Annotated in this window: 69 protein-coding genes, 3 tRNA genes, 3 rRNA genes and 2 pseudogenes; 56 read left to right on the forward strand and 21 right to left on the reverse strand. The window is 57.8% G+C overall.

All coding sequences use genetic code 11. The features are described 5' to 3' along the window. The 4 genes from VGL38_11945 to VGL38_11960 form a co-directional block, all read right to left on the reverse strand. The coding region (locus VGL38_11945) for a hypothetical protein (protein HEY3296140.1) at positions 1–2,301 on the reverse strand (2,301 nt) is incomplete at its 3' end. A 226-nt stretch (positions 2,302–2,527) separates the two neighbouring features. Continuing rightward, positions 2,528–4,882 (reverse strand): TonB-dependent receptor, encoded by a 2,355-nt coding sequence (locus tag VGL38_11950; protein HEY3296141.1) that lies wholly within the window; start codon positions 4,880–4,882, stop codon positions 2,528–2,530. Positions 4,883–4,971: 89 nt separating this feature from the next. Continuing rightward, positions 4,972–6,036: a glycosyltransferase family 9 protein gene (locus VGL38_11955; protein HEY3296142.1), complete on the reverse strand. Its 1,065-nt coding sequence runs from the start codon at positions 6,034–6,036 to the stop codon at positions 4,972–4,974. Then, positions 5,991–6,959, reverse strand: a complete 969-nt coding sequence (locus VGL38_11960) for a lysophospholipid acyltransferase family protein (GenBank protein HEY3296143.1) — start codon at positions 6,957–6,959, stop codon at positions 5,991–5,993. The genes VGL38_11955 and VGL38_11960 overlap by 46 nt, the downstream gene beginning before the upstream one ends. A gap of 30 nt (positions 6,960–6,989) precedes the next feature. Between VGL38_11960 and rsmB the strand changes: the two genes are divergently transcribed. Genes rsmB through miaA form a run of 11 tightly spaced genes read left to right on the forward strand, consistent with a single transcriptional unit; the run spans position 6,990 to position 18,026 of the window. Continuing rightward, positions 6,990–8,348: a 16S rRNA (cytosine(967)-C(5))-methyltransferase RsmB gene (rsmB, locus tag VGL38_11965; GenBank protein ID HEY3296144.1), complete on the forward strand. Its 1,359-nt coding sequence runs from the start codon at positions 6,990–6,992 to the stop codon at positions 8,346–8,348. Positions 8,349–8,350: 2 nt separating this feature from the next. Next, entirely contained in the window at positions 8,351–9,169 is an 819-nt protein-coding gene (locus VGL38_11970; GenBank protein HEY3296145.1) for a PASTA domain-containing protein, read from the forward strand. Further along, complete coding sequence (gene rpe / locus VGL38_11975) at positions 9,166–9,891, forward strand: ribulose-phosphate 3-epimerase (GenBank protein ID HEY3296146.1); 726 nt, start codon at positions 9,166–9,168, stop codon at positions 9,889–9,891. Before VGL38_11970 ends, rpe begins: the two co-directional genes overlap by 4 nt. Continuing rightward, the gene (locus VGL38_11980; GenBank protein HEY3296147.1) at positions 9,885–10,508 is read left to right on the forward strand and encodes an MBL fold metallo-hydrolase; all 624 of its coding nucleotides are present in this window, start codon (positions 9,885–9,887) and stop codon (positions 10,506–10,508) included. Before rpe ends, VGL38_11980 begins: the two co-directional genes overlap by 7 nt. Continuing rightward, positions 10,429–11,460, forward strand: a complete 1,032-nt coding sequence (locus tag VGL38_11985) for a site-specific tyrosine recombinase (GenBank protein ID HEY3296148.1) — start codon at positions 10,429–10,431, stop codon at positions 11,458–11,460. Before VGL38_11980 ends, VGL38_11985 begins: the two co-directional genes overlap by 80 nt. 4 nt (positions 11,461–11,464) lie before the next feature. Further along, positions 11,465–12,112 (forward strand): site-2 protease family protein, encoded by a 648-nt coding sequence (locus VGL38_11990; GenBank protein HEY3296149.1) that lies wholly within the window; start codon positions 11,465–11,467, stop codon positions 12,110–12,112. Then, complete coding sequence (dacB, locus tag VGL38_11995) at positions 12,097–13,608, forward strand: D-alanyl-D-alanine carboxypeptidase/D-alanyl-D-alanine-endopeptidase (protein HEY3296150.1); 1,512 nt, start codon at positions 12,097–12,099, stop codon at positions 13,606–13,608. Before VGL38_11990 ends, dacB begins: the two co-directional genes overlap by 16 nt. A gap of 21 nt (positions 13,609–13,629) precedes the next feature. Then, complete coding sequence (gene ftcD / locus VGL38_12000; GenBank protein ID HEY3296151.1) at positions 13,630–14,670, forward strand: glutamate formimidoyltransferase; 1,041 nt, start codon at positions 13,630–13,632, stop codon at positions 14,668–14,670. A 12-nt stretch (positions 14,671–14,682) separates the two neighbouring features. Next, positions 14,683–15,339, forward strand: coding sequence for a cyclodeaminase/cyclohydrolase family protein (locus tag VGL38_12005; GenBank protein ID HEY3296152.1), 657 nt, complete (start codon positions 14,683–14,685; stop codon positions 15,337–15,339). Further along, positions 15,332–17,089 carry a DNA mismatch repair endonuclease MutL gene (mutL, locus tag VGL38_12010; protein HEY3296153.1) on the forward strand — a complete coding sequence of 586 codons (1,758 nt, stop codon included), beginning with the start codon at positions 15,332–15,334 and terminating at the stop codon, positions 17,087–17,089. Before VGL38_12005 ends, mutL begins: the two co-directional genes overlap by 8 nt. 1 nt (position 17,090) lies before the next feature. Beyond that, positions 17,091–18,026, forward strand: coding sequence for a tRNA (adenosine(37)-N6)-dimethylallyltransferase MiaA (gene miaA / locus VGL38_12015; protein ID HEY3296154.1), 936 nt, complete (start codon positions 17,091–17,093; stop codon positions 18,024–18,026). Positions 18,027–18,229: 203 nt separating this feature from the next. On the opposite strand, the gene VGL38_12020 is transcribed toward miaA, so the two are convergent. The 7 genes from VGL38_12020 to VGL38_12050 all read right to left on the reverse strand — a co-directional run bounded on the left by VGL38_12020 (position 18,230) and on the right by VGL38_12050 (position 30,279). Continuing rightward, the gene (locus tag VGL38_12020) at positions 18,230–19,894 is read right to left on the reverse strand and encodes an ATP-binding protein (protein HEY3296155.1); all 1,665 of its coding nucleotides are present in this window, start codon (positions 19,892–19,894) and stop codon (positions 18,230–18,232) included. Then, entirely contained in the window at positions 19,891–21,024 is a 1,134-nt protein-coding gene (locus VGL38_12025) for a response regulator (GenBank protein HEY3296156.1), read from the reverse strand. Before VGL38_12025 ends, VGL38_12020 begins: the two co-directional genes overlap by 4 nt. Positions 21,025–21,035: 11 nt before the next feature. After that, positions 21,036–21,674: a histidine kinase dimerization/phospho-acceptor domain-containing protein gene (locus VGL38_12030; GenBank protein ID HEY3296157.1), complete on the reverse strand. Its 639-nt coding sequence runs from the start codon at positions 21,672–21,674 to the stop codon at positions 21,036–21,038. A 319-nt stretch (positions 21,675–21,993) separates the two neighbouring features. Then, positions 21,994–27,147, reverse strand: a complete 5,154-nt coding sequence (locus tag VGL38_12035; GenBank protein ID HEY3296158.1) for a C25 family cysteine peptidase — start codon at positions 27,145–27,147, stop codon at positions 21,994–21,996. Between the two features lie 95 nt (positions 27,148–27,242). After that, entirely contained in the window at positions 27,243–28,868 is a 1,626-nt protein-coding gene (locus tag VGL38_12040) for a flagellar assembly protein A (GenBank protein ID HEY3296159.1), read from the reverse strand. Positions 28,869–28,958: 90 nt separating this feature from the next. Beyond that, positions 28,959–29,399: a hypothetical protein gene (locus tag VGL38_12045; GenBank protein HEY3296160.1), complete on the reverse strand. Its 441-nt coding sequence runs from the start codon at positions 29,397–29,399 to the stop codon at positions 28,959–28,961. Positions 29,400–29,496: 97 nt separating this feature from the next. Beyond that, positions 29,497–30,279 (reverse strand): citryl-CoA lyase, encoded by a 783-nt coding sequence (locus tag VGL38_12050; protein HEY3296161.1) that lies wholly within the window; start codon positions 30,277–30,279, stop codon positions 29,497–29,499. Between the two features lie 203 nt (positions 30,280–30,482). Here VGL38_12050 and VGL38_12055 point away from each other — a divergent pair, with 203 nt between their 5' ends. Next, entirely contained in the window at positions 30,483–31,529 is a 1,047-nt protein-coding gene (locus tag VGL38_12055; protein HEY3296162.1) for a PDZ domain-containing protein, read from the forward strand. A 117-nt stretch (positions 31,530–31,646) separates the two neighbouring features. On the opposite strand, the gene VGL38_12060 is transcribed toward VGL38_12055, so the two are convergent. Genes VGL38_12060 through VGL38_12070 form a run of 3 tightly spaced genes read right to left on the reverse strand, consistent with a single transcriptional unit; the run spans position 31,647 to position 35,902 of the window. Continuing rightward, positions 31,647–33,677 carry a hypothetical protein gene (locus VGL38_12060; GenBank protein HEY3296163.1) on the reverse strand — a complete coding sequence of 677 codons (2,031 nt, stop codon included), beginning with the start codon at positions 33,675–33,677 and terminating at the stop codon, positions 31,647–31,649. Next, a complete protein-coding gene (locus VGL38_12065) occupies positions 33,667–34,341 on the reverse strand; it encodes a hypothetical protein (protein ID HEY3296164.1) in 675 nt (224 codons plus the stop codon). Before VGL38_12065 ends, VGL38_12060 begins: the two co-directional genes overlap by 11 nt. 34 nt (positions 34,342–34,375) lie before the next feature. Beyond that, complete coding sequence (locus tag VGL38_12070; protein HEY3296165.1) at positions 34,376–35,902, reverse strand: T9SS type A sorting domain-containing protein; 1,527 nt, start codon at positions 35,900–35,902, stop codon at positions 34,376–34,378. A 106-nt stretch (positions 35,903–36,008) separates the two neighbouring features. On the opposite strand from VGL38_12070, the gene VGL38_12075 reads away from it, so the two are divergent. From VGL38_12075 to VGL38_12085, 3 genes are all read left to right on the forward strand, one after another. Beyond that, positions 36,009–36,449, forward strand: coding sequence for an NUDIX hydrolase (locus tag VGL38_12075; protein ID HEY3296166.1), 441 nt, complete (start codon positions 36,009–36,011; stop codon positions 36,447–36,449). A gap of 176 nt (positions 36,450–36,625) precedes the next feature. Further along, positions 36,626–38,698, forward strand: a complete 2,073-nt coding sequence (locus VGL38_12080) for an ABC transporter permease subunit/CPBP intramembrane protease (protein ID HEY3296167.1) — start codon at positions 36,626–36,628, stop codon at positions 38,696–38,698. A gap of 12 nt (positions 38,699–38,710) precedes the next feature. Next, positions 38,711–40,420, forward strand: a complete 1,710-nt coding sequence (locus tag VGL38_12085) for an AMP-dependent synthetase/ligase (GenBank protein ID HEY3296168.1) — start codon at positions 38,711–38,713, stop codon at positions 40,418–40,420. On the opposite strand, the gene VGL38_12090 is transcribed toward VGL38_12085, so the two are convergent. Beyond that, positions 40,417–41,643 carry an MFS transporter gene (locus tag VGL38_12090; GenBank protein ID HEY3296169.1) on the reverse strand — a complete coding sequence of 409 codons (1,227 nt, stop codon included), beginning with the start codon at positions 41,641–41,643 and terminating at the stop codon, positions 40,417–40,419. The genes VGL38_12085 and VGL38_12090 overlap by 4 nt on opposite strands. 10 nt (positions 41,644–41,653) lie before the next feature. On the opposite strand from VGL38_12090, the gene VGL38_12095 reads away from it, so the two are divergent. After that, complete coding sequence (locus VGL38_12095; GenBank protein HEY3296170.1) at positions 41,654–42,658, forward strand: D-2-hydroxyacid dehydrogenase; 1,005 nt, start codon at positions 41,654–41,656, stop codon at positions 42,656–42,658. Between the two features lie 67 nt (positions 42,659–42,725). Here the strand turns inward: VGL38_12095 and VGL38_12100 are convergent, their stop codons facing one another. Both VGL38_12100 and VGL38_12105 read right to left on the reverse strand, forming a co-directional pair. Next, complete coding sequence (locus VGL38_12100) at positions 42,726–44,402, reverse strand: S8/S53 family peptidase (GenBank protein ID HEY3296171.1); 1,677 nt, start codon at positions 44,400–44,402, stop codon at positions 42,726–42,728. 24 nt (positions 44,403–44,426) lie between these two features. Next, positions 44,427–45,281: a hypothetical protein gene (locus VGL38_12105; GenBank protein ID HEY3296172.1), complete on the reverse strand. Its 855-nt coding sequence runs from the start codon at positions 45,279–45,281 to the stop codon at positions 44,427–44,429. A gap of 653 nt (positions 45,282–45,934) precedes the next feature. Between VGL38_12105 and VGL38_12110 the strand changes: the two genes are divergently transcribed. From VGL38_12110 to VGL38_12270, 33 genes and pseudogenes are all read left to right on the forward strand, one after another. Beyond that, positions 45,935–47,464: ribosomal RNA gene (locus tag VGL38_12110) — 16S ribosomal RNA — on the forward strand. A 201-nt stretch (positions 47,465–47,665) separates the two neighbouring features. Continuing rightward, positions 47,666–47,739, forward strand: a tRNA-Ile gene (locus VGL38_12115). 69 nt (positions 47,740–47,808) lie between these two features. Then, positions 47,809–47,881, forward strand: a tRNA-Ala gene (locus tag VGL38_12120). 369 nt (positions 47,882–48,250) lie between these two features. Further along, a 23S ribosomal RNA gene (locus tag VGL38_12125) occupies positions 48,251–51,183 on the forward strand. A 200-nt stretch (positions 51,184–51,383) separates the two neighbouring features. Next, positions 51,384–51,500 (forward strand): 5S ribosomal RNA (gene rrf, locus VGL38_12130). The 16S, 23S and 5S rRNA genes sit together here with 2 tRNA genes alongside, the layout of an rRNA operon. A gap of 196 nt (positions 51,501–51,696) precedes the next feature. Further along, positions 51,697–52,902: a glycosyltransferase family 39 protein gene (locus tag VGL38_12135; GenBank protein HEY3296173.1), complete on the forward strand. Its 1,206-nt coding sequence runs from the start codon at positions 51,697–51,699 to the stop codon at positions 52,900–52,902. 56 nt (positions 52,903–52,958) lie between these two features. Continuing rightward, positions 52,959–54,230, forward strand: a complete 1,272-nt coding sequence (locus VGL38_12140; protein ID HEY3296174.1) for a glycosyltransferase family 39 protein — start codon at positions 52,959–52,961, stop codon at positions 54,228–54,230. Beyond that, the gene (locus tag VGL38_12145; GenBank protein ID HEY3296175.1) at positions 54,227–55,945 is read left to right on the forward strand and encodes a capsule assembly Wzi family protein; all 1,719 of its coding nucleotides are present in this window, start codon (positions 54,227–54,229) and stop codon (positions 55,943–55,945) included. The genes VGL38_12140 and VGL38_12145 overlap by 4 nt, the downstream gene beginning before the upstream one ends. 255 nt (positions 55,946–56,200) lie before the next feature. Continuing rightward, positions 56,201–56,395, forward strand: a pseudogene (locus VGL38_12150) (Rdx family protein). Between the two features lie 112 nt (positions 56,396–56,507). After that, positions 56,508–58,151, forward strand: coding sequence for a T9SS type A sorting domain-containing protein (locus VGL38_12155; GenBank protein ID HEY3296176.1), 1,644 nt, complete (start codon positions 56,508–56,510; stop codon positions 58,149–58,151). A 163-nt stretch (positions 58,152–58,314) separates the two neighbouring features. Beyond that, complete coding sequence (locus VGL38_12160; protein ID HEY3296177.1) at positions 58,315–59,124, forward strand: hypothetical protein; 810 nt, start codon at positions 58,315–58,317, stop codon at positions 59,122–59,124. 3 nt (positions 59,125–59,127) lie between these two features. After that, the gene (locus VGL38_12165) at positions 59,128–60,651 is read left to right on the forward strand and encodes a sigma 54-interacting transcriptional regulator (GenBank protein HEY3296178.1); all 1,524 of its coding nucleotides are present in this window, start codon (positions 59,128–59,130) and stop codon (positions 60,649–60,651) included. A 207-nt stretch (positions 60,652–60,858) separates the two neighbouring features. Continuing rightward, the gene (locus VGL38_12170) at positions 60,859–62,508 is read left to right on the forward strand and encodes a serine/threonine-protein kinase (protein ID HEY3296179.1); all 1,650 of its coding nucleotides are present in this window, start codon (positions 60,859–60,861) and stop codon (positions 62,506–62,508) included. Positions 62,509–62,674: 166 nt separating this feature from the next. Beyond that, positions 62,675–63,610 (forward strand): ATP-binding cassette domain-containing protein, encoded by a 936-nt coding sequence (locus VGL38_12175; protein HEY3296180.1) that lies wholly within the window; start codon positions 62,675–62,677, stop codon positions 63,608–63,610. Positions 63,611–63,617: 7 nt separating this feature from the next. Further along, positions 63,618–64,328, forward strand: a complete 711-nt coding sequence (locus VGL38_12180; GenBank protein ID HEY3296181.1) for an ABC transporter permease subunit — start codon at positions 63,618–63,620, stop codon at positions 64,326–64,328. Between the two features lie 29 nt (positions 64,329–64,357). After that, positions 64,358–65,953 carry a Gldg family protein gene (locus tag VGL38_12185; protein HEY3296182.1) on the forward strand — a complete coding sequence of 532 codons (1,596 nt, stop codon included), beginning with the start codon at positions 64,358–64,360 and terminating at the stop codon, positions 65,951–65,953. After that, on the forward strand, positions 65,950–66,912 hold the full coding sequence (locus VGL38_12190) for a DUF4340 domain-containing protein (protein ID HEY3296183.1): 963 nt from the start codon (positions 65,950–65,952) through the stop codon (positions 66,910–66,912). The genes VGL38_12185 and VGL38_12190 overlap by 4 nt, the downstream gene beginning before the upstream one ends. Before the next feature lie 115 nt (positions 66,913–67,027). Further along, complete coding sequence (locus tag VGL38_12195) at positions 67,028–69,025, forward strand: tetratricopeptide repeat protein (protein HEY3296184.1); 1,998 nt, start codon at positions 67,028–67,030, stop codon at positions 69,023–69,025. Positions 69,026–69,165: 140 nt separating this feature from the next. Next, complete coding sequence (locus tag VGL38_12200) at positions 69,166–70,923, forward strand: ABC transporter ATP-binding protein (protein ID HEY3296185.1); 1,758 nt, start codon at positions 69,166–69,168, stop codon at positions 70,921–70,923. After that, the gene (locus VGL38_12205) at positions 70,920–72,785 is read left to right on the forward strand and encodes an ABC transporter ATP-binding protein (protein ID HEY3296186.1); all 1,866 of its coding nucleotides are present in this window, start codon (positions 70,920–70,922) and stop codon (positions 72,783–72,785) included. Before VGL38_12200 ends, VGL38_12205 begins: the two co-directional genes overlap by 4 nt. Before the next feature lie 72 nt (positions 72,786–72,857). Further along, a complete protein-coding gene (gene gatC, locus VGL38_12210) occupies positions 72,858–73,145 on the forward strand; it encodes an Asp-tRNA(Asn)/Glu-tRNA(Gln) amidotransferase subunit GatC (GenBank protein HEY3296187.1) in 288 nt (95 codons plus the stop codon). 1 nt (position 73,146) lies between these two features. After that, positions 73,147–73,878: a 3-deoxy-manno-octulosonate cytidylyltransferase gene (kdsB, locus tag VGL38_12215; GenBank protein HEY3296188.1), complete on the forward strand. Its 732-nt coding sequence runs from the start codon at positions 73,147–73,149 to the stop codon at positions 73,876–73,878. 12 nt (positions 73,879–73,890) lie between these two features. Next, the gene (locus VGL38_12220) at positions 73,891–75,582 is read left to right on the forward strand and encodes a CTP synthase (protein ID HEY3296189.1); all 1,692 of its coding nucleotides are present in this window, start codon (positions 73,891–73,893) and stop codon (positions 75,580–75,582) included. After that, positions 75,579–76,607 (forward strand): isocitrate/isopropylmalate family dehydrogenase, encoded by a 1,029-nt coding sequence (locus VGL38_12225; protein ID HEY3296190.1) that lies wholly within the window; start codon positions 75,579–75,581, stop codon positions 76,605–76,607. The genes VGL38_12220 and VGL38_12225 overlap by 4 nt, the downstream gene beginning before the upstream one ends. Then, positions 76,597–77,439, forward strand: a complete 843-nt coding sequence (kdsA, locus tag VGL38_12230) for a 3-deoxy-8-phosphooctulonate synthase (GenBank protein HEY3296191.1) — start codon at positions 76,597–76,599, stop codon at positions 77,437–77,439. Before VGL38_12225 ends, kdsA begins: the two co-directional genes overlap by 11 nt. Then, complete coding sequence (folB, locus tag VGL38_12235; GenBank protein ID HEY3296192.1) at positions 77,436–77,807, forward strand: dihydroneopterin aldolase; 372 nt, start codon at positions 77,436–77,438, stop codon at positions 77,805–77,807. The genes kdsA and folB overlap by 4 nt, the downstream gene beginning before the upstream one ends. A 25-nt stretch (positions 77,808–77,832) precedes the next feature. Continuing rightward, positions 77,833–78,315, forward strand: a pseudogene (gene folK, locus VGL38_12240) (2-amino-4-hydroxy-6-hydroxymethyldihydropteridine diphosphokinase). Continuing rightward, positions 78,312–78,950, forward strand: a complete 639-nt coding sequence (locus VGL38_12245) for a deoxynucleoside kinase (protein HEY3296193.1) — start codon at positions 78,312–78,314, stop codon at positions 78,948–78,950. The pseudogene folK and the gene VGL38_12245 overlap by 4 nt, the downstream one beginning before the upstream one ends. Before the next feature lie 2 nt (positions 78,951–78,952). Then, positions 78,953–79,132 (forward strand): hypothetical protein, encoded by a 180-nt coding sequence (locus tag VGL38_12250; protein ID HEY3296194.1) that lies wholly within the window; start codon positions 78,953–78,955, stop codon positions 79,130–79,132. Next, positions 79,129–79,515: a RidA family protein gene (locus VGL38_12255; protein ID HEY3296195.1), complete on the forward strand. Its 387-nt coding sequence runs from the start codon at positions 79,129–79,131 to the stop codon at positions 79,513–79,515. The genes VGL38_12250 and VGL38_12255 overlap by 4 nt, the downstream gene beginning before the upstream one ends. Next, positions 79,494–80,048, forward strand: a complete 555-nt coding sequence (locus tag VGL38_12260) for a DUF5683 domain-containing protein (protein ID HEY3296196.1) — start codon at positions 79,494–79,496, stop codon at positions 80,046–80,048. The genes VGL38_12255 and VGL38_12260 overlap by 22 nt, the downstream gene beginning before the upstream one ends. Before the next feature lie 14 nt (positions 80,049–80,062). Continuing rightward, a complete protein-coding gene (locus VGL38_12265; protein ID HEY3296197.1) occupies positions 80,063–80,962 on the forward strand; it encodes a proline dehydrogenase family protein in 900 nt (299 codons plus the stop codon). A gap of 67 nt (positions 80,963–81,029) precedes the next feature. Then, complete coding sequence (locus tag VGL38_12270) at positions 81,030–81,848, forward strand: site-specific DNA-methyltransferase (GenBank protein HEY3296198.1); 819 nt, start codon at positions 81,030–81,032, stop codon at positions 81,846–81,848. Between the two features lie 130 nt (positions 81,849–81,978). Here the strand turns inward: VGL38_12270 and VGL38_12275 are convergent, their stop codons facing one another. The 4 genes from VGL38_12275 to VGL38_12290 form a co-directional block, all read right to left on the reverse strand. Beyond that, positions 81,979–83,166 carry a glycine C-acetyltransferase gene (locus tag VGL38_12275; GenBank protein ID HEY3296199.1) on the reverse strand — a complete coding sequence of 396 codons (1,188 nt, stop codon included), beginning with the start codon at positions 83,164–83,166 and terminating at the stop codon, positions 81,979–81,981. Positions 83,167–83,186: 20 nt separating this feature from the next. Further along, on the reverse strand, positions 83,187–85,148 hold the full coding sequence (locus VGL38_12280) for an APC family permease (protein ID HEY3296200.1): 1,962 nt from the start codon (positions 85,146–85,148) through the stop codon (positions 83,187–83,189). Positions 85,149–85,252: 104 nt separating this feature from the next. Further along, positions 85,253–87,271, reverse strand: coding sequence for an APC family permease (locus VGL38_12285; protein HEY3296201.1), 2,019 nt, complete (start codon positions 87,269–87,271; stop codon positions 85,253–85,255). Positions 87,272–87,294: 23 nt separating this feature from the next. Next, positions 87,295–88,365 carry an alcohol dehydrogenase catalytic domain-containing protein gene (locus VGL38_12290; protein ID HEY3296202.1) on the reverse strand — a complete coding sequence of 357 codons (1,071 nt, stop codon included), beginning with the start codon at positions 88,363–88,365 and terminating at the stop codon, positions 87,295–87,297. A 240-nt stretch (positions 88,366–88,605) separates the two neighbouring features. On the opposite strand from VGL38_12290, the gene VGL38_12295 reads away from it, so the two are divergent. The 7 genes from VGL38_12295 to VGL38_12325 form a co-directional block, all read left to right on the forward strand. Further along, complete coding sequence (locus VGL38_12295; GenBank protein ID HEY3296203.1) at positions 88,606–89,037, forward strand: hypothetical protein; 432 nt, start codon at positions 88,606–88,608, stop codon at positions 89,035–89,037. Between the two features lie 110 nt (positions 89,038–89,147). Further along, positions 89,148–89,221: transfer RNA gene (locus VGL38_12300), tRNA-Pro, on the forward strand. 2,270 nt (positions 89,222–91,491) lie between these two features. Further along, positions 91,492–96,540 (forward strand): FlgD immunoglobulin-like domain containing protein, encoded by a 5,049-nt coding sequence (locus VGL38_12305; protein HEY3296204.1) that lies wholly within the window; start codon positions 91,492–91,494, stop codon positions 96,538–96,540. 235 nt (positions 96,541–96,775) lie between these two features. Then, positions 96,776–96,988 (forward strand): 50S ribosomal protein L31, encoded by a 213-nt coding sequence (gene rpmE / locus VGL38_12310; protein HEY3296205.1) that lies wholly within the window; start codon positions 96,776–96,778, stop codon positions 96,986–96,988. A 68-nt stretch (positions 96,989–97,056) separates the two neighbouring features. Next, entirely contained in the window at positions 97,057–98,100 is a 1,044-nt protein-coding gene (locus VGL38_12315) for a DUF1385 domain-containing protein (GenBank protein HEY3296206.1), read from the forward strand. Between the two features lie 42 nt (positions 98,101–98,142). Continuing rightward, complete coding sequence (locus tag VGL38_12320) at positions 98,143–98,622, forward strand: hypothetical protein (GenBank protein HEY3296207.1); 480 nt, start codon at positions 98,143–98,145, stop codon at positions 98,620–98,622. Between the two features lie 384 nt (positions 98,623–99,006). Next, on the forward strand, positions 99,007–99,318 hold a 312-nt coding region (locus VGL38_12325), incomplete at its 3' end, for a hypothetical protein (protein HEY3296208.1).

Genomic DNA, 99,318 nt, shown 5'->3' on the forward strand with positions numbered 1-99,318 from the left:
ATGCTCTCCGGCAGTCAGCCGTCCCAAGTTTTGCTGATAGACACTGCGGCCTAACACGTCGAAGACCTCCAGCTTGACCTCGGAGGATGCAGGCAGCGTGAAGGATAGCGTGGTGGTGGGGTTGAAGGGATTGGGGAAGCAAGAAAGGCTGAAGGATTGTGGCATTGTCCTACCCCCTAACGCTACATCGCTCGTGTCTTCAGGCGAGGCATAGCAAAACATGAATCCTTCCCAGCCAAAGCCCTGATACTGCGGCACGAGCGCGTCAGGCGTAACAGGCAACTGATCCCACATCGTGCTTCCGCCCAACCACACCGCACGTCGACTTTCGTACACAAAGCCCGCGATGTAGTCGTTGTTGAGGTCATTTCCCCCTGCCAGAAACGTGCTGTACTCGAGACGTCGCAAGTCCGAACTCAGACGGCTCAAGTACATTGAATGGAAAGTGGTGTCGTCGGCGTTGTATGTTAATGGAAAACTGCGGTCACGCGGCTTGCCGCAAATAACGAATGAGCCGTACTCGTCGCGGGCGATGTCTTTTACGACGGCACCATCGCCACCCAGCAGTGTAGATTCTATGATTGTTGCAGGTAATGCCAACTGAGTCAAGAAGACCTTACCCCATGAGGAGGAAACAGTGTCAAAGGCATCCGGCGTGACAGGAAAGTCGGGAGTGCGTGTCCCTCCCCACAGAAGAACGGTATCCCGTCCCAAGGGAATCACACCTGCAGCCGCGTCTTCCGTGTGGCCAGGATTATTCGGGAGCGTGCCGCCGAGATAGGAACAGTACAGGAGAGAATCGGCTTGGAGATTGATGTGCGCGAAGAAACCGTCATTTGAGCCATGCAATTCCGCTTGGAGAGCGTCCGCAGTGGTGGGCAAGCCTGCACCCCACACCTCACCCGATAACCACACTTCTTGTACGCCGCCCACGGTGAGGCAGACTTGATCTATAATATGCGCGGGAAAGAAGGTGGAGTAGTTCAGGGCGGAGGTTTGCGGATCGAACACCGCAAGGAATCCGTTCATAAGCCCGTTCATCTGTGGGAAAAGAGCGTTGGTGGTCACAACAAAATCCGGGGATTGTGTTTCGCCCGAAAGATAAACGAGGCCCGAAGAGTCCGTAGTAATGTCGTGCACTTCGTCCATCCCTGATCCACCTAAGTAGGAGCTGAACTCCAAGGTGGCCCCGTCAGCGGATAATCGTGCAATATACCCTTCACCTTCGCTGAAGGAACATGTGGTATCAAAAGCATCGCGTGTCAGCGGCAACTCGCCAAAGGTTCTGCCCGCGATGTAGACCGCACCGTGTGCATCCGCCGCCAAACATAAAGGAGCAGGACCCGTGCCCAGCAGATAGGTAGAGAAACGCAGCGTATCACATCCCGGCGTGAACTTGGATAGGAATCCTACCCAACCGTTGGCCGAGTCACAATAGGCTCCCGGAGTCAGCGGAAAGTAGGCTTCGCCTAAAGTCACCCCTGTCGCCAGTTTCTGCTGCTGCTGATCCTCGATGAACGCGTAAACCTCATCAGGTGAATTGCCGCCCCAGTAGCTGCAATACACCAGAGGATCAATCACCACCTCGTATGTCGCATCATACGGGCCTAAGACGAAGCGGTAGCCGCCTTCTGCCGTCAGTTCATAGCGGCAGGGGATTTCGATTTGGGTGTGGTTGATGTTCTGATAGGCAAAGGGAGCCGCCTCTGTGACCAGACCCAGTGAAGTAGACAAGAGCAAACGGCCGTTGGCATCTACGGCAATTGGGGCATCCTGCCCTTCGTAACGCAGTTGTATCAAAGAGGGATCGGTACCGGGGCGGACATGGTAGACGGTCTCTACCCCTTGGGAGGCAATGCGGTATTGAACGTCTATTCCCAACCAGACGTCTTTGGCGGTAACGCTGCGGTAGTGGCCCACACGGGATCGCCACTTACAGCTATCCTTGGACAGGAAGTAGTTGCTGTAGCTGGGGAGTTTGTCTTCGCCGGTTAAGTGGGGGGTAGGGTTGGCGCTCACATAGGACAGGCGGAGGACGTGGCCGCGGACTTCTCTCGCCCGAGGTCCTTCACTGCGTTCAGGATGACAAAGTTGGTCGGGGGCGGTGCGGGGCTCGGGGGAATGCAGGTCCAGCGTCATGCCGCTTTCGGTTAGGAAGTAGGTGGCGCCGGGGGCGTCGTACTTGAAAGAGAACGCGCCGTCCCATTGGCCTTCATTTTGGACGAAGAAAGCTGTCTGCGGCAGCGGAGTGCCGGCGAGAGTGGCGGTGGCAATTAGCAGAAGGATCAGGAAGGAGCGCATGGTCTTTGCTTTTAGGTGCTTTTCTTAAGATAAGAATGAAATGGGAAAGTTGAAATAGGTTTCGGCCGGGTTGTGGATGTGGTGTGGGTGTGCATGTCTTTCGGCTCAACCCGGCTCAGCGAGTGTCGGTGGGGTGGCGATGAAGAGGCGACCGGGAGGCCGCCGGAAGTAAGGCGTACGCGGGGTAGGGACACCCCGCGCGGCGATGGGGGCGGGGTGGTGCGGGTTAGTTCAGATGGTACTCGACGCCGAAGTTGAAAAAGCGGCCAGAAAGAACTTCGGGGATCTTTTGAGGGGCGGGGTCACTGGGAAAGATGGGGAAGAAGGAGAAGCCTGAGACGTTGGCGCGGTTAAAGGCGTTGAGCACTTCGACAATGAGAATGGTTTCCCCATGCTTGACAGACTTCCAGCGGATCGAAAAGCCGACATCGGCGCGGAAATACATGGGGAAGGTGCGGGTTTGAGTGTAGTCGGTAACCGCAACCGTGTGCCCGGCAGCATCCTGCGTCATGATCTGCGGATGATACAGATAACCGCTGCCGAACAGCATGCGATTGTGCACCTGCACATTGGGATGCTCGGGCATCTGGTCCTGCAAAAAGAGCCGCAGAGTGTGCGTCTGATCAAGCAGACGGCGGCGGTATTGCGAACCGGCTGCCGCGTCGCGCTCTTTGGTATTCAGGAAGCCGTAGCTGATCCAACTGTTGAGATGCTGAGTCAGCTCGCCATGCAGCAGAATGTCGGTGCCGTAGGCATAGCCGCGGGCGCTGTTCTGATCGGTGTACAGAATCCGCAGCCCGTCGAGAGTGTAGGGAATCAGGTTGTCGAGCTTTTTGTAGAACACTTCGGTGCGCACCACGAGACCGCGCTCGGTCTGATGCTCCCAGCCTGCCAGAAGGTGAATGGCCCGCTGGGATTTGAGCGTCCGGACGGTATCCGGCAGGCGGCTGAGTTCATAGTAGAATGGCGGCTGATAATAGACTCCGGCGGCAAGACTCAGAGTGCTGGAGGCGGTAGGATTGAAGTAGATGCCGCCGCGCGGGCTAATCAGGGTCTCCTTCGTGTAGCCGTAACGCGTCGCGCGCAATCCAAGATCGAGCCGCAGATAGGGCGCAAGGGCGATCACATCCTGCACATAGGCCGAGCCGGAATTCAGCTTGGGCGAGTGGTTGCTCAGAGCAGTGACGGGAGAGTCCTGCACGGTGCTGTCTCCGTAGTCCTGCAAAAACTCGTTGATATGGCTCTGCATAGTCACTGCCCGCAGATCCAGTCCGGCGACCAACGAATGCGCGCCGGCGGTGTGATGCAGCGCAGGCAGGAATTGGAGAGTATTCAGCGCGAGGCGGTTGTGGTTGCGCTCGATGCGGCTCTTAAGATAATATCCGGCGCCGTGCTCCCAGGCATACGGATTATAGAACACATCGGCGGAAAGATCGGTGTTCTCCGCTTCGGTGCTGTACAGGTAGGCTCCGGCCAGCGATAACCGGGTACGCGGGCCAAAGACTTTCTCGTATTTCAGCCCGGCAAGGGAACTGCGCCATGTGTAGCTGCGTTGCCCACGATAGACGATGTCTACGGCGCGCACATCCTGATAGTTGATCCCGGTAAAGTTGCCTTCCCACTCTTTGGGGATGAGATCGAAGCGGTTGGACGCGCTGAGCGCAAACAGCTCCACGCGGCTGCGGCCGGGGAGCAGATAGTTCGCGAACAGTTGTCCATCGAGAAAACTCGGGCGATAGGTGCCGCTGGTTTGCAGACTGCTCACCAGCAGATTGGGATTGGAATAGCGCCCGCCGATGCTCCAGTCGAGCTTGCCCGCATGTTGATGAAGGGTCAATCCCTGCCCCAAAAGATCAGCGCGCAGTACGCCGCCCAAGCCCCGGGGATGCTCCCGCACGTAGTCCACTTCGAGCGCGGAGGACATTTTGTCGCCAAGGGTTGCCGGAAAGGCGCCGCCGTAGAAATTGAGGCGGTCGGTCATATCGGAATTGAGCAGCGACTGACTCTCTTCCACACCTTGCCGCAGCAGATAGGGGCGGTTGATCTCATAGCCGTTGAGATAGATCAGATTCTCATCGTAGTTGCCGCCGCGCACATTGTAGGCGCTGGAGAGTTCGTTGTTGGCGGAGGCTCCGGGGAGAATCTGGATGCTGCGCAGCACATCGTTGTAGACGGTGGGCATGTTGCGCACATCCGTGGGCTCCATCTTCTGCACGGTAGGGGTTTCATCGGGCTGGGACTGTTCGACCGTGACTTCCCGCATGGTGAGCACGCTGGAGGCCAGACGAATATCGAGACGGGCGGTGGGGTGGCGATCTGTGAGAGAAATGCGGCGGGTGAGGGGAACGTAGCCCACGTAGCGGAAAGTGACATCCAAACTGCCGAAGGGGAGTGTTAACGCGTAGCGGCCAAGGCTGTCCGTAGTGGTGCCATAGCTGCCGGAGGATACGGCACAGGCGGTCAGCGGCAATCCGGTCTCGCGGTCCTTCACGGTTCCGGACAACTGACCTTGAGCATGAGCCAGTGTCAGTGCGAAAGCAAGAGCGATCAGTACGCCAAGCAAGCGGCGGAACGGTCTCATAGCGCTCCCAATGTGAGTAAAGCAAAAAGCAAAAACGGCAAGCAAAAACAGGTATCACAAGGGGAGGAGTTGATCTTCCTTTCAGCGTTTCAGATTTTCAGCATTTCAGCGTTTTCTTCAAGTGCGTTCCATACGCGCTCAACGGGGATTTGGGACATACACCACGAATAACCTTCCTGCCATTTGCAGCGGTGCGCACCGTGGCCGGCGCGGTCAATGCAGCAGGGGACGCCGGCGGTTATCGCGCGGCTGGGAGGGATAAAGGGATGATTGCGCTGTGTGCAGCCGTGCAACGCCAAGACCTGCGGCTTCTGAACCGCCGCCGCCAGAAACATCACGCCGGTGTCGCCGCCGACGACGGACGTACAGGCATGAAGCAGAGCAGCCACATTGGGCAAGGGTTCCTGGATGACCGGGATGATGCGCTGGAGATTGAACTGGCACAGGCCGGTTACCATATCGCGCTCTGCGGTCCCGCCAAAGACAAGCACTGCACCGTCGCGCTCCTGAATCCAGTGCGCGGCCAGTTCAGAGTAGCTCTCCAGTGGCCAGCGCTTGGTCTCCCATGCTGTGCCGGGAATCAGCCCCAATAGCGGCTTGCCCATCGCTTGGTGCCGATGCAGGAAATCCGCGCTCCACGCTGCGCTTTCCGGCAAGACAGGCACAAAGGGTGGCTCTGCGGGCCACGGCCCGGTAACGAGCTGCAAGAGGGCATTACGCCTCCCGATGTGATCGGGTTCAGCCGCTGGATCGTAAGCAATATGCTTCGTAAAGCACCAATTTGCGCCGAAGCCGCTGTACCCGACGCGCTCGGGCGCTCCAGTGAGGCATGTTAAGATGCGGCTGCGAAAGGAAGGATGAGCATTCAAGATCAAGTTAAAGCCGACTTGCCGCAGCCCTGACGCCAGACGCAGCAGACCAAAAAGTCCGCGGTCCTTTCCGCGCTTGTCAAAGACCCACAAATTGTCTATCATAGGGTGTCCGCTCAAAACCGCCTGGCCGCGGGGGGACACGAGGACATGCAACTTTGCGGCAGGCCAGTGCGTTTTAACCGAGCCCACGAGGGATGTCGTGAGCACAGCATCGCCGAGCCAGGCCGTGTCGATGATCAGGATGCTTTGCGGGTCTTCCATCGGCGGTGCATCCATAGCCATTGTTCAGGCGTCTCCCGAACGGCTTGTTCGAGCATAGTGGTCAGGTGGGCGGTTACTGTGTCCGCGTCGTCGAGGCCGTGAGTGTTTACCGGCGTGAGCCGGATGCGGTAGCGGTCGCCCGGCAGGCGAATGCTGTGGGCGAATATGAGAGGCGAACCTGTGCGCAGGTGAAAGACGGCGGGACCGCGAGGGGTGGAAGCCAGCTTGCCGAAGAAGGGGACGAAGGCACCGTCTTCATGGGCGTCCTGATCAATCAAAATCGCCACAAGCCGGTTGCGTTTGAGTGCCGACAGAACCCCGCGCACGGCGTCGCGACGCTTGATAATTTCCACACCCGCTTTGATGCGGTAGCGATCTATCAGTTCTTCGACCATTTTGTTGCTCTGTGTCGTCACAACAAACGTTACCGGAAACCCGCAACGAGCAACGATTCCACCCATGATTTCCCAGTTTCCCAGGTGACCGGAGACAAATAAGCCTCCTTTACCGCCTTCAAGCGTCTTAGTGAGAACATCGAAGCCCTCGACATAGATCCATTTGCCAACATCGGCCTTCAACAGGCCGGGGATGGAGACAAAGCTGACAGCGACCCGGCCAAAGTGCCGATAGACGCGAGAGGACATGGTGCGGATGCCTCTCTTTGGAAGGGTTGGAAATGCTGAGGCGAGGTTGGCCTCGGTGACGTGCCTCCGAATTCCAAGAAAATGAATACATTGTCCGAGGGCTGCTCCGAGAAAACTGCGAAATTTTCGCGGCAAGGCACGAAGGACAAGCGAAAAAAGGACAAGAAGGGAATACTGGAGGCGGTGGGAAAGAGAGGTATGCACGCGGAAACTGATTTTTGTCAAGTTGCGTGTAAATAAAGGCAATTCTACTGGAATGTCAAGGGCGCATATGTCGAGAACCTTGCGTTTTCGATTCAAAATTTATAATTTGAATGGGATGGAAAGCACATGTCTACCCCTGTACAAGTAGCGGTAACGTCAAGGGGTGTAGCGGCCGATGCGTTGGCCGAACTTGAGAGAGACACTGAATTTGCGGATGACCTGATCTCTCGACACCTCGTTAATTCTGGTCTTAGAGGCAGTGATCGGGCTCTGGCGGCGGATCTTTTCTGGGGTTCGATCAGATGGAGAGGCCGCCTCGACGCGGTGATTGCACCTGCCTTCCACGGTGACTACGGACGGGCCCAGCCCCTCATCCGGGTTTTGTTGCGCATGGGCGCCTATCAGCTTTTCTGCCAGGACCGGATTCCCGACCATGCGGCCGTGAGCCAGACGGTCGAGATCGCGGTGAACCGGCTGAACAAGTCGGCGGCGGGGTTGATTAATGCCATCCTGCGCCGATTGGCGCGGGAGCGCGAACGATGGGACCAGGCGCCCGAAGGCTCGGACGAACTGGGCAAGCTGGCCTTTCTGAATTCCCATCCGCGCTGGATCGTACGTGAACTGGCTACGCGCTTCGGCAACGAAGAACTGGCCAAAGTGCTGGAAGCCAACAATACGCGCGTGCCGCTGACGGTGGTGGTCAATCGTATGCGCTATACGGACGATGAGTTCGTGCGCTTCCTGCGCTCCCGGGCGCTGCGCTATGAACCCTCGGCCTTACTCGATGGCTACTATCGGCTCTCCACGACGGCGCTGTTCCAGCTTCAGCCTTTGCTGGATGCCGGACAGATTACCGTGCAGGACGAGAGCGCGGGCATGGCCGTGCAACTGATGGATCCACAGCCCGGAGAACGCGTGCTCGATCTGTGCGCGGCTCCCGGAGGAAAGCTGCTTGCCATCTATCAGATGATGAAAGGCGAGGGGCAGATCGTGGCGGTGGATGTCTCCGATGACCGCGTGAACCGGCTCATGGAGAACATTCAGCGTGTGGAAGCAACCAATGTCGAAGTGCATACCGCGGATGCGCGCGAGTTTTCCGCCGAGCCCTTCGACCGTGTGCTGGTGGATGTTCCGTGCTCCGGCCTCGGGCTGCTGCGCAAGCATCCGGATGTGAGGTGGCGGCGCAAGAGCCACCATCTGCCCATGCAGCGCAAGCTTCAGCAGGAGATTATCACGCACGCCGCGGAACTCGTCAAGCCCGGCGGCATTCTGGTCTACTCGACGTGCAGTATCTTACCCTCCGAGAACTCCGAGATCGTCAACACCTTCTTGAGGTCCTATCCTGAGTTCCACAAAGAGGACGCGCGCGGCTTCGTACCCGAGGCGGTGGTGGGTGAACATGGCGACGTGGAGACGTTTACCCATATCCATAACACCGACGGGGCTTACGCGGCTCGTATGCGGCGCTTCTCATCGTCCTCCTGATTATGCCTTCTAAAAACGCCGGAAAACTTTGGAGCAACCGCCGCCTGCAGATTGCTGTGGGTGTGGTGGCTGCATTTTTGTTGTTGTACTTTCTCACCGACAAGATCTTCATGCCGCTCTACACGCGGCAGGGCAGCGAACGGCCTGTGCCCAAGCTACTGGGTCTGACGGCGGGACAGGCGCGCGGAGTCGCGCAATCGGTGGGCTTCACTATCGTCGAGGAGCCTGCGAAAGCAGGCACCGGCGCGGATCCCGGCACGATCATCGAACAGCATCCGTTCGCGGGCGCAATGGCCAAACCGGGGCGCAAAATCCACATCGTGCCCGCCCTCGAAGCCATGCGCGGCGAGGTTCCGGACGTGGTTGGCCTCGATCTGCGCGATGCTCAATTGCGAGTGCGCAATGTAGGATTGATCTCCGGTGACACCGATGTGAGGTACAAATTCACCGATAAGACTCCGAAGGGTACGGTGGTCTCGCAGGACCCCACGCCGGGCAAGACGGCGGAGCCGGGAACGGTGGTGAAGATTACCATCTCCATGGGGCCGCAGCCCGAGCATTTCTTTGTCCCCTACATGATGGAGAAGCCGCTGGCGGATGCGCGCACCATGCTGCGCGAGGCCGGTCTGAAGATGGGAAAGATCACGCGCAAGGAAACAGACCAGTATGCGTCCGGCACGGTAATCGCCCAATCTCTGCACTCCGGCGATGAGGTGGGACGGGACACGCCCGTGGACATCGTCGTGGCAGTGAAGCCCGGCACAGGACCGGCGCCGGCTGCCAGTGAAGCGCCACCCGCACCGAAGCCGGGAAAGCCATGAACCTTAGCGAGGACGCGGCGAAATCCGCGAGCAGTATGCAGCAGTCAGCAGGGCGCGCTTCGGGAGTGAACGTTCGCATTGCCCCATCTATTCTGGCGGCGGATTTCATGCATCTGGCCGATCAGGTGGCGCTGGCCGCCGATGGCGGCGCGGATCTGCTGCACTGTGACGTGATGGACGGCCATTTTGTGCCGAATTTGACATTCGGGCCGCCGCTGATTAAGCAGCTTCATGCGATCACGCCGCTCGAACTGGACGTGCATCTGATGATCGAAAAGCCCGAACTGTCCCTTGAGGCCTACCGCGAGGCGGGAGCGGCTGCGATTACGGTGCATCAGGAAGTCTGCCCGCATCTGCACCGCACCCTGAGCCATATTCGCTCGCTGGGCGCGCTGGCGGGCGTGGCCATCAATCCTTCCACCCCGGTAGAATTGCTCGAACCTCTGCTCGGCAGTTTCGATATTTTGCTGGTGATGACGGTCAATCCCGGCTTTGGCGGGCAGAAATTCATCTCTTCCATGATCTCCAAGATTATCCACGCCGACACATGGCGCAAAGAGGGCCGCGCCGAGTTCAAGCTGGCCGTGGACGGCGGCATCGACACCGTGACCACACCCCGCGTGGTGGAGGCCGGCGCCGACATGCTGGTGGCGGGGACATCGGTGTTCAAAGGGGATGTTCGCACCAACCTTCATCTGCTGCGCGAGTCGGCGTCATGCTGAAGGTGCTGGTCAAGGTGGTCGGGGATTACCAGATGAACACGATCATCGTCTGGGACGACGTGTCGAAGGAGGCCGTGTGGTTTGATCCGGGCGAAGGCAGCGAGATCATGATCGACGAGATCGAAGGCCGCGGCTTGACCCTGAAGAACATCATCAACACCCACGGGCATCTCGACCACATTGCGGAAAACGCTCTGGCCAAGGCTCATTTCGAAGTGCCGCTGCTGATTCACAAGGCGGACCGCCGCATGCTCACCAGCGCCGCCGAGAACCTCTCGATTCTTACCGATCACGAAGTGATTTCGCCTGACGCCGACGGCACGCTGGACGAAGGCGATACCGTGAAGATCGGCGACGAGGTGATGCAGATCTTCCATGTGCCCGGGCACACCCCGGGATCCCTGGTGTTCTACCATCCGGGCTTTCTGATCGCGGGCGATACCATCTTTCGCGGCAGCATTGGCCGCACCGACTTCCCGCGTTCCAGCGAACGCGACCTGCTCGACAATCTCCGTACGAAAGTTCTCACCCTGCCTGATGACACGATCATCTACTCCGGCCACGGGCCGGCCACGACCGTCGGTGAAGAACGCCGCACGAACCCCTTCCTCTCCTGATTATCCCGGCGCCCGAGAGGTCCGCGCGTATCTTTCCCAGATGATGTATGAGGCTAATCTGCGGCCGCTCACCCGTGAGAGCTATGAGCGGGATCTGCGGCAGTTTGCCGAATGGCTGGGGAAGCAAGCGCTGACGTTTGACAAGGTAAATGGGCTGCTGTTAGAAGAGTATTTGCGGGATCTGGGCGAGAAGGTCGTGGACGTGGATACGGAGGAATGCACCAAGCCGAGTACGCTGGCCCGGCATCTTTCTTCCCTGCGTGGTTTCTTCCGCTGGCGTGCCCTCGAAGATTCTTCCCGAGTCAATCCCTGCGAAAACGTCGAAGGCCCTAAGCTCCCGCAAAACCTGCCGGGAATTCTCTCTGTAGATGAGGTGGACCGGCTGATCGATTCGGCGGAAGGGGACCATCCCGTTTTGCTGCGGGATCGTGCCATGATGGAAGTGGCCTATTCCTGCGGGCTGCGGGTGTCGGAACTGGTGGGGCTGCGGCGGCGCCAAGTGCAACTCGACGACGAGATGCTGCGCGTGACGGGCAAAGGCGACAAAGAACGTATTGTTCCTCTTGGGGAGCGGGCGCAGGAGGCACTGAAAGCGTACCTGTATCATGGGCGAGACCACATTCGGGGCCGAGGCCGCGACGGCGCCGGCAGGCCGCTGCCCGCTGAAGCGAAGGACGTGCTGTTTCTCAATCAGCATGGCCGGCCCCTGACGCGCTTCGGGTTCTGGCGCATCTTGCGCCTCTACCTCGACCGCTGCGGGATTGACAAGACCCGCGTGCACCCGCATATTCTGCGGCACACGTTTGCCACCCACCTGATAGAAGGCGGCGCGGATCTGCGCGTGGTGCAGGAACTGCTGGGCCACGCCTCGATCTCGACCACGGAAATCTACACTCACCTCGATCGCGATTACCTTCGCGAGACTATTCGAACCTTCCATCCCCGCGGTTGACTGTTTGCGAAATCTCTCCGATATCTTAACTCTTGTTCCCGGTTTTGTCTTCGGTCTTACTCTGCATGAGTTCAGCCATGCCTTTGTCGCGTCGCGTCTGGGAGATCCCACGGCGCAGCGCATGGGACGGCTCACGCTGAATCCGCTGGCGCATCTCGACCTGCTCGGATCGGTGATGCTGGTTGCGGCGGGCTTCGGTTGGGCTAAGCCCGTGCCGGTTGATGTCAACTACCTTCGTTCGCCGCGCCGGGATATGGCGCTGATTGCGGTGGCCGGGCCGGTGTCCAACATTGTGCTGGCCACGGCGTGCGCTTTGCTCCTTCGTCTGCTCTTCATGACAGGCCTGTTCGGCGATTCCACTGTAGCGTCTGTGGCACTAAATGTGATGATTCAGGCGATTCAGATCAACGTCATTCTTGCGGTGTTCAACATTATTCCGGTTCCTCCGTTGGACGGATCCCGCATCGTGGCCGGCATTGTTCCGGAGGCATGGAACCACGGGTATGAGCAGTTCGAGCGGTTTGGTCCACTGCTGCTGCTGGGGCTGGTGCTGATCGGCAGCGTGACGGGAGTTTCGATTCTCTCGCGCATCATTATGCCGATGGCTTCACCCATCTATAAACTGGTGATGTTAGATTGGTTGTTCCGATAAGGCTCTCGGCCGCATTCCTCGCTGTTCTGATTCTTCTCTTTGCCTTGCCTTCCGCCTATGCGCGCCGGGTGGTGCGTGTGCGCCACGTTGCGGAAACCGGCGCGGTTTCCCCGAGTGAATTTGCCAACTATGCCGACAGCGTGCTCGGGCAATCCGACCTGTACGGCGCGTCGTGCAGTGTGGAAATCTATTCCCTGTCCGGTGATTCGGTGGTCTACGCCAAGGATCCCGACCGGCTGCTTACTCCGGCCTCGGTCACCAAACTGCTGACCTCTTCGGCGGCGATGGACCGGCTGGGTCCCGATTACCGCTTTACCACAACCTGCTATGCTTCCGGTCCGTTGATCGGCGGAACGCTGATCGGAAATCTGATTCTGCAGGGCGGGGGAGACCCCATCAGCGAAATCAAGGCTGCCGACGGCATGGGCGCTCCGATTCTGCGGGCGTGGGCGGACAGTCTGATCTCCCACGGTCTGCGCCGCGTGAACGGCAACCTTGTGCTGCGCACGTGGCCATGCCGCCTCGAGTCGGCGTCTCCGCGCTGGGAAGTCGGCGACGTACAAGGCGGTTTCGCACCGCCGCTGGATGGCTTTGGATTCTACTCTAACGTGTGCCACGTCGCGGTGCAGCCGGGCGCGTCGGTGGGGTCGGGTGCGTCGTTTGTGATTGATCCGCCTTACGCGCCGGTACACATCAAGTCCACGGTGGCGACGACCGCGCCGGGAACGGTGAGTTCGCTCTCGATGCAGGTGCTGCCGGAAGACACGTCGGTGATCATTACGGGCGAAATGCCGCTGCGGCATACGCCGGAATTCTTCTGGGCTCCCGTGCAGGATCCCGCGATGTACTTTGGCCGCGCCTTCAAGCTCGCGCTGGAAAAACGGGGCATTCAGGTCGATGGCGACGTGGTGGTGGATCGCGACGCGCATGGTGGCGGCGAACCCGGCGCGGTGCTCTTCGTACATCAATCGGTGCCGCTGACCGCCGTCATGTCGATTATGAACAAGGAAAGCGACAACTATCTGGCGGAGTATGTGCTGCAGGCGCTGGGCTTGGAAGCGGGTGGCGTCGGCGACCGCAAGGCGGGCACGGAAGCGGCGCTGAACTTTCTGCGGCGCTGCGGCATTGACCGCGCGGATGTGGTGATGGAAGACGGCTGCGGCCTGGCACGTCAGAATCTGATCAGCGCCCGTTCGCTGGTTCAGCTTTTGCGCGCGATGCACACACACGCCTACGGTGACGCGTTCAAGAGTACGCTCTCGGTGTCGGGTGAAGACGGCACGCTCTCCGGGCGTCTGGGCCGCGACAATGTGGGCAGGCTGCGGGGCAAGACCGGCAGCATGACGCGGGTATCAGCTCTTGCCGGATATTTTGCCGGAAATAACGGCGAGATTTACGCCATCGCGTTCATGTTCAACAATTTCAGAATATCTTTGCCGCGTGTTCGGGCGGTGCAGGACCTGATCCTGGAACGCCTGGCCGGGCGAGTCTCATAGCAACTCAAACGGAAGCATAGAATGTCAGCCATTGTGGAGTGCGTTCCCAACATTTCCGAGGGGCGCGATCTGAAGAAAATCCAGCGGGTCGCTGATACGGTGAAGACCGTGCCGGGCGTCAAACTGCTCGACGTGGATCCCAATGCGGATTATAACCGCTGCGTGATCACCTACGCGGGCGAACCGGCGGCTTGTGTGGAAGCCACCGTGCGGCTTACCCGCGCGGCCTACGAAGAAATTGATATGCGCACGCAGCACGGCAGCCATCCGCGCAGCGGCGCGGTGGACGTGGCGCCGTTTGTGCCCGTGCGCGATATTCGCATGGCGGAGTGCGCGGAACTGGCGCGGCAATACGGCAAGCGTGTGGCCGATGAATTAGGAATTCCGGTATTTCTCTATGAAGCCGCCGCTTCGCGACCCGAGCGCACCAACCTTGCCAACGTGCGCAAGGGAGAATACGAAGCCCTCGAAGAGAAACTGAAGCAGCCCGAATGGGCGCCGGACTTCGGCCCGGCCAAGTTCGTTCCGAGCTTTGGCACCGTGATTACCGGCGCGCGGTTCTTCCTCGTGGCCTACAACGTCAACCTCAAGACCGCCGATCTTGACGTAGCGCAGGAGATCGCGCTGCATGTGCGGGAGATGGGCTGGCCGTTCAAGGAGAAGAACGGCGAGGATCTGCTTTCCGCGACGGGGAAGAAGGTCTTTCATCCCGGGCCGCTGCTGAATGTGAAGGGCATGGGAGTTTACCTCGACGAGGATAAGTTCTGCCAGATTTCGATGAACCTGACCAACTACCTCATCACCGCGCCGCACATTGCCTTCGAGCAGGTCAAGCATGAAGCCGCCTCGCGCGGCGTGGAGATTCACGGCAGCGAAGCGGTGGGGCTGATTCCGCTGGAGGCGATTCTGCTGGCGGCGGACTATTACGTGTGGCGCGACAAGCTCGAGCGCCCCAAAACCGAACGCGAGGCGGTGCAACTGGTGCATGACATTCTGGATCTGTCATCTTTCCGCCCGTTCGATCCCGAGAAGAAGATTATCGAATACACCTTGGACACCTAACACTCGCACATCATGGATACACCTTCCAAAGAATTTCCCGCCAAGCTTGTCTATCAACCGGTGATGGGTTTTGTCGAGCAGGTCGCCTCCAAATCTCCGGCTCCCGGCGGCGGCAGCGTGGCTGCGCTGGCCGGAACATTGGGCGCTTCGCTGTTGACGATGGTCATAAACTTGACGATTGGCAAGAAGAATTACGCCGACGTCAGCGTTCGCTTTACCGACATGCGCGTCAAACTCGAAGAATTGCGCGCGGCCCTGACCGGCCGCATTGACGATGATACAGCGGCGTTCAACCGTTACCGCGCGGCCAACAAGCTGCCCGAGCGTGACGACGCCGAGCGCGCGCTGAAGCAAGCCGAACTGCTGGCCGCCACCGAAGAATCGATTCAGGTGCCGGAGTCCACTATGACTCTGTGCCTTGAAGCCTTGGGTTACGCGGCCGAGGTCGCATCCAAGGGCAATGTGAATTGCGTATCGGATGCCGGCACCGGCGCGGAGATGCTGCTGGCTGGACTCGAAGGCGCGGCGGCCAATGTACTGATCAATCTGCCCGGGCTGCCTGCCGATCAGGCTCCGGCATACCGCAAGAAGGTCGAAGACGCGCGGACGCGCGGACGCGCGCTCTTGAATGACGTGCGCCGCGTCGTAGGAGAGAAGCTCGTTGGGTGACATCCACATCCTTCCGGAGAACGTCGTCAATCAAATCGCCGCGGGCGAGGTGGTGGAACGCGCGTCCTCCGTTTTGAAGGAATTGGTGGAAAACGCCCTCGATGCCGGCGCGCAGCGCATCCAGATCTTCATCAAAGGACATGGCCGCGACCTCGTGCAGGTGATTGACGACGGCGTGGGCATGGCGCGCACAGACCTGCACCTGGCCTTCGAGCGCCACGCGACGTCCAAGCTGCACAGCCCCGAGGACATCTTCAACATCCATACGCTGGGCTTTCGCGGCGAGGCGCTGCCGTCCATGGCATCGGTGAGCTTTGTCGAAGTGCGCACGCGACGGGACGGTGAGCCGAGCGGAACCATGATGCGGCTGGAAGGCGGCACGATTGTGCACGAGGAGCCCGTGGCGGCGCCGCACGGAACCTCCATTTCGATTCATTCGCTCTTCTTCAACACTCCGGCGCGGGCCAAATTCATGAAGAGTGCCGCGACGGAACTGGCGCATCTGGTACGAACCTTCAAACATTATGCGCTGGCGTACCCGGAAGTGGCGTGGAGCTTCAACAACGACGGCCATCTCGAATACACGCTGCCGTCTTCGTCGTTGATTGTGCGGCTGGAGGATTTGTTCGGCTCAGGCTTTGCCGCCAAGGTTCTGCCGCTGGATTTTGAAGGCGGGGGCATGCGGGTGACGGGTGTGGTGGGTCTGCCGGAACTCAACAAGAAGTCGCGCGGCGATCAATTTACCTTTCTCAATCGCCGCCCGATTCAGAGCCCGATGATACACTCGGCCATCAAAGCCGCGCTGCGCGAGCAGTTGGAGGATGGCGAGTGGCCGTTCTATGCGCTGTTCCTCGACGTGCCCGCCCCCGATGTGGACGTGAATGTGCATCCGGCGAAGACCGAAGTGAAGTTCGCCGATGAGCGGCTGATTCACGGCACCGTGTATCGCGCCGTGCGAATGGCGCTGCCCAGCGTGCTCACCCAGGAACCGATGGGGGACCGCCCCGGAGATCCGGTGGATTACACCCGCATGGGTATGGCTCCCCGCGCAGGCACAACCGAGATGTCATTTTCTTCAGACAGCTACCGCACGGCTCCGCCGTTCGCGTCTCCGTCCGAGGCGGCGCGCACACCGGAGATCAGCGAAGGCGCGGACCGCAAGGAAATGGCCGACTCGCTCTTCCGTCCTGCCATCTATCAGGTGCACGACAAGTACCTGATTTCGCAGATCCGTTCGGGCGTGGCAATTATTGACCAGCATGCCGCGCACGAGCGCATCCTCTATGAGCGCGCGCTGCGCAGTTTTCAGGAGCGCATGTTCAACTCCCAGCAACTGCTGTTTCCGCTGCTGCTGGAGTTGGAGCCGGAAGAGGACGCGTTGTTCAGTGAAGTGCGTGAGGATCTGGGCGACCTCGGCTTTCAGATCCGCGATTTCGGAGTGCGGACCTACAGCGTGGAAGCGGTGCCCGCAGGGCTCAAGCGGGCCTCGGAGGTGAGCATGATTCACTCGATGCTCGAAGAATATGCCGAATTCCGCCGCGCCAATTTTGCGCCGCGCGATGCATTGGCCGCGGGGTTTGCCTGCCGCAGTGCTGTCCGCGCGGGAGACTCGCTGAGCACCGAAGAAATGACCTCGCTGGTCGATGAACTCTTTGCCTGCAAATTTCCCCTGACCTGCCCGCACGGGCGCCCCACCGTGATTCATATCAAGCTGACCGAACTTGACCGCCGATTCAAACGAACCGAGTAATATGCCGCGCCTGCTGATTCTGGCCGGAACCACGGCGGTGGGCAAGACCGACGTTTCCATCCCCCTTGCGGAGTTTCTCAAGGGGGAAATTGTTAATGCGGATTCCCGCCAGATCTACCGTGAACTCGAGATCGGGACCGCAAAGCCAACTGCGGAGCAACTGGCCCGCGTGCGCCATCACTTCATTAACGAAAAGTCCATACGCGAGCGCTGGACCGCCGGGGATTTTGCGCGGGAAGGGCGGAGGCGGACTGAAGAGATTATCGCCCGCGGCAAGGTGGCCCTTGTGGTGGGCGGATCCATGCTCTATTTGAGAGCGCTGATGGACGGCTTCTATGATGCGGATGTCGAAGACGAAAGCGATTACGTGGCGCTGCGGAAGGAACTGGCCGAGCGGGGCGAAGAGGTCCTGTATGCGGAACTGCAGCAATGCGATCCGGAGCTTGCGGCCCGCACCGCCCCGCGTGACCATCACCGCCTGTTACGCGGATTGTCGGTTTATCGTAGGCATGGCACCCGGCTCTCCGCATTGCAGACGCTGCCCACCAAGCCAATCGAGCAGCCTTTCCGGCTGTTCTTCCTGCATGCCGACCGCGCGCAGACGTATGATCGCGTGAACCTCCGCGCCGCGCAAATGGTGGAAGACGGCCTGGTGGAGGAGGTCCGGGCCTTGATGGACGCCGGTTGGGATGAGAGCAATTGCAATGCGCTGCGCACTCACGGCTATCAGGAGGTCTTTCCGTATCTGCGCGGAGAGATTACGCGCGAGGCGATGATCGAAGATATCCAGATGGCCGTACGCCATTACGTCAAGCGGCAGCTCACGTGGTTTCGTCGCGACACCCGCGCCGTCTGGATCGAACGGAGATTCGATGAACCGCCTGAAGAGGTTGCCCGCAGAATTGTACGGGAGTATGTGATGCAGGCGGATGTGTAGGCCGCGGATTCCCATTCGAAAACCAGCCGGCACCACGCGGGAGCGCAGCGAGCTGCGCAACTACTTCGGAATATGATCGGACCGTAGTTGCACGGCTTGCTGTGCCCCCTTCTTGAGCGTAAACTCGCCGGGCATACTATTCAAAATGAAAAAGCCCCGCAATCGTAATGATTGCGGGGCTTCCATGTCTCAGGATCTGCCGTTCAGTTTCTGGCGGTCGTGAAGTCCGAGCGTTCGTGGGAAGAATTGGCGGCGATGGGGATGTTCAGTGTAAAGGTTGTGCCTTTGCCCAGTTCGCTGTCAATCAGAAACTTCACGCCGTAGGGCGTCAGGAGCCGCTGCACCGTGGAGAGGCCGAGGCCTGTGCCCGTCGGCTCAGAGCCGTCATTTTGCCCGGCAATCGGTTTCGTCGTGTAGAACGGGAGGAAAATCTTCTCGCGGCTCTCGGGATTGATTCCGCAGCCGAAGTCGCGTACGGTGACACAGATGTCGCCGTCTTTAACGACCGTGCTGACTTCCAGCCGCTTCTCTTCACAGGCATGCATCGCATCGAGCGCGTTCCGCACGATGTTCATGATGGACTGCGAGAAGTCGCTGTAGCGGCCCATAATCGTCGGCACTTCGTCCGCAAACGTGAATTGCTTGGTGACGTTGTGCTTGAACTCCATGTCCGCCTCGAGGAAGCGAAGCTCTTCCTGCAGGAGCTGATTCAGGTTGATCTCCTGAATCGACGTGTCCTGCTCCTGGCGGCTCTTCCACATCAGGTTGCGCACGATGCCGTTGATCCGCTCGACCTGCGTGATGACTCCGTCCACGTCGCTCAGGTCTTTCAGTTCAGGGTGCTTCAGCTTGATAAGCTGCGCCGCGCCATAAATTCCCATCAGAGGAGTATTGATATTGTGCGCAATGCCCGAGGCTAAGAGGCCGATGGCCGCCAGCCGCTGCTCGGCCAGCAATTCCATCTCCATCAGCTCGGTGCGCTCGCGAAGTTCGATCTGATCGGTCAGGTCGCGGGCGACGATCTGCAAGTAGGATTGATCATCGAGGGCCACGCAACCGATGGACACCTGCGCCGTCTTTGTGGTCCCGCCGTTCACCGAAAACTTGATGTGTTCATAGCGCCATTCGCGCGGCTTGGATCCATTTCCCGAACCCAGCGCGTCGGCCATCTGATCGTCCACAAAATCGCGGATCGGGCGGTCCATCAGGTCCGAACTGCGCACACTGAGCAGCCGCGTGGCGGCAATGTTGTGATCACAGATCGTCCCCGTGGCGGCGTCCACCAAAAAAATAGCGTCCACCGCGCGGTTGAAAATGGCGCGGTAACGCAATTCACTCTGACGGAGCTGCTCCGTGCGCTTCTCGACGAGTTCCTCGAGGCGCCGCCGGTAAGCTTCGTTTTCCGCCGTCAGCCGGGTCTGCTCTGTAAGGAGCGAGTATTTTTCGTAGGCGCGCGCGACAATATGCACCAGCTCCTCGCGGCGGCAGGGTTTGGGAACATATTCGTACGCCCCGTGCTGGAGCGCCTCCCGCGCCGTGCTGATCGTAGGATCACCGGTGAACATGATCACCTGGGTCGCACCGCACTGGCACTTGATGTGCTTGAGCAGTTCGGTGCTGTTGCCCGGCAGGTGAACATCGCAAAGAATCACAGCGTAAGACTGTTCCTGCAGGACCCGGTAGGCTTCCGCCACATCGCGGACGGAATCCACTTCCCAGCCCTCCACCCCCATAAAGCCCTGGACGATCTGACAGATAATCTCTTCGTCGTCCACTACCAGAAGTCGTCGACTGCACGGCTTAATGTGACCATTGTCACGTCCTGTGGCAGCCGGAGACGGTTTCACCGTCTCAAGGTCATCGTTCATGCAATTCCTCGTGAGGATACCGCTATAGACATGGAATCGGCGGCTCGGGACGAGCCGGAAGGCGGAGCGGCGAGAGTGGTCTCAATCAGACTCTGAAGCTCAGTAATCCGGAAAGGTTTTCCGAGGAACCCATCCGCCTTCCACTTGCCTGCGGACTCCTTGGCACGATCTATCCCATAGCCTGTAACAAGAATTACAGGGATTAACGGGTCATGGGTTTTGATCGACGTCAATAGTTCAAGTCCGCTCATATCTGGCATGTGCAAATCCGATACCACCAGATCCACCTTTTCCGCAAGGCACACGCGGTAGGCTTCACGTCCCCCGAACGCACAAACCACATCATACCCCAGCGTCTCCAGAATCTTGGCGAGCGTATGGACCATGAACTGTTCATCGTCCACCACCAGAATTCGGATCTTGTTCGGCGCGGCAGCCTGCGGCCGGGCAACCTTGGAGTCGCTGCCGTCCACATCCACCATGTAAATCGAACCGCTGGAATATTCCTTTATCTTCGGATCCACAATCTTGGCCAGCCGCTGAATCACCGTCTTGATCTTCCCGACTTCCTGGCCAATGAAATCGAGGGGCTGGTCTACTTCATCCGAGCCCGCCATCAGTTTCAGGCGGATCAGCTCGATGCTGTTGAGGATGACATTCAGCGGAGTATTGATCTGATCATTCACCGTCACCGCCGTCTGGGCGATGGCCTGCATCTTCTCCGCGTCCAGTTCCTTGGTGCGAAGTTCGCGCCGGAGCTGCGTGCGCTCGATGCCCATTTTGACGCGGAATAACAGTTCGTGCTCATCACACGGCTTGATCAGATAATCGTGCGCCCCGAGGCGGAGTGCTTCCACGGCGGAGCGGACCGACGCATAGCCCGTGACCACAATCACGACGGCGTCGGAGTTCTTTTCGGCGGCAAACCGGACTACGTCGAGGCCGCTGACACGCGGCATGAGCAGATCGGTGAGAATGACGTCGAAGGACTCGGCTTCGATCTTCTCCAGAGCTTCCCGCCCTGAAAATACCGGGGTAACCACGTACCCGGCGCGCGCTAAAATTTCCTTGAAGCCCGCTAAAACCAGCGGATCGTCATCCACCAGCAAAACTTTGTGTCCACTACTCATCTTATTCTCCACTAATTCATCCGAATTCGAAAGCAAAGCCGGATGCCGCACAGAGATGCATGGTCAAACCTGAAATCGGGTTCGCCGCCGGCAAGCCTTGTCATTTCATCAATAATCACTGCAAGACCGGAACATACTGGGTGGTCCGTAATGCCACCCCACGATTCAGCCGTGTCCGACGATTCCCGCTCACAGATGAGTGCCACACGGCCATCCGTCAAATCCAAGCGTATGTGTACGCTGCCGCCCGTCGGAACCGGCAGCGAAAAGGCCTCTCTAACCAACCGCACCGTCTCCGGCACCAGCGCGTGAAAACGCACTTCACGCGGGGCCGTGATGGTTACCTTCGTGTGAATCGACCGCTCTGCGAACGAAGCCCGCAGAAGCTCTGCAAAGCTCTCCACCGAAATCGTTTCGGCTTCACGTGGCAGATTCTCATAAACCGCCGACAAACTTTGAACAATCTGGGATAGCCGGACCAGCCCGCCGTGAACTTGCTCTAAACGTTCCCGCGTACCCCTGTCCGCTTCGCTCTTGCACACCGTTACCAAGGCTAACACACCCTGCAACGGATTATTCAACTCATGCGCAATTGCCCCTGTGACTCGGGCTATCGCCTGCTGACGACTCAGTAATTCTTCCGTTTCCAAGGACATGCGGTCGTTTGTGAAAGCTTACAAAAACGTGTGCCCGCAGATCCGAAGTGCGGTTCTTACCATTAGATAATTTCTTGCTCAAAGTAATTCAGTTTCCGCCTGAAAGCAAGCCTTAAATGATAACGTGTGCAAGATACTTCCCAATGGATATACTTAGTAGAATAGTAGGCGGTGAATGAGATAGATTGAGCCATTAGGCTCAGGATAGTACATATAGCAAAGCTGCTCCTGAATACACAGGAGCAGCTTCGATGGAGAGCGTATGTCTCACATGATCGCACGAGAATTCACGGAAAATCTGCGCGGCGAATTCCTACTTCAAGTAGGCAATTTTCCCGGTCAGGTGAACATCCGGCGCGTCCAATCGCACAAAGTACACTCCCGATGCCAATCCGATGGGTCGCCACGAAAGATGGTACATCCCCGCAGGCTTGACCTCGTCCACCAACGTTGCGACCTTACGTCCCTCCAAATCGTAGAGGGTGAGCTTGACTCGCGAGGCCCGAGGTACGCTGTACTGAATCGTGGTCTGATCGTTGAAGGGATTCGGGAAGTTCTGAGCCAGTTCGAAACGCTCCGGTTGAAGAGCGGTCGGGGTGTCGGATACGGGCAGATCTTCCTCCAGCACCACAACATCATCAATATACCAACCCTCGGCCTGCCCTTGGGCATCCGAGGAGAACCAGAACCGCAACTGGGCTCCATCATACGCCGGCAAGCCGGAGAGGGAGATACGCCTCTCTTCCCAGCCGTCCGAGGTCCCGCTGAACTGGGTCAGCATCTGATAGGTGGACGGACCTGTCTGAAGCTGAACGTGGCAAACATCGGCAGCATCCGCCATAGTATAGCGCGTCCGGAAGATCAAGGCACCGGTTCCGGAAAAAGTGAAGGCCGGTGATCGCAAATAGGTATCCGCGCCATCGGAATACAGGTGCGTGGTCTCGCTGCCGCAATAGAAAGCATGCGTCGGCGAGTAAGATTCCCGGTTCTGGACATGCCAGATGGAAGGTGTCCCGTAGACAGACCAATAGGCGGTGCTGGTTTCGAAGTCATCAAACAACGCTGCCCGGCCAATCATGACGACGGTCTGCTCTGTCGACTGCACAGAACCGGAGAGAATCGTAACGTCAATGGGAACGTTGCGGGGCTCGCTGCCATTGGGCGAGACGGACACTCGAATGGGTGCAGCGGATTCCCGTGTTGAATTGCCGGAAATGGTGCCGAGGTAGACGGTGGAATCCAGCAACGTGAAGAGGGAATCAAGCGACCGCAGCCGCACGGTCACATTGGTGGCCTGACCCAGGCCGTTATTGATGATGCGGGGATAAATTTCACCCTGTTCACCAAGATTCAGGTGACCGTCGCCGTTTCCGCCAGGTGCCGGGTCGGCAATGCGTAGGCCGTCCAGAGCCAGACCGGGCCGCATGGCAAGGTAATTTACTGAATAAGGCCACGCGGTTCCGAAACTGTCAGTCAGCACAATCTGCAACACAAACGGTTCGCCGTCACTGATCACCTGCGAAACCCTGAACACAAAAGAGTCGGTGGCGTAGCGCAGAGAGTCCTGCGGCACGGTCCCGAAATAGGCCACCGAATCGAGAATCGTAATCCGGTTGCCGCTATAGCGCAGAACCGCGCGAACGCCAAGTCCCAGATTGCCGCCCGTGTTGGACGCGCCCGGAGTCAACTCAATGGTCTCGCCGGGATTGAACTCATGATTGTTGTTGCCGCGGCTGGCGCCCACGGAGTCGTCATCCATCAGGGGGGGCATCCCCGCCAGCGCCGGGCCGGAAATCCGCAGTGCAGGCAGTACCATACAGGGAGTGGCGTCGCCGGAAAACCGCACCGCAAAGTTGCTCACATGTCCGTCGGGCGCACTGGGCAACAGTCTCACCCGAACCGCGTTGCTGACAGCCGTATCGCCGGGAGCGATGGGGGGAAAGGTAAGCGCCGAATCCAGTCTCAGCACATACGGATCCGTTGACCGCAGCGTTCCGCTTTGGGCTGTCGCCGTGGAAGCGCCCGTATTCTGCAGCCGGATGGACAATTGAATCGTCTCGCCGTTTTGCGGCACGCCGTTATGGTTACCCTGCGAGCCGTTCAGCGAATCATCGTCTACCACGTTGCCGGCATAACCGAAGTATCCGACCCCCTGAGGGCGGCCCGTGGTTACCAGGATCGCGTGCTGAGACCGGATCAGCGACATTCCCGGCGACCACTGATTGGCGTACGTCAGTTGCAGCGCGTATCCCTGACCCTTATCCTGAATCCCGATGGTGGAATAGTTGTCCCAGGAGTCCGCGTTATTGAAGTTCTGGTATTGCATCAGCAGGTCGCCGTCGCCGGTGCGCGTCCGCCAGCAGGAGGTGTCATACAGCATGAGCTGGAATGTCTCTTCCGTGTTGTCGAACTCATTGGTGACGTGACTCCACTCGATCACAAACCGGCCGCCTTCCACGTCGTTATAGGTGCACACGTGTCCCGAGCCGATCATGGCAAGGTCGTCCCAGAAGACGCAGACCATATTATCCGGGGAGGCAATCGCGGGCAGCGAATAGTTGCGGAAGAAGCTTGCGCTGGTGAGGCCAAACGACACGAAGCCGTTGGAGCACACCGAGAGATGGTCATAGCTGACGCCGTAGAAAGAGAAATCAAAGGGCAGCGCAATGCGCACGGTTGTATCCTGCCCGCCTCCGCCATCGGGAATATTCAGCACGGTTCCCGGGCCCCCGCGCGACGGATCGATTTCCATCCACGCATAGGCAGGCGCTTCGGCATATCCAGTATCCGAACTCTGGAAGGCCCGGTAACCGTAGCCATCCGGGTGGGACGGATCGGAGCCCTGCAAATTGCCGATGGGCAACGCAAAGGAGACGGGAGAACTGATGCCGCCTCCGCTGGCGATCACATCCGTCTGTGCCCAGTCGCCCGGATAGAAGGCTCCGGTATGCACCTGAAATCCCTGCCCCACGGGCAGGACCGTCTGCCCCGGAAGAATCATCGAGTAACTCACACTACTGTCCGTAACGGTCAGCCGCGGGTCGCGGGAGCGCAAAACCACGGTGGACGCGGGAAGCGTGCTCCGCCCCAGATTGGTCAGACCGAGCGCAACACGCGCGGTGCTGTTTGGCGCTGGATTGCCGTCCACGCCATCCGTCCGTACCGTGGTCACACTCATATGCGGCGCATGAATATCCAGCGGCGTGTCCCAGGTGAAATTCCCCGGATTGATGGACCATGTCAATCTGCCGGTCTGTCCATCTCCGCAGGAAACCGCCACATCTGCGGTCAGAAACAACGTATCACTCTCCGCTCCCGGCGCAAGGGCAGGAATCGGCACGCTGTTGTCCACAACGGACACCGCCGTGCTCTGTGACACAAAGGACAATGTCCCTGCGCTGAATGACACCGTGCCGTAGTTGTGCAGCACCACAGCAAAGGCAAGGCGCTCGCCCGCGTCCGGTATACCGTCGCCGTTGCCTGTCGATCCGTGCGTGCCATTGTCTACCAGCAGCAAGGCACGTGACGCCACACTGGACGCGCGTGGGGAAATGTTCAGCGTGTATAGGTGAGGTTCGTAACGCGGCTTGGTCAGCGTCACCTGCACGTCGCCACTTGTGGTTTGCGGCAGCGTGAGTATGACATTCCCCGCCGAATCGCTGACCGCGCGGCTGAAGACACTGTCCACGGTCTTCACCGTCGCCCACGCCCCGGCAAGAGGCTCGCCGTCTTCGGCTGCTTGAAAGCTTAGTGTGGGCGTTCCCGCGGGAAGCGTATCCGGCAGCGTCGCCGTCAAGTTGCGCGCCGGACCTACAAAGAAGGTCAGCCCCGGGTCGCCCAGCAGGTTGTAACAGTAGAAATAGAAGGAGACCGAGCGGTTCGGGTCTGCGTTCTGATTGTCCACATTGTTGGGAAACTCGCGCATGAGCTCGAGCTTACCGCGCAGCATGGCCGCGCCCAGCGTCTGCACATTCTCGAAAATGATGCCTTCGTAAATCCCCGCAACGTTGGTATTATTCCAGCGCGTCTTGGTGTCCAGTTCGGAGGGGCCGATAAATCCGATAGCGCCGCGCGGATTGGTCGGCGTCCCCGCGCGCAAAAATGCTTCGCCGAGACAAGGATCGACGCTGCTGTCGAACGCGCCTCCGCCGCAGACAATGCTCGTCACCACCGGCAGCATTTGGCCGTTGGTCAACGCCGTAACATTGGAGACGGCATAGTAGGGAAAATCCCATGCATCCGGCGCCCCGAAACCGCGATAAGCCACAAAGCTCACCCCGGCATTAATGGCGGAGCTGATTTGCGATGCGTTTCCCGGAGGAGCAGGAACGGAATCCAATTCCGTGTACCCATGTTCCAGAAACTGCCGCCCGATCCACTGCAAGGTCGGCCAGGAAGAGTTGTACGTGGGGTAAAAGGATGGCGAACTGCGTACGCCCGTAATCAGCAGCCGCGAACGCCACGCGCCCTGCGGCTGGTACGGCTGGCTTTCATAGCTGACACACTTGTTGATCACGGTCTGAAATTCCTGCCCGCTGTCTACAGAAAGCCGCCCGATGAACACATCCGGCAGCCAATCGGTGCCGTCGAGCAGAGTATAGGGATGATCGGAAACATTCCACGGGTGATAGAACCCCGGCACCAGCCACGAGGCCAGCGGACTTGTGCCATCCACATCACCGATCAGCATCACAAAGACAGGCGGCTCCTCGAGAGTGTTGTACGCATTCTGGATATAGGACTTGATCTGCTGATTGGTGGTCCCCGTCTGGTCCGTGGTTGCGACTCGGACGGTGTGTCCCCTTGCGCGTTTCCAGTTGACAAAACTGCTTAAGGCCGCGCCCACATACGCCGGAGGTGTGATAATCAGATACGCTTCGGGCTTTGCTTCCGGCTCCGGAACCACTTCATCGAGATTCGCCGCCACACCGCGCGCCAGATCGTAGAAGCTGCGGGAGAGCTTGCGGGTCTCCAACGGACGGCCATTGCCCACATACCGAACGTCGAAATCGCATTGCTCGCAAACCCGCAGGCTTTGCCCGTCATCCGATGGCTGAAGCGCGTTAATCGCCAGACTGGTGAAGTTCATCCCGCGCATCGTCATCACCGCTGAAGCTCTTACCAGCGGTTTGGGATCCGACAGCACCTGCGTGGCAATCGAGTCCGGTACTTCACCGGCATTTACCGCCCGCCACTGAGCTGTTCCTACAGTAATCTGCACCTCGCCGGTTCCCCCGGGCAGAGCCCAGAGCACTCCACTGCTGAAGGGCCGGTCAGCCTCGCCCATCTCCGTTTGGCCGTTGGAGCGCACCACCAGCGTGGCCCCGCTCGCATCCGAGCGCGTGGCGGTAACGGTCAATCCATGGGATGTCTGCGGCAATACATCCCGTGATGTTGCCCACGCCACTGTGCAGGTCAGGAACAGTACGGCAATGACCCACATTACAAACGAACGAAGAACGACCATGAGTACTCCTCGAGGAACGCTCACACCAGACGAATAGATGGGAATGGAAAATTCTGAAAATGGGGAAGGAATCGAACATCCGCCGCAGCCTTCGGTCAGTTCGCCTCTGTACTCCCGGCGTCAGCTTTCGACGTCTCCTGCGCGAGCTGAGTGGTGATGTCGCGCAGCTCCGCGCCAATGGCTTTGACCTGCTCCTGAATCTGCGGAATCATCTCCATGACCGTTCGCAGTTCCTGCATTTCGGCGTGGGTATAGTTCGGCGCTCCGGCGGCCTTCTGCTGCTGCAGCCACTTCAACATCTGCCGCTGCGCCGTGCCTTCCTTGACTCCCGCTGCAATCTCCGGCCCGAATAGGTCGACGATCTGCTGCATGTAGTCCCGCAACTCCACCAGGACTTCTTGCCCTGTTGCCTGGCGGTTGGAGAGATACTTGTTCAAATTGATGCGGATGGTCGCGGCCATACCACCCGTATCATTGGTGTGCTGGATGGACGTCTGCCGCAACGCATCGACGCTGCCGCCGATAATCTCGTTGACAATGACGTCCATGCCGGACAACGCAGAGTCCGCTACCCATCCTTCCACCTGCAGGGTGTATTCCGCATGGAGAGTGCAGGCCCGGGCGTCACCGTTGATACACAGGTGGTATCCCGAGGTGATGTTGGCCTTGGTGGCGCTGCCCGAAATGCGCAGTGATTTCGAGCATTTAATCACCGCACCTTCACCCACATTCCCCTCAATGTAGAGCGGGGCTTTGCTGCGAATGCGCGATCCGGGTTCCACGCTGCCGAAGATCGCCGTCGGTTCCGTCAAATCCAGATTGAGCACTTCGGTGGTCTGGATGGTAGACAGCGGCAGAACAGACGCCGTGAGCTTCAAGGGAATCAGGTCGCAGGTGTCGCGGCTGCGCCGGTCATGGCCTGCGCGTTCGAGCACCAGCAGCCCGTCCTGCAGAGCCATAAGCTGGGTCTCGCGCGCCACCAGCTTTACACCGGTGCCGGCCACCAGCCTCGTAGAAATTCCCGGACACGGTTCCAACTCGCGTCCGAAGACATTTCGTCCCCACTTGTGCCCCGCAGTAGATGTGGACGCTTCCGCCAGAAACTCTCCGCGCACAACGGGACGCGTCCCTACCCACGCGGATGTGAGAAACTGCTCCTGGTAGGCCGGAACGCCATAGGTCAAACGCGAACTCTGCCCCACGCCCGGCGGCGTTCCCCGGCCAATCTCCACACCCTTGACCGGACAAAGCCGCTCTTCCATTTCCAGCAGAATTTGAGTGACGGTATCCCAGTTGATGCAGCCCGTGTCGAACCCGCCGCTCTTCAAATGCACTTCCACCGCTTGCCGTGTCAGCGTGCGTTCGAATTCGTCGTATGGGAAGAAGGTCGCCTCAATCCGCATGTCCGAGAACAGCGTGCCGTCTTCCAGTTGCAGCGGCAGCGCGCGGAAGACCGGCGCACCCGAGGGCACATCCTGCTTGGTAATCTGCATCTGCACCAGCAGCCCATGACGCGTCACCTGCTTGCTCAGCAGTTGCTTGTATTCCAGCATGGCATCCGGAATGCCGAATTGGCTGGCCAGTTCCTGCTTGACCTCCCGCAGGCGGTCGGAAATCTCACCGGCGGAAAGCTCCGTGTCCGGGAAGAGCACCTGAACCCGCCAGGAATTGTATCCCTGGCTGACCAGCCGTACACGTCTTTCGGGAGTCGGTTCGGACATTGCTGTGACGGGTCCAATGGGTTGCAATTCGACGACAACAGTAAAGATAGCATCGTCCAGAAGTGCAAACACCGCGCCGCGAATCGTTCGCTAAGCGCGCCGCCTGTGGTATCTTAGATCATCCCCCAAGTTCAGCACATTCTGCAGTGCCGCCTTGCGCTGTTGCGCTTCATCCTGAAACACAGGCCCCAGATCCGGATACGCTGTAAGCAGATTGTCATACAGCACTACCCCGGTCTCCTCGATCTGCTCGCTGCGCTCTACCGCTTCTTCAATCGAAATGGTTGTTTTGCCCCAGGCAAGTCCAAAGGCAGGCTTTTTGAGCACGTCCTTCAACGCCAGTGTCGACAAAAATGCGTCGGCTTCGAGGGTCAGCTCCTGCACGGCTGCCATCAGTTTTGTGTCCGCCACCACGGGCTGCACCGCAGACGCAAGCTGTTCGCGCAGTGTTTCATGGGGAATGCGCGGCAGCAGCGTGCTATAGAAGTCTGCCCGGTTCTTCAGATATGTTAGTAAAAGGTGTTTCAGCATTCGGTAGACATTCGGATACGGAAGAGGTCTCTGCATCCATGCGCAAAGACCTCAAAAAATGTGCTCAGGCATTTGTGTTGCGGGACGGCAGCCGCAATTAATCCGGCAGAGTCGTGCCGCGCGGTCCGTCATATTCGGGCTTGGACTGTCCAAAGGGCCGCATCGGTTTCTCGCGCGTGCGCTCTTCGTTCGCGTGGGCGATCAGTCCTGCCGTGCGGCTCAGGATAAAGAAACCCTTACCCAAGCCGTAGGGGAAGCCAAGGTCGCTCATCAGGGCGGCGATGATCCCGTCCACATTTAGCGGAAGCGGTTTGCCTCCGGAGTGCTTTTCCAGCTCATCTTGAATGGCCAGCGCCAGATCGGTCGCCTTGCCACGCAACTTTTCCCGCTCGGCGATCTCTATCAATTTGAGTGTGCGGGGGTCGCGTTTGTAAATCCGATGGCCGTATCCAGGGATACGTTTTTGTTTTTCTTGAAATTCCTGAACAATCAAGGCGGCCAGTTGGGCGGTGTCGGGAATCTCATCGCGGGTCTTCAACCAGTCTTGGAACAGACGTGCACATTCCTCAATCGCACCGCCGTGGGAATCGCCAATCGCCAGGATTCCACCGGCTACAGCGGCATTCATAGGATTTCCGCCGCTCATCACGACTCGGGTGGCCAGTGAGGACGGGGGCGTAGTTCCATGATCTACGGAAGATACGAGAATAGCATCCATCAGCCGAGCCTCCGGCTTGGTCGGAGGGACGCCCTTCCACAGCAAGTAGACCATCGCTCCAAAGCTGAAGTGTTCCATGGCCTCTGTGATCTCGACTCCTCGGACAACCAGTTTGCCATCGGAGGTGTCGGTGATGGCACTTTTCCAGGTTTCTGCGGGCATTGCTTCGGTTTCTCCTTTGTCATTCTGCAACCGCAGAGTATAGGATTTTTTAGGGTGAATCGCAATGAATCCCGGGCGGTGAACGGATTTATTTGCGGAAACTCTGGAACCCGCGGGGCACTAAATCGTACCAAGAGTAACATGGCACAACGAATGGACTTCATCAGTAAAAGCAAGGGTTTGAAAGTCTTGGAGAATACATTATGAATCGGCGAACGTTGGGTTTCGTCCTCCTCGTTACCGGACTTCTGGCGCTGGGAGTGGTGCTGGTGGCCATGGCGGCGGAGAAGGACAAGAGCCAGACCAGAGCCTACATCGGCATCGTGCCGGGTGAGTTGACTTCGGATCTGGCCCAGCAGTATGGCGTCAAGGGCGGGGCGGGGGGCGGCGTGCTGGTGGAAGGCGTGTCGTCGAGTTCACCCGCTCAGGAAGCCGGGCTTCGGGAAAACGATGTCATCACCAACCTGAACGGCAAGCCGGTTACCGGGCCACAGGAATTCCGGAACCAGATATCCAAAATGAAACCCGGTGATGAAGTGGATCTGGCATACTTGCGCGGCGGCACGGAACACACGGCCAAGATCAAGCTTGCCGAGCGCGAAGATGTCACGAGCTGGATGCCGCACAACATGAATTGGAATTTCGAACGACGCGCAGAAGGTCAACCGTGGGACTGGCGGCAGGCCAAGCCGGGCGAAAAGATGGCCTATGCCGGACTGCTGACCGAGGATTTGAGCAGCGGACTGGCGAATTACTTCAAGGTGGACAAAGGTGCGCTGATCAATGAAGTGATGAAGGGTTCTCCGGCGGAGAAGGCGGGGCTGAAGGCGGGGGATGTCATTACCCGGCTCGATGGCAAGACGGTGGAAGGGGAGAGCGACGTGCGCCGCGTGATCCATGACCACAAGCCCGGCGATCAGGTCGACTTTGTGGTGATGCGCGAAGGCAAGGAAGAGGTGCTGAAGGTGACGCTCGGCGAGCAGACGTCGCACAACGACACCGGCGACCTGTTCCGCCTTGAGCATGACAGTCTTGGCGGGCTGACGCTGGTCCCCGACCAGCAGCAGATGGACGCGCTGAAAGAGAAACTCCAGGGCCTGCGGATTCACATCGAGGATCTGGGCGACAGCCTGCAATTCCACATGAAGGATTTTAAGATTCCGCCGATCCATATCAACGTGAACGAATTCGACAACGAGCCCATTCACCACCGGGCCATCCACTCCGAGCACGGCACGGCCACGGTCTAAGAAAATTCTGAAAAGCTGAAACGCTGAAAGGGCGCACGACTAAGTGCGCCTTTTCTGGATGGCAGACACTCTTTGTCAACGTCGGGAATATAAGCTACGGTCGATCAGGTTCTCGAATCACTCTGCCGCAGGCCTGCACCTGATAGAAATTGCGCGGCTGAACGGCAAACACTGAATCGATAAAGCTTGTGGCCGTGGTATGGCCGATGGGTGTGTAGGTGCCGAAGTTAGAGGTGGAGGCACGGATAAAGTAGTTATCGACTTCGAAGGTGTAGCCGCTGTCCGACTCGGTGACCGCTTCCCACGCCAGCCGGATGGCATTCGAACCGGTGGGATGGCTGTCAGATTCTGGATGTGGGCGTAGGTGGAATCGCAGCCGAAATCCCCGCGAAAGAAGTGCACCAGTTGGGCTTCTCCGGGGGCAAGAATCACGTCGATGTGATGCTCGCAGCCGGGGGTATTCCAGCACTGATCCGTGACCGTCATATCGCCGAGCGTATGGTGGATGTAATAGGGGTTGGTGTTGAAGGCCGGGGCGGTCTGCACGATCAGCCGGATTTTGCGGGTTTCGTCCGGCAGCGCCCGGCGGTTGACGATCAGGAACCAGTAGTCTTCCCACAGCGGGTCGTAGAGCGGGATCTGCGGATTGCGAAAGCGCGACACCTGCACATAGGGATGCTCTTCGGGAGTCTCCGACCAGCCGCCATTGATCGAATCGAAGGCCTGAATCTGGCTCACGTAACGGTTTTGCAGCGGCAGGCTGGGGAAGCGTGACAGCGTATCCGGTTGCGTAGCCGCATAGGTGGCGTTGGGGTAATTGGTTTCATAGGCGCGGGACGCATAGGTTTTGACGAATTCCAGAGACTCAAGTGTGCGCTCCACCTCGAGGATGTCATTGCCCGCCTTCTTGGCAGCCGAATATCTGCCATCCGAGGCGGTGTCCACGGAAGAGGTTGTATGCGCAAGGTTGTTCGAAACGCCGCACTCGTCTGCTCGCGGATGATTCCAGCGCAGCAATCCCGCCGCGAAGTTCACGGGATACCATAGGATGCCGTCAACATCGCAGGCCACGGCGAGCCACGCGGAGAGTTTCACTTCGTTGGGGGTGGGCTGGCGGATGATCCAGCAGCCTTCACACGTGGAGTCGTTGGGGTCATCATCGTCGCCTTGGATCATGGCCCAGAACTTACGGGTCGGATCCTCTCGGACGAAAGCGATCTGATCCAACAGACCGAGGTGCAAGCCTGCCCATCCGGAATTCATCGGCATCGGATAGGTTTGCATGATTATTGAGTCGCCCCAGAGGTGCTCGTCAATCGTGCACTGTAAGGATTTGGTCCCTTGTACACGATCATTGGGGCAACCGCTCCACACAATATAGGTGCAATCGGATTCGGGGTTGGTATAGAAATCCCGGAAGTTGATATCACAACTCCTGCCGCCGCCGTAGAGATAGAATTCATCCATATGCACCGGCATCGAGACGGATTGGTCGGACATCTGCTGGAACAGCTCGTTGCGCAGGCAGCCGTTGCAGCCGGGCCACCCGGCCTGACCGTTGGTCCACAGGGTGGGTAGACCGGCGTCTTGCAGAATGCGGTTGACCTTCACAAACGACTTGAGGGGTTCCGTCTGGATCATGGTCTGTCCCTGCGGCCATTCGTCATAGTACCAGCCTGCAAAGACCGTATCGCCGTAGATGCCGCGCTGCTGCCGGAAGGCATTGGCAATGACGTTTCTGTAGTGGCTAATCGTATCCGGCGGAGCGGAGAAGAGGCGGTGATAGCCTTCATCCCAGACCTGCACTTCGTAAATTTGAAAAGTCTGATTGTCTCCGGCATAGTTGATGCACATCCGCACGGGCACACCCCAGCCGCCGTTGAAATAATGCCGGTCCGAATTTTCGTCTAAGGATCCTCCTCCAAACGTGTGCCTGTCCGAGTCATTTTCCGTCGTGTTGAACTGATCATCAAGGAGTGTGTATGATCCAGTCGCTCCCGGATGCGGATCAATGGTAAAGTTGATGACGTCCAACGAGTCCGGTCCGTTGCGAAAGCTGTCCACGGTCAGGGCCTGGACGGGATACTGCCACCAGCCATGCCAGTCTATCGTGCCATCACCATTGGTGTCGCGGTCTTCACGCACCATCCAAGAATGAGGCGATCTGCTGATACCCCGGAGGATTACCATTCTTGACGAGATTGCAGGTAATTCGGAAATGCATGGGCATGAAGACATCCCAGCCAAGCAGCGCCTCCCGCCGGTTCCACCCGGCCCAGACGCCCAAGTCTGACTGGGGTTGCCACATGGTGTCCCCCAAAGCAGATCGGCGCTGCACAACTAACGAATCACCACACGTAGAATCTGCCACTGGTGATTTCCAGTTATCGCTGTGGACATATTGGTTGTTCGCATCCCTCACTATGATGTCCCGGTTTTGTGCCTCGAGATACTTGAACGCCTCCGCCGGGTAGCTGGAGTTGAGGATTTTGATGCCGTGGAGGTTATGCCAGAAGTCGGCTGTAAAGTCATCGGCAAAGGGGTAATAGGGGATGACGTGGGTTACGCCCATCTCGCTGAACCAGTTGAACACCTGTTGTTCGTTGGCAGGTCCAATGTTGCCGATGGCCGTGGCGCGCGGGACGTGCTCGTTCCAATAGCAGAAGCTGGAATCATACACTTGGCAGCGATAGTTTACGCCGGAGCGCGCGTCAAAATAGACGGCAATGTCAAAGGCCTGCGCTCCGTGACCGCAATAAAGCAAAATGACGGGAAGAAGTACGCAGGAAAACCGCCAGATCAAGCGATGCATGGGAGCCTCCTCAGGAAAGTACATTAGAAAAACACTATTTGAGCACCATCAGTTTGGTTGTGGTTTGGAGGCTCCCGGAGGAAACCTGCAGCAGATAGAGGCCACTTGCGAGTGCGGATGCATCGTAGCGGTAGCGCACTGTTCCGGCGCTGACCGGCGCGACCGCACGGGACACGGCTTGTCCCAAAAGATTGTAGACGACCAGATTTACCTCCTTGCTATAGGCAGGAAGTGATAGTTCGACGGTGGTGCTGCTATTGAAGGGATTGGGGTAAACGGAAAGGCTGAAGGCGGAAGGATGAAGGATGACAGGATCGGCTGCGGCATGCAGGCCGGAATCGCCACCCAGAATCACCACCTTTCCCCGCTGCGCGGCATATTCGATCCCGCCGTTAGCGCCAATGGCTAAGTCGTCGATATGATCGCCGTTGATGTCCCCCAGATTGACCGCGGTCTTGAAGTGAATGAGGTTGAACGGATCGGTCCAGCCGTAGATCACAAAAACAGGGGTGGGATTGATCCATTGACCGCCAAGGTGGAGTGTCAACACGCCTGCATAATTGTTCTCGCAGTACCCTGCGGCCATTACAATGTCACGGAAGCCATCATGGTTGAAGTCTCCTGCTGAAACGATTCCTCCCGGACCACCTCCTGAGCAGGGGAAGTTCAAACGCCAAGTTGCTGAGGTGTCAATGATGGATGCTCCCCAAATGATGGATGCACCACCTGTCTCACCGTGCGCTACCTCGTCGTACCCGTCGTCGTTGACGTCGGAGAGAATAGTCCCTGAAAATACATCCACGCTAGAGAAGATGTACGCTGGTATAGTGTCGGGGTTCGAACCGCCAAGAAAGAGCGGAGGGCCATAGGATGAGCCGGTATCGCAAATGAAATCCGAAAAGTGATCGCCGTTCACGTCCCTCGTGCCACGAACCGACAGAATGGGGGCGCGGGTCCAGTCGGGCAGTGTATCCATCGGGTTGCCGCCGGCCAGTGCCTGCGATCTTCGGATGCCCGATCCGGCATCTACCAGCAGCAGTAGATCATCAAACCCATCGCCGTTGAAATCGCCTATGGGAGCGCATGAAAGCGATCTAATAACCAGATCGGGTACCTCATGCGGTCCCGGCCCGCCGAAGTAGATCTTGTAAATGTGCGCTGCGGTGCTGTCGCCGAGGTAGCTGGTGAAGATGAACCAATCAGTGTATCCATCTCCATTCAGATCACCGACGGCCTGTGCCCCTCGCACCGCCACCTCTGTCGCCGGATCCTTGACACGCACCATGTAGGGAATTGTGTCGGGCGGGTTGCCGCCGTGGAAGAACTCCACTTTAGGCTCGTTAGGGCTGCCTTGCGGGGCATAGCCCAAGCCGGAGGCATAGACGGCGAAGTCATTGAAGCCGTCGTCGTTCTGATCACCCAAGGCTAAAATCTGGCTGCCGTAAAGGGAGGAATCCCCGGCTCCTTCCCGTGACCAGATGGCGTGCGGCGCATAGGGCTGGGCAGAGGCAAGCGCAGAACAAAACAGGAGTAAGAGTAACAGGTGAGCAACTCGCCACATAGAGGCTCCGTCAAATCGGGTTAAGCTAACTATAATGTAGCCTATCCTGTTTGAAAAATCAAGAGAGTTCTATATCTTGGCGGAAACGTCTTAACAGGAGACTATTTTGGAACTCAATGTAAATTGTCCGAACTGCGGGACCGTGGTCACCACGTACCGCAATCCTTTTCCTACGGTGGATGTGGTGCTTATCCGCGAGGGGCACGTGCTGCTGATTCATCGCAAGAATCCGCCGGAAGGCTGGGCTCTGCCGGGTGGCTTTGTGGACTATGGAGAGTCCGCCGAAACCGCCGCTGCCCGCGAGCTGATGGAAGAGACCGGACTCAAAGCCACATCCCTGCGACTGCTCGGTGTTTATTCCGATCCTGACCGCGATCCACGCTTTCACACGTTTGGTGCGGTCTATCTGGGCACGGCCACAGGCGACGTGAAAGCGGGAGATGATGCCGCCGATGCCCGCTGGTGGCGGGTAGATCAATTGCCCGAGGTTATTGCCTTTGACCATCGCAAGATAATCAAAGACGCTCTGAAGTGCGGGAAGGCTTGAAGAAAAATCTGAAAGGCTGAAAGGCTGAAACGCTGAAAGAAGAGACCCCTCCTGATTCTTTCTTTGAGAAAGGGGGAACTTCAGTGTTTCAGATTTTCAGCGTTTAGATCGGGTTGCTTTCCTGAGCAAGCGTTTGTATATTCAGTGAATATCCGTACCGTTAAGGTGCCTTCTCTATGCAGATGAAACTCGCCAAAACTATTTTCTTCAAAGAGTTGCGGGACATGCTCCGCGACCGGCGCACACTGTTCATCATGGTCGTGCTGCCGATGATCATGTACCCGTTGCTGTTCATCGGCATGATGCAGATGCTGATGTTTCAATTGGGGAAAGTGGAGCAGAAGTCCTCGCGCATTGCGATTGTCGGACGGGAGAACGCCGTTGATCTGGCGCAGAAAGTGGAGAGCACATCCGGCGTGCGGATCACAGACACTCTGAGCTGGCAGGAGAAAATTGTCAATGCGGACATCGACGCGGCGCTGATTATCCTGCCGGGCTTTGGCGACTCGGTTGCGGCCGGGAAAATTCCCACGGTGGAATTGTGTTACAACAATGCCAAGGATATTTCCCTGCGTGCCCGCGACCGGCTGGAAAGCACTCTCTCCGACTACCGGCAATCTGTGGTAGCGCAAAGATTGGTGTCCCTTTCGGCAGACACTACCTTGCTGCGGCCTTTCGCCATTTCCAAACGCAACCTCGCCACGGCCCAGCAGCAGCAGGGGCACATGTTGGGAATGTATCTCGGCTATATGCTGATTCTGATGACGCTGATGGGCGCATTTTATCCCGCGGTGGACATGACCGCCGGAGAAAAAGAGCGTGGCACGATGGAAACGCTGTTGGTTTCCCCCGCGAGCCGCGCCGATATTGTCTATGGAAAATTTGCCGCCGTGATGGTGATTGCTATTACGACGGCCATGCTCAATCTGCTCAGCATGGGTGCGACCGGACTTTACATGATGCACTTTGCGGGCAAGTCCGCCGCATCGGCATTCTCGACCATCGCCATCTCGCCGCTGTCGCTGCTCCTATCACTGGCCCTGATTATCCCGCTGGCGGTGGCTTTTGCGGCGCTGTTTATTGCCATTGCGGTGAGCGCCCGCAACTATAAAGAAGGCACCAGCATGCTCTCGCCGCTGATGAGCGTGGTCATTCTGCCCGCCTTTGTGTCGGTGCTGCCGGGTACAGAAATGTCGCCGCTGCTGGCTGTTGTTCCCGTGGCCAATGTCTCCTTGCTGATCAAAGAATTCATGGCGGGAAATTACCCGTGGCTCTACACGTTGATGGCTTTTGGCAGCATGTCGCTTCTGGCGGTGGCCGCCCTCGCCTGGGCCACCAGCCAGTTCAAACAGGAGGCGGTGCTCTTCCGCCATGCGGAAGACGTGCGCTGGTCGCCCTTCCGCCGCCGTCGTGGAATATTGCCCAGCCCGTTTCCTTCTCCTGGAACGGCGGTTCTGCTGGTCGCGGTTGAACTGATTCTGCTGACCGTGCTAAGCAGCGCCGTGGCGGATCAGGGGGTGCAGCGGATGCTGCTGATTACGCAGATGGCGGTGCTGATTCCGCCGCTCTTCATTTTGCGGCGCGGAGGCTATGAGCAGAAGCGCGTGCTGGCGCTGAAGAAGCCCGCATCCATGGCGTGGCCGGCGACACTGCTGCTGATTTTCGGAGCGTGGATCTTTGCCATCGAACTGGCGTCGTTGCAGAACATGTTCATGCCGTTCCCCAAGGAGATGCTGGAGAAGTTTACCCATTTTTTCAATGACCTGAACAAGATGCCGTTGAGAACGGCGCTGTTCTTTGTGGCGCTGCTGCCCGGAATCTGTGAAGAGTTGCTTTGCCGCGGCTTTCTGCTGCATTCCTTCATCCCGCGCTTCGGCAAATGGGGCGCGGTCATTGTAACCGCCGTGGCCTTTGGCCTGTTGCACATGGATCCCTACCGCTTTCTGGCCACCACGTTTCTCGGGGTTCTGCTGGGGTTCATCGTGATCCGTACCGGGTCAATCTTTCCGGCCATGCTGGCGCATGCTACTAATAACGCGCTGTCTTTCCTTGTAGAAAAGAATCAGGCGTGGATTGCCAAACTGACGTGGCTGGATTCGGAAACCGCGCAGCTTCTTCCGTGGTGGGCCGTGGCGCTATCCTTGCTGATGGTCGGCGCCGGAATCCTGTGGTTAAACCATATCGGCGAGGCTCGTTCCGATGCCGGCGTCGTGACCGCGCCTGTGGTGGTCGAAGAAACCAATTCTTGATGGTGTGAGCTGATGCATTCCTTTCCTACATCCGCCTGGCGAATTCCCAAAACCATTACCGGTCTGTTAGCCCACGCCAAGCAGACCTGGCCCGATAGACCCTATCTGCAGATTCGCGTCGGCAACAGTCTGAATGCCCTCACTTATCGCGAGGTGGCGCTGCAATCCGAATCCTTGGCCCAACGCCTCATCGCGCGTAGCATCCATCCGGGTGACCGTGTGGCCCTGCTTGCCGAGAACCGTCCGGGATGGGTGACTGCCTATTTCGGAATCCTGCTGGCCGGCGGAGTCGTTGTGCCTATAGATTCCCTGATGTCGCCGACCGAAATCGCGTCGGTGCTGCGCATGGCCAATGCCCTGCTGCTGATTACCACCCGCAAGTTTCTCGATGCCGTCGAGCAGGTTCAGAGCGAAACCGGAGCGGTTCCTTTGGACACACTGCTGATCGATGAGCCGTTGGAGGTGGAAGTTTCCGACGGCAAAGACGGCCACTGGCTGCAATTGCCCAAAGCCAAGCCCGACGATTTGGCGGTGATTATCTTCACCTCGGGGACGACCGGTTTTTCCAAGGGGGTGATGCTCACCCATCTCAATCTCTGTTCTGACGTGCAGGGGATTGTGAATGCGGAGATCCTCGCGCCGGATGACAATTTCCATCTGCTATTGCCGCTGCACCACACCTACTCGGCGACCGTCAACATGCTCGGATCGCTGGCGCTGGGGGCGCGGGCGACCTTTGCCACCAGCTACAAATCGCGCGACATTCTCGATGACATCCGCATCGCGCGGGTCACCATGCTGGTGTGTGTGCCACAGGTTCTGGAAAATCTGATGATCGGCATCCGCCGCGCCATTCTGGATGCTCCACGGCACAAGCGCATGGCATTCCGTACAGTCTACGCACTTTCGGGGGGCTTGCACAAACTTGGACTGAACGCCGGATCGGTGATCTTCCGTGGCTTGCGCGAGAAGGCCAGTTTGCACAGCATCCGCCGCATGATTTCCGGCGGCGCCGCGCTGCGTCCCGAAGTCAACCGCTTCTTTGAGCATCTCGGCTTTCTGCTGCTGCAAGGCTATGGCCTGACGGAGACCAGCCCCGTGGCGACAGTGAATCCCCCGTGGCAAAACCGCATCGGTTCGGTGGGCATTGCCCTGCCGGGGGTGGAGGTCAAAATAGACAACCCCGACTCCAGCGGAATCGGGGAAATCTGTGTGCGCGGCGACTTGGTGATGCGCGGCTATTTCGAGAATCCCGAAGCCACAGCCCACGTCATGGAAGGCGGCTGGTTTCACACGGGAGATGCCGGGTACCTTGACCGCGACGGCTATCTGTTCATCACGGGCCGGATCAAGAACATCATCGTCACCGGCGGCGGAAAGAATGTCTATCCCGAAGAGATTGAGGCTGTGCTCAACATGTGCCCATGCGTGTTAGAATCGCTGGTGATCGGCTTCGAGCGCAGCAGGGGCGGGGGAGAGGAACTGGCTGCGCTGCTGGTGGTGGATCAGACCTATGTGGACGGCGAGCGCGAGCGCGGCAACGAGGTGGATGTCAACGCGGAACTGAAAAAGGCCGTAGACGATTACAACCAGTCCGTTCCACCCTACCGCAAAATTCGCCAATGGCAGATTCACCCCACCGAATTCGAGAAGACCTCCACAAGGAAGATAAGGCGGTATGTGTACAAAGATGCGGTGCAGCAGGAGAGCAAGGGAGCTTAGGCCGCTCTCCGCAAGTCTCCAATCGCCCAGCCAATCCCGCCTACAACCGCAGCACTCACGCCGATGACGGCGAAGAGGGCTTCGGTGGAGATCAGTTCGGTGGCGAAGCCGGTGAGGGAGCAACTGATGGCGGAGAGGCCGACGACGGTGAGATTGACGAGGCTGAAGATCCGACCCTGCAAATGAGCGGGGACTTCGGTCTGAATCAGCGTGGCGCGGGGGACGAGGATGAAGGGGATGCCGATGCTGTGGATGAACCACCAGATCATCGTTGAGGTGAGCGTGTCGGTGAAATAAAACGGCACAAAGGTGATGCCGTCCCAGATGATGGCGCACAGCAGCAACTTGCCGCGTGGAAACCGGGAGGCGTAGCGGTGCACAAGAAAACTCCCCGCGACCATGCCCAATGCGAAAGCTCCCTCGGTAGCGGCATACGCACCCGCGCCGAGTCCCAAATGCAGCCGCACATACAGCGGCGCGCCGACCAGCGCGGGACCCATGATAAACAGATTATCCACTGCGGTAATCCACAGCAGGCCGCGAATCAAACCATGCTGATGAGCATACGACAGCCCTTCGCGCACGGTCTGCAATGGTGCAAGCTTGGGAGCCGTTGTCACTTCGAGCGGACGAGGACGCAGCTTCAACAAAAAAAGCAGCGACACGAAAAAGGTTATCGCGTCGCCGTAGAATAAGCCGCTGATTTTTGCCCACGGGAGCATCGCCGCCGCCATGACCGGGCCGACAAAATAGGCAAAGCCATAGGAACCCTGCAAGAGGGAACTGGAGCGAGTGAGGTCTTCGTGCTCCACGACCTGCGGAATCACCGACTCTCGCGCGGGGTAAAACAGGGTGGTGAAGAGTGCAATGCAGAAGGCCAGCAGCCCGAGCAGCATGCCGGTCATCATGCCCATCAGATAGAGCGTAGGAATCAAGGCCACCAGCGCCACCCGCGCGGCATCGGAGAAGATCATCACGCGCTTGCGATCCATGCGGTCCACCAGCGCGCCGGCGAAAACGCCGAAGATCACCGACGGCAGATACTGCGCCATGCCAATCAGTCCCGTGGCGATCTTGGAGCCGGTCAGCTCATAGATCAGCCACATGATCGCCACCTGGTGCAGGGAATCCCCGGCGGTGGAAATCAATCCGGCTGCCCAGAGCGGCCAGAGCCCGCGTGGAACCCACGTCCGGCGCGTTACACGTTGTTCAGCAAGTGTCAAAGGATAATCCGTGTCCCATACAGTTAGAGAGAACGAGACGATCACCATCGTCTCGTTTGCGTCACAGAATCCCGAACGGCAGGCGGAATTGAAGAGCGGGGTAGAGAGGGTCTTGAGTGGCCGCCCGCACAATCTGCATTTTTCCCGCGACGAAGCCTCTGCCATGGCCGATCTGCGCGAGGCCCAGATTCTGCTCACGTACCGCCAGCGGTTTGTAGAGGCGCTGGTTCACGCGGCGCCGAATCTTCGCTGGGTGCACGTGGGCGACGCGGGAGTGGAGCAGTGCTTCTTCCCGGCGTTTCTTGAACGCGGCGCGGTGCTCACCAATTCCAGCGGCATTCACGGGCAGTACATGTCCGAGTGGACCCTCGCCATGCTGCTCTACATTTCGCAGCGTCTCGCCGAAGTGGAGGCCTGGCGCGCCGATCACGACTGGAAGCGGCACAAGGACCCCATCGTCACCAGCCGTTTTCTGATCGAAGGCAAGAAGGCGTTGATCGTCGGCTACGGAGAAATTGGCAAGGCCGTCGCACAGAAGCTGCTGGCTTTGGGTGTGGCCTGCGAAGGCATCGTCTCCCGTTTCCGGCCTGCGGCTATCCCCCTGCATACCACGCGGAAGTTGCCCGAAATCCTTCGTTACTTCGACATCGTAGTCATCGCGACACCGCTTACGCCGGAAACGGAGAACCTCTTCAACCGGGACATGCTGCAGCGCATGAAACCCGGATCGATTCTGGTGAACCTCGCGCGGGGCAAAGTCACCGACGAAGCCGCGCTGATGGAGGTGTTGCGGAATGGTCCCTTAGCTTACGCCGCGCTGGACGTTTTTGCCGAGGAGCCGCTCCCTGCCGAGTCGCCTCTCTTTGCCATTCCCAATCTGGTGATGACACCGCACATCTCCGGCAACTTTCCGGAATACACTCAGCGCGTGCATGACCTCTTCCTCCAGAACCTCGAGCGCTTTGCAAACGGCAAGCCGCTGCTGCATGTGGTAGACCGGGCGAAAGGCTACTGAAGCCAAAAGTCAAAAAACTTAAAAGCCAAAACGGGAACCTTCTCGTTTTGGCTTTTTGCTCTTGGCGCTATTTCAGAATGACCATTTTCTGAATGGCGTGTCCTGCCGTTCCTTCGAATCTTACGAAGTAAATTCCTGTCGTAAAGCCTTCGGTATTCAAGGCAAGGTGCTGCTCTCCGGCAGCCCATTTTGTTTGCGGCCAGGTGAACGCCTCGCGTCCGAGAACATCATAGACGGTTAGTCTGCCGCTGCCGTTGCTGGGCAGCGTGAGCGTGAGTGTCGCCGTGCCATTGACCGGATTGGGATAGGTGGACAGAAGCACCGGCGAGTTCGGAACGGGATTGGGCGTGACGGGAACCGCATCGAAGATGTAATCCGCCGCGGCGAGGGCATTCATGATTCCCCAGCCGAAATCATTATTCGCGCTATCGGCCATGGAGGCGGTTTGCATCATCGCATGGCGCACCATCTGCGCCGTCCATGTCGGATGCGCTTCCATAATCAGCGCCGCTGCGCCGGAGACAATCGGTGTCGACAAAGATGTTCCCGCGGCAAAGCCGTAGTTGTCCTGCGTGTGGGCCTCTGCCCACAGTACCCATGTTCCCTGCGCGGAAATGTCCGGTTTGATGCGGCCATCTCCGGTCGGACCGGGCGAGGAAAACCCGGCGATTTCCCCCGTGGTGTCCACCGCGCCGACTGCCAGAATCGAATCCGCGTCCGCCGGCGTGACGATATGATTCCAGGAGGAAAACCGTTCATTGCCGGCGGCGGTGACGCACAATATTCCGTGCGCCGCGGCGACTTCGAGACCGCGCGTGGTGGTGGCGGTATGGCCGTTCAGGTCAGGAAACGGGTACCAGAAATCCGGTGCTTCGCCGATGTAGCCGAGGCTTGACGAGGTGATATCCGCGCCCAGGCTGTCCGCCCAGTGCAGCGCCTCCACATAGTAATCTTCTTCAGCGTGCGTCTCCGTCGGCACCCATTCGGTTTTGGCGCAGAGAAAATCGGCGCCGAAGGCCGGACCCACCAGCATGCTGTCGCGATAGCCGCCGCACACCGACAGTGTTCCCGTGCCGTGGCCGCTTTGTCCTGCGCTGTCTTCGCCGGCCACATCTTGAACGGTAGTGTCGCGGTGAATAAAATCGTACTTTGCCACGACGTGCAGACTATCAAAGGCGCGGTGATACAGTTCGTAGCCGGTATCGAGGAAGCAGATCAGGACGCCACGTCCGGAGAGCCCGCGGTGATGCAACTCCGGAATATGCGACATTGCGTATTGATGCAGCGAAAGCCCGTAATTCGGATCATCAAGCGTCCCTTGCGCGCGCGTCGGATGCTCATTCATGCCGGTCTTTCGCAGATGGAACTGCTCGAGGGTCTGCACGCCGTCCATTTCCCGGATTGCGGCAAACTGTTGGGGCGTCGCCTCAATGCTGACGGCATTCAGCCACGGGCTCACCGTGCGGATTCGTGCGCCCGTAGACCGTATCTGCTCCACATAGCGGGCGCTGACCGGAAGATCATAGTTATCGGCCAGCGGAACATGATTCTTGATCCGCCGCGCAAGCGCGCGCGGAGTGAGAGTCTGTTCTGCCTGCTGCAGGGCCAACTGCCGCTCGGCGGGGGAGAGCCCTTTGTCGCGGAGATAGACCCAGTAACGCGCGGTATCATCCGCGGCATGTGCGGTACAGACCATCAGCAGTAGCGCCAGCGCCGACAGGGCCGGCAGTCTCCGGATCAACATGGTCGTTGTCCTTATTCAGTAGTTCTATATGCGATAACCGATTCCCAGTACCCAACGGGTCTCACCGTGCTTTGTCGCCGGGAGTTCCCAGCCACCTTCCACCCGCATTCCGGCCTTCATATTGCCTACGGCCGCGCCCAGTGCGATGCGGTGCTGCGCTCCTGCGATGTACCCTCCGCGCACGATGCCGTAGCCGCCCAGCGGAACCTCCGCCCCATAATGGGATGTACCGTAGTGGAAATTGAAGTTCTTGCCCGTTTCGTTGCCCCGCCATTCATAGGCAATCACCACTCCCGAAGAGGGCGAGAGAAAGGCTCCTCCCACCCGCAGACGCCGTGGAACAAGGTCGCTTCCGCCGCCGAACGCGCGTTCGATGGACGCGCCGGCGCGAAAACTTTCGAAGGTCTGCAAAAAGGTCACATCGCCGATGGTCTTCCAACCACCGCTTACTCCGGCGATATTGGAGGATACATAAGGCAGGCGCATCACCAGCCCGAAATGGGTAGTGGAGGTGACGTCGAGACTTGTACCTGTGTAAGGAACATAATAGACCGGTTGGCGTTTCTCGGTCCAGCCCTGCGTCCACATTCCCATACCGAAGGCCTGTCCCTTATCCGAACCGGGATTGGAGAGGGCGACACCCATCTGATCGGGTCCGGCGTGGGTCACCGAACCATAGAAGAGGTCATATCCGACTTGCGTGAGGGTTCGCAGCCCGCTGGGATTCAGGAATCCGGCGGTCGGATCATCGGCCACCGCCACGAAGGCGCCGGCCATGCCGATAATGCGAGGACTCTCGGGCAGCGCCAAGGTCTGAACTTGGCGGGCGAGGCCCAATAAGGGCAATAACAGCCCAAGGAAAAGAATTAAGCACTTCATATCAACAAGTTAGCAAAAGCCCTCCCAAATGCAAGACTTCTTGGAGTTGTCATTCAAAAACCCTATATTGGCTCCGCTCTGGAACCTCCGTCTGGAGGGGAAAGTATATATAAGTCCATGAGTGAAGCAATGGCGCGAGCCATTGTGGCGTGGAGCCTCCTGCAACTGCGGACGACCGGATTTCGATATTCGATCTGGGGCAGAGACAGGGAACCGGCCAGTAGAAATATAATTGCTGCCGGGAACTTTCCTGAAGGGTCGGCGTATTACAGAGACGTGAGGGAAATTAACCCCTCAAATGTGGGTCTTTTTTAAGCTTACCAAGTTGTCCGAAAAGGACATCGCCTCCCCGCCAAACAGCCTCCCTTTTTCACATAAGTTTGTATAACTTGATCTTAGTGCAAAAGGCAGGGCAAGAGGCGGCGAAAAAAGGTAAAAAATTGGTAAAAGAGGGTCTTGACAAATCGCGTTCAAAACCCTATATTAGACCCGCTTGAAACAAATACGGTGTCGGCGGCAAATGCCGAAAGACATGGCAAGCTGATCCAAAATTTGACTGTTCTTTGACAAAAGGAAGATGTGCGTGCCTGATGGAACCTTTTAAGGTGAAGTCAGAGGTCCTTGAAATTCTAGCTCAAAATCTCTGTAAAATTACAACGGAGAGTTTGATCCTGGCTCAGGACGAACGCTGGCGGCGTGCTTAACACATGCAAGTCGAACGGACTATAGCAATATAGTTAGTGGCGAACGGGTGAGTAACACGTGACTAATCTGCCCCGGAGTGGGGAAAAACGGAGGGAAACTTCCGCTAATACCGCATGTTGAGACGGGTTCGCATGGAACTGTCTTGAAAGATTTATCGCTCCGGGATGAGGTCGCGCCCCATTAGCTTGTTGGCGGGGTAATGGCCCACCAAGGCGACGATGGGTAGCTGGTCTGAGAGGATGATCAGCCACACTGGGACTGAGATACGGCCCAGACTCCTATGGGAGGCAGCAGTGAGGAATATTGCGCAATGGGCGAAAGCCTGACGCAGCAACGCCGCGTGAAGGATGAAGGTTCTTTGAATTGTAAACTTCTGTAGGGAGGGACGAATTGCCTGGTTTTGCCGGGCCTGACGGTACCTCCAAAGTAAGCACCGGCTAACTCCGTGCCAGCAGCCGCGGTAATACGGAGGGTGCAAGCGTTGTCCGGATTCACTGGGTGTAAAGGGCGTGTAGGCGGGAGCATGTGTCAGGAGTGAAATCGCGCGGCTTAACCGTGTCAATTGCTTCTGAAACTGTGCTTCTTGAATGCGAGAGAGGTAGATGGAATTCCAGGTGTAGCGGTGGAATGCGTAGATATCTGGAAGAACACCGGTGGCGAAGGCGGTCTACTGGCTCGTGATTGACGCTGAGGCGCGAAAGTGTGGGGAGCAAACAGGATTAGATACCCTGGTAGTCCACACCATAAACGATGGTTACTAGATGTCGGAGGATTCGACCCCTTCGGTATCGACGCTAACGCATTAAGTAACCCACCTGGGGAGTACGCTCGCAAGGGTGAAACTCAAAGGAATTGACGGGGGCCCGCACAAGCGGTGGAGCATGTGGTTTAATTCGATGCAACGCGAAGAACCTTACCTGGGCTCGAAGTGCCGTGTAAACCCATGAAAGTGGGCTACTCCCGCAAGGGAGACGCGGTATAGGTGCTGCATGGCTGTCGTCAGCTCGTGTCGTGAGATGTTAGGTTAAGTCCTGCAACGAGCGCAACCCTTGTCCTTAGTTGCTAACAGGTTATGCTGAGAACTCTAAGGAGACTGCCGACGTTAAGTCGGAGGAAGGTGGGGATGACGTCAAGTCCTCATGGCCCTTACGTCCAGGGCTACACACGTGCTACAATGGCCGGTACAGAGCGTCGCAAGACCGCAAGGTGGAGCTAATCGCAAAAAACCGGTCTCAGTTCAGATTGCACTCTGCAACTCGAGTGCATGAAGTCGGAATCGCTAGTAAACGCGGATCAGCAGGTCGCGTTGAATACGTTCCCGGGCCTTGTACACACCGCCCGTCACACCATGGGAGTCGGAAGGACCCAAAGGGCCCGAGCCAACCGTAAGGGGGCAAGGCCTCAAGGTCAGGCCGATGACTGGGGTGAAGTCGTAACAAGGTAGCCGTATCGGAAGGTGCGGCTGGATCACCTCCTTTCTAAGGAGCAATCTACGGTGCTACACTCTTCGGAGTTCGCACACGATAGATAAGGTCGAAACCCTGATCTCAGGTTCTACGGAACCAACCTTTAAGATTTCTCAGACCGCACATCTTCCTTTTTGATTTTTTCCTTTTCGCCGAGCAGAGTGTCGGATCGAAAATGGCCGGCGAAAGTCGGCCATTCCCTTTCGCACGTTGGGGCCTGTAGCTCAGTTGGTTAGAGCGCACGGCTGATAACCGTGAGGTCACAAGTTCAAATCTTGTCAGGCCCACGACGATTTAGCCGAGCGCAAACTGACGCCACAGCTGGAGTCGTGGCAGAGACATCTGCCCGGATTCACGGGGCGTTAGTTCAGCTGGGAGAACGCCGGCTTTGCAAGCCGGAGGTCATCGGTTCGATCCCGATACGCTCCACATCGTGAGCGTATTTCTTTCTGATCGAAAAGGATAGTTGCCGTTGTCGTAATGGGCGGCGGTATGATGCACGCAGTGATCTTTCTTAGATGATTTTTCGCAGCCGGTCGCAGGACCGGTCGTGACGAATAGACGATTATCCACTGATGTCGCCCTGGCGGCAACCCAGTGAGGCCGATTATCGGCTTGATCTTTGACAATTGGAAACAGCAACGTTATTCGACGAGGATAACGTTGCGTACGAGATTCTCGAGAAAACCAACGAGGTCTAATATCGACCTCGCTAAAAAATAGATATTGCTCAGTAATGAGCTGAGAACGAAAGCTGCTTGGGACAATTTGTCTATCTGTAAAGCAGAATAGTTTTTCGGTCAAGCTACTAAGAGCGTTAGGCGGATGCCTAGGCACAGGAAGGCTATGAAGGACGTGGTAAGCTGCGATAAGCGTCGGAGAGGAGCAAACATCCTTAGACCCGGCGATTTCCGAATGGGGAAACCCGGTGTGGGTCATGCCACATCATCAAATGAAGCCAACTGCGGGAACTGAAACATCTAAGTACCGCAAGGAAAAGAAATCAACCGAGATTGCCCAAGTAGCGGCGAGCGAACGGGCAATAGCCTAAACCTGCGTTGTGTCAAGCTTTGCGGCGTTGCAACGTGGGGGTCATGGGACCGGCATGGGTCGCGCAAACGGCCTGATGGAGTTACAAAGTCTGTGGGTAACCGAAGGTTCTGGAAAGAGCCGGCATAGAAGGTGACACCCCCGTAGGTAAAACTTACAGACCTCCAGCCAAAGTCCCGAGTAGGGCGGGGCACGTGGAACCCTGCTTGAAGTTGGGTGGACCATCATCCAAGGCTAAATACTCTCCTGTGACCGATAGTGAACCAGTACCGTGAGGGAAAGGTGAAAAGCACCCCGGGAGGGGAGTGAAATAGTACCTGAAACCTAACGCTTACAAACTGTCGGAGCCTTTATGGGGCAACTCATAGGGGTGACGGCGTACCTTTTGCATAATGGTCTGGCGAGTTGCTCGTCACTGGCAAGGTTAAGTGTCGTAGACACGGAGCCGTAGCGAAAGCGAGTCTGAATAGGGCGCATAAGTCAGTGGCGGCAGACGCGAAGCCGGGTGATCTACCCATGAGCAGGATGAAGTTCAAGTAACATTGAATGAAGGTCCGAACTAATTCGAGTTGAAAATCGATTGGATGACTTGTGGGTAGGGGTGAAAGGCTAATCAAACTCGGAGATAGCTCGTACTCCCCGAAACACATCGAGGTGTGACCTCAAGTAATAACTGCCGGAGGTAGAGCACAGGAAGGGTTAGGGCCGTCACAACGGTACCGTCCCCTACCTAACTCCGAATGCCGGTCAGTCGTATCTTGGGAGCCAGCCCACGTGAGATAAGTTGCGTGGACGAGAGGGGGAGAACCCAGACCGCCAATTAAGGTCCCTAAGTGTTACTTAAGTGATTGTAAAGAGGTGGATCAACATAGACAACCAGGATGTTGGCTTAGAGGCAGCCACCATTTAAAGAGTGCGTAATAGCTCACTGGTCAAGTAGATCTGCGCTGAAAATCCTCGGGGCTCAAAGTAACCACCGAAATTGCGGGATCGGCGAAAGTCGATCGGTAGGGGAGCATTCCAGTCGCCAGTGAAGCAGCGTCGTGAGTCGCTGTGGAGGTTCTGGAAGTGATTATGCCAGAATAAGTAGTGAGAAAACGGGTGGGAAACCCGTTCACCGAAAACCTAAGGTTTCCTGAGTTAAGGTAATCTACTCAGGGTGAGCCGGCCCCTAAGCCACAGCCGAAAGGCGTAGGTGATGGGAATCGGGTTAATAATCCCGAGCCGCCAAAAGCTCGTTTGTACGATGGGGTGACGCAGGAGTGAAAGGTCAGCCAGCGACTGGTTGTGCTGGTTTAAGGACGTAGGCTGTGTTGTAGGCAAATCCGCAACACGTCAGGCCGAAATCTGAATAGGAGGGCTTAGCCCACAAACTGACCCTAATCATGCTGCCAGGAAAAACCTCTAAGGAGAGTTGAGGCGACCGTACCGTAAACCGACACAGGTAGGTGAGGAGAATATCCTAAGGTGCTCGAGAGAACCATGGTTAAGGAACTCGGCCAACTAACCCCGTAACTTCGGAAGAAGGGGTACCGGCGCAAGCCGGTCACAGTAAAGAGGCCCAGGCGACTGTTTACCAAAAACACAGGACTCTGCGAAGTCGTAAGACGACGTATAGGGTCTGACACCTGCCCGGTGCTGGAAGGTTAAGGGGATCTGTCATGGCGCAAGCTAGAAGCAGTGAACCGAAGCCCCAGTAAACGGCGGCCGTAACTATAACGGTCCTAAGGTAGCGAAATTCCTTGTCGGGTAAGTTCCGACCTGCACGAATGGTGTAACGATCTGGGCGCTGTCTCGACCATGGACTCGACGAAATTGCAATCTCAGTGAAGATACTGGGTACCCGCGGCAGGACGGAAAGACCCCGTGGACCTTTACTATACCCTGACACTGATGTCTAGCTTCGGATGTGTAGGATAGGTGGGAGGCTGTGAAGCCGGTGCGCTAGCATCGGTGGAGCCAACGTTGAAATACCACCCTTCCGCTGTTGGATGTCTAACCTAGGCTTTAGGCCAGGGACACTGTCAGGCGGGTAGTTTGACTGGGGCGGTCGCCTCCCAAAATGTAACGGAGGCGCCCAAAGGTTCCCTCAGCACGGTCGGCAATCGTGCGTAGAGTGCAAAGGCATAAGGGAGCTTGACTGCGAGACAAACAAGTCGAGCAGGTGGGAAACCAGGGCTTAGTGATCCGGCGGTAGAATATGGAATTGCCGTCGCTCATCGGATAAAAGGTACCCCGGGGATAACAGGCTTATCGCCGCCAAGAGTTCACATCGACGCGGCGGTTTGGCACCTCGATGTCGGCTCGTCACATCCTGGGGCTGGAGAAGGTCCCAAGGGTTTGGCTGTTCGCCAATTAAAGTGGCACGCGAGCTGGGTTCAGAACGTCGTGAGACAGTTCGGTCCCTATCCGCCGTGGGCGCAGGTTTCTTGAGGGGAGCTGTACTTAGTACGAGAGGACCGGTATGGACGAACCTCTAGTGTACCAGTTGTCACGCCAGTGGCATGGCTGGGTAGCTACGTTCGGATCGGATAAACGCTGAAAGCATCTAAGTGTGAAACCGACCCCAAGATTAGGAAACCCTGAAGACCCCTCGTAGATGACGAGGTTGATAGGCCACAGGTGCAAGTGCAGCAATGCATTCAGCCGAGTGGTACTAATAGGTCGTTCGGCTTGACCGATTTTTAATTCTCTTTAAAGATGGTCAAGTTGTCCCCAGCGGCTTTCGAAAATGGGTTTTTACTTCGTACGCAAGAGCTTGTCTTTTGCTGTTTCCAATTGTTGAGTTTCTGCGGCTGATGCGGAAGAGTCCCAAGCCCCTCACGGGTGCTTCACCTTCCCAGCCGCATTGCTTTGAGCCGCCTGTGGCGGCCAACGGCTTTCCGCTAACCATAGAGAGAGGGAAACACCTCTTCCCATTCCGAACAGAGAAGTTAAGACTCTCATCGCCGATGGTACTTGGCGGGCAACTGCCTGGGAGAGTAGGTCGTTAGCGGGAATTTTCTTTCAAACACCCCAATCATGATGGTTGGGGTGTTTGCTTTTTAGCGCAGAAGGCATAAATTACGAAAAACCCAAGCCGCCGAAAACTTCTATCTCTTGTGGTGCGAACCCCGTTGGCCCTACTGCGATCCCTTCCGGTCCGGACCCAGATCTGGATCCTTTTTGTCTTCGGATTGGCTGCGCGCACTGCTGTGAGCCTCTTTTTCGCGGACAACCATAGTCTGTATTTCGAGCATATGCTCATTGCGCGGAACCTTCTGGAGGGAAAGGGCTATTCGTGGGATGAGTGGGGCCGGGCGGCGCTGCAATCCAGTTCGATGATTCCGCCGCTATACGTGTATTGGTGTGCTTTCTTTCAGTGGCTGTCCCCTGCGAATTTTCTTCCGATGTATCTTGGGCAGGCGGTGATCGCCGCGACGGGATGTTTCCCTGCCTATCGCCTCGGCAAGAGACTGTTCTCCGAGCGCGCGGGGCTACTGTTTGCCGCCTGCTATGCCTTTTACCCCGAACTGGTGTTTATTCATTCGAAGGCTGTTGCGGAATCTATTTATGTCGTAATGGTTCTGTGGATGATAGAAAGGTATGCGGCCCTGCGGGAAGAGCCGCCAGGATCACGACGCGCTGTGAAGATTGCCGTGTTTGTCGGTGCCCTAAGCGGGACGGCCATGCTGGTCAAAGAGGCCGCCGGAATTGTGGCCATCGCCATCGTACTGGCGCTGCTGCTCCGATTCCGCGCGCGGATTACTGCGATCCGCAGCCATATGCTGCCGGCGCTGGCCGCAATGGCTCTGGTGATGTGTCCGTGGATTGTTCGCAACGCGATTGTCCAGGGAGAGTTCATTCCGATCCGCACCGCCTTCGGCATTAACTGGTGGGTCGCCAATCACCCGGGCGCGGCGGGGAATGACCGCTATGCGGATGGCACCTATGTGATGTCATCGCTGCCGAAGGACTACGCGGATTATTTGAACCGTATTCTTCCCTTCGACGAACAGGATCGAGATCGTGTCTACGCAGAGGAAGTGCTGAGGTTCATCAGACAGCACCCTTCGGAGTATCTTGCGCTGTGTGGGAAGCGGTTCGTGTACTGGATTTGGTTTGTATCCGGCCATCAACTGGCAAAGAACCCCGTTTATCGGGCATCGTGGATCGCGTTACTGGCCCTGTCGATTCCGGGGCTGGTTTGCGCAGCACGTCGACACCTCCTCGATCCGGTTTTCTCTTTAAGCCTATTGGGATACATGCTGCTGTATGTTCCTACGACAGTCCTTCCTCGCTATCGTGTGGTGACTACCACCATCCTCCTGCTGTTCGCTGCCGTGGCGATTGATGGCATTGCGCGTTACGTGGAGGCGCGATCAAAGGCCTCTGCGCTGAGCAGCCCTCCTCCCGCCTGATGCCATCGTCTTCCTAAGGTGCCATTGCTTTCATCTCGGGACCAAATCACATTCCCATGAAATCTCTCCTGTCTCGGTTGAGCCCCCGCTTTGTCCCGATGCACATCCTCGCGATCTTCCTGTTTGCACTGATCGCGCGGGAGGCGGTTACGTTTCTTGTGGCGGAGTTGGACAAGACCTTTGAGTATCAACTTATCGCTGCGAATCTTGTGAATGGGCTTGGGATGTCGTGGAATGAGTGGGGCCGGTTGCCGTTACAGCCCACGGCTCTCTTTCCGCCGCTTTACATCTACTGGTGTGCCTTTTTCATTTGGATTTTCGGCCAGAGCAACTTAGTAATGTTCGTTGTGCAGGCTGTGGTGTCCGCTTCCGGATGCCTGCCTGCCTATCTGGTCGGCAGACGGATGTTCTCGCCTCGGATCGGCACGCTGTTCGCTGTCGCTTATGCGGTGTATCCGGAGATGATGTACGTGCATTCCCGCGCCACACCCGAATTCCTGTATGTGGTCATCTGCCTGTGGGTGCTTCATCTCTATCTGCTCTTGGCCGACAACGACGTCGTATCACGTGACTTCGTAAAGCATGCGTGGATCCTCGGATTCCTGACAGGTGCGGGGCTGTTGGTTCGCGAAGGAGTTCTCATCGTCAGTGGGGCTGCGGGGCTCTCGCTGATAATGAAAAAACGTCCGGTCGGTCTGGTTATCAAAAACCTTGTTTTGCCCGTGGCGCTCGCTACGATGCTTGTGCTGGCTCCTTGGACGATTCGCAATTGGATTGTCCAAGGGCGCTTCATCCCGCTGCGCTCCGCATATGGTCTCAATTTGTGGATGGGGAATCATGAAGAGGCCACCGGTACGGATAAGACCATGGACGGGCGCTATCAAATGGGATTGCTTTGGGAGAAGAACCGGGAATACTACGCCCGGACCATTCCCAATGACGAATACGACCGGAACCAGTTCTATCGCAATGAAGCCCTGGAGTATATCCGGACCCATCCCCGGCACTACATGATGTTGACTGCGAAACGCCTCTGGTACTTTGTCTGGTTCGACCCTACTCATCCGCTGGCAAAGAACCGAATCTACCGGGCATCCTATATGCTGCTGCTAATTCTTGCGATCCCCGGGATCGTGCAGGCCGCGAGAGCGCGCAAATTGGATGCGGCCCTTGTGATCGCATTCGCGGGATTTCTGCTTTTATATGTCCCGGTGATTATCCTGCCGCGCTATCGCATTGTTCCAATGATGTTCCTGCTACTTATGGCCAGTGTGGCCGTGGACTGGATAATCCAAAGATATCTGGCAGGACAGAGGAGACGCACATGAGCGGACGATATGGGTTTGCTTCGCGATGCCTCACGGCCATCGTGTTGGTTCTGGCAACGGCATTGATGACATTTGCCGACGAGTCTACTCAATACCTGCAATTCCCGCTGGTTGATCATCCGGCGTACGATTACTTCAGCCGGCTGGAGACGTCGCAGGATGTCCCGCTGTTTTCCGGAACGCGGCCCTATCTGGGATTTGTATATCATCCGCGGCGGCTTCCGGAGGAGGCGTCGCGTTCCTGTGAGGCGCGGCGGTATCTGGCGGAAGGCTCGGGCAATATGTTTATCGTCGGGCAGTTCCGTGATGAACCTCGAGAGTCCTCTTGGAATGCAGTGAAGGACAAGCTACCCTTCGGCCTGCGCAGGGCATCGTGGCTCTACGAGAGTGGCTTTCATCTGGCGAGTTGGGAATACGATTCCACGCTGGCCGCCTCAATTCAACCGGTATATGGTCTCGATGTGATTCGCACGGACAGTGCGGACAGAACCATCAAACGATTTGCCGGTGGCCTGCGGGTTGAAGGCGGCTACGCCCAGCGCCTGCACTTCATGGTGGATTTCCGTGACTATACGGAATCGGGGAATGGTTCGTATCTGGGTGATGCCATTGGCCGGGGGCGGCTTTATGAAGACCGCTGGGGGCTGGTGGAACTCGGCGACAGCAGCTCGAAGCCCATGTCCACCTCATACAACATCTCCGAGTCCTTCCTGCAGTACTACGGTCAAAATCTTTCGCTTGCGGCGGGAAGAGGCCGCTTTCGCTGGGGACCGGCGCAGTTCGGGTCGCTGTTTCTGAACTCGCAGATGCCCCCATTCGACTATGTCCGCTTTGACGCCGCCATCGAGGCGCAGCACAGCGACGCCGCTGTGTATTACACGTTCCTGCACGGCTGGCTCGAATCGGATCTGCCGGCGGAAACGTTGTATGTCAATCCGGGGGGACGTCCGCGCACGCTGGATGCGGCCAAGTATTTGAGCGCGCAGCGGCTGGAGCTTCGCCCGTTCCGAAATCTACTGTTCGGTCTGTCCCAGGGCATTGTCTATGGGGATCGCCCGGTTCAGCTTGGTTATGTGACCCCGTTGAACTTTCTGTACAGCGTGCAGCACTCCATGAACGACAAAGACAATTTCGTTCTCGGAATGGATGGGACGTGGCGCCCCGTACGCGGCATGAAGTTTTACAGTGAGCTGTTCTTCGACGACATTACCGTATCGGCGCTGACCACCGCCAGGGGCACGAACAAGTCCGCCTACACGGTGGGCACACAGCTCATGCTGCCCCACCCCTTCTTTGAACATTTCGACGCCCGGGTGGAATACACCAAGATCCGGCCATTTGTCTATTCGCACATTTTTGCCGCCAATGTATATACCCACTGGACGTCACCCATCGGGTATACCCGGCAGCCGAACAGCGAATTCCTGACCGCGGAATTGCGGGCGGTGTTCTATCCGCTGGAGGTGGCCGTGCATATTGTCCATCAGAATCACGGCAGCGTCGGCGGAAACATCTACACGCCGCTCTACGAGAACAGCCAGACGAATGTCTACAAATTTCTGTCGGGCGACTTGGTGCGGACGACCCGCGCCGGATTGCAGGCTTCCTGCGAAGTGCTGCCCAACCTGTTTGTCTTTGCATCGGGAACGCAGGTGAAGACGACGGCCAAGCCGGATCGCGTGGAGTTGGAAGGCGGTTTCAGTTGGAATCGCTGAGGCCGATAACGAGTGTAGGAGCGAGGTCCAAAAGAACCATCGTGTGGCCTGTTGAGGATCACGGCTATGGAACGTTTTGGCTACGTGTCTGAGGGTGAACAGCACTGGCCGGACACTTGCATAGTACTCGCGCTGGTCTCTTCGGGACTGGCCCCGAATTCGTTTGTTAGTTATTGATATTATGGATATTGTAATAGGAAGTGCGCTATGGCGAAGATCATTATCGAATATTGCGCGGTCTGAAACTACTATCCGAAAGCGGTCAGTATGGCCGATTATCTTGAAAAACAAGGGTTTGACAGGCCGGAACTCCTTGCCTCATCCGGCGGTGCGTTTGAAGTCAAATTGCAGGGTGACCTCCTTTTCTCCAAACACCAGCAACACCGCTTCCCTGAGCAGGCCGAAGTTCTTGATTTGATTAAAAAAGCAACGAGTAATCCCGCATCATAATTCTCTCGTAAAGATATAGCAGGGCTTGACATTCCATAGTGCTCGCGTTATATTCTCTACCGAAGAAACGTATTGGTCAACAAAGGCAACATCAACCGGCAAAGGTGGGAGAATGAGGCGGCTGTTCGGTACCATTTTCACAGCGATTCTGTTGAGCATGGGCTTGCCCGTAATGCTCATCGCTGGGGGTACTCATGTCAGCGGAGACGTCTCGGGAGTGTGGCCCACCGGCGAAGTTGTGTTCGTGGATGCTCCGATTTTCATCTCGCCGGACAAAGCCCTGGTCATTGAGCCCGGGGTTCGCATTAGCTTCAAGACAGATGCTCCGTTCGTAATTTCCGGCTCCCTGAGCGCCGTGGGATCGGTTGATGCGCCCATTGTGATCGAACCGATGGAAAATTGGTCCGGCTTCCAGTTTTTGGAAAACGGCACCAGCAATATCCGGGTTCTGCGCTATGTTCACATCAGCACCGAATTCGGTTTGCCGGCCTACGTCGTCGTGGCGACTCGGTCCCTGCTGAATATCGACGACTGCGATTTCCGCGCACACTTGTCCTGTCTGTGGATGGACGGCGGTCGCCTCTGGGCAGATCGTAACAGCTTCCTCACCACAAATCAGTATTCGAAGGCTGTGCGCCTGAACCAGTTGCTCAATGACGGCGGCTCGCCGTGTGAGACGGGCTCCGCCGGCAATCGTATGTCGGAAAACATGATCAAGGTGGACGCCGATGGAGACTTTAATCCCGGCGACGACCAGATGACCATGGGGTTGATGGTGGAAGGCTCCACCAACACCTGTTTCCGCGGCAATGTAATTACGGTGTCGGCACCCGGCCAGGTAATCGGCGCCTATTTCGGACGGACCAACGACGTTGGCACGGATATGTGGGTGTTGGACTACTGTGTCGTTACGGTTCGCGGATCGGGCGCGTGGGCGCACGGCATTTTCAATGCCAATGAGGGTGCTCTGCGGGTGATCCGCTGTTCGGTGGATGTGGCCAACATTGGCGGCCATGATCCGATGGGTGTGATTGCCTCGGGTATTGCGCAGGTAATGGTCAACAGTTGTCTCGTCCAGGTTGAGCGCGGCGCTTCCTATTACGTCACCTTGGGCGGACGGGCCTCCATGGATGTGGACTATTCCGATCAGTGGCGCCTCCCCGGCTCGTCCGATCAGCCTGGAAATCCTCCCGGTGGTGATGGCGGCGGCATTGGAGAATGGTCTGAGTACTCCACGCAGAGCATTGTGTACGGGAACCATGTTTACTTCATGGATCCGAACTTACGGCGTGAAGGCGAATGGGGACAGTGGCATTCTATGTCCGACGTTCAGGCCTATTACGGCGTTGCGGCTCCGTCGCCGTGTATCGATAATGGTGATACGGTGTACTGCGGCTGGGATCCCGACCGCACACTGCCGGATATTGGCCGTTACTACTACGACGAAGGTGTGACTGGAACCGACCCGCAGCACCACGCCACACTGCCTGTCAGTGCGGTGCTGTCACCGGCGTTTCCCAATCCCTTCAATGCTACAACGGTTATTCCATTCGAATTGAGCCGCGGTGGCTCGGTTCGCGTGGTCGTGTATGATGTCCTCGGGCGCGAGGTGGCGGTGCTGAAATCCGGAATGGTTCTGGCAGGCAGCCATCGAGTCCAATTCGGGGGCGAGAACCTTTCCTCCGGCTTGTACATCGTGACAGTTCAACTCGACGGCGTCGCTGTCGGATCTGAACGGGCGATGTTACTGAAATAGTTTGGTTCTTCAAAAACAGGATATTATGATAGAAGCCGCAGCAGCCCTTGTTGCGGCTTCCGTTTGGGGGACAGTGTGCATGACGCAAATTTTTGCGTGCACACCGCCTTGATTTGCACGCAAAAAAGTGTATCTTATTAGGGATAACAATCGGCAAACCCCCATGAAACTCTTTCTCCCCGTTGTACTGGTGTTCATTGTGCTTGCCGGCTGCCGCTGGACGCCCGAGCGCGACAGCACGGTGGATCCCAACTCTCCCTTCTACGTTCTTCCTCATTTCAATCGTAGACCGGCTATCGACAGCGTTAAGATGATTACGGATTGCCGGGAAGATCTGATCGGCGACCAATGCGTCTTTGAAGTCCAGTGCTGGGTCAGCGACTCCGACCGCAATATCATTTACGATTCCCTGATTGCCCGCGTAGACACGGTGGTCCTTGGCCGGATGGCATTCGATCCCGATATTCGGGGCTTCTCCATCCGCCGGGGCGAAAGAGACATGCCCGCTGGAGACCTTGATCATTACGTTGGGGATTCCATCTGGGTGACCGTCGTGGATGATTCCGGCGCCCAGACCTCGCGGGGAATCGAGTTCCATCAGCCTGTCAGATCCCCTTGGCCTCTCAAGAATCATCCCGTAGGCGAAACCGGGCCGGATATCGTCACCGATTACCATCCGCGTCTGGGCTGGTTCTACTGGGGGAATCTGGATGACGGCCACAAGTTCTCCGTGCTCGTCCAGCGGGATGGACAGAATGATGTGTGGGATACGACGGGCCTGGCGCCTGCCGATACATTCATAGTGATCACGGACAGTCTCTCCGATTCCAACCTCCGCCCGGTAAACTACTCCTGGACTCTGACCGTCACCAACCGGCGGGGCGACAAACTGACCTGCCGTCCCGGACATTTTCAAATTTGGACAGATATGTTTTTGCGCGGTAAAGACAGAAGGATTGAATCGCCCAAATAGCCCATGCTCGAAAACTCTTCAACGACGACGCGTCCTGCGCAGGTGCCGGGTGCCGGTATGCTGCCGCAGGAGCAACTTCATGCGCTTTATGAAATCTCTCAGGTCCTGAACTCGATTCCGGACATTGACCGCCTGCTGGAACGGGTCATGGACATCGCCTTACAGGCGGTGGATGCCGAGCGCGGCTTTCTGGTGTTGCAGGAAAGTGACAGTGGCAAACTGACGGTGCGCACGGCGCGGAACATCGCGCCTGAATCGGCGCTCTCCATCGCCGACATCAGCCACTCCATCGTGCAGGAAGTGATCGATTCGCAGCGCGGCGTACTCACCGTGGACGCTCAGGCCGATCCGCGTTTCGCCGGCTCCGAGTCGGTGATCTTTAAGCAGATTCGCGCGGTCATGTCCGTGCCGTTCCTGCTGCGCGGCAAGATTCTCGGGGCCATTTATCTGGACAGCAAGGCCAAGCGCAGCGGTTTCACCGACGATTCCCTCGGCTTCCTGAAATCCTTCTCCAATCTTGCGGCCATCGCGATTGAAAACGCGCGGCTGATGGAGAACCTGCGGGATGAGAACTACCAGCTCCGCACGGAGGTGCAGCGCACCTACCATTTCCGGGAGATCATCGGGTCCTCGCAGCGCATGCAGAATGTCTTCGAGATTCTCGGAAAAATTATCCACTCGGATATTTCCGTGCTGCTGGAAGGCGAGTCGGGAACCGGCAAGGAACTGGTGGCGCGCGCGCTTCATTATAATGGGCCGCGCCGCGACAAGCCGTTCATCGCCCAGTTCTGCGGCAACCTTTCCGAGACGCTGCTCGAAAGCGAACTCTTCGGCCACAAGCGCGGATCCTTTACCGGCGCGATTACCGACAAGAAAGGCCTGCTCGAAGTGGCGAACGGCGGAACCTTCTTCCTCGATGAAATCGCCGACATCCCCATGTCCATCCAGACCAAGCTTCTGCGCGTTTTGCAGGACGGCGAGTTCCGCAGGGTAGGGGACACCGAGAATCGCAAGGCCAACGTGCGTATCGTGTCGGCCACCAACAAGTCGCTGGCGCGCGAAGTCGAAAAGGGCACGTTCCGCGAGGATCTTTTCTACCGTTTGAATGTCATCACGGTCAGTATGCCGCCGCTGCGGGAGCGCACCGGAGACATTCCTTTGCTGGTCACTCACTTTCTGGCCAAGCACGCCAACAAGAACAATGATCGCGTGAAGAAGATCACCAACGAGGCGATGCGGATTCTCGAGACCTATCACTGGCCGGGCAATGTGCGCGAACTGGAGAATGCCGTCGAACGCGCCATCGTGCTGGCCGAAGACCGGGACATCACGCCGTCCGAGCTGATCATTCCCCGCGTCGCCAAGCCTGCCGGCAATTCCAAGTCCCTCAAGGAATACGAACGCGATCTGGTGCTGAAGACCCTCGAGGAAATGAAGGGCAACAAGACCCACACCGCCGAGGCTCTTGGCGTGTCCCTCCGCTGGCTGCATTACAAGCTCGCCGAATGGAAAGTGGGCATCCACTGAGAGGCAAGGATGAAGGATGAAGGATGAAGGAATACTACTCCACACTGTTCGGGTGTAGGGGCCGATTGCTCGGCCCACTCCCAACCCACACCGCATCCACAACCTGGCCAAACCCCGTCTCATCAGCCCTCTTCCTTTTGGCATTTTGGCTTTTTAGATTTTTGACTTTTATCTTCAGGTTCTGCCGACTACGCATACCTATAGAACATGGCTGATCACGACAGCCGTTTGACGCTGACGCGGGAAATCGCCCGCAGTGGAATCGCTACGGTCTGGGAGGGATATGACTCGGGGCTTGACCGCAAAGTCCTGGTCAAGTCCATTCATCCCCAGTACGCGCGCGAGTCTGATCTGCGCATGCGATTTGAACGCGAAGCGCGCGCCATTGCCAAGCTCTCCCATCCCAATGTGGTTCAGATTTATGATCTGCACGCGGGGGTGGAGGAGCTTTCTCTCATCCTCGAATTCGTGGAAGGCGCAAGCCTCGGCAAACTGCTCAAGGATCGCGGCGCGTTGCCGGTGGAAGTGGCCGTCACGCTGGCCGCCGAAATCCTCGCCGGACTGGAACATGCCCACGCCGCCGGCATCATTCACCGCGATCTGAAGCCGGACAACGTGCTGGTGTCCAAGCGCGGTGAGGTGAAGATCACCGACTTCGGTCTGGCTTCGCTCAAAGACCAGCCCACCGTGACGCAGGAAGGCATGGTCATCGGCACGCCATCCTATATGGCCCCCGAGCAGGCGGACGGCAGTGAGATCACTCCGGCGACCGATGTCTTTGCGCTGGGCCTGATCCTGTTCGAGATGCTGACCGGCAAGCGGATTCACGCCGGCGCCACTCTGGCCGAGACCTTTCAGAATGTTCTGAAATACCAGCCGCCGCGCTTTGAAGATTACCGCGAGACGATTTCTCCCGGCATCGAATTTGTCCTGCGGCGGATGCTGGAGAAGGCTCCTGCCAGGCGCTACACCTCGGCGGTCGAAGCCCATGCCGCTCTACTGCAGACCCAGCCCGATGGCCTCCTGCCCAATGCCCTGATCGCCGATTTCCTCTCCGGAGATACGGTGCGCCGTCCTGTGGTGACAGGCAAGGTGCAGGCCCGCGCGCGGTCTAAATCTGTCCGCACTATGGCGATTGGGCTGCTGGTGGTCGTCGCTGCAGGTGCCGCTTATCAGCTCATCACCACCCGGGCCTGGGAGAAGGCGCATACCTTGCCGCCCGTGGTGCTGACCGATACGATTCCCCTGCCCACACCTCCCGGCGACACCGTGCGGGTTAAGCCCGGCCCGACTCCTCCTGAAACTCTTTCCACCGGTGGCGTCGCGCAGAAGCCGCCCGTCAAACCTGTTTCCCCGCAGAATCCTCCCGGAAAGAAAGATACCACCGCAGGAGTGGCGGCTGCCCGCCAGCCCGGAACGCTCGACATCACGTGCCGCCCGTGGGCGACCGTCTACATCGCCGATTCCCTGATCGGCACAACTCCCTTGCCCAGCCCACTTCGGCTGTCAGAGGGCACGTATAGCCTTGTTCTGGTCAATCCTGAGATCGGTCTGCCTGTGGTGCGTACGGTGACCGTCAAAGGCGGCCAGACCACCGACCTGCGGGTCAATCTCTACGATTATGTGGCCCGGATCCGCATCGCCTCGGTCAAGCCGTGGGCGGACGTCTTTGTCAATGGCAAGTTCGAACTGCGCACCCCTTCCTCCAAAACCATCTTCCGCCCCCTTGGCACCTACACTCTGTCGTTGAAGAACCCCGACTATCCGGTCTACACCGATACTCTGACTTTCCGGGAAGGGGAGGCCCTGCGCGAAATCCGGGTGGACCTCACCGCAGCCAACGGCGCGTCCAAGTAACTCCCGTCGGAAAGCCTACCCACAGATCCAAGAATCGCTCCCAAAACGGAGAAACTGGGTCGAATTTGGCGGTTAACACTTAAATGGGAACATTTTGGGTTGCAGAGAGTTTCTCTGAAGTTAGTGCAAGTAATCTCAAGGCAGATAAACTTCTTGTGAGTGGTCAATGATCCAACTGACTCAAGTTACAAAATCCTACAACGGCGTGAAGGCGGTCAACGACATCACGCTGTCCATCCCGCAGGGCCAAATTTTGGGATTTCTCGGCCCCAACGGAGCCGGGAAAACCACCACCATGCGGATGCTTACCTGCTACATGCCGCCGACATCGGGATCTATCTCGGTGGACGGCCTCGATGTGGATGAGCATTCGCTGGAGGTTCGCAGGAAGATCGGCTATCTTCCCGAAATGGCTCCGGCCTATCAGGACATCAACGTGGTGGATTATCTCCGCTACGTGTGCGATTTGCGGCATGTACCCAAGGAAAACCGCAGCGCCCGGATCAAGGCGATTGTCGACCGCTGCGGCCTGCAGGACGTGCTGGGCAAGGACATCGGCCAGCTCTCCAAGGGCTACCGGCAGCGCATCGGTCTGGCCCAGGCCATGGTGCATGATCCCGACATTCTGGTGCTGGATGAACCCACGGCGGGTCTGGACCCCAACCAGATCGCCGAGATCCGCATGCTGATCAAGGAACTCGGACGGCAGAAGACGGTGATTCTCTCCACGCATATTCTGTCGGAAGTGCAGGCCACCTGCTCGCGGATCGTCATCATCAATCAGGGCCGCATCGTAGCCGATGACACTCCCGAAGGTTTGCAGGCCGGCGCGGAAGGCCGCACCGTACTGCTCACCACCGTGCGCACCGCCGCCAAGGATGCCCTGGCCAAGGTTCGCACCCTGCCCGGCGTGGAACTGGCGCGCGAAATGCCCGGTTCTTCCGGCACCGTGCGCATGCGCATCGAAGCCGGCGGCGGCGTCGATCTGCGCGAAGATTTCTTCCGCATGGCCGTGCGCGAAAACTGGGTGATCCTTGAGATGCTTCTTGAAGCCCACAGCCTCGAGGACGTGTTCCATAAACTTACCGTCGAGGACAAATAGCAGAGATATGGACAACATACTCGTCATCTTCAAGAGGGAATTCCGTTCCTACTTCGATTCCCCGGTTGCCTACATCGTTCTCATGTTCTTCCTCCTCGTCTCCGGATACTTCTTCACGTCCAACCTGTTTCTGATGAATCAGGCCAATCTCCAGACTCTCTTCGGAATTATCCCGCTGCTCTACATCTTCTTTGTGCCGGCGATTTCCATGAGGCTGGTCGCCGAAGAGCGGAAATCCGGAACGATTGAGCTGCTGTTCACCTATCCCATCAAGGATTCCGAGATCATCATCGGCAAATATCTCGCCGCCCTCGGACTGATCCTGATCCTGCTGCTGTTCACCCTCGTCTATGCGATCTCCGTGAGTATGCTCGGCAATATGGACGGCGGGCAGACGTTCTCCGGCTACCTCGCCCTGTTCCTGATGGGCGCGGGCTATCTGGCCATCGGCGTCTTCGCCTCGTCGATCACGGAGAACCAGATCATCGCTTTCATCGTCGCCCTTGCCATCTCCTTCTTCTTCTTTATCATCAACAAGATTCTGTTTTTCGTTCCACCGGCGCTCGCCAGCATTTTCGAGTATCTGGCCATCGAGTACCACTTCCAGAACATCGCCCGCGGTGTCATTGACACCCGTGCCTTGATCTACTTCTTCTCGATGATCTACGTGAGTCTGTTACTCGCCAGCCACGCACTGTCGCGGCGCAAGGGCGACTGAGCGAACAAGCCAAACAGGAAAATAGCCAAATGAAACGAAAAACCTGGTCTGTCTCGTCCATCTCCAGCTTGGCCGTCGTGATCGCCATAGTCGTTGTGATCAACCTGATCGGCACACGGGTCTTCACCCGCGCCGATCTGACGGAAAAGAAGATCTATACTCTCAGCCCCGCGTCCCGCCACACGGTGGCCAATCTCTCCGACCGCCTTACGGTCAAGGCCTATTTTACGAAGAACTTGCCGCCGCCGTACAATGCCAACTCGGAATACATCAATGACGTGCTGCGGGACTATAAGGCTTACAGCCACGGCAAATTCGTCTATGAATTCGTGGATCCCGCCAACGAAGCCAAGCTCGAAGAGGAAGCCCAGCGCTACCGCATTCAGCCGGCTCAGGTCAACGTCATGGAGAAGGACAACCTTCAGGTCAAGAAGGTCTACATGGGCCTCGTGCTGATCTACGGCGACAAGCACGAAACCATTCCCATTATTCAGGACGTCGACGGCTTCGAATATGACATGACCTCCACCATCAAGCGGCTGGTCTCCGATCATATTCCCAAGGTCGGGTTCCTCGGTGGTTTCGGCACGCCCGATCTCGGCCAGGACATGCGGAACCTCACCACCGCGCTTTCCAAGCACTACGACGTGACCCCGGTCAGCACCGAAGCCGGCAACAGCATGATCGACAACAACATCGACGTGCTCTGCATCGTGCAGCCCAAGGAGGCGCTGGACGACTGGACGAAGTTCTGTATCGACCAGTATGTGATGCACGGCGGCAAGGTCGGCTGGTTTATCAACAAGGTGAAGGCCGATCCGCAAACCTCGCAGGCCAGCGGCATGAACCTCGGCATCGACGACATGACGCGCGGTTACGGTTTTGCCGTGGGCAACAACCTGGTCACCGACGCCCACGCCGCGGCCATTACCGTGCAGCAGCCGCAGGGCAACGTTATGATGATCACGCAGGTATATTATCCGGCCTTCCCGAATATCACGGACATCAGCAAGCAGCATCCCATGGTCAAGGACCTGCAGCAGCTCACACTCTTCTTCCCCAGTTCCGTGGACACCGTCCGTCCCGTGGGCGCGCAGGTGCAGTATGCGCCGCTGTTCAGTTCCAGCGACAAGACCCGGCTTCAGGTAGGCCGCTATGACATCAATCCCATGGCGCAAATGAAGCGCGAAGATTATGTCGGTCCCAAGAAACTGCTCGGCGTGGCCATGACCGGTACGTTCCAGTCGTTTTTCTCCGGCAAGCCCGTGCCGCATCCCAAGGACAGTACCGCCGCTCTGCCGTCCGTGAGCATCGTCACCCAGAGCCCGAACACGCGCATGGTCGTCATCGGCGACGGCAACTTCGTGCAGGGCCAGTATGCGCAGGGCGGCGGCCCCAACCAGATTCTCTTCCTCAATGCCGTCGATTGGCTGAGCCAGGATCAGGACCTGATGAGCATCCGTTCGCGTGAAGCGGCGATTCGTCCGCTGAAGCCGGACATTTCCGATACGACCAAGCAAACCGTCAAGTACGCCAATCTGTTCGTGCCACCCGCGCTCGTGCTCATGCTCGGACTCTTCCGCTGGACCGCGAAGCGCAATCGCCGCAAGGGAGTGACACTATGAAACGCCCCGTTGTACTGCTCGCCGCGCTCGTCGTTCTGCTGGGCATCTACTGGCTGGTGCAGAAAAGCAGCAAACCCGTGGTGGAAGCGGATCGTCCGTTCGTGCAGGTGGACAGCGCCAAGGTGAACAAGCTGAACGTCGTCGCCTCCGGCGAGTCCGTGGAAATGGTCAAGGAAGGCGATAACTGGAACATGATTCGCCCCGTTACCTATCCTGCCGCCTCCAAAACCGTGCAGTCGGCCATCGGCAAGTTCAAGGATATGAAGCGGCTGACCCTGATCACCTCCAAGCGCGACCGTTTCCGCGAATTTCAGGTGGATGACAGCGCCGGCGCCAAGGTGACCGTTGGCGACGGCAAGAATTCCTACACGGTGTGGCTGGGCAAGATGAGTCCGTCGGGCAACTCGTATGCCCGTATGGACGGCTCGGATGACATCTGGGAAGTGGGCGGCAATAACGCTGGCACCTTCAAGCGCAAGGCCAAGGACTGGCGCGACAAGACCATTACCGAACTGAACGCGGCGGACATTCGCAAGATTACCATCCGCTATCCGTCGGAAACCATGATGATGGAGCGACAGGATACCATGTGGACGGTCAGCAATGGCAAGACGTCGTTCATCGGCACCAAGGGTCCGGCTGACCGCATTACCAATCTGCTCGCCAGAATGCAGACGGTGGACTTCGTGGACAGCCTTGCTCCCACCGCCTTCGATGCGTCTGCCGCCACGATCACGGTGGAACTTACCTCAGGCTCGCCCATCGAGTTGAAACTGATCCCCAAAGATGCCGAAGCCACCCAGTACTTCCTGCGCAAAACGGGCGCTTCCGCGGACTTTGTCATCTACAAGGCGACCGCCGAAGTGCTGATGAAAAAGACCAACGACTTTAAAGATCAGCCCGCCAAAGCGACCGCCGAACCCGCCAAGGGCAAAAACAAGGCAAAATCCAAAGCGTGACCGACCTTCTCGGTCAACCTTCGCGTATTCCTTTCGTCCGTTGACAACCTGTCGGCGCAGTGGATTCTCCCTGCGCCGACAGCGTTACAGGTAACCACTCAAGGACAGGACGCGCATGTCCGCATCCTCCGCCCGCAAGGCTCCCGCCACACCCCTTCATGTAAAGAAATCGTCAGTTTTCCTGTCGCGCCGGTCGCTGACCATTGCGTTGTTGTTGCTGGTAGCCATGGCCTATCTGCCCGGTCTCTCCGGGCAGTTTGTCGTGGATGATTACCACCTCTTGCAAGGCCGCGGTGAGCTGATTCGCTCGCACACAGGCTTCAAGGATCTGGTAACCCACCCGTTCTGGTGGGGTGCGCCCGCTGCGGGCGACAAGAGCGATCTCTACCGTCCGTGGGTTTCTGCGACCTACTGGCTGGAGTACCGCCTGTCCGGTGGATCCCCCGCGCTGTCGCACGTTTCCAATTGGCTGCTGCATCTGGCGAACGCGGGTCTGATTCTCCTATTGTTCACGTCGATCATCGGAGTTGAATACGCGTTGGTGGTAGCAGCGCTCTCGGCGCTTTCGCCAATCGCCATCAGTTCCGTCGGTTGGATTTCCGGACGAACGGATCTCTGGGCCGCCTGCTTCATGCTGCTCTTCCTGATCCTCTTCCGCGCTGCGCGCCAAAGCGGCTCGCTGCTTTCCCGGCTTGGCGCCGTGGCGGCGCTGTTCCTTGCCCTCGCATCCAAGGAGATCGCGGTAATTGCCCCGGTTGTTGCCGCACTGCTGGATTATGTTTCTCCCGTGGTGCATGACGCACCGAAGAAAAATGCGCCGCCCAAATCATCGGCCCTGCTCGACTACGGTCTGTTGCTTGTGCCGCTCTTTCTGTACTTTGTGATTCGCAGCAAAGTGGTGGGAGCGGCCATCTCCGGCGGCTTCGGCAAGGACCACATTCTGCAATCGATTCCGTACTTTCCCGAACAGTTCTTTCGCACTACGGCCCACATTCTGCTGCCGCTGCACTATGATTTCTGGTCCACGCAGCTTCAGTGGAGCGATCCCGCAACGCGCGGCATTGCCTTCATCGCCGCCTGGCTGGTATTCGTCGCGCTTATGGTTTTGCTGCTGGTTGGACTGAAGCGCAGACAACTCTGGGCCGCGGCGGGCGCGTGGTATGTGGGCACCCTGTTTCCTGTCTATGTGTTCGGTGGATCCTTTGCCCCCGTCGTGGATCTTTACGCCTATTCGGGCCTGGCCGCCTTCTGGCTCTGCGTGGTGGACGCTCTGCGATCCGTACTTTCCCTCTCCGTTCCCGCTCAGATCATCCGGCGCAAACGGTTCTTTGTGGCGTCTGCCGCTGTAGCTCTGCTCTTTGCCGCGCTTGTGGCCATCCGCCTGCCGATTCTCCATTCGGAACGCAGCCTGTGGACCCATCAGCTTGAACGCGATCCTCATTCGTCCATAGCGCTCATGGCATTGGCTGAAATTGCCTTCCGGGAAGGCGATTCCCAGCAGGGCCTCCAGCGCACCCAACAGGCCATAGATGCGGATCTTAAGGCATGGGTGCCGCATTTAACCCTTGTGCAATACTATCTGGAGCAAGGCGATCTTCAACAGGCGGCCCCGCATGTCGATGCTTTGGCTAAGCTTGCCCCGCGCCAGATGAAGGCCCAGGCCATGATCGGACGCTTCTACTATGAGGCCGGCCATTGCCCCGACGCGGTTCATGCCTACGAGCAGGCGGCAGCCTTGCAAACGCTGACTCCCGAGGCCCTGTTTGATTATGGCTTGGCCCTGCTCTGTGCCCACGAGGACCGCAGGGCAGGGGAGATCTATGAGGAGGCGCTCCGCGCCCGTCCGGGATGGCCGCAAGCCAGCAATAATTTGGGAATCTGCTACGAGAATTTGGGAAATCTTGATCAGGCCGCGGTATGTTATCAAAATGCCGTGACGAATGATCCGAATCTTGCATCGGCATGGGAATCTCTCGCACTGGTCAGTATCAAACAGCGGAAATTTGATGATGCACGCCGCGCGGCGACGCGATACTTCGCCCTGAATCCTCCACAGGATCGCGCGGATAAACTGCGTGCGAGCCTTGCCGCTGTTGGTACGGCGCAACCGTAAAATGAGGAAATTGCAGGCTTGATCGATAGGTTGCATGGCAGCCGACTTAAGATGAATCGCAGAACCCCAGGCCGCGGTCTCGGGTTTTTGCCATTTCTGGACATTGACCTTCCGGCTGAAATATTATATCTTAGTAACGAATGAATGCTTTAAAACGACTCTTCCCTTACCTCCGCCCTTATCGCACCGCGATCCTTCTCGGTGCGCTTATTGTGATTGTCAACAACGCAATTGGCGCTCTTGAACCGTGGCTGCTCAAGTTGGCCGTGGACAGCCTGAGCAATCAAGGCTCCTGGGCTGTCGTGGGCAAATATGCCGCGCTGATCGTCGCAGTCGCGCTGAGTGCTGGAGTGCTGAGGTTCTATCTGCGCAAGGTGCTGATCGGCGTCTCGCGTCACGTGGAATTGGACCTGCGCAATGCGGTCTTCGCCCAGCTTCAGCGGCTTCCCGCGTCCTTCTACAATCGCCATCGCACCGGCGACATCATGGCCCGCATGACCAGCGACCTTGAAGCGGTACGCTCCGTGCTGGGGCCCGGCATCATGTATCCGATGGATACCATCAGCATGGCGGCCTTCGCGCTGGTGATGATGCTCATTCTCTCGCCCATGTTGACGCTGATGGTCTTCATCTCCGCGCCGCTGATTTCCCTGACCGTCTTTTATCTCGGGCGGCTGACTTTCAAACTGCATACGCGGATTCAGGAACAATTTTCGGCGCTATCAGACCGCGCGCAGGAAAACCTCGCAGGTGTGCGCGTGGTCCGCTCCTTTGCTCAGGAAGAGCGGGAACTGCGCGACTTCGATTTGCTGCACCGCGAATATGTGGTTCGAAATCTGAAGATGGCTAAAGCGCAGGCGCTGTTTATGCCGGTGCTGGGCCTGATGTTCGAAATCGGCACGGCGCTGATCCTGCTCTACGGCGGTCGCGGCATCATCAACGGCCATCTGACCCTCGGCGATTTCGTCGCCTTTGTCGGGTACTTGAGCATGCTCGCCTGGCCGATCATTGCCGTTGGCTGGGTCGCCAATCTCTTTCAGCGCGGCGCGGCTTCGATGAAGCGTATCAGCGAAGTGCTGGATGCCGTTCCCGATATTCAGCCGCCGCGCAATCCTCAACTTCCGCACACGGCGCGCGGCGAAATCGTCTTCGATCATGCCACGTTCGCCTATGGAGAAAATGCTCCGGCTCTGACCGATCTGGACTTCACCATTCCCGCGGGAAAAACCGTAGCCATTGTCGGACGGACCGGCAGCGGCAAGTCCACGCTGGTGTCGCTGATTCCACGCCTGTTCGATCCCACCGGCGGACATGTCCTGATTGACGGCATTCCCACCACCGAATGGGATCTGCGCGCACTGCGGGACATGGTCGGCGTCGTTCCGCAGGATGCCCTGCTGTTTTCCGATACGTTGCGGGCGAATATCAGCTTTGGTGTCGAACACGTGGCGGATGAACGCTTCGAAGAAACGGCGGAGATTTCGCAGATTTCCAAAGACGTGAAGGACTTCCCGCGCGGCTTCGACACTATGGTCGGTGAACGTGGCCTGTCCCTTTCCGGCGGACAGAAAGGCCGTACCGCGCTGGCCCGGGCGCTGCTCAAAGATCCGAAGATTCTCATTCTCGACGATTCTCTGGCCGCCGTGGATACCCAAACGGAAGAGCAGATCCTCGAAGGCCTGCGGCGCTTCATGGTCGGCAGAACGTCCATTATCATTTCCCATCGCGTCTCCACGGTCAAGCATGCCGATGAGATCATTGTGCTTGACCAAGGCGCGGTTATCGAGCGCGGCAGTCACCGTGAACTGCTGGCCAACGGCGGCTACTATGCCGAATTGGACCGCATGCAGCGCTTGGAAGCCGAACTCGAAGAACTGGAAACGGAGCCCCAGCCATGAGCGCACCCGGTAACGGCTGGAAACCCGAAGACGAAGTGATGGGCAAGGCCTACGACGCCCGTCTCGCCAAGCGGCTGTGGGGCTACGTGGGCGCGCAAAAGCGCATGATTGCGCTGGCGGTGCTTCTGCTGGTGCTCGGCGCCGCCGCCGAACTGGCCGGACCACTGCTCGTCAAACGGGCGATTGACGTCTACATCAAGGGCAAGGACTGGCACGGACTGGTGCTCATCACCTTCGCCTTCATCGGCATCGCCATCGCCGGAGCCTTTCTACGCTGGGGCGAGGTCTATCTTACCAGCGCCGCCGGGCAGCATATCGTCTACCGTATGCGGCTCCAGCTCTACGAAAAGCTGCAGCGGATCTCCATTCCCTACTACGACAAGCACCCCGTCGGGCAGCTCATGTCGCGCATCACGTCCGACGTGCAGGCGCTCTATGACCTCTTCAGCTCGGGACTCGTCGCCATTGTCGGCGATGTGATCACCCTGCTCGGCATCATGGTGGTGATGTTCATCGTCAGTTGGAAACTGGCGTTGATCACCTGCTCTGTGATCCCCGTGTTGTTGCTGATCACCTTTACCTTCCGCAAGCATGTGCGCGATCTCTACCGCGCCACGCGGCTGAAAATCGCCAACCTCAACAGCTATCTGCACGAGAACATCGTCGGTATGCGGGTGGTGCAGCTCTTCAACCGCGAGCCGAAGAACTTCGAGAAGTTCGACGACATCGGCGCGGATCTGAAGCGCACCTATTTGCAGACGATCTTCTACTATTCGGTGTTCTTCCCGGCGGTGGAACTGGTCTCGTCCGTGGCCGTCGCACTGATCATCTTCGGCGGCGGCGGCATGATTCTGAAAGGCGCCCTTACGCTGGGAACGCTGGTCGCCTTCATTCAGTACGTCGAGCGTTTCTACCGTCCCGTACGCGACCTCGCCGAAAAGTACAACATCCTGCAGGGCGCTATGGCCGCCTCGGAGCGCGTCTTCAAGGTCATTGATCACCCCATCGAAGTCCCGCCCCCACAGGTTCCTGTGGCGGCAGACTTGGTGCCCCATACCAACGGTGACGGCCACCTCGACGGCCATCTGGAAACCATCAGCAAGGTCTCCATCGAATTCCGCGACGTCTGGTTTGCCTACCGCGATGAAGAGTGGGTGCTGAAGGATGTCAGCTTTATGGTGAAGCCCGGCGAGTCCGTCGCCATTGTCGGGGCCACCGGTGCAGGCAAGACCACCATGATCTCCCTGCTCAGCCGCTTCTACGATGTCCAAAAGGGCCAAATACTTGTCAATGGCGTGGACATTCGCGACATTGACCTGCAAATCCTCCGCCGCATGATGGGCATTGTCTTGCAGGACGTCTTCGTCTTCGCAGGCACCATTGAAGACAACATCCGCTACGGCTCGCCCGAGAAGAGCCGTGCCGAAGTGGAGAAAGCCGCCGCCCTCGTGCATGCCGACCGCTTCATCCGCCGCCTGCCCCATGGCTACGACGAACCTGTCATGGAACGCGGAGCCACACTCTCGGCAGGGGAGAGGCAGCTTTTGGCTTTTGCCCGCGCCTTGCTGCTCGAACCGCAGGTCCTGATTCTCGATGAGGCCACGGCATCCATCGACACTGAAACCGAACAGCTCATTCAAGATGCCATCGAGCGCCTGCTTTCAGGCCGAACCTCTATCATCATCGCGCACCGTCTGTCCACGATTCAGCGTTGCGACCGGATTCTGGTCTTCCACCATGGCCGTTTGCGGGAAGAAGGCACCCAGGATCAGTTGCTGGCCCAGCGCGGAATCTATTATCGTCTGTATCAGCTCCAATTCGGACGCAGAACCGTGGAATTGCCCTCCGATAAAGTCACTTGACTTTGGGTGATTTTTGGTATAGATTGCCGTCGGTTCGCGACCCCCACTATCTGGTGCGATTAGGATTCTAAAGTGACTGTTACCAAAGAAATTATTGAACGTACCGCCGAATTGGCCCGGCTCCGCCTCTCCCCGGAGGAAGCTGAGGCCATGCGCGAGACGTTAAATAAGGTTTTTCAATATATTGACCAGCTTCACGAGGTCAATACAGACGGTGTGGAACCGCTTCATCACGTCTTGGATATGTCCAATGTGATGGAACCTGATGTGCCGCACGCCTGCTTTACGCGTGAAGAGGCCCTGAAAAATGCGCCCGACCGCACTGGGGAATTCTTCCGTCTTCCAAGGGTTGTAGGCTGATATGGCCGTTTTGGCTGTTATCCCTGCCCGTTTTGCGTCCACCCGCTTTCCCGGCAAGCCTTTGGCGCTGATCGCCGGCAAGCCGATGGTGCAGCATGTCTTTGAGCGCTGCTCTCGCGCCGGAAATGTGGACCGCGTGATTATCGCCACGGAAGACGTCCGCATCGTGGAAGCCTGCAAGGACTTCAACGGCGATTGCGAAATGACGTCGCCCGACCACGCGTCCGGTACCGATCGCGTCGCCGAAATCGCCCGCCGCCATCCGGAATTTTCCGCGGTGCTGAATGTACAGGGCGATGAACCCGGCATCGCACCGGAAACGGTGAACGCTGTCGCCGGAGCTTTGCTCGACGGTCACACGCCCCTTTCCACGGCCATTTCCCCGCTGGATAATGCCGCCGATTTGGCCAATCCCAATGTGGTGAAGGTGGTCACCACCCTCACCGGCGGCGCGCTCTATTTCAGCCGCTCGCCCATTCCGTTTCACCGCGACGGCAATCCCGCTGCCCGCCCGGCCTATTTCCGGCATCTGGGGATTTATGGTTTTCAGCGGGACGTCCTGCTGCGCGTGACGGGACTTTCGGTATCGCCCCTCGAACGGGCCGAGTCCCTCGAACAACTGCGCTGGCTGCAATCCGGCTTTGCAATTCAATGTGTGCAGGTTCCGCAATATTCCATCGGCGTGGACACACCGGAAGACCTGAAATCCCTCGCGATCTCCTTCCCAACCTAAGATACACTGATCATGGTGACTAAGACGCCTAATCCCGGGCACAAAAAGACCAAGTATGTTTTCGTGACAGGCGGGGTGGTTTCCTCGCTGGGCAAAGGCATTGCCGCCGCATCCCTCGGGCGTCTGCTCAAGGCGCGCGGCCTGCGTGTCACGATCATGAAGCTCGATCCCTACATCAACGTGGATGCGGGCACCATGAACCCCTATCAGCACGGGGAAGTGTATGTCACGGAAGACGGCGCCGAAACCGATCTCGATCTTGGCCATTATGAGCGCTTCATTGATGTGGACATGAGCCGCCTCAATAACGCCACCACCGGCCAGATCTATCATAGCGTGATCACCAAAGAGCGCAAGGGAGAATTCCTCGGTGCGACGGTGCAGGTTATTCCTCACATCACCGGCGAAATCAAGGACCGTATCTACAAGGTCGCCGAACTCGGCGAGAACTACGACGTCGTCATCGTGGAAGTCGGCGGCACCGTCGGCGATATCGAGAGCCTGCCGTTCCTCGAAGCCATCCGCCAGATCGCCCTTGAAAAGGGTCCGCAGAACTGCCTGTTCATGCACGTCACGCTCATTCCGTTCCTGAGCACGACGGGCGAGGTCAAGACCAAGCCCACGCAGCATAGCGTCAAGGATCTGCGCGAAATCGGTATCCAGCCCGACATTCTGCTCTGCCGCACGCAGCACACCCTCGAAGATAAGGTCCGCGAAAAGATTGCCCTGTTCTGCAACGTCAGCAAGGACGATGTCTTCGAAGTCAAAGATGTGGAAACGGTCTATGAACTGCCTCTGGTTCTGGAGAGCGAGAAGCTCAGCGCCCGCGTGTTGAAGCGGCTCGGCATGCGCGCCAAGGAACCGGACCTGGCCGAATGGCAGGGGCTGGTCAATCGCATCAAGCATCCGCATCGCACCGTGCGCATCGCCGTCTGCGGAAAATATGTGGAAGTGCGCGATTCCTACAAATCCATTATCGAAGCCTTTGTCCACGCCGGCGCGCACCATGACGCGCGCGTGGAATTGCGCTGGATTGAAGCCGAGGATTTTGAACAACTATCCGCGACGGAGTTGCTCGCCGGATGTTCCGGTGTGCTGGTCCCCGGCGGTTTCGGCGAACGCGGCCTGGAAGGCAAGCTTGCCGCGGTGCATCACGCCCGCACCAACGGTCTGCCGTTCTTCGGTCTGTGTCTTGGTCTGCAGGTGGCGGTCATCGAATATGCGCGTAACATGTGCGGCGTCAAGAAAGCCACCTCGCGTGAATTCGCCAACGATGCCAAGCATCCGGTGATTGATTACATGCCCGAGCAGCGCAGCATCCGCCTCAAGGGTGCGACCATGCGGCTCGGCAGCTATCCCTGCTTCCTGGCCCGTGGATCTCTGGCTCATGAAGCGTTCGGCACCGATGCCATCACCGAGCGTCATCGCCACCGCTTCGAAGTCAACAACATCTACCGCGAGACTCTCGAAGCCAGCGGCCTGCGTGTGACCGGCGTCTGGCCAGAAGGAAATCTGGTGGAGATTATCGAACTTGAGAACCATCCGTGGTTCCTCGCGGTGCAGTTCCATCCCGAACTCAAGAGCCGCCTGACGCGCCCGCATCCGCTGTTCCGCGATTTCGTGCGCGCCTGTCTGAAGCATTCCGAAACCGACACGACGCCCGCAACCACCCCACGTAAACGGGAGCAAGCCGCAACGTCATGACCGCAAATTCCCCGCATCGCGCGACGCTGATTCCCGGTGACGGCATCGGTCCGTCCATCGCGGAATCCGCCGTGTCCGTGATCGAAGCCGCCGGCGTGGACATCGTCTGGGATGTTCAGCAGGCCGGCATGACCTCCGTAGAAGGTGGCGGTGATTCCGTCCCCAAGGCGCTGATCGATTCGATCCGAGACACTCGCGTTGCCCTGAAGAGCCCCATTACCACGCCCATCGGCGAGGGCTTCCGCAGCGTCAACGTCGCCCTGCGTCAGGAATTCGATCTGTACGCCAACCTTCGCCCTTGCGTCTCGTTGCAGGGCATTCGTTCGGCGCGGCCCGGTGTCGACATCGTCATCGTGCGCGAGAATACCGAAGGCATGTACGCCGGCCAGGAATTGTACACAGGCACCGACAAGTCCTCCGCCGTGCTCGTCGCCTTCAATACGCGCAAGGCCATGCTGCGCATCTGCCGCTACGCGTTCGAATATGCCCGCCGCAACAACCGCAAGAAAGTTACCGCGGTGCATAAGGCGAACATCATGAAGAAGTTTTCGGGAATTCTCCTCACCTGCTTCCGCGAGGTCGCCGAGGAATATCCCGAGATCACCCGCGAAGAGCGCATCATCGACGCCACCGCAATGGAAATGGTTCGCCGTCCCTACATCTTCGATGTCATCGTAACCACCAATCTGTTCGGTGACATTCTGTCGGACCTCGTGGCCGGGCTCGTCGGCGGCCTCGGCGTCGCTCCCGGCGGCAACTATGGTGATGACTACGCCGTCTTCGAAGCCGTGCACGGCAGCGCGCCGGACATTGCCGGTAAGAATCTGGCCAATCCCCTCGGCTTGCTGCTATCCGCCAATCTCATGCTCCGCCATATCGGCGAAGAGAAAGCGGCCCTGAAGATTGAACGCGCCGTGCGCGAAGTGCTCTCCGAGAGCAAATATCTGACGCCCGACCTTCTGCCCGGCTCCAAATACGGCACCACCGATATGACCAAAGCCCTGGTGGACAAGCTTGTCGGATAGAGCCTACTTTCCACTGGCGATTATCGCCGGACCCTGCGTCATCGAGTCGGAAGCCCTGTGCCTCGAAGTGGCCGAAACCTTCTTCGCCATCGCCGTGCGCACAGGTGTGCTACCCATCTTCAAAGCCAGTTTTGACAAGGCGAACCGCACCTCTGTGGAAAGTTTCCGCGGTCCGGGTTTGGATGAAGGCCTGCGGATCATGGAGAAAGTGCGCCGCGAAGTCGGACTGCCCATACTGACGGATATTCACCTGCCCGAGCAGGCGGCTCTCGCTGCGGAAATCGTGGACATTCTGCAGATCCCCGCCTTTCTCTGCCGCCAGACCGATCTGCTCGTCGCTGCGGGCAAAACCGGCAAGCCGGTGAACATCAAAAAAGGCCAGTTCGTCGCGCCCGAAGATATGCGGCACAGCGCGGCCAAGGTGGAATCCACCGGCAACAACCGCATCATGCTCACCGAACGCGGCGCCAGCTTCGGCTATCGCGAGTTAGTGGTGGACATGCGCTCGCTGGTGAAGATGGCCGACATCGGCTACCCGGTGGTCTTCGATGCCACTCACAGTGTGCAGCGCATGAGCGGGCCGGACGGCGTGTCCGGTGGCACTCCTGAATTCATCGAGCCTCTGGCCCGCGCCGCCGTGGCGACCGGCGCGGTCTCCGGTGTGTTTATCGAGACTCATCCGCGTGTGGCCCAGGCGCGTTCCGACGCCGCCAGCATGCTGCCGCTTGATCGTCTCGAAGGGATGATTGTTGGATTGGTCAAGATTATTGAGGCCTTAGGCATTAACGCAAATACCGCTTCGTTTTCGCAGAATCTGGGGGAGCAGTCATGACGAAGAACGACGATAGAATCCGCCTGAACGGCATGCAGTTTTATGCTCATCACGGCGCCTATGCCGAAGAGCGCTCCATGGGACAGGTTTTCGAAGTGGATGTGGAAGTGGCCGGCGATTTTTCGCGCCACGAAGGCAGCGATGATCTCCATTGGACCGTGGACTATACGCTGTTCTACCGCGCCGTCTCCGACATCTTCAACCGCGAGAATTTTCACCTCCTCGAAACCTGCGCCAGCGTGATTGCCGATGAATTGCTCAAACGCTTTGATGTGGTGCAGGACGTGATCGTCCGCGTCCGCAAACCGCATGTTCCCATGGGTGGCGTTCTGAAGAACGTCGAAGTGGAGGTCAACCACCGTCGCTGAGCTTGCCCGGCACGCCTACGTCGGCTTCGGTTCCAACCTTGGACTCCGATCCGCCAATCTTGCCCGCGCCATCAAGACCCTGAAGGATGCCGGGCTGAACATGCTCCGCCGGTCGGCTGTTTACGAAAGCGAGCCGTGGGGTGGGGCGGAGGGCGACAACTTTTACAACGCGGTGCTCGAATTTGAGCGGCAGGGCACGGCGGAAGAATTCCTGCAGTTACTTCTGAACCTTGAAACCCGGCTCGGACGCACACGGGAAAAACCCAATGCGCCGCGCGTTTGTGATCTCGATCTCCTTCTCTGGGGTCCCGAGGTCGTAGAATCGTCAACTCTGACTGTGCCTCATCCCCGCATGATGCAACGTAAATTTGTCCTTGTGCCGCTTTGTGAACTTATTCCGGATGTTCTGCATCCTGTAACTGGTCAAACCATGACGGAACTCCTTGCCCTTTGCACGGATCCGCTCGCGGTCTGGCGCGTCACATCCTCCACTTCCTCACGCTCATGAATCGACCCCGTTATATTGCCGTTGAAGGTGTGATCGGAGTGGGAAAGACCTCTCTGGCTAATCTGCTCGCCGAACGTATGGACGGGCGGTTGGTCCTGGAGAACCCGGAAGAAAACCCGTTTCTCGATCAGTTCTACAAGGATTCCCGACATTATGCGTTCCAGACGCAGCTCTTCTTCCTTCTCTCGCGGTTCAAACAGCAACAAAGCTTACCTGAGCCGGATCTATTTCATCCTCTTGTCGTGGCGGATTACGTCTTTGCAAAAGACCGGATCTTCGCGTACATCAATCTTAGCGAAGCTGAGATCGCGCTTTACGAAAAGGTAATGGGGCTGCTCGAAGTGCGCGTCAAAAAACCCGACCTCGTGGTGTATCTCCAAAGCTCCACCGAGCGCCTGATGCGCAACATTCGCGGCCGCAATCGTCCCTACGAACGGGACATTTCCGAGGAATATCTTCGCACGCTGAACGAAGCGTATAACCACTTCTTTTTCCATTACGAAGAAACTCCGCTCCTCGTGGTCAACGCTACGGCCATCGATTACGTTGGCAATCTCGATCACCTCGAGGCTCTGATCGCCGAAATTGACCGGGATGAAATCGGCACCCGCTACTATAATCCGGTGGGACAGTAACCATGCTGTTTCGTGCGCTGCTCGTCATGTTGCTCCTGTACCTGATCGCGCGCTACGCCTCCAAAGTGCTGCGCCCGCGCGATCCCCAGCGGCAGGTGAAAGGCAATCCCCGCAATCGCGGCGGAGCGATCGACCAGGGCCGGATTCAGGACGCAACTTTTAAGGACCTCCCTGACAAATGACACGTGATATCGTCTCGACCACTCAGGCGCCGCAGGCCATCGGGCCCTATAGTCAGGCCGTACGTTTTGCCGGCTCCATCGTCTCCACCTCCGGGCAGATTCCCCTCGATCCGGCCACAGGCCAGGTTGTCGGCGCCACCACGGCGGAGCAGACCGAGCAGGTGCTGAAGAATCTTTCCGCGGTGCTCGAAGCTGGCGGCGCATCGCTGGCCTCCGTCATCAAGACCACCGTCTTTCTGAAGAACATGGGCGATTTCGCCGAGATGAATGCGGTCTACGGCCGCTATTTTCCCAAGGACCCGCCCGCCAGAAGCGCGGTGGAAGTGGCGCGTCTTCCCAAAGACGTGCTCGTGGAAATCGAATGCCTCGCCCTCGTCATCTGAAGGCGTTGCTCTTTGCTCTTGGCTTGGTGCTGATGGCCTCGCTGGCTTCCGCCGCCGATTCCACGCGCACCGTCATGCCGCTGCTCTCCGGGCGGCCGCAGAAGAGCACCACCGCTGCCGTCTTCATGTCCATGGCGGTGCCTGGCCTCGGACAGGCCTACACGCACAACTACATTAAGGCCGCCGCCGCGGTCGCCATCGAAGGCGCTCTCGGTTGGGCCATTTCCTTCAACAACGACCAGTACCACGGCTACCGGCGGGCCAATCAGGTGGCCCAGCAGAATCTTGCCGCGGCCTATGCCGAAAACCGCCCGGACACGCTGGTTTACCGGAACCTGATTGACACGTTCTATGGACCCCGCGAGCGCTTCTTCAAAAACCAGCGCAATCGCAATATCTGGTGGCTGGCGGGAACCGTTATTCTCTCGATGGGAGATGCCTATGTGGATGCCCACATGTACGGGCTCGACTTCTCCCCTGACATCACATTCAAGGGCGGAACGGTGGGGCTCTCCGTCGCCTGTAAATTCTAACACGAGCTGGCAACATGAGTCTATTTGATCGCATTGTCGTGGCCTCCATTCCGATGATCCCTAAATTCGTGGTCGGGAAAGTGGCCGCACCGTACGTCGCGGGCGAATCTCTCGAGGACGGTCTGCGCACCGCCCGCGCGCTGAACAGCAAGGGTATCATGGCAACGATGGACGTGCTCGGCGAGTTCGTCCATGAAAAAGACAAGGCCGAAGCAAGCGTCAAACAATATCTCGATTTGATCGCCGGCATCGCGCGCGATAAGCTCGACGCCAACATTTCCGTCAAGCTGACGGCGATGGGACTGGATATCGATCCGCAGTATGTGCGGCAGAACGTGCGCAAGATCATGTCCGCCGCCTCCGGGCACGGCATGTTCGTGCGCATCGACATGGAAGACTCGCCCCGCACGGATGAGACCATCAGAATCTACCGCGAGATGCGCCAGGAATCCCGCTGCGGCCTCGTGGTGCAGGCCTATCTCAAGCGCACCTCCGACGACGTGCGCAAGCTCTGCGAGGAAGGCCCGTCCAATTTCCGCCTCTGCAAGGGCATCTATGTCGAGCCCGAAGCCATCGCCTATAAGGGCAAGCAGGAAATCCGCGACAACTTCATGCTCCTGCTCGACCAGATGTTCACCGCCGGCGCCTACGTGGGCATCGCCACCCATGATGAGTACCTGACCAAGGCCGCCGAGGAGCTGATCAAAAAGCACAAGCTGACCCGCGACAAGTACGAATTCCAGATGCTGCTCGGCGTCAAACCCGACCTGCGCGATGCGCTCGTCTCCCGTGGCCACCGCCTGCGCGTCTACGTTCCCTTCGGCGAGTCGTGGTACGGCTACTGCACCCGCCGTCTCAAGGAAAACCCGGCCATCGCCGGCTACGTCGCCAAGGCCATGATCGGCCTCAACTGAGATATTCCCCTTTTCATACGGGTCACTTTGTCAGTCTGTCGAAGTGACCCTCTCTCTGAGCGCGCCTATGAAACTCCCCGATCATCTCGTCAACGCCTTTGTAAACGGCGATTGCTTTCTGAAGATGGCGGAACTGCCGGAGGAATGCGTGGATCTCGTGCTCACCGATCCGCCATATGGAATCGACTATCAGTCCAACCGCCGCGTCGCTCGCGAGAAACTTCCCAAGTTTGCCAACGACATCGACCTGAGCTGGGTAGACGATTGGGTAGATCAGGTGCACCGCGTGCTGAAAGATGACCGCCACTTCTACTGCTTCACGCGCTTCGACATGTACCCGGTCTTCTTCAATTCCATCAGCCGCCGCTTTAAGGTGAAGAACTGCCTCATCTGGGTGAAGAACAATCACGGCAGCGGCGACCTCAACGGCTCGTTTGCTCCCCAGTGCGAGATGATCATCTTCGCCGTCAAGGGCAAACGCGATCTCAACGGTACCCGCGAAGCCGATGTCCTGCACTGCGACAATGTGCCTTCCGCGCACCGCCATCACGCCACGCAAAAGCCCGTCGAACTCCTGCGGCAATTGATCGAGAAGAGCACCGAGCCCGGCGAAATCGTGCTCGATCCTTTTGGCGGCGTGGGCAGCACGGGCCTCGCCTGTTTGGACGTTCATCGTCCCCACGGCGATCATCAGGAACGCGGTTATCTGCTGTTCGAACTCAATCCGAATTTCGTGGAGAAAGGCCGCCACGGAGGATTGGGAAAGCAGGAGACCTTGATTCATGTCGAAAAGCAGGCGCGCCACGATCCTCCCAAGCAGCGCCCCGCCCTCCGCACCAATCGCGTCCGTGCCCGCAAAGATCAAACCATCCCGCTTCCTTTCTGAAGCGATAGAGTTTGTGGAATACGCGAACAGCCCGCTCATCGAGCGGGCTGTTCTGTGTTATGCAGACACGGCAAAGCCGTGTCGTCGGAGGGGCGGATCTTAGATCCGCCCGCCTTATATACAAATCTCCCTACTTCACCACTCCCATTTCCCGTCCTACCTTGGCAAACGCCGCTATCGCGCGGTCCAGATGCTCCATCTCGTGTGCGGCGGAAATCTGCACACGGATCCGCGCCTGGCCCTGCGGCACAACGGGGAAGAAGAAGCCGATGACATAAATCCCTTCATTCAGCAGCCGCGACGCCATCTCCTGTGCCACCGTTGCTTCATACAGCATAATCGGCACGATGGGATGCGTTCCGGGGCGAACCTGAAATCCCGCCTGGGTAATCCCTTCGCGGAAATACATCGTGTTGCGCTCCAGCTTGTCGCGCAGCGCCGTGCTGTGGGAAATCAGTTCCACCACCTTCAGCGCCGACGCGGCAATCGGCGGCGGCAGCGTATTCGAAAAGAGATAAGGCCGCGATCTCTGCCGCAGCAGATCGATGATCTCCTGCCTGCCCGCCGCAAACCCGCCCGAAGCTCCTCCCAGCGCCTTCCCCAGCGTGGACGTAATAATGTCCACCCGTCCCATCACGCCCGCCTGCTCGTGGGTTCCGCGCCCGTTCTTGCCGATGAAACCCGTAGCGTGCGAATCATCCACCATCACCAGCGCGTCGTACTTCTCCGCCAGGTCGCAGATCGCGGCCAGCGGCGCAATGTCGCCGTCCATTGAGAAAACGCCGTCCGTCACCACCAGGCGGAACCGCGACGTCTGACTTTCCTTCAGATGCCTTTCCAGATCCCCCATGTCCATGTGGCTCATGATGTGCCGCTTGGCCTTGGAGAGCCGGATGCCGTCGATAATCGACGCGTGATTGAGTTCGTCCGTGATGATCGCGTCTTCCGCCTTCATCAGCGTCTCGAACACGCCGCCGTTGGCGTCAAAACAGGAGCTGTAGAGAATCGAATCGTCCATGCCCAGAAATGCCGCCGTCTTCCGCTCCAACTCGCGGTGCACTTCCTGCGTGCCGCAGATAAACCGCACGCTGCTCATGCCGTAACCCCAGCGGTCCAGCGCCTCTTTGGCCGACGTCACCAGATCCGGATTGTCACCGAGTCCCAGATAATTGTTGGCGCAGAAATTCAGCACGTCCTGCCGCGCCACTTTGATCACCGCGCCCTGTGGCGACTCGATGATCCGTTCCTTCTTGTACAGTCCCGCGCTGCGGATCGCCGCCAGCTCGGTCTGAAGATATGTTTGGAATTTTCCGTACATGACCGTTATCTGTGTTGAAATTACTGCAACCGGACGGGCAGCACCACGAACTGCAGTCCGTGGAACATCAGCCGCCGCTGCAAACTGATCGGTGTCTCATTGTGCAGGAAGCGCGTCCAGATCGAATCCTTCCAGAACAACAATCTCGCCGCAAAGAACACGGAATTGGGAAACTCACGGCTGACCTCCAGGCAAAGCCGCTCGATCTCCGCCAGGTAATCAATCGCCAGACTGGTGCGCGCTGTTGCCTTCAAGCCATAAGACCGCGCCAGCAGCACGTACTTCTCCGCTTCCTTGTGCACTTCCTTATCCAGCGCGGCCAGCTCGTCCGTTCCCTTGAAATGGCCCGAGTCAATCGCGCCCACCGAGACAAAAATGTATTGCTTGAACCGCGACCCGAAGAGCCGCTGCACATTCAGCAGCACGTGGATTCCCGTTCCGCTGTAACGCTCCACAAGGATCACCGCCGTAGGTTCGCCGGGATCCAGCGGCACCGGCGCCGCGTTCGCCTCGCCAAACGACAGCGTCGTCAGAATCTCATCGATCTCCGCCACCTTCGCCTGCACGCCGCGATAATGCCGCCGAATCTGGAAGCAGAAGGTGATCAGCGCCACCGTCACGATCATGATCAGCCATGCGCCCTTCGTGAACTTGATGGAGATCATGATGACCAGCAGCATCGCGCTCACTGCAAAACCGATGGCGCAAATCGTGAACCGGCGTTTCCAATGCTCGCCGCTCTTGCGCCGCGACCACCACAGGCGGCACATGCCCAAAAGCGCCAGCGTGAACCCGACGAACACGTTAATCGCGTAAATCGCAACCAGGATGCTCAGATTTCCGCGCGAGTAGAAGATGAACATCACCGCCGCCAGTCCCATCAGCAGAATGCCGTTCTGCGTCACCAGCCGCTCCGAGAGATGGCTGAAACGGTGAGGCAGCCACGAGTCTTCGGCCATGTTGGCCAGCACGCGCGGGCCGCCGATGAATCCGGTCTGGGCCGCCACAAACAGCAGCAGAGACGCCGAAATCAGCATCGTCCACAGCAGCATATCGCCCACGGGAAGATGCCCGATCTTCCAGTGACCCACCATGTTATCCAGCAGCACGGCGTTGAGCGTCTTGCCTTCCACCGGCTTGACGTCGAACAGGTAATAGTTGAGCAGGATGAAACCGGCCAGGAACGCCAGCGAGACCGCCATGTAAAGCATCGTGCGCTTGCCGGTTGCCACGCGGGGTTCCTTCAGCGAGAGCATGCCGTTGGACACGGCCTCGATTCCGGTCAGGGTACCCGCGCCCATGCTGAAGGACTGCAGCAGCCGGAAGATCACAAACAGCCAGCCGCTTTGCACCAGCACCTTGTTGGCCTGCACCGAACTATCCGCAATGTGCTGGGGAATGGCCGGGAGATGGGTGAAGAGTCCGTAGATTACCGCCGCCGAGTGCGTCACCACGAAAATCAGGAAGACCGGCAGCAGCACAATCACCGATTCCTTGACGCCGCGCAAATTGAGCAGCACCAGCAGTCCCACCGCCACCACGGCCACGTACATGCGGAGCACCGCCCAGTGCGGCGGCAGAATACTGAACAGCGCATCCACACCCGACACGATGGAGGTGGCAATCGTCAGCACATAGTCCACGATCAGCGCCGATCCGGCCACCACACCCGCATTGGGATGCAGCAGCTTGGATGCGACAAGATACCCTCCGCCACCCGTGGGAAACTGCTCGATAAGCTGCGTATAGCTCGCGGAGATGATCAGCACCGTCGCCGCAATCAGCAGCGCCACCGCCGGCGCGAGAAACGTCAGGCCGCCCATCGCCCGGTATGCTTCTTCCGGACCGTAGTTGGCTGACGAAATTCCGTCCGCGCCCATGCCGACCCACGCGAAAAACGCGATCAGCGAAATATGCTGAAAGATCCGTGGATCGAACGGATTGCGTCGCTCGCCGATAAGCTTGTGACGCACCCGAACCATGAACGGTTCAGAAGGGGCGGGGGATGTCCGTGACGACGTCGAATCGGGCATAGGTCAGAATTGGAATTGCGCTCAGGATGACGAAGACCGGTACGGCCGGAGGACTACTGAAGCCGCACCGGCAGCACCACAAACTGAAGCCCGTGAAACATCAGTCTCCGCTGGAGGCTGAACGGGGTCTCGTTATGCAAAAATCGCGTAAAGATCGTGTCCCGCCAGAACAGGAGCCGGGCCACAAAGAACACACTGTTCGGATAATCCCGGCCAACCTCAAGGCACAGCCGCTCGATTTCGTTCAAATAGTCAATCGCCATGCTTGTCCGCGCCACGGCCTTTAGCCCGAAAGAGCGCGCCAGTGTCACATAGCTTTCGGCCTGCTTCTTCACGTCCTTTTCCAGCGCGGCCAGCTCATCCGTCCCTTTGAAATGGCCCGTATCAATCGCACCCACCGACACAAAAACATATTGCTTGAAGCGTGCGCCGAACAGCCGCTGCACATTCAGCATGACATGGATGCCCGTGCCGCTGTACTTTTCCACCAGCAGCACCGCGGTCGGCTCCGCCGGATCCAGAGGCTGCGCCGTAATCGGCGCGTCTCCATAGGACAGGGAGGTCAGAATCTGGTCGATCTTCGCCACCTTGGCCTTCACCGCATGGTAATGGCGTCGAATCAGGAAACAGATGCCCACCACCGTCGCGGTCAGCACAAGGGTCAGCCAGCCGCCCTTGAAAAACTTGATCGTGATCATAATGGCCAGGAGCATGACGCAGACCACGAAGCCCACGCCGTTCACCATGAATTTTCCCAGCCATTTCTCATGCGTCTTGCGGCGGCTAAGCCACAGCTTCAGCATCCCGAGCTGCGAAAGCGAGAAGGTGATGAACACGTTGATCGCGTACAGCGTCACCAGCACCGCAATGCTCGCCTTCGAATACAGGACCAGGAGAATCGCCGCCAGCCCCATCAGCAGTATCCCGTTCTGCGTTACCAGGCGTTCGGACAGATGGCTGAACCGGTGCGGCATCCACGAATCCTGCGCCATGTTCGCCACCACTCGCGGACCGTCGATAAACCCGGTCTGCGCGGCCACGAACAACAGCAGCGCCGCCGAAATCAGCATCGTCCACAACACAAACCCGCCGATATGGAACACACCCAGCTTCCACCCGCCCGCAATTTGCGAAAACAGGACCGCGTTCAGCGTCTTGCCTTCTACCGGCTGGGTGTTGAACAGGTAATAGTTGATGAACAGCATGCCCGCCAGGAAGGCCAGGGACGCCGCCATATACGCCATCGTCCGCTTGCCCGTCGCCACGCGCGGTTCCCGCAGCACCAGCATGCCGTTGGAAACGGCCTCGATGCCGGTAAATGTTCCCGCACCCATGCTGAACGCGTTCAAGAACACGAACAGCATCGCATAGAACCCCGTCCGGTGCAGCACCTCGTGCCCTTCGGCGGATGCCGCCGCGGCGCGCAGCGGAATATCGTGCGCATGCGTGAACAGCCCGTAACTGACCACCGCCACGTGCGAGATGACAAAGACCAGGAAGATCGGCAGCAGCACCATCACCGATTCCTTCAGCCCCCGCAGATTCATGAACACGAGCAGGAGAATCACCCCGATGGCGAGCAGTAACCGCGCGCTTGTCCCGAAATGGGTCGCGCCCAAACTGAACAGAAAATCCACACCGGAGACCACCGACACGGCAATGGTCAGGACATAGTCCACCACCAGCGCCGCCCCGGAGACCACGCCCACGTTGGGATGCAGCAGCTTGGATGCCACCAGGTATCCGCCGCCGCCCGTGGGAAACTGCTCGATGATCTGCGTATAGCTGGCCGAGATGATCAGCACCGTCGCCGCAATCGCCAGCGCCAGCACCGGTGCCAGAAAGGTCAGCCCGCCCAGCGCCCGGTACGCCTCTTCCGGACCGTAGTTCGCCGACGTAATTCCGTCTGCGCCCATTCCCACCCACGCGAAGAATGCGATGAGCGAAATATGCCGGAAGATGTCCGGATCAAACGGGTTACGCCGCGCGCCAAACAGGCGGCGGCGTACCCGTGTGAAAATCGACTGCTCCGTCGGAGTAATCTGCGGCGCAGCCAAATAAACGTTAGCCATATACCCGGGCCTCTGCCCGGAAATTAACCCTGCTGACCGTTCGGATACAGGATCACCTTCAGGCCTTCGCCCCGAAGCTTGATCGCAAATCCTTCCTCATACTGCGCGAGGGGGAACTTATGCGTGACGATGCGCTTCGCTGTCTCGAGGAACGGTCCCTGAAGCAGCGAGAGCATCTCCACCCATGTCGAAAAAATCTTGCGTCCCGTAATGCCGCGAATCGTCAAACCCTTGAACACGACGTCCTTCGAAAAGCTCACGGGAATTTCGCCCTTGGGCAGGCCCAGCAGCGACAGTTCGCCGCCGGTGTGCAGACAGTCGAACGCGTCGCGATAGGCCGTGGCATGGCCCGACAGCTCGAAGGCCACATCTACGCCGCGCTTGGTCGGATCCGACTTGCAGACCGCGACGAATTCCTTGCGCGCCGCCTCATCCTTCACATTAAAGACCGCATCCGCGCCTTCGCGCAGGGCTTCCTGCAGCAGCGCGTCGAATACATCGGTTACATAAATCTTGCGCGCTCCCATCAGCCGGCACAATGACACCGCCATGATGCCCATCGGGCCCGCGCCCAAAATCGCCACATCTTTGGCCGCCACGTCCACCGAACGCACGGTATGCACCGCGTTGCCGATGGCGTCCAGATACGCCGCGACTTCCATCGGCAGTTCCGGCGGCAGTTTGATGACGTTGCTGGCCGGCAGCACCACGAAATCAGCAAAGATTCCGGCGGCGTCGATTCCCCGGACCACCGTATTCAAACACCACTGCCCGTTGCCGTTGCGGCAGTTGTAACAATGACCGCAGACAATGTGCATCTCTGCCGAGACATAGTCGCCGGCCTTCAGGCCGCGCACGCTCTTGCCGACTTCCTCGATGATCCCGCAAAACTCGTGGCCGGTGATCACGGGAAGCTTGTCTTTCATGCGGTTGATAATCTGCGCGTCCGCGCGATAGATGTCCACATCGGTCCCACAGATCGCGGTGGCCTTAATGCGGATCAGAACCTCATCCGAATTGAGAAGTTGCGGTACGGGGGCGTCGGTCGTGTAGTTCAGGCCAACCGCCGAAGTTTGTTTCAGGATCGCTTGCATAGTGCTATTCCAGAAGGGGGGTGAATCAGTTGCGGAAATTTCCTAAGCCTTAAATTTACCAAATAATAACCAAATAGTCAAGGTCATCCGCACCCTGCTGAATCTGCGTCAAACTGTCGCAAATCCCCGCCCGTACTCCGTGTTGCTTCCCGGCAGTGCCGTCTTTTCCAATCCGGCTAAAGATTACGTACCCGGAGCCGATATTAAGTACAGGTAAAACTTTTACAGGAACTATTAAAAATGGATATGGACCATTTCTCCTGCCCCAACAAGATCTGCCAGGAGTTCGGCAAATCCGGCGCAGGAAACATCGCGCTATATACGCGCTACGGGCGTAAGCAGGTCCGCTTGCTGATCTGCAACACATGCGGCAAGACCTTCAGTGAACTGAAAGGTACACCCTTCTGGGACAGCCGCTTGGACTGGGATACCATCGAGAAGATCTACCGGACGCTGCTGGAAGGGCAGGGGATTCGTGCCACCGCCCGCCTGCACAAGCTGTCCAAGAACACCGTGAAGCGCTATTTGCGCCTGGCTAAGAAAGACTTCGGGACCGTTGAACAGTTCCTCGAGGATCGCGGCGTGCTGATGGGTAACACGGCGCAGCTTCGCGACCTTGTGGACACTCACATCAGCCGCAGCAACGGCCACGTTCACTGGGAAGCCTCCTAAGACTTAGTTCCATCACTTTTCTGTCCCAAACCCTGCCCCCAAAGCAGGGTTTGGCTTTTGTCCTGCCTTGACTCATGTTACAAGGAATGCGTATTTTAGGCTCTTCCTTTCGGGGCGTAGCGCAGTCCGGTAGCGCATCTGCTTTGGGAGCAGAGGGTCGCTGGTTCAAATCCAGTCGCCCCGACATTGATAAAACAGGAGTTTAGGCTCCTGTTTTTGCTTTGTCCCTTTATCACCTTGACCGCTGCCGAGCGCCGGGTGCTCCTCAATAGCAGTAACCTGTCTTCAGGGCCGTATTTCTACCGCCTGCAAATCCCGATCTTCTTCCAGACCCGCAAAATGCTGCTGGTCCGATAATCTCGCTACAGAGCGCGCCTGAAGGCGAGGACTTCGCGAGGTTCTATGCCTCTGCGAATTTAGATCCCCGTCGGCCCCTTCCTGCAGAGGGACAGCACCGGACAGCATTGCTCCCAGCCGCTGACTGAAGAAAACATAGCATAACATATTGTAATATTAATATGTAACAATGTGATGTGGATTGAAGGGGATAGTTATCATAGTTGCAATGTGCGCAAAGTCTTGCACACATTCCATAATTGGTCTGATTATCATCAGCGACAGACATTCTTGGTGTGATCTGCGGCGCATAGAAGATAAATATTGACAGAGACCGATAGGCTGCTATATTATATGTCCAGTAGCACCAGTGGCGAGCATCGGCGATTTCTAATGATAAGGCTTCGCGTTATGCAGATTCGGATGTACGATGCATCAGGCGGCCGTTAGCTGAACCTAAGCTGCGGGAAAACTTTGGCGGCGACCGACACGCCGATGAATTGACATGTGGATAAGGAAATCGTGCGGAGGAAGAGACTGTGTCCTGTAAGCTTTGTATGGTAATCGTGAAGGCTCTTCGGAATACTATCCCCAAGTGGGGGCTTCATATATGCCTGCTTGTCAGCGCGGCTTCAGCACAGCCTCCGTCCGTAGTTTGGACGTGGGAACTGTCGGGACCTGATGATTATCAGGCATTCGCTGCCGTCGACGTTGACTCTGGAGCGATCGTATTTGCTGGGAGCCGCTCTGCGACGCTTCACGGAGACCGTCAGGTAATGATCGGCAAAGTCACCACAAGCGGCGATAGCGCGTGGGTACGGTCTATTGAATCTCTGACCCAAGCTGAGGCGTCCGCTGTCATCAGGTCCTCCGATGGATCTCTGATTCTCTGCGGCAGCCGCTTGGATAGCGCGGACAACGGAAACCCTGACGAGTTCATCTGTCAATCTGGCGGCGACGGAGAATTCCGATGGGCAACGACGGTGGGTGGACCACAACCAGAAGAGGCGAGATCCATTGCCGCCACTCAGGATGGCGGATACGTAACGTGTGGGCGGCAAATACTTGGGGGATCCGCCGCGGGACCCAGCATGTATGTGGTGAAAACAGATTCCGTTGGCGACACAACGTGGTCACGCACATATCGCGCGTCTTTGTTGTCGATATCTGAAGGTACCAGCGTAATTGCGGTGCGAGAGGGCGGATTCGTGGCATTTGGGTTTTCGACACCGGGTAATTTCGACTCGCGCGACTTCTACCTTGTACGACTCACCGAGGACGGAGACACGCTGTGGACTCGTACCTACGGTGGATCTGATGTACCGGACGAATCAGCAGCGATTTCGGAGACGGAAGACGGCGGATTCGTCTTAGTGGGAAATACCTCGGTATCCGGTAGCGCCCTCTGTGCTCCACGGGTTATCAGAATAAGTGCCAACGGAAGTGTAATTTGGGAGAGAGTGTTCTCGCGAAGTTGCTCGCGCCATCCATGGATCAGTGATGTAATTTCGCGCCCGGAAGGCGGATGGATTATCGCCGGCGGTATCGAATCTGCCTCACAGAACGGAAACGATTATTTTCTGATGGGCATTAACAACGTCGGTGACTCTTTATGGAGCGCCACATACCCCACGGGGGGGGACGGTACGATCTCCCGCATGCTACACGCTGATGGCGGTGGGTATGTATTGTGTGGCACTGTGTTGGGCGGAGGGTTCACACGGCATCATGTTCTGATCGTACGTCTCTCGAACGAGAACCTGGCACATCCGTATCCATACATTCCTGTCGAATCGGATGTTTTAGCCGTCTATCCGAACCCGTTCAATTCGATGGCAAACGTGATGCTCACTACACGTCGCGCCGGGCTTGTTACACTCGATATCTACGACCTCCTCGGACGGTGTGTTGCTCACTTGTATCGCGGACAGGTCGGAGCAGGAACTCATCAATTTCCGTTTTCAGGAGCACCGCTGTCATCCGGCACGTACATCTGTCGTGCCTTGGTTCCGGGTCCGGAACATTCCATCGCTCATGCTGTGCTCCTTATCAGGTAATTGCGCAGGCCGTTACGGCCGAAACCACATCACCTCAAACTCTAAGTGGAGGTAAAAACCCATGAGATCGACTTGTCTCGCTGTGCTGCTCGTTTTTTCAATGCTCCTCTTTCAAGTGAGCACGTCCCGAGCCGGTGTGTTGGTCCACGAGACCCGGAGTCTGAATGGCGTATCGGTTGATTACTCGAACAGTAACCCACAAGCCCGACTTCAATCCTATCGCTCCGCACTGGCGCCAGTCTTCCCGGAACTGGATGTCCAGACGCTGGAGATTCTGGACGAATTCGAGGATCCGACCTTCGGGACCCCCACGGTGCGGCTGGTGCAGAAATACCGCGGATTGACCGTGCAGGATGCCTTCACCGTGATTGACCTGACCAAAGGACATATGGGAGCGTTTGCGACATCCAATTTCTACAAGGAAGTTAATCTGCCGGACGCCGGATTTCTGAGCCAGAAAGATGATTCGGTCGCACTGGACCGATTTGCCCGGTCATTTTGGCCGGAGATCGTCGCCGATGAGCAGGTCTGGGTACTGCCCATCGTGCTCCCTATGGAGACCAGCAATCCGAAAGACTTCCAGTTCCACTATTCCTTGAACATCGCTTCGCGCCAACACGGCCCGGCGCGCTACTACGATTGGCAGACAGGAACTTTGCTGAAAGAATCGCATCGCGACGCCCATGCGAACTTTCTCTTTGACATCTCCCACGAGGTGTTCGATCCGACCAATCATAACTACACGCTGGTGGACAACGAAGACTGTCCGGGCATTGGGCGTGCCCATTTGTCCGACATTAACGAAGAAGACTCATGGGATTGCTATGACGCTGTCAATGGGGAGTGTTCGCTCGATCTGGAGGGCATCTTCCTGCTAAACGTATGCGGGCAGACCGAAGATGTCGGAATCTGGCTTACGGGTTCGGACACCGAAAACAGCTTCGAGTACTCTGATCCGTGGCAGACGAATGCTTTTACATTTGCTGTGCCCTATGGACATGACAACACTTACTCCTGCGACTTTGCGAGCGGATGGCATGGTGCGTGCGAAGATGATCCCGCCGCACTGTACAACCTGAACCATATCGCCCGTTTCATGCGAGACCACTTTGGGGCTCCACGGTTTACCAATGCTGTCACAACCCAGGACCAACTGACCGGAGGATCTACAAACTCCAATGTCCCCGCCTGGGCAAGCCGTGAAGCCGGTCACAACGTCATCATGTTTGGCTTCGATGCGAACATTGATATCCCCGGCGCGACCACGTCTAAAAGCAAAGATGTCGCGGATCACGAATACGGGCATTGCTTTGAATTCACATGCGGATATGGCGATCACGGAGGCGGCATGGAGCATGAAGCTCTGAGGGAGGGTGTGGCCGACTTCATCTCCGCTTCCTTTGCCAACAACCATGTTATCCAAAGGGATGCCTGGTCCAACGGGCGTTATATCTACGGCTACCCCGAACGTTATTGCTATCCCAATATGGATCAACTGGAGTACGAAGAACACGAGAGAGGCATTATTATCAGCAGTGCTTTGTGGAAGATGCGGGAAAACATTGCGGCGTACGGGCAAGTGCCTCAAGGACTCGATGCCGGGACATATTCGCTTCTGCTATTGTGCAACGCTCTGCAACATCAGCCGCCGGGCTTCGCCGGAATAGCGGAGCAGATTCTGCTGCATGACGACAACATTATGGGGGATAACGTCATTGGCAATGGAAGCCCGAACGGTCAAGCTATCTACGATGCATTCGTCATGGAGTATATGATTCCGGTCGGGATGGGAATCAATGATCCATTCCACTTCTACCTCGGAGGCTTCAACTACTGCGATTGTGACGAGGGCTCCGCGGCTGATTGTTTTCCGCGTGTCCACAGTTGGGACGCGACGACACCATCTAGCAGTCCGAACACGGGGGGCACAGGTTTTGACATGGCCTACGTGGATAACGGAGCCGTCTATTATCGGTGGGGAATTCCCGATGCGGAACACGTGCAAGACATGTTGTCTATGCCTCATAGACTGTCCTTCGGCTATTGGGGGCAATCCGCCTCTAAAGCGAGCATATCATCCTCCGGTCAATACGTTGTCTGGGACGAGCATTATTCAGGCATAGACTCATACACGCATTCGCATCCGTGTGGCAGACGGATTACGACAGATTGGGGTATAACGGACTTTGATCCACTGCCCTCGTTCTGGATCACTCCGGACAATACGCATCCAGTGAACAGTGACCCTATCGCCGGTCCAATCATGATTGATCAACTGGCGACACCGACCATGTTCTTCGGCGTAGCGAATAGCGATCATCCGGTCCAGGAGAATGGGGTATGGTACCAGCGGTTCAATGCTACCGACCTAACGATGGTCGGAACTCCTATCCGTGTCAGCGGCCCGGGAACGTCCGGGGTCACGTCCTTGTCAGTCTGCGCCGGCACCGAAACGCATCCGACGGTCTGGGTTGCCTGGATCGAAGGCGGACGCGTGTATTGCACCTACGGCCGCACGGGTGCGGACGGAGCGATCACAAGCTGGCGGGCCACTCCCTACACGTTAGGCGAAGCCAACCGGAACCCGAGCAACGTGTGCGTGGCATTCTCTCCCGAAGTCGGAGGAATATTTGTCACTTGGGAAGAAGGACCGGCGGGTCACCCGGAGACTCGCAGTGTTGCCATCGAGAAGGGATACGCCGTGGGATATCCGCCGGACTATCAGTTCGTTGCGGATGACATCCAATACCTGAATGCGTCGCCGTGGTGGTCCATACGAAATCCAGTCGTGGCGTCCACCAATTACTGGTATACCAGTTTCAATCCCGTCAACATGGCCTTTGAATGGAATATGCACCTGCCGATTCCGCAGGGGTGGTGGGGGTACCTGTGGTTGGACATCGATGTCATTTGCGGGCTTCAGCTGGCGGTCAATGAAGATCATGTTTCCGACCCGAACGATTGGGAATGGTCCATTCCGATTTTCGCCGGACTCGGCCGATCCCCCAACCTCTACTCACCGCACGACCGCTACGAGAGCTATGCCCTCTATACCGGAGAAAGCAATGCGGCGGGCGAGCATGTCCTGGGAGTGCAATCTTTCCAGCCCGTCTTTCCTGAATTTGCCGCCATACAACCGGGCCGAGTGGTTATTGACCGAGACGTCGCACTTCCCACGCCTATCGGATTTGCGGACAGCGTCATCGTTGAGCCGGGAGCTACCCTCTTTCTTATCGCGCCCGACGATGCTCCGTCAAGCGAGGTGCAATTCTTCAATCAAGGCAGAGTCATTGTGAAATCCGGTGGCACGCTCCTGATCAAAGGGGCATCACCGAGCAAGCCGGTGCGGTTGAAGTCCGGCGACGGTGATCCATGGCGAGGCATTGAGCTAGAGGGCGGGCGTCTTCGTATCGAAAATGTGCACATGTTCGATTGCGACAATTTCTGCATTTCCGCGATTAAGCCGACAGGGACCGACACTCCGGTGGATATCCAGAATTGCTACTTCGACGGCAAGCGCCTGATCAAAGGCGCGGATGCGATCCGAGTCATCGGTGATGGAAAGGGCGTGGTCCGAATTGCCAATAGCCGGATTGACTCGGTAAAGAACGCGCGCGGGCTTTATCTCTTCAATTGCGTGGCAGACTTCAGCGGCGATACTATCCAGGGCTGCGACACGTCCAACACCTACCTGAAAAACGTCACAGGCTATTTCTCGGGCTGCCTGTTCCAGGGACGGTCCAATGGTCACGGCGTGGTGTTTGATGGCAGCAATTGCACTCCCAACTTCCAGTGCTGCACCTTCAAGAATCTGGCTCCGACCAACGCCAACGGGAACGCCCTGCTGGCTCTGCAAGGCACCGGCCCAACCTTCGGCTGGGAAGGCGCCAGCAGCGGCGTCAGCAACGTGATCAGTGACTCGGCCAGCAGCCTACTGTACTTCTACAAGGACAAGGTGATGCCGATCATTGACAACGTCAACAAGAACGGCGGTCCCGGCGGCAAGAACGACTGGTACCAGCGCAAGGGCACGGGTCGCTATTTGTACTGGGACAAGACCATGTCCGGCGATAAGTATTCGGCAGAGAATCAGTACTGGAACAACGGGGTCAAGGACGCCTACTTCAACCCCACTCCTGCACTGACCTACTTCGCACTGGACACCACGCAGAAGAACCCGTGGGGCCTCTGCGGTAGCGGTGGCAGCAGCAGCCAGGGAATGGCCTTCCATGGTGGCTCTGTACGCGGCTCGGCCCGCAATGGCCAGGGACTGGACAATTTCGACGACGATCTGATCATGTTCTCCAATGCCCTGACCGCCGAAGTGGAAGGCGACTATGCTGGCGCTCAGGCTTCGTTCCACAGCGTGGTTGCGGCCACCGGCGATGACCAACTGCGCTGGCAGTCGCTGACGCACATCCTGTCCACCCAGCGCCACCTTGACGGCGAGAATGCCGATGGCTGGATTCCGGCTCTGATCGACAGCGCCATCACGATCGACAGCAGTGCCTACAGTACGCGGGTCTATGGCAACCGCCTGCTGGCCAGTTACCGTACGGACCGTGGCCAGTATGACGATGCCGTTTCGATCTGCACGGACCTGCTGGGCAGTGGCCTGACGTTTGATGACTCGCTGCTGGTGGCGGTGGATCTGATCGGCATCCAGATGCTGATGGGCAATTCGGACGGCGGCAATCTCGATAACGCCCCCGCCTCGAGCGTCCCTGCCGGGTTGCGAGTGCACTCGGTCGCGCAGGGTCTGGTGTTAGAAGATCAATTGCTGGGTCAGTTGGGCACACGGACCTCCCAGCCGCGCAAACTGGAAGTCCCCAGCAACTACGCTCTGTACCAGAACTACCCCAATCCCTTCAACCCCACCACGGAACTCCGGTTTGACCTGCCGGAAGCGACGCGAGTGGAGCTGAAGATATTCAACACCATGGGGCAGTTGGTGGCGACCTTGGCGGATGAGGTTCGTCCGGCCGGCGCTTACACGCTGTCATGGAACGGCCAAAGTCAGAACGGCGCTTCGGTGGCTTCCGGTCTCTATATCTACCAGATCAGGACCGCCAAGTTCACCGCCGCTAAGAAGATGATGCTCATTAAGTAGCGTTATCGCGATTCGCTGAGCACAAGAAACCCGGTTTGCGCCGGGTTTCTTGCTTTTTATGAGCCTGATCGCAGTCTACCTTGCCCCATCCATCAACGATCCGTGAAGATGATGACAATATAATAATCATCACATATTTACATTGTTACACTATGGCGAGAGCCAAGGAGAATCTGCTTGACTACGGCGTATAATGTTCGTATATTTACGGCTCAACTGCATTGAGGAAAGGACCATGAAAGAGAACTTCCATCCCGGCTACCATATGGTCACAGTAAGCTGTGCCTGCGGCAGTACGTTCCAGACGCGTTCCACCACGGCGGGTGATGTGTTCAAGGTTGAAATCTGCTCTGCCTGCCATCCCTTCTTTACGGGCCAGCAGAAGCTCCTCGACACCGCTGGACGCGTGGACAAATTCTTGAAACGGTATAAGAAGGCTCAGGCGTAATGCCTGGACCATCAAAGCTTTAATGGGCGGGCGGTACGCGGTGTACCGCCCGTTTCGTACGAGACTTTATGAACTCTAATGGAAATCCAATCGTGAATCAGGAGCCGCAAGGCAACACCACCCGCAAAGAACTATCCACGGAGCTGGCTTTGGGCGGTCAAGCGATTATCGAAGGCGTCATGATGCGCAGCCCGGACCGCGTCGCTATGGCGGTGCGTACTCCGGATGGCAGCGTGGCCACCAAATCTTATCCCTATACTCCGGTGACACGGCGCTTTAAGCTGCTTGGCCTGCCGGTGATTCGCGGAGCCGTCGGCCTCGTCGAGTCCCTTAAAATCGGCATGGACGCCCTCAACTGGTCCGCCCAGCAGGCTACCGTTGACGCCTCATCCGAGGTCAAGGAGAAGGCCGGGATGAAGGAAAAGCTCGGCATCGGCCTCTCCATGATGGTCGCTCTGGTCATCGGCCTCGGCCTGTTCATGTACTTTCCGCTGTGGATCGGCAAGCTCGTGGCGGGGGGAGACGGCGTCAATATCGCCGGGCGGCAGGTGATCGTCAATGTCGTCGCCGGCGTGGTTCGCATCAGCCTTTTGCTGGCCTACTTATGGTTTATCTCCCGCTGGAAAGATATTCACCGCGTCTTCCAGTATCATGGCTCCGAGCACAAGAGCATTTTCGCCTATGAGTCTGGCTTCGATCTGACGGTGGACCGCGTGCTCACGCAGACCCGTTTCCACCCTCGCTGCGGCACCAGCTTTCTGCTGATTGTAGCCCTTGCGGCGGTGATCTTCTTCGTAGTCGTGGATTCCATTGTCGTGTCCCTGTTCGGCGATTACGGCAGTGTCTGGGCGCGTCTGGCGGTCCATCTGCCGCTGATTCCCATTCTTGCCGGAATCTCCTATGAGTTCCTCAAGTTCTCATCCAAGCATACCGACAACGCGCTGGTGAAGATTCTCATTCAGCCCGGTCTGTGGTTGCAGCGGATCACTACTCAGGAACCCGATCCGTCCATGTGCGAAGTCGCCGTCACCGCCCTCAACACCGCCCTCGAGGGCCATGTCGAATCGGCACCCGCGCCCGTTTCGTCACCGGAAACGACCGTTCAGTCTTAATTTTGGCTTTTGGGTTTTTGGGCCTTTAGCCTCGGAGGTTCCATGAAATCAGTTCTGATCTCGCTGTGCATGATCGCGATTGTTTCGTCCCTCTGCTTCGGTCAGGCCTGCGGCAGCAAATGTTCTGCCGCCGACAAGAAAGCCGCTGGCGGCTGCTGCGCTGCCGCGACTAAAGCATCTTACACCGATGCCCGCCTGATGCCCGAATGCGCGCCGTCTCAGGTGCATGATTTCCACCGGGTGCTGATGCCCTTCGTCGAAGCCCGCAGCAATGTCGAGCCCAGCTACATCAAGGACAATGCCAGGTTCCTGTTGGCTGCTGCCCAGCCCGTCCTCAAGTCCAAAGCCTGCTGCCCGGCCTTCAACCAGAAGACCTTTCGGCATGGTGCCAAGGACCTCGTCAAGCACTGTGAACAGCTCCAGAAACTGTCCCTCGACAAAAAGGTCAAGGATGAGGCCGTCCTTGCACAGATGAAGCAGGTGGAAGACGATTTCGTCGTCCTCTCCAACTCCTGCCAATAGCCCGTTCCCCACTTCGATTTCCCCTTAGGGCGGCCCATGGCCGCCTTTTCTTTCGCCCACCCTACGTCCGCCTTCGCGCCACCCCCAATCCATGTCATTCTGACGCCCGCTTCCCCAATAATTTGTCATTCTGACGCCCGCTTCGGGCGGAAGAACCTCGGGTTCATCAGTGCCCCTTACATCTTACTTCCGGCGGCCTCCCGGCCGCCTCTTCATCGCCACCCCCATCAACGAAACGCGACCACCACCAAACATTGTCATTCCGTTCCGCTTCGGAACGGAATCCCAAACCCCAGCGGCCCACATCCACAACCCGGCCGAAACCTATTTCAACTTTCCCATTTCATTCTTATCTTAAGAAAAAGCACCTCAAGGCCCACACCCATGCGCCCGATCCTCCTGATCCTGCTGCTCGCCACCCTTGCCCTCGCCGGCACACCCCTGCCGCAGACGGCCTTCTTTGTCCAGAATGAAGGCCAATGGGACGGCGCGTTCTCTTTCAAGTACGACGCCCCCGGCGCCACCTACTTCCTGACCTCATCCGGCCTGACGCTCGATCTGCACCAATTTGAGGGCTCCGCCTTATCTTGTCATCTCGTTAGAGTCCGTGGACTCCACCGGAGTCTTCGACCTGCAGACCGTTACCCTTTCACTTGTCATCCTGCAGCCCGTCTGCGGGATGCAGGATCTCTCGGG

The sequence above is a fragment of the bacterium genome, from assembly GCA_036504735.1.
Lineage (GTDB): Bacteria > Electryoneota > RPQS01 > RPQS01 > RPQS01 > DASXUQ01.

Bases quoted from the DNA above. Each gene is read 5' to 3' on its own strand.
- VGL38_11950 (HEY3296141.1), bottom strand. From the start codon at position 4,882: ATGAGACCGTTCCGCCGCTTGCTTGGCGTACTGATCGCTCTTGCTTTC.
- VGL38_11955 (HEY3296142.1), bottom strand. From the start codon at position 6,036: ATGGCTATGGATGCACCGCCGATGGAAGACCCGCAAAGCATCCTGATC.
- rsmB (HEY3296144.1), top strand. From the start codon at position 6,990: ATGTCTACCCCTGTACAAGTAGCGGTAACGTCAAGGGGTGTAGCGGCC.
- VGL38_11970 (HEY3296145.1), top strand. From the start codon at position 8,351: ATGCCTTCTAAAAACGCCGGAAAACTTTGGAGCAACCGCCGCCTGCAG.
- rpe (HEY3296146.1), top strand. From the start codon at position 9,166: ATGAACCTTAGCGAGGACGCGGCGAAATCCGCGAGCAGTATGCAGCAG.
- VGL38_11980 (HEY3296147.1), top strand. From the start codon at position 9,885: ATGCTGAAGGTGCTGGTCAAGGTGGTCGGGGATTACCAGATGAACACG.
- VGL38_11985 (HEY3296148.1), top strand. From the start codon at position 10,429: ATGACACGATCATCTACTCCGGCCACGGGCCGGCCACGACCGTCGGTG.
- ftcD (HEY3296151.1), top strand. From the start codon at position 13,630: ATGTCAGCCATTGTGGAGTGCGTTCCCAACATTTCCGAGGGGCGCGAT.
- VGL38_12005 (HEY3296152.1), top strand. From the start codon at position 14,683: ATGGATACACCTTCCAAAGAATTTCCCGCCAAGCTTGTCTATCAACCG.
- miaA (HEY3296154.1), top strand. From the start codon at position 17,091: ATGCCGCGCCTGCTGATTCTGGCCGGAACCACGGCGGTGGGCAAGACC.
- VGL38_12020 (HEY3296155.1), bottom strand. From the start codon at position 19,894: ATGAACGATGACCTTGAGACGGTGAAACCGTCTCCGGCTGCCACAGGA.
- VGL38_12025 (HEY3296156.1), bottom strand. From the start codon at position 21,024: ATGAGTAGTGGACACAAAGTTTTGCTGGTGGATGACGATCCGCTGGTT.
- VGL38_12035 (HEY3296158.1), bottom strand. From the start codon at position 27,147: ATGGTCGTTCTTCGTTCGTTTGTAATGTGGGTCATTGCCGTACTGTTC.
- VGL38_12040 (HEY3296159.1), bottom strand. From the start codon at position 28,868: ATGTCCGAACCGACTCCCGAAAGACGTGTACGGCTGGTCAGCCAGGGA.
- VGL38_12045 (HEY3296160.1), bottom strand. From the start codon at position 29,399: ATGCTGAAACACCTTTTACTAACATATCTGAAGAACCGGGCAGACTTC.
- VGL38_12050 (HEY3296161.1), bottom strand. From the start codon at position 30,279: ATGCCCGCAGAAACCTGGAAAAGTGCCATCACCGACACCTCCGATGGC.
- VGL38_12055 (HEY3296162.1), top strand. From the start codon at position 30,483: ATGAATCGGCGAACGTTGGGTTTCGTCCTCCTCGTTACCGGACTTCTG.
- VGL38_12060 (HEY3296163.1), bottom strand. From the start codon at position 33,677: ATGGTGCGTGAAGACCGCGACACCAATGGTGATGGCACGATAGACTGG.
- VGL38_12065 (HEY3296164.1), bottom strand. From the start codon at position 34,341: ATGCATCGCTTGATCTGGCGGTTTTCCTGCGTACTTCTTCCCGTCATT.
- VGL38_12070 (HEY3296165.1), bottom strand. From the start codon at position 35,902: ATGTGGCGAGTTGCTCACCTGTTACTCTTACTCCTGTTTTGTTCTGCG.
- VGL38_12080 (HEY3296167.1), top strand. From the start codon at position 36,626: ATGCAGATGAAACTCGCCAAAACTATTTTCTTCAAAGAGTTGCGGGAC.
- VGL38_12085 (HEY3296168.1), top strand. From the start codon at position 38,711: ATGCATTCCTTTCCTACATCCGCCTGGCGAATTCCCAAAACCATTACC.
- VGL38_12100 (HEY3296171.1), bottom strand. From the start codon at position 44,402: ATGTTGATCCGGAGACTGCCGGCCCTGTCGGCGCTGGCGCTACTGCTG.
- VGL38_12105 (HEY3296172.1), bottom strand. From the start codon at position 45,281: ATGAAGTGCTTAATTCTTTTCCTTGGGCTGTTATTGCCCTTATTGGGC.
- VGL38_12140 (HEY3296174.1), top strand. From the start codon at position 52,959: ATGAAATCTCTCCTGTCTCGGTTGAGCCCCCGCTTTGTCCCGATGCAC.
- VGL38_12145 (HEY3296175.1), top strand. From the start codon at position 54,227: ATGAGCGGACGATATGGGTTTGCTTCGCGATGCCTCACGGCCATCGTG.
- VGL38_12155 (HEY3296176.1), top strand. From the start codon at position 56,508: ATGAGGCGGCTGTTCGGTACCATTTTCACAGCGATTCTGTTGAGCATG.
- VGL38_12160 (HEY3296177.1), top strand. From the start codon at position 58,315: ATGAAACTCTTTCTCCCCGTTGTACTGGTGTTCATTGTGCTTGCCGGC.
- VGL38_12165 (HEY3296178.1), top strand. From the start codon at position 59,128: ATGCTCGAAAACTCTTCAACGACGACGCGTCCTGCGCAGGTGCCGGGT.
- VGL38_12170 (HEY3296179.1), top strand. From the start codon at position 60,859: ATGGCTGATCACGACAGCCGTTTGACGCTGACGCGGGAAATCGCCCGC.
- VGL38_12175 (HEY3296180.1), top strand. From the start codon at position 62,675: ATGATCCAACTGACTCAAGTTACAAAATCCTACAACGGCGTGAAGGCG.
- VGL38_12180 (HEY3296181.1), top strand. From the start codon at position 63,618: ATGGACAACATACTCGTCATCTTCAAGAGGGAATTCCGTTCCTACTTC.
- VGL38_12185 (HEY3296182.1), top strand. From the start codon at position 64,358: ATGAAACGAAAAACCTGGTCTGTCTCGTCCATCTCCAGCTTGGCCGTC.
- VGL38_12190 (HEY3296183.1), top strand. From the start codon at position 65,950: ATGAAACGCCCCGTTGTACTGCTCGCCGCGCTCGTCGTTCTGCTGGGC.
- VGL38_12195 (HEY3296184.1), top strand. From the start codon at position 67,028: ATGTCCGCATCCTCCGCCCGCAAGGCTCCCGCCACACCCCTTCATGTA.
- VGL38_12200 (HEY3296185.1), top strand. From the start codon at position 69,166: ATGAATGCTTTAAAACGACTCTTCCCTTACCTCCGCCCTTATCGCACC.
- VGL38_12205 (HEY3296186.1), top strand. From the start codon at position 70,920: ATGAGCGCACCCGGTAACGGCTGGAAACCCGAAGACGAAGTGATGGGC.
- kdsB (HEY3296188.1), top strand. From the start codon at position 73,147: ATGGCCGTTTTGGCTGTTATCCCTGCCCGTTTTGCGTCCACCCGCTTT.
- VGL38_12220 (HEY3296189.1), top strand. From the start codon at position 73,891: ATGGTGACTAAGACGCCTAATCCCGGGCACAAAAAGACCAAGTATGTT.
- VGL38_12225 (HEY3296190.1), top strand. From the start codon at position 75,579: ATGACCGCAAATTCCCCGCATCGCGCGACGCTGATTCCCGGTGACGGC.
- folB (HEY3296192.1), top strand. From the start codon at position 77,436: ATGACGAAGAACGACGATAGAATCCGCCTGAACGGCATGCAGTTTTAT.
- VGL38_12245 (HEY3296193.1), top strand. From the start codon at position 78,312: ATGAATCGACCCCGTTATATTGCCGTTGAAGGTGTGATCGGAGTGGGA.
- VGL38_12250 (HEY3296194.1), top strand. From the start codon at position 78,953: ATGCTGTTTCGTGCGCTGCTCGTCATGTTGCTCCTGTACCTGATCGCG.
- VGL38_12255 (HEY3296195.1), top strand. From the start codon at position 79,129: ATGACACGTGATATCGTCTCGACCACTCAGGCGCCGCAGGCCATCGGG.
- VGL38_12260 (HEY3296196.1), top strand. From the start codon at position 79,494: ATGCCTCGCCCTCGTCATCTGAAGGCGTTGCTCTTTGCTCTTGGCTTG.
- VGL38_12265 (HEY3296197.1), top strand. From the start codon at position 80,063: ATGAGTCTATTTGATCGCATTGTCGTGGCCTCCATTCCGATGATCCCT.
- VGL38_12270 (HEY3296198.1), top strand. From the start codon at position 81,030: ATGAAACTCCCCGATCATCTCGTCAACGCCTTTGTAAACGGCGATTGC.
- VGL38_12275 (HEY3296199.1), bottom strand. From the start codon at position 83,166: ATGTACGGAAAATTCCAAACATATCTTCAGACCGAGCTGGCGGCGATC.
- VGL38_12280 (HEY3296200.1), bottom strand. From the start codon at position 85,148: ATGGTTCGGGTGCGTCACAAGCTTATCGGCGAGCGACGCAATCCGTTC.
- VGL38_12285 (HEY3296201.1), bottom strand. From the start codon at position 87,271: ATGGCTAACGTTTATTTGGCTGCGCCGCAGATTACTCCGACGGAGCAG.
- VGL38_12290 (HEY3296202.1), bottom strand. From the start codon at position 88,365: ATGCAAGCGATCCTGAAACAAACTTCGGCGGTTGGCCTGAACTACACG.
- VGL38_12295 (HEY3296203.1), top strand. From the start codon at position 88,606: ATGGATATGGACCATTTCTCCTGCCCCAACAAGATCTGCCAGGAGTTC.
- VGL38_12305 (HEY3296204.1), top strand. From the start codon at position 91,492: ATGAGATCGACTTGTCTCGCTGTGCTGCTCGTTTTTTCAATGCTCCTC.
- rpmE (HEY3296205.1), top strand. From the start codon at position 96,776: ATGAAAGAGAACTTCCATCCCGGCTACCATATGGTCACAGTAAGCTGT.
- VGL38_12315 (HEY3296206.1), top strand. From the start codon at position 97,057: ATGAACTCTAATGGAAATCCAATCGTGAATCAGGAGCCGCAAGGCAAC.
- VGL38_12320 (HEY3296207.1), top strand. From the start codon at position 98,143: ATGAAATCAGTTCTGATCTCGCTGTGCATGATCGCGATTGTTTCGTCC.